Raw genomic sequence first — 114,991 nt, forward strand, 5'->3', positions numbered from 1 at the left:
GACGTCTGTGAAAGTAGGTCATCGTCAGGCTTTTATTCCGCAAAACCCCACAGGTGATCCTGTGGGGTTTTGTCTTTGGGGCTTCGGATAGTGAAGTGCCCATCCAAGTGCTGAATTGAAGAACTCAGATGAAGTGCTTCATCTCAGATGAAGTGCTTTATTGACTACTCGTATTGAATTCCATGAAGAAAACCCCTCGCGGCTGACGCCGCGAGGGGTTTTTGTTTGGGTGCGGAGATTTCGGTTGCGTTTAACAATCGGCCGGGTTGATCAACGAGGTCAGGACATGGTCTGTCCACGCGCCATTGATCAGTAAATAGGATCGGGCCTCACCTTCACGCTGGAAGCCCAGGCGGGCCAGCAAGTGGGCGCTGCGCGTATTGTCCGACTGGTAATTGGCCATGATCCGGTGCAGCTTCATGTCTTGGAAGACGTGGGCAATCGCGGCGGTCAATGCTTCGTGCATCAGGCCTTGTCCTTGCTGCCATTCGGCGATGGAATAGCCCAAATGACATGCCTGAAACACCCCTCGGATGACGTTGGTGAAGTTGCAGATGCCGGCCAGTTGCCCGTCTCCACGGCTGAATAACAGTAGATGCAGGGCTTCGCCCGTTGCATTTCGCTCTTCCATGCCATGAAGGCGTTCGATGACTGCTTGGCGCTCGAAGAACGCTGCATTTCGCAGGGGTTCCCAGGGTTGCAGGTGCGTCTGATTTTCCAGCAGATATGCCTGCACGCTTTCCGCGTGTACGACTTGAGCCGGAATCAGCCGCAACCGATCTGTCGTCAGGCCGGTTGCTGGCAATACATGCGGGTTCTGGTTCATGGTGCCGTGGCGATGCGGGATCAATACGGGTTGTGCAGATATTGCTGGCGGTCGATGCCGTGGCGTTGCAGCTTGTCGTAGAACGTCTTGCGGGGAATGCCTAAGGATTCCAGGGTGGCTTTGATGTCGCCTCGGTGCGCCTGAAGCGCATCGCGAATCAGCTGCGCTTCAAAGTGCTCGACTCTTTCCGGCAGGCTTTGAGCTTGCTTCTGTGCTGCGGGGACTTCCACCAAGGGGGCATTCAGCACGCCAAGGACCACGCGCTCGGCAAAATGCGCAAGTTCTCGCACATTGCCGGGCCAATCGTGTGTCATTACATACTGCTTGATGGCGGAGGACATCTCTGGGATGTCGCGGTGAAAGCGGCGGGACGCATGACCGAGATAGTGGGCGAACAGTAGCGGGATATCGTCCCGGCGTTCACGCAAGGGCGGGATGCGGATCGTGACGACATTCAAGCGATAGAACAGGTCTTCGCGGAATGTGGCACGAATGGCCGCACTGCCCAGGTCTTCCTTGGTGGCAGCAACGACACGCAGATCCAGATTGCGGACTTCATTGCTGCCCAATGGGGTGATCTGGCGTGATTCGAGCACGCGCAGCAGTTTGACCTGCACGGCCAGCGGCATGCTTTCGATTTCGTCCAGGAACAAGGTACCGCCGCTGGCATGTTCGATGCGGCCGATGCGCTTTTTCTGAGCTCCCGTGAAGGCACCCGGTTCGTGTCCAAAGAGTTCGCTTTCGATGACGCTTTCGGGCAGGGCACCGCAGTTGATCGCGACCAATGCGCGATGCCGGCGGCGGCTGAGGCGGTGCAGTGCAGTGGCTACCACTTCCTTGCCGGTGCCCGTTTCACCTTCGACCAGCACATCGACATCGGCGTCGGCGATATGACGTAGTGTCTGCTTGATGCGCTGCATGGCCGGCGTGCTGCCGATGAAGGGCACTTCGTCGGCTTCCACCGCAAAGGCGGCTTCCCGCAGACGCCGGTTTTCCAGCACCAGATGACGCTTTTCAGCAGCGTGCGTGACGGCGGTGATAAGCCGGTCAGGCGCATAGGGCTTGGCCAGGAAGTCGTAGGCGCCATCTTGCATGCATTGCACGGCGGTGGCGATATCTCCATGTCCCGTGATGAGGATGACGGGAAGCTCGGGATCGATATCGCGCAGACGATGAAACAGTTGCAGCCCATCGATATCCGGCATGCGGATGTCGGTCACCACGACACCGTTGAAATCACGGTGCAACTGAGGCAGGGCCGAACGAGCGGTGGCGTGGGCATCCACCGTCATGCCATGCAGCTTGAGCGTCTGTAGGTTTGCCCGCCGCAATTCTTCGTCGTCGTCGATGAAGACAACGTGAGGTTGGATGGGCGTGGGAACCCATTCCTCGGCGGATGCGGAGGTGGCAGGAAGCGTTTCTGGAGCGCGTGTCATGGCGTGATGGCCAGAGAGGATTTTCTGGGAACTGCCTTACGCAGCGTCAGGGTAAACATGGCACCGAGTTGCGGGCCGTGCGGCGCGGGAAAACCAGGGTCATTGGGATGTGCTGCGCGCAGTTCGCCGCCGAACTCGGTGACGAGGTCGCGACAGATGACGAGCCCCAGGCCCAGGCCTTCCGGCTTGCTTGTATGAAACGGGGTGAACAGACGCGCCCGGGCTTCAGGCGACAGGCCTGGACCGTTGTCGCTGACATGCACCAGCACCGTTGCGCCCAGGTCTTGAAGTGCAACGACGACTCGGCCATCCAACTGGTCTTCCAGCGCTTCCAGGGAGTTTTGCAGCAGATTCACCAGTACCTGTTCCAACCGGACGCGGTTGGCTCGAACCAGGAAATCCTGACTTTCTGGCGGACGCTGAAGCGTGACCCCCTGACGGCGCGCGCGAGGGCCGACCAGTAGCAGGGCGCCTTCCAGCGCTTCCTTCAGGCTGGTGGGACCCACCGAGGCGCCCGCCTTGCGGGAAAAAGCGCGTAATTCGCCGGTGATATGCCCGATGCGTTCGGTCAGCGCAGCGATGGTGCCCAGGTTTTCCTGTGCAGAGCCGGCATCCTGGCGTCGAAGGAATTCGGATGCATTGTCCGCATAAGTGCGGATAGCTGCGACAGGTTGATTGATCTCGTGTGCGACCCCGGCGGCAACCTGGCCCAGCAACGCCAACTTGCTGGCCTGTACGAGTTCATCCTGCATGTTGTGGAGCCGGGCTTCGGCACGCTGGCGTTCATCCATTTCGTCCATCAGGTGCTCGTTCACTTCAAGTAATTGAGCGGTGCGTTCGTCCACCAGCCCCGCCAACTGCGCCTGAATGGCGGCTTGCTGTTCCGTGCGCTCACGATCTCGGTGCCGCCGATACAGCACGATGCCGATGACGGCGGCCAATAGGCTCTGGGCCAACAGGGCACCCAGTTGGGCGTTGGCAGTAGCCTGGTTCATCGCCGTTTGCACGGGTGACAGCAGGTGCAGCGTCCACCCCGGCGATTCGACGATGGGCAGCGTGGTGTGCAACAGGGGTGCGCCCTTGGGCAGCGGCGGCAAAGCGGTATTGATGCGCACCAGTTGGCCCGTGCTGACGGGAGTCAGCGGCGGGGCGAGCGGGAGCGGCTGGAATTGGGCGTCGCCGAATTGCAGGCTGGTGCGCAAGCTCTGCGCCAAGGCGGGCGCAAGCGGTGCCAGGACATCAAAACGCCAGTCGGGGATGCTGCCCAGCAGGACGACACCATGTTCATCGGTGACAAAGATAGGCGCACTGGATTGGCGCCAGTCAGACTCCAGGTCTCGGAAATCCACCTTCAGCACGATGACCCCAAGTAAATCGCCATTGGTGTCGTCGATGCGACGCGACAGGTACAGGCCGGCCTCGTGGCTGACTGTGCCCAATGCGAAGTGCTCGGCCGAGCCATTGGCGACGGAGCCTTGGAAGTAAGGCCGGAATTGATAGTCCACGCCGACAAAGGTGGCGGGTTCGCGCCAGTTGCTCGCGGCGATGGCCAGGCCTTTTTTGTCCAGCAGGTAGATGGCGGAAGCGCCCACGCCGCGGCTGAGCGTATCGAACTTTTCGTCCAGCGATTCGATCTGCACGGCGGAGGCGCCTTGCAGCGCTGCCCGTATATCGACGTCGCGCGTCAACACGAAAGGCAACGCTCTGAACTTGTCCAAATTGTTGCGAAGCAGGGCGGCGTTGACCTGGCCTGCGGTGCGCGCTTGCGCGGCCGCTGCTTTGATTGCCCCTTCGCGTGCCCATTGCGTCGCGATGTGCAGCACACCGAAAACAATGCCAATGGCCAGCAGGATCATGGCGGCACGCCATACCCAAGACCCGCTTGCCGAGCGCTGGCCGCGCGGCGATTGGGCGGATTGGTCTGGGCCTTGGCCGGCCGAGGAGGTGGGGGAGGAAGGCAATGGCATGGTTTGTGCGGGTTTCCGCACATTCTATTCCTTTTTTGTGCGGGTTTTCGCCGATTTTCGGGGCTTCAACAGAATAGAAAACCAAAGAAGTCCCTATTTATCAAGGGCTTGTGGATGTGTCTGGGGTGCTTCAGGACTTGGCACGGCGTTTGCATATACGAATGCAAGCCAGGCGGTATCGAACGCTCGGTGAAATGGGCTTGCGGCGATAACGCAAAGCCATAAAACAGATAACGCTCCGTCGCCCGCCGCGCTCAGCCGCTCCGGGGCAAGGGGCATTGGTGGGGACAAACCCAATGATCGACGTGGATCAAGGCGCGCCCGCGCGCAAGCTCAAGTTCTATCAAATCCTGTATGTACAGGTGATCTTCGCCATTGTGGTGGGTATTTTGCTGGGTGCGTTCAAGCCTGAACTCGGACAGCAAATGCAGCCGCTGGGCGACGCATTCATCAAACTGGTGAAGATGATCATCGCTCCGGTGATCTTCTTGACCGTGGCCTCTGGCATCGCTGCCATGAGCGACCTGAAGAAGGTCGGGCGCGTGGCAGGCAAGGCCATGCTGTATTTCCTGATCTTCTCGACGCTGGCCTTGATCATTGGCATGTTGGTCAGCCATCTGGTGCAGCCGGGTGCCGGGATGCACATCGATCCCAAGACGCTGGATGAGAAGGCCGTGGCGAGTTTCGTGGCCAAGGCGCACGATTCGACCATCTCTGGTTTCCTGATGAACATCATCCCGACGACGATCTTCAGCCCGTTCGTGGGTGGGGATATTCTTCAAGTCCTGTTCGTGGCGGTGCTGTTCGGCATTGCGCTGGCGATGGTGGGGGAACGCGGCAAGCCCATTCTGAATTTCATGACGGCGCTGGCTCAGCCGATCTTCAAGCTGGTCGCCATTCTGATGAAGGCGGCACCGATCGGCGCCTTTGGCGCGATGGCGTTCACCATTGGCAAGTATGGGATCAAGTCGGTCGTGAATCTGGCGATGCTGGTGGGTACGTTCTATGCCACGTCGGTGTTGTTCGTGGTGGTGGTGCTGGGGTTGGTGGCACGCTACAACGGCTTTTCGATTCTGAAGCTGGTGCGCTACATCCGTGAGGAACTGCTGCTGGTGTTGGGCACGAGTTCATCCGAAGCCGCGCTGCCCACCTTGATGCAGAAGATGGAGCGTGCCGGGTGCTCGAAGTCCGTGGTCGGCCTGGTGGTGCCCACGGGATACTCGTTCAATCTGGACGGGACCAATATCTACATGACGATGGCCGCGCTGTTCATCGCGCAGGCTTGCGATATTCCGTTGTCGTTGGGTGATCAGATCCTGCTGCTGGCTGTTGCGATGTTGAGTTCCAAGGGCGCCGCTGGCGTGACGGGCGCCGGCTTCATCACGTTGGCCGCGACCTTGTCGGTGGTGCCGTCCGTGCCGATCGCCGGCATGACGCTGATTCTGGGCGTGGACCGTTTCATGTCGGAATGCCGCGCACTGACCAATCTGGTCGGCAATGCGACCGCCGCAGTCGTGGTTGCCCGCTGGGAAGGCGAGCTGGATCAGGAACAGTTGCACGCTGCGCTGGACGGCCAGGCACCTGCCATTCCCGAGCCGACGCTGCCTGTTGAACCCCAGACGGCGCTGAGCCATACGGCGTAATCGGCGAACGCTACGCTGCAATGAAAAATCCCCCGGGTCGAATGACTGCGGGGGATTTTCATTTGGGCGTATTCAGGGCGTCTGGATGCCGGCCGAGCGCAGCAAGTTCGACGTTTCATACAACGGCAAGCCCATCACGCCGGTATAGCTGCCGGAAATATGGGAGATGAAGGTGCCGGCCAGTCCCTGGATGCCATAGGCTCCCGCTTTGCCGTAGGGTTCACCGCTATCGCAGTAGCGGCCAATCTCGTCGTCGCTGAGCGTTCTCATGCGGACCTGGGTGATGGACACGGCTTCCAGCAATTGTTCGCCCGTCCAGACCGCGACGGCGGTGTGGACTTCGTGGGCCACGCCCGACAGCGCGCGCAGGATGCGCATGGCGTCGTCGCGATCAGCAGGTTTTCCCAGCACGGCGCCATCCAGGATGACCGTGGTGTCGGCCGCCAGCAGCGGCAGGTGGGGCAGAGCCTGACTGTGCATCCAGTCGCGTCCGCGCAGCGCCTTGTCGCGCGCGGTGCGCTGGACGTAGTCGGCTGCACTTTCGCCAGGATGTTGGGGTTCGTCCTCGCCCGGTGGCGCCGGTACGCGCAGGACGTCGTGCGCCAAGCCGATCTGGGTCAGCAATTCGCGTCGTCTCGGGCTGGCCGAAGCAAGGTAGAGACGGGCGGGGGAGGCTTCGCGGTCAGCTGTCTGGGGCATGCGGAAACAAGGTGGGCGCCGGCCCGGCCAGCGGTCAGGCGCGATGGTAGGGGTGGTTGGTCATGATGGCCCAGGCGCGGTAGAGCTGCTCGGCCAGCACCACGCGCACCATCGGGTGCGGCAGCGTCAAGGACGATAGGCGCAACTGGCCGCTGCACGAGGCCTTCAGATCGGGATCCAGGCCGTCCGGGCCGCCGACCAGGAAGGCGACGTCCTGTCCGCCTGCCCGCCATTGTTCCAGCTTCTGCGACAAGGCCATCGTCGTGAGGTCTCGGCCGCGTTCGTCCAGCGCCAGGCGCAAGGCGCCGGCGGGCAATGCGGCTTCGAGGCGCTTGGCTTCCGCCGCCATCATCTGCGCGGGCGTCTTGCCCGTGGTGCGGGGCTCAGGCTTGATCTCGCGCAGTTCCAGCGCGCAGTCGGCCGGAAGGCGTTTGGCGTAGTCGGCCCAGGCGGTCTCCACCCAGTCCGGCATCCGCGTACCTACGGCCGCAACGATCAGTTTCACGGCAAGGACTCAGTTTTCGACGTCGTCGTAGCCGCTGTTGGTGGGGATCGGCGCGGCGCGGGTCGATTCCGGCAGCAGCTTCACGCGCACCGGCTTGCCACCCCAGATCTCTTCCAGGTTGTAGTACTGACGAATGGCCGGTTGCATGATGTGCACGACCATGTCGCCCAAGTCGACGACGACCCATTCACCGGTGTCTTCGCCTTCAATGGTGATGCCGGACAGATCGAGCGCACGGCCGCGGTCTGCCACGCTGGAAGCGAGGGCACGGGTCTGGCGGTTGGAGGTGGCGCTGGCAATCACGACGCGATCGAACAAGCTCGTCAGATGCGTGGTGTTGTAGACCTTGATGTCTTGCGCCTTGACGTCTTCGAGGGCATCGATGACGGCGCGTTGGAGTTTCGTTATATCCATAGCTGCAAATATAACCCGCGGACGGACGGCGGATGCCGGCTCCGTGGCGCTTTGGGCGCCCGGCGGGTGTGGGTTTATCGGTAAAGGTGGTGCGCCGCAATATAAGCGGCGACAGCGGGGGGCAGCAGGCCTTCGGTCGATTCACCGGCCGCCAGGCGCCGGCGGATCTCGGAGGCGGATACCGCCATGGGGGCAAAAGGCAGTTCTTCCAGGCGGTGTTCGTGTTCGTCCAGCCATGCAGCCAGTTCGGCCGGGGGCGTCAACGGGGTGCCGGGGCGGGTTGCCACCGCCAGGTCCACGCGGCTGGCGATGTCGCGCCAGTTGCGCCAGGTGCAGAAATTGGCCAGTTGGTCCGCGCCCAACAACCAGACATAGCGGGCATCCTGGGGGAGCGCGCGCAAGGTGTCGATGGTGTAGGTTGCGCCGCCCCGTTCGATTTCAATGGGATTGACCGCCAGGCCGTCATGGCCGGAGATGGCCAGTTCCAGCATGTCGCAACGCTGTTCACCGGTGGCGTGCAAGGCCGCGCGCTGCCAAGGATTGGCGGCGGGGATGAGTTCCACGGCCGCCAGGCCCAGGGTTTGCATGGCATTTTGCGCCAGGGCAAGGTGTGCGACGTGGACGGGGTCGAAACTGCCGCCCAGGAGACCGATGCGTTTCAAATCCAGTCCCGTGACGTCAGGTAGGCGGCGAGCTCGGCTTCGGGGGTACCCGCTTCCGGCTGCCAGTCATACCGCCACTGCGCCATAGGGGGCATGGACAGCAGGATCGATTCCGTGCGGCCGCCCGATTGCAGCCCGAAAAGCGTGCCGCGATCAAAGACCAGATTGAATTCGACGTAGCGGCCCCGGCGGTAGGCCTGGAAATCGCGTTCGCGCTCCGTGTAGGGTAGCGCGCGGCGGCGTTCAACGATGGGCAGGTAGCTGGACAGGAAGGCGTCGCCGACGGAACGGGTCAACGCGAACGAGGCATCGAATCCCGGGGCATTCAGGTCGTCGAAGAAAATGCCGCCGATGCCCCGCGTTTCATTGCGGTGCTTCAGGAAGAAGTAGTCATCGCACCAGCGCTTGTAGCGCGGGTAATACTCCGCGCCGTGCGCCGCCAGCGCATCCCGGCAAACCGTGTGGAAGTGCCGGGCATCTTCCTCGAAGGGGTAGTAAGGGGTCAGGTCGATGCCGCCGCCAAACCAGAAGACGTCGGATTCGGCGTGGCCGGGCCGGGCCGCGGCCACGAACATCCGCACGTTCATGTGGGTGGTCGGCACATAGGGATTGCGCGGGTGCAGCACCATGGAAACGCCCATGGCTTCCCAGCCGCGCCCGGCAAGCTCTGGGCGGTGGGCACTGGCCGACGGAGGCAGCTTGGTGCCCTTGACGTGGCTGAACAGCACTCCCGCCCGTTCAAACAGCTTGCCGCCTTCAAGCAGACGCGACAGGCCGCCGCCGCCTTCGGGCCGGACCCATTCATCGGCGCGGAAGGCGCCGCCTTCCGCTTCTTCCAGGGCGCCGACGATGCGGGCCTGCAAGCCGGTGAAGTAGTCGCGGACGGTGGCGACGGGCAAGGCGTTCATCTGCGCTTTCCGGTTAGGCGTTGGACTTGGACTTCTGCTGCGACGGCTTGAGCGCGCGCCAGCCGATGTCGGTGCGGTACTGGCGGCCATCGAAATGGATGCCGTCGATGGCTTCGTACACACGGTCGCGGGCCATCTTGACCGAGTCGCCCAGCGCGGTGACGCACAGCACACGGCCGCCCGTGGTCTTGATGTCTTCACCGTCCAACTGCGTGGCGGCGTGGAAGACCATGCAGTCTTCGGCACTGGCGGGCAGGCCGCGAATCACGTCGCCGGTACGCGGCGTATTGGGGTAGTTGTGCGAAGCCAGCACCACGCCCAAGGCCGTACGGCGATCCCAGGTGATGTCGGCCTGATCCAGCGTGCCTTCCACGGCATGCTCAAAGGCATCCAGCAGGTCGCTCTTGACGCGCATCATGATGGGCTGGGTTTCCGGGTCGCCCATGCGGCAGTTGAATTCCAGCGTCTTGATTTCGCGGTCGGGATCGTCGCCAGGGGCGATCATCAGGCCGGCGTACAGGAAACCTGTGAAAGGAATGCCGTCGCGCGCCATGCCCTGCACGGTCGGCAGGATGATTTCGCGCATGATGCGGTGATGAAGTTCGGGCGTGACGACCGGGGCGGGCGAATAGGCGCCCATGCCGCCCGTATTGGGGCCTTGATCGCCATCTTGCAGGCGCTTGTGGTCCTGGCTGGTGGCCAGCGCCAGCACGTTGCGGCCATCGCACATGACGATGAAGCTGGCTTCTTCGCCCACCAGGCACTCTTCAATGACGACGCGCGCGCCAGCGGCGCCCATCGAGCCGTCGCCCAGCATGGCGTCGACGGCGGCGTGGGCTTCTTCCAACGTGGCGGCGACCACGACGCCCTTGCCGGCGGCCAGGCCATCGGCCTTGATGACGATCGGGGCGCCTTCCTTATCGATATAGGTGTGGGCCAGGGCCGGATCGGTGAAGGTCTCGTAGCGGGCGGTCGGGATGTGGTGCCGGACCATGAAGGCCTTGGCGTAGTCCTTCGAGCTTTCCAGTTGAGCGGCAGCCTTGGTCGGGCCGAAGATCTTCAGGCCGCGCGCGCGGAAAACATCCACGACGCCAGCGGCCAGCGGCGCTTCCGGACCAACGACCGTCAGGGCGATGCCCTCGCGTTGGACGAAATCAGCCAGTTCCTCGGCATTGGTGAACGCGATGTTCTCCACCTGCTCGGCCCGTTGCGTGCCGCCGTTGCCCGGGGCGACATACACCTTGTGTACGCGCGGGGAGCGGGCCAGCCGCCAGGCGAGGGCATGTTCGCGGCCGCCCGAGCCAATTACCAGGAGTTTCATGTTGCGTGATTCTGAAGGTTGCCACTCTAGCCCGTGGAGAAGGCAACGGATCCGGGATGGCCCAGATCCGATTTACATCCTGGCTTGCCGACGGCGGGGCCATCGGCAAGCCAAAACTGTGGGATTTACTGCGATTCGTCGAAAATGACGTTGGTATAGACTTCCTGCACGTCATCCAGCGCTTCCAGGGCGTCGAGCAGCTTCTGCATCTTGATGGCGTCTTCGCCAGCCAGTTCGGTCTCGTTCAGCGCCTTCATGACGATGCCGTCGACTTCGGCCTTCAGGCCGGCGTCGTCGAAAGCCTTGCGAACCGTGGCGTAGTCGGCCGGGGCGCAAACGACTTCAATCACGCCTTCTTCGTCCGTCGTCACGTCTTCGGCGCCCGCGTCCAGCGCGGCTTCCATGACCTTGTCTTCGGACGAGCCGGGTGCGAACACGAATTGGCCGCAGTGTTTGAACATGAAGGCCACCGAGCCTTCCTGGCCCAGGTTGCCGCCGTTCTTGGCAAAGGCGTGACGCACATCGGCCACCGTGCGGGTGCGGTTGTCGGTCATGCAATCGACAATGACCGCCGCGCCGCCGATGCCGTAGCCTTCGTAGCGCACTTCCTCGTAGGCATCGCCGTCGGCGCCGCCCGCGCCACGCTGGATGGCCCGCTGGATATTGTCCTTGGGCATGTTGGCGTCGGTCGCCTTGTCCCAGGCCATGCGCAAGCGCGGGTTGCTGTCCGGGTCGGGGCCGCCGGCGCGCGCCGCCACGGTGATTTCACGAATGATCTTGGTCCACAGCTTTCCGCGTTTGGCGTCTTGACGCCCTTTGCGGTGCTGAATATTGGCCCATTTGCTGTGTCCGGCCATGGCTTCCCAGGGAAAATTGTCTGCAAAAAAGGCATTTTACCGTGCCGGCGGCCCGCGCGCCCGGGACGGTGCCGCCTGTGTCCTTATTGCCACGCGCACAACCCGGGCGGCAGGCTCTACACTTGGGCATTCCCCTGATTCCCTGGTCCGGAGCGCTGCACATGCCCAACCCCATCGTCATTGCCAAAAATGCACAGACCGAGTTGGCGCTGCTGCCTGCTCTGGCCAACCGTCATGGTTGCATCACTGGCGCCACCGGCACCGGCAAGACCGTCACGTTGCAGGTGCTGGCCGAGTCGTTTTCCCGCATCGGCACGCCGGTATTCATGGCCGACGTCAAAGGCGACCTGACCGGTATTTCCCAGGCGGGCACGGCCAGCCCCAAATTGGCCGAACGGCTGAAGAGCCTGGGCCTGGCCGAGCCCGCCTGGGGAGCCAGCCCGGTTACGCTGTGGGACGTGTTCGGCGAGCAAGGGCTGCCGGTGCGGGCCACCATTTCCGATATGGGCCCGTTGCTGCTGTCCCGCATCCTGGAACTGAACGATACGCAGGAAGGCGTGCTGACCCTGGTATTCAAGGTTGCGGATGACGAAGGCCAGTTGCTGCTGGACTTGAAAGACTTGCGGGCCATGCTTCAGAACGTGGCGGATCGTTCGGCCGAATTGAAGACCCGCTATGGCAATGTCTCGTCCGCCAGCGTCGGTGCCATCCAACGTGGACTGCTGGCTCTGGAGTCCCAGGGGGCGGAGAAATTCTTCGGCGAGCCCATGCTGGACGTGGCCGACCTGATGCGCACGGACGCCCAGGGGCATGGCATGGTCAATGTGCTGGCCGCCGACAAACTGATGCAGGCGCCGCGCCTGTATGCCATTTTCCTGCTCTGGCTGCTGGCCGATCTGTACGAGAAGCTGCCGGAAGTCGGTGACATGGATCAGCCCAAACTGGTTTTCTTCTTTGACGAGGCCCACTTGCTGTTCAACGACGCGCCGCCCGCGTTGCTCAACAAGATCGAGCAGGTGGTGCGCCTGGTCCGATCCAAGGGGGTGGGCGTCTATTTCGTGACGCAGAATCCGTTGGATATCCCCGATACCGTGCTTGGCCAGCTGGGCAACCGCGTCCAGCATGCCTTGCGGGCGTTCACGCCGCGCGACCAGAAGGCCGTCAAGACGGCGGCCCAGACGATGCGTCCGAACCCGGGGCTGGATATCGAGGCCGCCATCACCGAATTGGGGGTGGGGGAGGCGTTGGTGTCGCTGCTGGACGCCAAGGGCCGGCCCATGCCGACCGAGCGCGCCTATATCGTGCCGCCCGCCAGCCGGATCGGCCCGGCGACCGATGCAGAGCGTCAATCTTTGCGTCAAGGCAGCCCGATGGCGGCGAAGTACGAAAAGGCCATTGATCGCGAATCGGCGTACGAAGTCCTGGCTGGTCGCGCCGCGGTGCCGGTGGACCAGGCGTCGACCAAGGGGGCCCCGGCCAAGCCGGCGGGAACCGAGCCGGCAAGCGAAGCCTCGGGGGGCGGTCTGATGGGCAGCTTGAATGATGTGCTGTTCGGTTCGACCGGGCCGCGGGGCGGCAAGCGTGACGGTGTTGTCCAGACCATGGCCAAAAGCACCGTCCGTTCAATCGCTCGGGAACTGACCCGAGGTATTTTGGGGTCATTGCTGGGCTCGAAGAGCCGCCGCTGATCTTTCTGCGGCGTTGCAATTCGCAAAATGTAATACCGTCGTTTTGTAACGGGGGGTGTTGCGCCGTGCCCGTTTATGCCTATGATTCTGGGCGGTCTATAAAAGGAAAAATAAGGAAACGTGGTGGCTAAGAAACATAAGATTGCGGTCATTCCGGGGGACGGAATTGGCAAGGAGGTTGTGCCTGAAGGATTGAAAGTGCTGGACGCTGCCGCGGCGCGTTTCGGCATTGAGTTTCAGTGGGATCACTTTGACTGGAGCTGCGACTACTACGCCCAGCACGGCAAGATGATGCCCGACGATTGGAAGGCGCAGATCGGTCAGCACGAAGCGATATTCTTTGGTTCGATCGGCTGGCCCGCCACGGTGCCTGATCACGAAGCGCTTTGGGGCTCACTGTTCAAATTCCGCCGCGAATTTGATCAATACATCAATTTGCGTCCAGTGCGCCTGATGCCCGGCGTACCGTCGCCCTTGGCAGACCGCAAGCCCGGCGACATCGATTTCTTCATCGTGCGCGAGAACACCGAGGGGGAATACTCCAATAGCGGTGGCCGCCTGTTCGAGGGAACCGAGCGCGAAGTCGTCATCCAGGAAAGCGTGTTCACGCGCATTGGCGCTGATCGCGTGCTGAAGTTCGCGTTTGAACTGGCCCAGAAGCGCGGCAAGCATCTGACTGCTGCCACCAAGTCCAATGGTATTTCGATTTCGATGCCATGGTGGGACGAGCGCGTGGCCGAGATGGCCGGGAACTATCCGGACGTGCGTTGGGACAAATATCACATTGATATCCTCTGCGCGCATTTCGTGCAGCATCCCGATTGGTTTGACGTGGTGGTGGCCTCCAACCTGTTCGGGGACATCCTGTCCGACCTGGGGCCGGCTTGCACGGGCACGATTGGGATCGCGCCGTCCGCGAACCTGAATCCAGAGCGTAAGTTTCCTTCGCTGTTCGAGCCCGTGCACGGTTCGGCGCCGGACATTTATGGCAAGGGTATCGCCAACCCGATCGGGCAGATCTGGAGTGGTGCGTTGATGCTTGATTTCCTGGGGTATCCCGAGGCATCGGCTGCGGTGGTGGCAGCGATCGAAACGGTACTGGCGGAAGGTCCCCGTACCCGGGATATGAAGGGCAATGCTTCGACCGTCGAGGTGGGCAGCGCGATTGCGTCGCTGATCTCGGCCGGCTAAGCGAATTCAGCAAGGACAGCCAACCAGGCAGTTGATGGAAAATTCAATCTCCTCCTCCTCCTCCGCCTCGCATGTGGGCGGAGGACGGGCCGACCGCTTTGTCCGCAAGCTATTCCGCTTGCTGCGTTCGCGCACGCAAAGGCATAACCAGCATTTATGGCCATTTGTGCGGATATGGCGGGACCGATCCGGCGTGATTTGTGGATTCCGGGCGTTTGGCCGATCCCTTCCCATTACCCCCCTGGCGCAAGGCTACGACCGCGAGGACGAAACGATCCATCTGATCCTGAGCGGCCCCTCCGTTGCTCAGATCCCGTACGACCAGTTGGACATCGGCGTGGCGATGGGCGTCAACGGCGCGATCGCGCTAGCGCGCAAATTCGACTTGCCGTTCAAGTACTACTGCATCATCGACCAGAATTTCGTGCGGGACCGCATTGAGCTGGTGCGCGAAATCGTCGGGCGGGACCTGACCCTGTACGTGTTTCCCGAAGTGTTGCGCTACATCATGCAGGGCATCCCGCAGGAGCAGATCCGTTGCCGGATCTGCATTATTGAACTGATCTCCGAGCGCGCGTATCAGCGGAGCGCCGCTCCGGCCATGCTCAAGCGGATTGCGGCGGCGACGCCCGATGTGCAATTGCTGGACGCCAAGCAAGGCCTGGGCTACAGCTTCGATGCCTCACTGGGCGTGTTCGACGCCGATACGGTGGCCTACGCGGCGTTGCAGGTGCTGGTATCCGGCGGCGCCCGCCAGGTGTATGTGCACGGACTGGACCTGACCGTGCAACACGGACTGCGGTTCTATGACGAGGGTGGTCAACCCCAGGCCAGCCGATTGGCACGCAAGTTCGCGCATTTGATCGAACCGTCGTTCCGGTTTGCCTCCACGCATTGGCGGGCTCGCGGTGTGTCGGTGTTCAACTTGTCTCCGATCAGTGCCTTGTCGCCCGATATCATCGAGCGCAAGGACTGGCAGGTCTTGCTGAAAGACGGCACGTCCATGCAAAAGGGCGCCTGATCAGGCGCCCTTTTTTACCGCAGTTGTGTCAGTGCGCGCCGGCCGCCGCTTCCGCCGCGCCGCCGCCGCCCGCCTTGGCCGAACGGGGGCGAGCAAACCACACCAGACCCGTCAGCATCAGGAAGATGACCGCCGAAGCGTAGAACACGTCTACCGCGGACATGGTGAACGCCTGGGCATTGATCAGCCCGTCCACCATGGTCAGTGCTTGCTGGTGCGACATTCCATACCCGTTCTGCAAGGTGTTCAACGTTTGGTCGAACGCCTGTTGACCGGGTTTGGCAATTTCGGTCAGTTGCGAATGGTGCATGGTGGCGCGGTTTTCCCACAGGGTCGTGGCGATCGAGGTGCCAAACGCGCCTGCCGTCAGCCGCAGGAAATTCGACAAGCCCGAGGCAGCGGGAATGCGCCACGGTTCAATGCTGGACAGGGTGATGGACGTCAGCGGCACGAAGAACGCCGCCATCGCCGCCCCTTGGATGATGGTTGGAATCATCAGCGTGCGCACATCGGTCTGGGTGTTGAAGCCCGACCGCATGAAGCACACCAGCGCGAAGATCAGGAAGGCCACGGTCACGATCTGGCGCGGGTCGCGCGTGGCCAGCATTTTGCCCACCAGCGGCGTCAACAGAATCGCCAGCAAACCGACAGGCGCCGTCACCAAGCCTGCGTAGGTCGCCGTATAGCCCATATTGCTTTGCAGCCACAGGGGCAACAGCACGACGTTGCCGAAGAACACGCCGTAAGCCACCGCCAGCGTCAGTGCGCCGACCGTGAAGTTACGAATCTTGAACAGGCGCAGGTCGACGACGGGATGGGCGTCGGTGAGTTCCCAGATCAGGAAGAAGACGAAGGCCACGAAGGCGGTTGCCGCTAGCGCAATGATGGTCGGGCTGGCGAACCAGTCCAGTTCCTTACCCTTGTCCAGCATGATCTGCAAGGCGCCGACCCACACAACCAGCAGCACCAGGCCCAGCTTGTCGATGGGCAGCTTGCGAGTCACGGATTCTCGGTTGCCATAGATGCGCCAACTGATCCAGGCCGCCAGCAGGCCGACAGGCACGTTGATATAGAAGATCCAGGGCCACGTGTAGTTGTCGGAAATCCAGCCACCCAGCAGTGGTCCGGCGACGGGGGCAACCAACGTGGTCATGGACCAGACCGCCAGCGCCATGCCCGCCTTGGACTTTGGAAAGCTGGCCAGCATCAGCGTCTGCGACAGCGGGATCATCGGGCCGGCCACCGCGCCTTGCAGCACGCGGAAGGCGATCAGCGCTTCAAGCGACGGCGAAAATCCGCACAGCCATGAAGCCACCACGAACAGCAGCGTCGAAATCAGGAACAGGCGGACCTGGCCGAAGCGTTGGGTCAGCCAGCCCGTCAGCGGCACCGTGATGGCATTGGCGACGGCAAACGACGTGATGACCCATGTGCCCTGGCTGGAGCTCACGCCCAGGTCGCCCGAGATCGTGGGAATGGACACGTTCGCAATCGAGGTGTCCAGCACGTTCATGAACACCGCGGTGGACAGGGCGATGGACCCGATGATGCGGGTCGCACCTTCCAGCGGCGGATGGGTGCCTGGTGGCCGGGCGGGTTCGGCGGCGGGCGCCCCTGCGCCCGCAGGCTGGGCGGGTGTGCTCATGATGCCAGATTGTCTTGGATGATCTTGCTGATCATGGTGTCGACTTCATCGTGGGCGGGGTCGAATGCGCGTGTCGACCAAGCCGGCTCCTTGCGCTCGGCCTGGGTCAGCGGTTCGCCTTCCTGCTTGCCCACATCGACTTCCACGTCCATGGACAGGCCGACGCGCAAGGGGTGCGTCTTCAGGTCCTCGGGATCCAGGGCGATACGCACGGGCACGCGCTGTACCACCTTGATCCAGTTGCCGGTGGCGTTCTGCGCCGGCAGCAGCGCAAAGGCGCTGCCAGTGCCGGCATCCAGGCCGGCGATCTTGCCGTGATAGGTCACCGAGCTGCCGTACAGGTCGGCCACCATCTTGACCGGCTGGCCGATGCGCATCTTGCGCAGTTGGCCTTCCTTGAAGTTGGCTTCCACCCAGACCTGATCCAGCGGAACGACCGTCATCAGCGCATTGCCAGGGGCCACGCGCTGGCCGACTTGCACGCTGCGGCGGGCCACCACGCCGCTGACCGGTGCCGGCAGCACCGTGCGCGACTGCGCCAGCCAGGCGTTGCGCAGGCCGGCGGCGGCCTGAAGCACGTCAGGGTGATTGGCCACTGTCGTGCCTTGCGTCAAGGCTTGGTTGGTGGCCAGTTTGGCGCGCGAGGCGGCCAAGGCCGCTCGGGCTTGCGCCAGACCCGATTGAGCGGACTTCAAGGCGGCTTCGGCGTGCAGGATTTCTTCGCCGCTGACGCCGCCGGATTTGGCCAGTTGCTGGCGACGGCTGACGTCGCTTTGCGCGCGGGTCAGTTCGGCCTGGGCGCGCAAGATATCGGCGTTGCGCAGATCGACATCGGCGGCCAGGGCGTCATTCTGGACGTAGTAGGTGCGGACCTGGCGCACCATCTGCGCCAATTTGGCCTGGGCCTGTTGCAGGGCCACGTCGGTGTCGGCGGGGTCCAGGCGCACCAGCGCCTGGCCGGCCGTGACGGTTTCGGTGTCGTCGGCCTCGATGGCGATGACGGTGCCGGGCACTTGGGGCGTGATCTGTACCAAGTTGCCATGGACATAGGCGTCGTCGGTGCTTTCAAAGTGGGCGCCAAACAAGGCCCACCAGATGCCGTAGGCGATGGCGATAACAATGAAGACGCCGGTGGCCAGCAGCAGCAGGCGTTTACGGGCGGGATTGGTCGTGGGAGTGGCAGCGTTCATGACGTCTGAATCCGGGGGCGTTCAATGAATGGGGTTCGTGGCGGGGGCGGACGGCGCCTGAGAGGCGGCGTCGGCCTGGGGCTGGGCGCCGGGCTCGGCTCCAGGGGCGTAACCGCCGCCCAGCGCGTTGGCCAGGTTGGCGTCCAACTGATAGGCGCGGATGCGCAGGTCGGTGTCCATGCGGGCTTGGGTCAGCACGCCGGTCTGCGCGATGAGCACGGTGATGTAGTTGCCCAGGCCGGCCTTGTAGCGATTGACGGCCAGGTCATACGCGGCTTCGATCGCTTCGCGGGCCTGGTGTTGCTGGGTCCGTTCTTGTTGCAGCAAGCGCAAGCCGTCCAGCGCGTCGGCCACTTGATGCACTGCGTCCAGCACCGACTGGTTGTAGTCCGACACGGCCAGATCGGCGTCGGCTCGGCGGCCCGCCAGATTGGCGTTCAGTTCACCACCATGGAAGATGGGCAGCGTGATGGCGGGGCCGATGCCGGCGGTGCGGGCGGCGGCGCCCAGCAGGTTGCCGGTGCCCAAGGCCTGGAAGCCGACGAACGCGGTCAGATTGACGTTGGGGTAGAACTCCGCGCGGGCAGTATCGATGGCGCTGCGGGCGGCCTCGGCACGCCAGCGCGAGGCGACGACGTCAGGGCGGTGACCCAGCAAGTCCAGGGGGATTTGAGCCGGCACGACGCCTGCGGGGGCGGTCAAGTTCACGGCGGCCAGCGATTGGCCACGTTGCGGACCTGCGCCTGTCAGCGCGGCGACCTGGTTGCGCAGTTGCGCCAGCGTGGTCTCCGTCTGCGTCAATTCCACGCGACCGGCCGCAAGCGACGATTCCGCCTGCTTCACCTCCACTTGCGTGTCCAGGCCGGCGGTGTACCGACCCTGAGTCAGGGACAACACGTCGGCGCGTTGCGCGATCACGCGCTTGAGCACGTCACGCTGGGCAAAGGCGTTTTGCAGATTGAGATAGGCGCGAACCGTGGCGCTGGCCAGGATGTTACGCGCCGCTTGCGCGTCCGCGACGGCGGCTTCGCGCTCGGATACCGCGGATTTCAGGCGCGACCGGTTCTTGCCCCAGAAATCCAGCTCGTAGCTGAAGTCCAGCGCCAGCCGGTTGTCGCTGACAACGGAACCGCCCAGCGGGGCCGGATAGATATAGTCGGATGACAAGTGCTCGCGGTTCAGCGAGTAATCGGCGTCCACGCGCGGCATCAGCGGCGCGCGCGCCGTGCTGACGGCGGCATTGGCCTTGGCCAAGCGGGCTTGAGCCGCGCTCATGGACGGGCTGTTCGCCAGCGCTTCATCCATCAGCGTGTTGAGCTGGCTGTCCCCGTAGCGTTGCCACCATTGCGTATTGGGCCAGACCGTGTCTTGGCCGATCAGCCCCAATTTGGATTCATCCAGCGCCGCAACCGGCGCAGGCCCGGGTTCCATCAGTGCGCAACCGCTCAGGGCCAGCACCAATACGGTAGAAAGAAGGCGTTTCATCCTGACTGTTTGCTGAAAGTAATTGATTAATCTGTATTTGCCTAGGCAAATATTATGCCAAATAAAACCCCAGATCAGTGGGGTGGGGCGACGATGGCGAGCGCCGTCAGCGTTCGGGAGAGGAGCCGGAGGCGGAACCGTTGGCGATCATGCGTCGCATGAAATGCATCAGCTGGGTGACTTCGTCCGCCGAAAAACCGCGCAGGTGATGGTTCAGCGAACGGGCGATATTCGGCGCGATTTCGCGAGCCTTGGCTTCGCCCAGTTCCGTCAGTTCGATCTTGACGACGCGGCGGTCTTCCTTGCTGCGATTACGGCGCAGCAAGCCTTTGGCTTCAAGACGGTCCAGGGCGCGAGTCATGGCGCCGGTGTCCATATCATTCAGCCGGGCCAGTTCGGCGGGTGTGTCGGCGCGGCCCAGGAAAACCATGGCCAGCGGACGCCATTGCATGGCGGTCAGGTCCAGCGGGGCCATTTCCTGGTCCAGCATCCGGGTCAGGGAATGATAAGCAAGCTTGATCAGGTAGCCGGCATTCTCTTCTGCCATGCAGCGGTTGTCGCTACGGTAATGGACAGGAGATTCGGACGGCGGAGGGGAAGTTTCGGCATTCATGCGCCGAATTTTACTGCCTAGTCAGTTATTGTCAAGGCTGTGGAGTTGAGGCGGATCCTGTATCCACCGCCGCGCTTTTGCGCAAGCCCGACCAGACGATGGCGGCCACGATCAGGGCGGCGCCCGCGATCATGCGCGGCGTGGGCTGCTGGCTGAACAAGGCCCAGGCGAAGGCGATGGCGTAGACGGGTTCCAGCGCAATCACCAAGCCCGCGCTGCGCGCGTTCAGGCGGGTGAGGCTGGAGACGAACAGGTAGTGCGACAGTCCCGTGCAGAACACGCCCAGCAATGCCAGCCAGAGCCAGTCGATGGCGGGCAGGGCGGGCAATTGGCCCACCGCGAAAGGCATCATGACCAGCGCCACCACGACGTTTTGCCAGCACGCCACCTGCATGGGGTCCATGCCGGAGGCCGAACGGCGGTTGCTCAGGGCAAGCAAGGCGAAGGTCAGGCCCGACAGCAGCCCCCATGCCAGACCGATGGTGCCTTGGTCTGCCAAGTCGAACGATGGCGTGACCAGAACCAGGCCCGCGGTGACCAGCCCCAGCAACATCCACTCGGCCGCCCGGATGCGCTCTCGGAAGATCAGGCCTTCAAACAGCGTGATGAAGGCGGGAAAGCTGGCAAAGCCCAGCGTGGCGATGGCGATGCCGCCGACCTTGACCGATATGAAGAACGTGACCCAATGTGCGGCGAGCAGGGCACCGGCGATCACCAGCACGAATAACTGCGCGGGCGTCAGGGCGCCCAGCAAAGGCTTGCGTCGCATGCGGGCAAAGATGCCCAGTGAAATGACCGCGAAGACGGCCCGCCCCAGCGTGATGACGGCGGCAGTGGCCTGTATCAACTCCCCGAAGACACCGGTCAGGCCGAATAGCACGGCGGCAATATGGATTTGGGTCAGAGCGCGTTGTCGGGTCATGCTTGGGGAAATTTGATGCCAAAAAGCATAGGATGGGCGTGCAAATCGGTTTGCACTGAATCTAAAATCATCGCATGAATCGTCTTGCCAGGTTTTTGCCGTCTTCCCTTCCGTCCGGCCGTGCGGCCGGAATCCTCATGGCGACGCTTGGCGCCGTGCTGTTTTCAGCCAAGGCGATCGTCGTCAAGTTCACCTACCGGTACGGCATCGACGCGGTTACGCTGATTGCCTTTCGCATGCTGTTCGCCATGCCGTTCTTCGCGGCGGTGGCCTGGCATCAGTCGCGCCGTGCCGCGCGCGGCGAAATCGTCGTCATGACGGCCAAAGAGCGCGTGCAGGTCATCGTGCTGGGCCTGCTGGGCTACTACTTGTCCAGTTTTCTCGATTTTCTGGGGTTGCGCTACATCACGGCCAGCCTGGAGCGCCTGATCCTCTTCCTGTCTCCCTCCCTCGTTGTGCTCTTGTCGGCATTCTGGTTCAAGCGCCCGGTCGAGCGCCGGCAATGGCTGGCCATGGTGCTGTCTTATGCCGGGGTCGTGCTGGTGTTCGCCCACGACCTGTCCTTTGGTGGCGGGGGCGAGGTGCTGTTAGGGTCTTTGTTCGTTTTTGGCTCGGCGGCAAGCTATTCTGTCTACCTGATTTGTTCTGGCGAACTGATCAAGCGGGTCGGGCCAACGCGCCTGGTGGCCTATGCCATGTTGGTGTCGTGCGTGGCCTGCCTTATCCAGTTTTTCGTGATTCACCCACCGTCGATGCTGATTCAACCGGCCGGGGTCTACGGATATTCCGTGATCCATGCCACGCTGAACACGGTGGTGCCGGTCTTCATGCTGATGTGGGCGGTGTCGCTGATTGGCGCGCCCACGGCGTCGCTGCTGGGCATGGTGGGGCCGGTGTCGGTGTTGTTCCTGGCGTCGTGGTTCCTGGATGAGCCCATCACCGTGTGGCAGATGGCAGGGACCGCGTTGGTGCTGGCGGGTGTTTTCGCGCTGATGGGCGTGGGCGCCCGCAAGCAGGCGTCCGCCACACCGCGCTGAAGTCTGGTTTTCTCGGTTGAATACATCCATTATTTCCAATGAAAGGAGGCCAGCATGGCCAGCAATCTCGTCAAGGCAATTCGTATCGAGCAGCACGGTGGTCCCGAAGTCCTGAAGCTGGTCGAGGTGGAAGTCCTGCCGCCGGCCGCCAATGAAGTCACGATCGAGCAGCACGCCGCCGGCCTGAATTTCATCGATATCTATTTCCGCACGGGCTTGTATCCGCATCCGTTGCCGCACGGGCTGGGTTTTGAGGCCGCTGGCGAAGTCACCGCCGTGGGCGCGGACGTCAAGCATCTGAAGAAGGGCGACCGCGTCGCCTATGGCCAGAGCCCGATCGGCGCCTACGCCAAGGCGCGCAACGTGCCCGCCAATCAAGTCGTCAAGGTGCCCAAGGGCATCGGTTTTGACGAAGCCGCCGCACTGATGCTCAAGGGGCTCACGGTGCAGTATCTGTTCCGTCAGACCTATCGTCTGCAAGGCGGTGAAACCATCCTGTTCCATGCGGCGGCGGGTGGCGTGGGCCTGATCGCTTGCCAATGGGCCAAGGCGCTGGGCGTGAAGCTGATCGGCACGGTCTCCAGCCCGGAAAAGGCGGAGCTGGCACGCGCCAACGGCGCCTGGGAAACCATCGACTACTCGCGCGAAAACGTGGCCGAACGGGTGCTGGAACTGACCGGCGGCAAGAAGGTGCCGGTGGTGTATGACGGCGTGGGCAAGGACACCTGGGAAACCTCGCTGGACTGCATCGAGCCGCGTGGCCTGATGGTCAGCTTCGGCAACGCCTCCGGCCCCGTGGCCGGCGTCAACCTGGCGGTGCTGAACCAGAAGGGCAGCCTGTATGTGACCCGTCCGTCGCTGGGTGTGCATGTGAACACGCTGGAAAAGCTGCAAGCCGCGTCGGAAGAAGTCTTTGACCTGGTGCTGAAGAAGAAGATCAAGGTTCGCATCGACCAGCGCTACAGCCTGGATCAGGTGGGCGAAGCACAAACCGCCTTGGCCTCGCGCAAGACCACGGGTGCCACGGTGCTGATGCTGGACTAATGCTGGTAGCCATCGCGCGGGCGTCCTGACGGGCGCTTGCCACGGGCCGGGCAGGCGCGCTACGCGGCTTGTCCGGCCTTTTTCTTGGCCATGGCGCCGTGCGCAGAATGACAAATCCCCATGCACGGCCAGACAAGCCAGCCGGGAACGCCGTTGCTATTCTGGCTCCACACTTTTCGTTGGAGCTTCAGATGTCTTCAGCAAGCATTTCGACCGCGGCCGGCCCCGCAGGGAACGACCGCCCGGAACTGGGTGCGATCAGGGAGTTCATGCTGATCGACGGCAAGCCGGTGCATGAGGGGCAGGGCAAGCCCATCCCCGTCTACGATCCGGCCACGGGGCAGGTCATTGCGCATCAGCCTGACGCGGGCCCCGCGCAAGTGGATTTGGCGGTTCAGGCCGCGCGCCGCGCGTTCGCCTCGGGGCCCTGGCGCGATACGCTGCCGGCGGGCCGTGAACGTCTGTTGCTGAAATTGGCCGATCTGCTGGAACTGCACGGCACCGAACTGGCGCGGCTGGAAACGCTGAACAACGGCAAACTATTGGGCATTGCGCAGGGCCTGGAAGTCGGCGCCGGAGCGCAATGGCTGCGTTACATGGCCGGATGGGCCACCAAGATCACGGGCGACACCCTGTCCCTGTCGATTCCCTTCCCCCCAGGCGTGCAATACAACGCCTACACCCTGGCTCAGCCCGTGGGGGTGGTCGGCGCGATCATCCCCTGGAATTTTCCGTTGTTGATGGCTGTCTGGAAGATCGCGCCCGCACTGGCCGCAGGCTGCACCGTCGTGCTCAAGCCCGCCGAGGAAACGCCGCTGACCGCGTTGCGGCTGGCGGAATTGGCGCTTGAGGCGGGCTTTCCTCCGGGTGTCGTCAATGTGATCACGGGGCGTGGCGAAACCGCTGGCGCCGCGCTGGTGGCGCACCCTGGCATCGACAAGATCGCTTTCACCGGTTCCACCGAGGTCGGCAAGCTGATCGGACGAGCCGCGATGGACGACATGAAGCGGGTGTCATTGGAACTGGGCGGCAAGTCACCCGTGATCGTGCTGGACGATTGCGATGTTGATCGTGCCGTGCAGGGCGCTGCCGCGGCCATCTTCTTCAACCAGGGGCAGGTGTGCACGGCAGGCTCACGCCTGTATGTGCAGCAGGGCTTGTACGCCAAGGTCGTGCAAGGGTTGGCCGACGTGGCCGGCAGCCTGACGCTGGGTTCCGGCTTTGATGCGGCCACGCAGATCGGGCCGTTGATTTCGGCCCGGCATCAGCAGCGCGTCATGGACTACATCGGTATTGGCCGATCGGAAGGCGGCCGTGTGTTGGCAGGGGGCGCCGCGGGCGACGGAGCAGGATACTTCGTTCGGCCCACCGTGTTCGCGGACGTGCGCCAGGACGCTCGCATTGCGCAGGAAGAAATCTTCGGCCCCGTCGTCGTGGCGCAGCCGTTCGATACGCTGGATGACGCCGTGCGCCTGGCCAATGACAGTGCCTTCGGCTTGGGCGCCAGCATCTGGAGCAACGACTTGACGCGCGTGCAGCGCCTGATTCCGCGCATTGACGCCGGCACCGTCTGGGTCAATACCCACAATATGCTGGATCCCAACATGCCGTTTGGCGGCTTCAAGCAGTCTGGCGTTGGCCGTGAACATGGCCGCGCCGTGCTGGAGATGTACCTGGAGAAGAAGTCCGTCTGCATCGCGTACTAGAACGTCGGAACGTACAGGCCAAGCCGGGAGATACCGGCGGCGGTGCGTTCGCGAGACCAAGGGGAAGTGCATGGCAAGTAAGACTCATGGCCGCGCCCGGGCGGGCGCTGCGCTGATACTGGCATGGGCGGGAGCGTCTCCGCTGGCGTGGGCGGGCGATCCCAGCGCACGCGACTGGATACCGGCGCCTGTCGGGACCAACATCGTCGCGGGCTATCTGGCGGGCTTGCGTTCGTCCGGGATGTATTCGGAAGGCAAGCGGGTGGATGGCGCGTCGCTGGACGTGAATGCGCTGATCTATCGCCAGATGCACTACCGCGATTTCTACGGCAAGACGGTGCAGCTGGAATTCATCGTGCCCATGTATCGCACCTCGTTGGACTTGCCCGGTATGCCCGGAGATCACCAGACCGGCATCGGCGACGTGACGCTGGGCTCGGCGATCTGGCTCTACAACAATGAGCAGACGAAGACCTGGTTCGCATGGGAACCCTTTGTCGTGGCGCCCGTGGGCCGCTACGACGGGTCTCGGCCCGATGTATCGCCGGGCAAGAACCGTTGGTCCACCATCCAGGACTTCTCGTTCGTCAAGGGCGTGGGCGAATCCACCTTCCTGGAAGCCATCGCCGAAGTGGAGATCTACGGGCGCAACACGGACTGGTATGGGCAGACACTGAAGAAGGACCCGTCGTTCCGCTTCTTCGCGTTGGCATCGACCAACCTGACCGCCGACACCTACACGGGCATTCGCTATCGCTATGAAACCGGCGGACGGGAAACGTCCTCGGGCGAGACCGTCGCGACAAAGGCGCGCAACCATCAGTTGGCAGTCGAGCTCACTCATCAGATCAACGACGCCAACCAGATTCAGATGCAGTACATCCACGACCTGAAGGTCGAGAACGGGCCGCGGATGCGTGGCGTTCAACTGCGCTACGTCTATGCGTTCTAGGAAGGAATCGGATCATGAGACCAGGAGAATATCGATGATTGCGCTTAGAGCCACATCACGCGCATCGCGGGCCAGACGGTGGGTGCTATGCGCTGCCTTGGCAAGCGCCATGGGCCCCGCCTGGGCGGACTTGCCCGTGGAAGAACTGAAAGGAGGGACCCGCCTTCCTCCGGCCACGCCGCACCGCTTGTATGTCATGGACGCGGCCTTCAACCACCTGGTCGATAGCCGGGTCAACATCTACGACGGCGATTCCGGGAAATTCCTGGGGCTGGTGCCTACGTCGTTCAATGGCCACATGACGGTCTCCGCGGATGGCCGCGACATCTATGTCATGACGACCTATTACGAACGGCTCAACCGGGGCAAGCGCACCGACGTGATCGAGGCCTGGGACGCCGAAACACTGACGCCCAAGTACGAAGTGCCGATCCCGCAGAAGCGCGCCCAGGCGCTGAACTACCGCAACTATCTGCGCCAAAGCACGGACGGCGATCTGCTGTTCGTGCAGAACGCCACCCCGGCTACGTCTGTCACGGTGGTGGACCTGAAGACCCGCCAGTTCGCTGACGAGATCACCGCGGCTGCCGGGTGCTGGAGCGTCATACCGCTGCCCTCGCGGCCACGCAGCTTCGCCACCATCTGCGGCGACGGCGCGCTGCTGACCATAGACCTGGATGCGGCGGGCAAGCCTGCAAGCCAGCAGCGCAGCAAACCGATGTTCGAGCTTGAGAAGGACCCTATCTTCACGCACACCGAGAACTTGGGCGACACCTTCTACTTCGTGTCCTACAACGGCAATGTCTACAGCGCGGACTTCAGCGGCAAGGAAGTCGGCTTCGGCACGCCATGGTCACTGTTGGACGCCTCGGGCAAAGATCGCGGCTGGCGGCCCGGCGGCTACAACCTGCTGGCGATCAACCAGGCGTCGAAGCGGCTGTACGTCGGCATGCACCCGAATGGCGCGGAAGGCACGCACAAGACCCCGGCCGCCGAGATCTGGGTGTACGACCTGGCCACGCACAAGCGCCTGGCGCGGGTACCCGGCAAGAACGCCCTGTCGATGTCGGTCTCGCAAGACGACAAGCCGCGCTTGTTCACCATCGACGGCGGCAACGTCAATGTCTATGACGCCACGCCGGCAGCGCCCGTGTTCAAGACCACCATCCAGGCTGCGGGCGAAACCGCGCTGCAAGTCGAGCCGCAACCCATGGGAGGTTCGCGATGAATGATCCGGTCCTGCTCTATGGCGCCAGCGCTGCATTGGCCTGCGTGCTGCTATTGGGCGCACTTGAAAAACTGAAGGACATGGCGGAATTCTCCCGCGCCGTTGCGGCCTATGACATCCTGCCTTCAGGGTGGGGTGGGGCCTTCGCGTGGGGGTATGCCTTGGCCGAAATCACGGCGGGCGTTCTGCTGCTCATGCCGTCCGGCCAAGCGTCGGGCGCGTTGCTTGCCTTGCTGGTGCTGATGGTGGCAACGATGGGGTTGGCGTTCAATCTGGCGCGCGGGCATCGCGACATCGATTGTGGTTGTGGGGGTCCGGCCTCCCGGGGTCCGGCCTCCCAGGGGCGTGACGGTGCACACGGTGGCGGATTGTCTTGGTGGCTGGTGGCGCGCAATGCGGTGCTGGCGCTATGGACGGCGCCTGCGCTGGTTGCGGCGGCAGGCCAATCGCGCAGCCTCCAATGGGCGGATGCCGCCGCTGTCTTCGGCTTGGCGATGACCGCCGTGGGCCTGTACTTCACCGCCAATCATTTGTTGGCCTCGCATCTCAAGCTGCGGAATCTTTGAAGGAGTTTCATATGGATGCCTTGATCATTTCCAATTTCTTGCTGTGGGGCGTGGTGCTGTGCCTGGTGCTGGTCATCCTGGCCCTGTCGCGGCAGATCGGTGTGCTGTACGAGCGGGTGGCGCCCATGGGGGCACTGACGATGGATAAGGGGCCTGCCGTGGGCGAGGCCGCGCCGCGTTTCGATTTACCTGATCTGCTGGGACGCCGCATCACCATCGGCGAGCGTGGGCAGCATAGCCAGCTGTTGTTCTTTCTGTCGCCCACCTGCCCGGTATGCAAGAAGCTGCTGCCCATCCTGAAATCCGTCGCCAGCACCGAAAACGCCTGGCTGCGCATCGTGCTGGCCAGTGACGGCGAAATGCCCGAACATCTGGCGTTCTACAAGCAGGCCGGACTGGAGCGCTTCCCCTACCTGTTGTCCACCGAACTGGGCATGAAGTTCCAGATCAGCAAGCTGCCGTACGCCGTGCTGATGGACGAATCAGGCATCTTGCGCGCCAAGGGCCTGATCAACTCCCGCGAACAACTGGAAAGCCTGTTCACGGCCAAGGAGCTGGGCGTGGCGTCGGTGCAGGATTTCCTGGCCGCAGGCACGCTGGACGAGACCCGGATTTCTCGCAAGGAGAGCAGCAATGCACTGGCTGGATAAATTGGGTGAGCGCGCCACGCGCTCCGTTGCTCACGCCACGTCTCGCCGCAGCGTCCTCAACCGCATCGGCAAGATATTGGTCGGAACCGCCTTTCTGGTGCCCGTGCTGCCGGTCGCGCGGTCAGCTCCGGCGGCAGGGAAAAAGCCGCAGATGGACGATACGGCATGCGACTACTGGCGCTACTGCGCCGTGGACGGATTCCTTTGTTCCTGCTGCGGGGGCAGCATGACGTCATGCCCGCCGGGCACGTCCCCATCGGCGGTGTCGTGGGTTGGCACTTGCCATAACCCGTTGGACGGCAAGGACTATCTGATCAGCTACAACGACTGCTGCGGCAAGACGGCCTGCGGCAAGTGCATGTGTGCGGCGGCCGAACGTGAACGTCCGGGCTACCAGATGTTCCTGCATAACGACGTGAACTGGTGCATGTCCAACGAGTCGTCAATTTTCCACTGCACGACCTCGGTGATCGTGGGACTGGCCAAACCCCAGTTGCAGCCCAAGGCGGCACCGAAGCCATGACGTCTTGGGGGCGACGGCCGACAGCAGGGTGGCGCGGCAGCGTTGCCGCCGCCATGCTGCTGTGCGCGATGCGGGCGACAGCGGCCGATGGCACGCCGCCCGCCGCCGCCGCTGACGCGGAGCGTCTGCGGCAAGCCGTGCGCGCCGACTACGTCCTGCAATGCGCGGGCTGCCACCGCGTGGACGGCCGTGGCAGCAGTCCGCATGGCATACCGGATTTCCGCCAATCGGTCGGTGCGTTCGTGCATCTGCCGGCGGGCCGCGAATACTTGATCCGCGTGCCGGGGGCCGCGCATTCGCAACTGAGCAATGCCGAGCTTGCCGCGGTGCTGAACTGGGTGCTGGGCGAATTCAGCGCGGCGCAATTGCCAAAGGACTTCAAGCCCTATACCGAGCGGGAAGTCGCGGTGGCGCGGCCGAATCGGTACGACGATGTGGTGCCCGTGCGCCATGATCTGGCGGAAAGGCTCTCATCGATGGGCTTCACGCTGTCTGATTATTCGTATGGCAGTGACAGAAAACCCTAGTCCGCCAGGCACTTAGGGGTTGTCACGGATACTCGGCCCAGGCGTGCAGTGCTAGAAAGAGGCAGCATTCCCATTCAACGCTGTAGCAGTGCCGCCGGGCGGGGTGTCCACGGCACAACAGGCACGCCGTTTCGAGACGCCGGAGTCGCCATGTCATTATCCCTTTTGCACAGCGCACCCAGGCACTTTCTGGATTGCGCCAGCTGGCAGGAAAGCATCAGCAGCACCTTTGTGCCCCTGGAAGTATCTGCCGTATTCCCCTCGCGTTTTCGCAACAGCGTGGCTGTCGGCAGCCTGGGCTGGATGCAGATCAGCGAACTTCACAGCAGCGCGCAGCGCGTTCGCCGCAGCAAACTACTGGCGGCCCGCTCAGAAGACGCCGGGTATAAAGTCACGCTGCAATTGGCGGGCCGCAGTGAGATCCGCCAATCCAACCGCACCGCCTTGCTGATGCCGGGGGAATGGAGCATTTACGACACCACCCGGCCCTACGAGGTCGACGTGGATGATGGCGCACATTTCCTGGTGATGCAGGTGCCCGGCAAGCAGTCCGACGCCTGGCAGCCACACATGCAGAACGCGGTGGCCCGCAATTTCAGCGGCCGGCATGGCTGTGGCCGCATGGCCATGGACTTGCTGCGCGTAGCGCTGGGTGAACAGGCTCACCTGTCAGAAAGCGCGGCTCGCGATGCGGCCAATGCGGTGTTGCAGATGATGGGGCTGGACATCAGCGAACGGGCTGGGGGGCAGGCCGAGCAGGATCAGGCGGGCTTGAAGCAGGCTCAATTGCGCCGGGTCCAGCAGCACATTCTTGAAAACCTGCATGATCCGGCCTTGTCGCCAGCGTCAGCGGCGTCGGCTTTCCGGATGTCGCGGCGCTATCTGTACAACCTGTTCGCGTTGGCGGCAACCACGCCTGCTGATTTCATCCTCAGCGCCAGGCTGGAACGCAGCCGGGACGCGCTGTGCGATGCAAGCCAGTCCGTGCGGCAAATCGGAGATATCGCGTACCGGTTTGGTTTTTCAGATGCGGCGCGTTTCAGTCACGCATTCCGCAAGCGCTATGGCGCGTCGCCATCGGAGTACCGGCGACAGCCCCGATAGCGCGCCCCGCGCAGGATCAGAACTGCTCTGACATCAGAGCAGTTCTTCGTTGATCAGATCTTCCTTGCCGTAGAACTTCACGCCGATGTGAATGCGCTCGCGGCCTTGCGAGCGGCGGTGGCGGTTGGTGTCGCGCAGGGAATAGACGCAGCCGCAATATTCTTGCTGATAGAAGTTCTCGCGCTTGCTGATTTCGATCATGCGGGCAGAGCCGCCGCCTTTGCGCCAGTTGTAGGTCCAGTAAATCAGATCGTCGTACCGGGCGGCAGCGCGTTCGCCGCAGCCGTTGATCTGATTCATGTCCTTCCAGCGTGAAATGCCCAGGGAGCTGGTGATGGTGTCGAAGCCGTGCTCGTGCGCATACAGCGCGGTGCGCTCAAAACGCATGTCGAAGCACGCCGTGCAACGCTCGCCGCGTTCGGGCGCGTTTTCCATGCCCTTCACGCGGTCGAACCAGTTGTCCATGTCGTAATCGGCATCGATGAATTCAATGCCGTGCTGTTCGGCGAAGCGGATGTTTTCCTGCTTGCGGATCTCGTACTCTTTGACCGGATGGATGTTCGGGTTATAGAAGTAGATCGCGTAGTCGATGCCAGACGCCGTCATGGCTTCCATGACTTCGCCCGAACAGGGCGCGCAGCATGAGTGCATCAGCACCTTGCTGCGGCCGGCAGGCAGGTCGAGCGTGGGGCGAATCAGTTCAGGGCGGACGAGTTCAGACATGGCTTGCTGGCAAAAAAGGCGGAAAACCCCTTATTTTACCGCGAGTTGCCCAGCGCCGGGTTCTTCGCCCAGCACGGCGTCCCATAGCTCGCGCACCGCCGCGCGCTCGGCCACCAGTTGCTCCGGCCCCACGCGGGCTTTCTCCACGCCCTGCATGCGCAGCTGATGCTGCACGCGCCGCAAGACGCGATAGGCGTCGGCGGCGCGCGTGGCGAGCTCGGGCGCAATCAGGCCGGCCTCGCTGGCCAGCCGCAACAGCGTGATGTTGCCCAGGTTGCGCACCAGGACCGAATGGGTGCCCGCGTAGCACAGCACCAGGTATTGGGTGACGAATTCCACGTCGACCATGCCGCCTCGATCATGTTTCAGATCGAACTTCTGGCTGGTGTTCGGGTGGCCGGCGTTGATCTTTTCCCGCATCGCCAGCACTTCCTTGCGCAGCGCCGCCGGGTCACGGGGATGCACCAGGATGGACTCGCGGATCTGTTCAAAGCGGGCGCCCACGTCCGCGTCGCCTGCGGCGTGGCGCGCACGGGTCAGTGCCTGGTGTTCCCAGGCCCAGGCGTGCTTGTTTTGATATTCGTCGAAGGCTTCCACCGATACGGCCAGCAGCCCGGCGTCGCCGTCCGGCCGAAGGCGCAGGTCCACCTCGTACAGCCGGCCTGACGACGTCATGGTTGATAGCCAGGATGTCATGCGGCGGCCGAGTTTCGCATAGACCTCGGCCGCATCCTCACGGGGGTCGTCGAACAGGAAGACCAGATCCAGGTCCGAGGCATAGCCCAGTTCTTTGCCGCCCAGCTTGCCGTACGCGATGACGGCGAAGCGGGGCGCGGCATCCGGTATCTTGTTCACCAGCGGCCAGGCGCGGCGGATGGTCTCGGTCAGCAGCAGATCGGCAAGCGCGGACAACTGATCCGCCAGCTTCTCCACGGTGAGTTCGCCCTCCAGATCCTGCGCCAGCAATTGGAAGCTGGCCTGACGTTGCACGTCACGCATCAGGTTCATCTGGCGTTCGACGTCGGGGGCGCCGTCGGGCAGCCGGCAGGCGTCCAGATCGGCGGTCAGTTGCCGGGCAATCTGTGTGAAGTCCAGCGGCTCGAACAGCGTGCGCCAGTCAATCAGGCTGTCCAGCAGCAACGGATGCTGGGTCAGGTACTGCGCGGCCCAGGGGCTGGCAGCGACCATGCGCGCCACGCGCGCCAGCGTGTCCGGGTATTCGGCCAGCAGCGCCAGATAGGCGCTGCGCTGGGCGATTTTTTCGATCAGGTCGAACAGGCGGACGGCGGCGTCCAGCGGCGCCGGCGTCTGGCGCGCAGCGCGTAGCGCCGCAGGCAGCAAGGTCTCCATGCGGCGGCGGCTGCTTTCAGGCAGGCTGCGCACGCGATGGCTGCTCAGCAGCGTTTCGGTGCGGCGCAGCAGGTCTTGTGCTTCGTCGCCGAAGGCCTGCCGGATCTGTTCGGCGAGCTCGCATTCGTTGTCGGGGGCGTCGTCGGTGTCTTCTGCGGGCGTGCCCGTATCCTCGGCGTCGCCCATGCCCACCATGCGGAACACGTTGCGGAACGTCTGCGAGACGAACTTGCGGTGCGCGGCAAGCGTGCTTTCAAAGTCGTCCGGGCTCATGCCCAGGGCGGTGCCCAGGGCAGCGCGTTGGGCCGGATCGCCAGGCAGCAGATGGGTCTGTTCATCTTCACGGTATTGCAAGGCGTGCTCGGTGCGGCGCAGGTAGCGGTAGGCTGCCTCGAGCCGTTGAGCATCTTCTTCTGGCACCAGGCCCGCCAGTTGCTCGGCATGCAGAGCCTCCAGCAGGCCGCGCTTTTGCAGCGCGGGCATGCGGCCGCCACGGATCAACTGGGCGAGCTGCACCACGAACTCGATCTCGCGGATGCCGCCGTCGCCCAGCTTGATGTTGTTGGCGCTGTCGATGCCATTGCGCGCCATGGCCCGCCGCTGCCAGTCCTGGCGGATACGCTCGCGCAGGGCGCGCAGCGCGGCCAGCGCGTCAAAATCGAAATATTTGCGATAGACGAAGGGCACGCGCAGGCTTTCCAACTGCCGGGCCTGCGGCGCGCTGTCGCTGCCTTCAAACGCCTGGGCAGGCATCAGCCGGGCTTTCAGCCAGGCGTAGCGCTCCCATTCGCGGCCTTGGCCGATCAGATAGTGTTCAAGCGCGTCCAGGCTCCAGGCCAGAGGGCCGGCGTCGCCATCGGGGCGCAGGCGCAGGTCGGTGCGGAACACCTGGCCGTTGGCGTCCACCTCGGACAGCACGGGCATCATGCGCCGCGTCAGGCGCCCGTAGAACTCATGGTGGCTGATGCGGCGTGGGCCGTCCGTTTCGCCTTCCTCGCCGTACAGCATGATCAGGTCGATATCGGAGGACACATTCAGTTCGCATCCGCCCAGCTTGCCCATGCCGACGATCAGCATTTCCTGCGGCTTGCCGGTGGCGGGATCGCGCGGCACGCCATGCACGGCGGCCAGATCCGTCGCCACGCTGCGATAGGCCGCGGCCACCGCCATGTCGGCAAGCGTGGTCATCGCACCGACCACTTCTTCCAGGTCTGCCTGGCCCACCAGGTCGCGCACGATCAGCGCGCTGAATACGCGCTCGCGCAGCTTGCGCAACACCATGCGGCAGACATCCACCGGCAGCGTGGCGGGCGCATCGGGGCCGGCCAGTTCCGACTGCCATTGCGCCATCCGGGCTGGCGTGACCGGTTGTTGCACGGCATCCGCCAGCCAGGCAGCCATGTCGGGATGGGCATCCAGGCGGCGGCGCAAGTGACCGGACCAGGCAAGGGCGGGAGCAAGCATAGGAGACGATGACATGGCGTAAGGGCGGCAGACGAATGGGCGCGTTTCAGGTATAAGTGGGGACGATACCGCAAGACATATTCTCCTGCCCACCGATCCGTGTCTGTTTCAAAAAAAGTGCTCCGCTGCCTGTACTGGGCCGCGCTGACCGTATATGGCGTAGTGGCCATCGGGTTACTGGGCGTGCGTTACTGGGTTCTGCCGCGTGTGGACCAATGGCGCCCCCAGATAGAAGCCTACGCCAGCCAGGCGTTGGGCGCCCGAGTTACGATCGGCGGTATCCAGGCCAATTGGCAAGGGCTAAACCCCAGGCTCGATCTCGTCTCCGTCCAGGTCTTTGACGATGAGGCGGCGCCCGTATTGACGCTGCCGTCGGTCTCGGCCGTGTTGGCTTGGCGCAGCATCCTGGCGCTGTCGCCCACGTTGGTGCGCTTGCAGGTGGAAAAGCCTGAGCTGACGCTGCGGCGAGATCCCTCCAACCATTTGCTGGTGGCCGGGCAGAGCATCGACCTGAACACCAGCGACCATCGCTCAGACGTGAATCACCCGGCATTGCGGTGGCTGGTCGCCCAACGGGAATTGTTGATTCACGACGCAACCGTCGTCTGGCAGGACGACTTGCGCCAAGCGCCCGCGCTCACATTGAATGGCGTCGATTTCTTGATGCGCAACGGCAGCTTGTCGCACCGTTTCGTGTTGCGGGCTTCCGCCGGCCAGGCATTGGCTAGCAAAGCGGAGCTACGCGGAGAGTTCCACCGCAGCCTGTTCGCCGCCAGTGCCGCCAACCCGGCAAACTGGAGCGGACAACTCTACGCCGAGCTGGCTGACGTCGAGCCGCTGGCCTGGTCACCCTGGGCCCAGGTGCCGCAAATTTCGGGACGCATCGCGGGCCGGGCATGGCTGCAATTGGATCGGGGAAAATTCACCGAGCTGACGTCGGACGTCGCCATCAAGGGCGTGGACTGGATGGCGGCCAAGGACGGCCCGGCGGTACGCGGCGGTTCCGCACAATTCCGTCTACAGGCCGTGCCCGGTGATTTCATGCAGATCGATGGCATGCCGCTGGCGCGCAGTTCGGGCGCGGCGCAAGGATCGATCAAGGGGGCGGTGCAGCAACTGCGCGTCACCTTGCCTGGCGTGTTCGAGGAGCCCACCCTGGTCGCACGTGAATTGGCCCTGGACGCTCAGATCAAGGGAGCGGATGCCCAGAACTGGTTCGTGGATGTGGCCCAGCTGCATGTGGTCAACGATGACCTGGATGTGCGCTTGCAAGGCCAGTGGCAGCGCGAAGGCAAGACGGCGGCGGGCAGTGTGGATATGCGGGGCACGATGGTGCGCGGTGCGATGCCGGCCATACATCGCTACCTGCCTCTTGAGGTCAATGCGGATGCTCGCGAATGGTTGGCCATTGGCCTGCCGGCAGGCGAGATGCGTTCGGCCGCCATCACGCTGAAAGGGGATCTGGATGACTTCCCCTTCAGCGCGCCGGGAGTCGCTGGCGAATTTGTCATTGCTGGCGCCTATGCCGGCGCCAAGGTCGATTACGCCCCGGCGCGCACGCACCGCAAGGGTTGGCCCATGCTGGAGAACCTGTCGGGCAGTTTTCGCATCGACAAGGTGAGTTTGACGTTGGACAGTCCCGGCGGCGCGCTGGCGCATACCGGGCCGGGGCAGACGGTCAACCTGGGTCCCGTGACGGCAACGATTCCCGACATGGAACACGGGGCGCAATTGCAGGTCGATGGCGAGACTTCGGGCCCCGTCCCGGCCTATCTGGCGATGGCGGCGAATTCCCCGCTGGGGGGGCTGCTGGACGGCGCGCTGGACGAGGCGCGCGGCACCGGTGACTGGCGCATGCCGCTGAAGCTGAAAGTCCCCTTGCTGAATACCGATGATACCCAGGTCCAGGGGCGCATCATGTTCGCGGACAACACCTTCAGCTTCATGCCCGAAATGCCGTTGCTGAGCCAGATGCACGGCGATCTGGAATTCTCGGAAAAAGGCGTGCAGGCCAAGGAGCTTCGCGCGCAGTTCCTGGGCGGGCCGGTCAAGATCTACGGCACGCTGGCGCAAAGTTCGGATGCCTTGCATTTCGACGGTACGCTTGCGGGGGCGGGCTTGTCGCAACTGAGCAATGCGCCGTCCATGTCGCGCTTTACCGGGCGGGCCGCCTACAAGGGCCGCGTGGGATACCAGAAGGGCGGTTCGGTCGAAATATCGATGGAATCCGATCTGGCGGGCATGGCGATCGATATGCCGGCGCCTGTCGGAAAGGCGGCGTCGGCCTCCCAGTTGCTGAAACTGCAATGGGGGGCGGCGCAAGACCGTGGCACGAAGGACCGGCGCTGGTTGACGGCCAGCCTGGGCGACAACGTCAACGCGCTGTTCGAGCGCGATCCCGGCGATGCCGCGCCGTCCTACTTCGCTCGGGGCGCGCTGGGCATCGGCCGTCCGGCCAGCTTGCCGGATCGCGGGATGAGCCTGAATGCCAGCCTGCCGGAATTGGATCTGGACGGCTGGGACACCGTATTGAGTGGGTTCGACACGCCGCCGGGCAAGGGCGGGGCAAAGAAGGCGGCATCCAAGCCGGTTTTCCCCGAGCCCGAGCGCATCAGCCTGGCTACCGGCTTGCTGCGCACCAGTGGCTATACGCTGAACGATCTGACGCTGTATGCGACTCGCCCGGGGCCGGCGCAGTGGCGGGTGGATCTTGAGTCGCGGCAGGCGGCGGGGTCGTTGGAATGGAAGGAGGCCTCTGGCGCGATCGCGGGCAGGATTACGGCCCGCCTGAAACACCTGTCGTTCGGCGGTGCCGACGACACCAATGAGGCCGACAAAGCCCTGGCGTCCGGCAATGACCTGTCGGATATCCCGGCGATCGACCTGCAAGCCAAGGAATTCCTGCTGTACGGCAAGAACGTGGGCGAACTTCAGGTGGTCGGCACCAACCTGGAGCGCGGCCGCCAGTGGCGCCTGGATAAGCTGTCGATCATCAACGACGCCGCCAGTCTGAATGCCACGGGCAGTTGGCGGTTGGAAGGGCCCGATCGAGGGCTGACGGTCGATGCGACGGCCAAATTCGTCGATTTGGGAAAGTTCATGACCCGGATCGGTTTCGAGGGCATGGTGTCGGGCGGTGAAGGATCGGCCCAGGGCAAGGCCACATGGCGCAATCTGCCGTGGACCCACAACATCGCCGACGTGGCGGGCGAAGTGGATATCAGTCTGGACAAGGGCCGCTTCATGCACGTGAATTCGCGCACGGCGCGATTGCTGGAACTGCTGTCACTGCAATCGTTGCAACGCCTGGCCCGGCTGGACGTGAATCCGACCAATTTGTTGCGCGACGGTTTTCCGTTCGACACCATCCGCGGGCACGTGAAAATGGCGGACGGCCTGATGTCCACGGAAGGCTACAAAATCAACGGTCCCGTGGCCACCATCGTTCTGGCGGGTGGGGTCAACATCATCCGCGAACGCTGGGATTTGAAGGCTGTGGTGATCCCCAATCTGGATGCCAGCGGCGCCGCCATGGTGACGGCGTTGGCCGTGAATCCGTTGATCGGCCTGGGCGCATTCGTCACGCAGTGGCTGCTGAAGCAGCCGCTTGCGCGCGCGATGACCATGGAGTATTCCGTGACTGGCAATTGGGACGATCCTCGGATCGAGCCCATCGACGGGTCAGGCAAGGTCCCCGACAAGCAGACGCCGCGGCCCATGGATGCTCCACTGCTCAACAAATGGCCCGAATTCATCGAGCATTGATCCAGGCGCCGGCGCCCATGAAAAAACCGCCCTGCTGGCAGGGCGGTTTTCAGGGGTGAGCAAGACGAAGCGTCTTACTTCTTCTTCATCATGTCGAAGAATTCGGCGTTGGTCTTGGTGGCGCGCATCTTGTCCAGGATGAATTCCATGGATTGCACTTCGTCCATGTCGTGGATGAACTTGCGCAGCACCCAAACCTTTTGCAGCAGGTCCGGCGCGATCAGCAGTTCTTCGCGGCGGGTGCCCGACTTGTTCAGGTTGATCGACGGGTAGACGCGCTTTTCAGCCAGACGACGTTCAAGGTGAACTTCGGAGTTACCCGTACCCTTGAATTCTTCGTAGATGACTTCGTCCATGCGGCTGCCGGTTTCGATCAGCGCCGTGCCCAGGATGGTCAGCGAACCGCCTTCTTCCAGGTTACGGGCCGCGCCGAAGAAGCGCTTGGGACGTTGCAGGGCGTTGGCGTCCACACCGCCCGTCAGCACCTTGCCAGAGGCCGGCACCACGGTGTTGTAGGCGCGGGCCAGACGGGTGATCGAGTCCAGCAGGATCACGACGTCTTTCTTCATTTCGACCAGGCGCTTGGCCTTTTCGATGACCATTTCGGCCACTTGCACGTGACGGGTAGCGGGTTCGTCGAAGGTCGACGCCACCACTTCGCCACGCACCGTGCGTTGCATTTCGGTCACTTCCTCGGGGCGTTCATCGACCAGCAGGACGATCATGACCGCATCGGGGTAGTTGGTGGTGATGGCGTGCGCAATATGCTGCATCATCACCGTCTTGCCGGACTTGGGGCTGGCGACGATCAAGCCGCGTTGACCCATGCCGATCGGGGCGAAAACGTCCAGGATACGGCCGGTGAGGTTCTCTTCGCTCTTGATGTCCCGTTCCAGACGCATCGTCCGGTTCGGGTGCAGGGGCGTCAAGTTCTCGAACATGATGCGATGCTTGATCGCTTCGGGCGCCACGCCGTTGACCTTGTCCACCTTGACCAGGGCGAAGTAGCGCTCGCCGTCTTTCGGCGTGCGGACTTCACCTTCGATCGAGTCGCCGGTGTGCAGGTTGAAACGGCGGATCTGCGACGGCGAGATGTAGATATCGTCCGTGCTGGCCAGATACGAGGTCTCGGGCGAGCGCAGGAAACCGAAGCCGTCAGGCAGGACTTCCAGGACGCCGTCGCCAAAGATCTGCTCGCCTTGCTTGGCGCGCCGTTTCATGATGGCGAACATCAATTCCTGCTTGCGCAGGCGGTTGGCGTTCTCGATTTCCAGGCCAGCGGCCATTTCCAGCAGCTGCGAGACATGCAGCGCCTTCAGTTCGTTGAGGTGCATCGCGGTGAATGTGGGGGAAGAGTAGAGGAGGGCTCTGGCGGCGTGCCACGGACGGGCTCGCGCGGTATTGAATGAGCGCCGCCTCCGGGGCGGCGCCTTCGTTCACAGCACGCAGTTTACAACGCGCCGTCCAGGAATGCAGTGAGTTGCGACTTCGACAGCGCGCCAACTTTGGTGGCGGCAGCTTGGCCGTCTTTAAAGAGCATAAGGGTCGGGATGCCACGGATGCCATATTTGGTGGCGGTACCTTGGTTTTCATCCACGTTCAGCTTTGCGATCGTCAGGCGGCCAGCGTATTCGGTGGCGACTTCTTCCAGGATCGGCGCAATCATCTTGCAGGGGCCACACCAGGCGGCCCAGTAGTCCACCAGCACCGGCTGGCCAGATTTCAACACATCGGAATCGAAGCTTGCGTCACTGACGTTCTTGATTTGGTCGCTCATGATGGTGATTCTCGGTTCGGCAGCAAAAGGCGCGTAAAAAGGGACGCGCCTTGCCGTTGTTCTTGTCTGTGGAATGGATTAAAGCATACCACTGTCATTAACAACAGGCATACCACTGTTAATAACAACAGGGTTTGCTGGTTTTGTGTAGGATGTTGCGGCGCAGTTGTCGTGATCGGGGTGATTGAACCCTGACGCGCTGGCTGTGACTGTCATCATCCTACCGAATTCGGAGCTGGTCAGGTCGTGCGCATCCTACTGGGAGCCGCGCAGAATCTAGGCTTATCCGTAAAATGTCGGTTTTTTTCCACAGATGTTGGGGATAACTTGGCCACTCCACGTTACACCGAGGCGTCCATTCGCGTCCTGAAGGGGCTGGAGCCCGTGCGCCAGCGCCCGGGCATGTACACCCGCACCGAAAACCCGCTGCACGTCGTGCAAGAGGTCATAGATAACGCCGCAGACGAGGCCTTGGCCGGCTACGGCAAACAGATACAGGTCACGCTGCACATTGATGGCAGCGTGTCCGTCGAGGACGATGGGCGGGGCATTCCCGTCGGTCTGCACCCCGAAGAAGGCGCTCCCGTCGTGGAGCTGGTCTTCACCCGCCTGCACGCGGGCGGCAAGTTCGACAAGGCGGGCGGCGGCGCCTATGCCTTCTCGGGCGGCCTGCACGGCGTCGGCGTGTCCGTCACCAATGCGCTGTCCACCCGGCTGGAAGTCGTGGTGTGGCGTGATGGCGCGGTCAACCGCCTGGTGTTCAAGGGCGGCGACGTCGCCGAGCCCCTGGCACCGTACGACCAGGGCGGCCGCAAGAAATCCGGCACCCGCGTGCGGGTCTGGCCGGATGCAAAATACTTCGACAGCCCCAACATCCCGTTGGGCGAGCTTACGCACCTCTTGCGCAGCAAGGCCGTGCTGCTGCCCGGCGTGAAGGTCACGCTGGTCAACGAGAAATCCGGCGACACCAAGACCTGGCAATACCAGGACGGTTTGCGCGGCTATCTGGCCGAAGCGTTGACCGGTGCCGAGCTGATGGTGCCCTTCTTTGAAGGCCAGCAGTACGCGGGCGCCGATCACGAGAACTTCGCCGAGGGCGAGGGAGCCCAGTGGGTGGTGGCGTGGACCGAAGACGGCAATGCCGTCCGCGAGTCCTACGTCAATTTGATCCCCACGCCCGCCGGCGGCACGCATGAGTCCGGTCTGCGCGAAGGCCTGTTCAGCGCGGTCAAGGGGTTTGCCGAACTGCACAGCCTGTTGCCCAAGGGCGTGAAACTGCTGCCCGAAGACGTGTTCGCCCGCGCCAGCTTCGTGCTGTCGGCCAAGGTGCTGGACCCGCAATTCCAGGGCCAGATCAAGGAACGGCTGAACAGCCGCGACGCGGTGCGTCTGGTAGGCGGCTTTGCGAAGAGCGCGCTCGACCTCTGGCTGCACAGCAATGTGGAGTACGGCAAGAAGCTGGCCGAACTGGCGATCCGCCAGGCCCAGGCACGCCAGCGTTCGGCGCAGAAGGTTGAAAAGCGCAAGAGCTCGGGCGTGGCGGTGCTGCCCGGCAAGCTGACCGACTGCGAATCCAGCGACGCCACCCGCACGGAAGTTTTCCTGGTCGAGGGTGACTCGGCCGGCGGTTCCGCGAAGATGGGCCGCGACAAGGAATTCCAGGCCATCCTGCCGTTGCGCGGCAAGGTGCTGAATTCCTGGGAAGTGGACCGCGACCGGCTCTTCGCCAACAACGAAATCCATGACATTTCCGTCGCGATCGGGGTGGATCCGCACGGCCCCAACGATACGCCCGACCTGTCGGGCCTGCGCTACGGCCGCATCTGCATCCTGTCCGACGCTGACGTTGACGGTTCGCATATCCAGGTATTGCTGCTGACCTTGTTCTACAAGCACTTCCCCAAGCTCGTCGAAGCCGGGAACGTCTATGTGGCCAAGCCGCCGCTGTTCCGCCTGGACGTACCGGCGCAGGGCAAGCGCCCGGCGCGCAAGATCTATTGCCTGGACGAAGGCGAGCTTGAGGCCGCGCAAGACAAGTTGCGCAAGGAAGGCGTGCGTGAAGGCGCCTGGGCCGTCAGCCGCTTCAAGGGCCTGGGTGAAATGAATCCGGAACAGTTGTGGGAAACCACGATGAATCCGGATACGCGCCGCCTGCTGCCCGTGGGCTACGGTGATCTGACCCCCGACGACACCACCCGCATGTTCGACATGCTGATGGGCAAGGGAGAATCCTCGCAACGCCGCGCCTGGATCGAAGAAAAGGGCAATCTGGCGGAGCTGGATATCTGATGACATCCACCACGCCCGACCAAGCCCGGATGACCGTCGACATGACGGCCGACGACTACGCGGAGTTCGCGGCTTATGTGTACAAGCGGCCCGAGCTGCGCCGCCGCCGCTACCGGTCCCATCTGCGTTTCGCGGTCTTGATGATCGTGGCGCTGATGGCCTATCTGATCTGGCAAACCTGGGACGGCAAGGGGCCGGACTGGGGACGGATCCTGCCCGTGTACTTCCAGGGGCTGGCCGTGGGGCTGGGCATCCTGGCGCTGCTGGCGCTGGCCTACGAGTTCGCGTTGCCGCCGCTGGTGAAGATGAACACGCGGCGCATGCTGAAACGGCGGCCCGACGATCTTTTCCTGGGGCGCCATCAGCTGGATTTCGGGCCCGACGGCATTTCGGATGCCACCGCCACCGCCTCCGGGCGGATGGATTGGTCCGACGTGCGTCGCGTTGAGGAAACGCCGCAGCATCTGTACGTCATTCTGGGCACCTTGCAGGGCGTGATCATTCCCAAGCGCGGCCAGGACGCCGCTACGTTGGAGGCGGTGCGCGCCCAGTTGCGCGCGCACGTCGCCGATACGCAGCTGGCGCCGTCCGCTTGAGGCGCATTGACGCCGTTTCGATGAAATTGTCTACCTGAATACATCATGACCGACAGCAATCAACCCGGCTTGTTCGACCCCACTCCGCCCGACGACGATGGCGACGCCAACGCCGCCATCACGCTGGCGCGCTACGCCGAACAGGCCTATCTGGACTACGCGGTTTCCGTGGTGCGGGGCCGCGCCTTGCCCGACGTGGGCGACGGGCAGAAACCCGTGCAGCGCCGCATTCTGTTCGCCATGCAGGCGATGGGGCTGGCCGCTGGCGCCAAGCCAGTGAAGTCCGCACGGGTCGTCGGCGACGTGCTGGGTAAATACCACCCGCACGGCGACCAGGCTGCCTACGACGCCATGGTGCGCATGGCGCAGGATTTTTCGCTGCGTTATCCGTTGATCGATGGCCAGGGCAACTTCGGGTCGCGCGACGGCGACAACGCCGCCGCCATGCGATACACCGAAGCGCGCCTGACGCCCATCGCCAAGCTGCTGCTGGACGAGCTGGACGAAGGCACCGTGGACTTCGTGCCCAACTACGACGGCAGCCAGCAAGAACCGCAGATGCTGCCCGCGCGCCTGCCCATGATGCTGCTTAACGGCGCATCGGGCATCGCGGTGGGGATGGCCACCGAAATCCCGGCGCACAACCTGCGTGAAGTGGCGCAGGCTTGCGTGGCGCTGATCAAGCAGCCGCAATTGCCGGATGCCGAGCTGCACGCAATGATTCCCGGCCCTGACTTCGCCGGTGGCGGCCAGATCATTACGCCCGCGGCTGACATCGCGCAGATCTATGGCGTGGGCCGTGGTTCGCTGAAGGTGCGGGCCCGCTGGCAGTTCGAGGAAATGGCGCGCGGCCAGTGGCAATTGGTGATCACCGAGCTGCCCCCGGGCACGTCGGGCCAGAAGGTCCTGGAAGAGATCGAGGAAATCACCAACCCCAAGGTCAAGTCCGGCAAGAAGAGCCTAACCCCCGAGCAGACGCAGGCCAAGGCAGTCATGCTGAACCTGCTGGACGCCGTGCGCGACGAATCCGGCAAGGACGCCGCGGTACGGCTGGTCTTCGAGCCGAAGACTTCGCGCGTGGATCGCGACGAGTTCGTCAACACCTTGCTGGCGCAGACCAGCATGGAAAGCAGCTCGTCGATCAACCTGGTGTGCATCGGCACCGACGGCCGGCCGCGTCAGAAAGGCCTGCGCGACATCCTGGTGGAATGGGTGGCGTTCCGCACCAACACCGTGGTGCGCCGCACGCGCTTCCGCCTGGACAAGGTCACCGACCGCATCCATGTGCTGGAAGGGCGCATGCTGGTCTACCTGAACGTGGACGAAGTCATCCAGACGATCCGCGAATCCGACGAACCCCGCGCCGCGCTGATGGAGCGCTTCAAGCTTTCCGAGCGCCAGGCCGAGGACATCCTGGAAATGCGCTTGCGCCAGTTGGCCCGTCTTGAAGGTTTCAAGATCGAGCAGGAATTGGCCGACAAGCGAAAAGACCAGATCTCGCTGCAAGAACTGCTGGACAACCCCACGACGCTCAAGCGCCTGCTGATCAAGGAAATCGAGGCCGACGCCAAGCAGTTCGGCGACGATCGCCGCACGCTGATCGAGACCGCTGAACGCGCCGTGCTGGAAACCAAGGTGCTGGACGAGCCGGTCACGGTGGTTGTGTCGGAAAAGGGTTGGTTGCGCGCCCGCCAGGGGCACGGCCACGATGCCTCGCAATTTGGCTTCAAGCAGGGCGATGACCTGTATGGCGCCTTTGAATGCCGCACCACCGACACGCTGATCGCGATGGGTGACAACGGCCGGGTGTATTCCGTGCCCGTTGCCGGCTTGCCGTCGGCGCGTGGCGACGGCCAGCCGGTCACCACCATGATCGACCTGGAGTCCGGCACGCGCATCGTGCATACCATCGCCGCGGCGCTGGATACCCGGTGGCTGCTGGCCACGCGCGGCGGTTATGGTTTTGCCGCCAAGCTGTCCGACATGGTCAGCCGCCAGCGTGCCGGCAAGCAGTTCATCACGCTGGAAGAGGGCGACGAAATGCTGCGCCCGGTGCCCTTGTTCCAGGGCGCCACGCAACTGGCTCTGCTGTCCGCCAAGGGCAAGTTCCTGGTCTTTGGCCTGGACGAGTGCAAGTCGCTGTCCGGCGGTGGCCGAGGCACCATCCTGATGGGACTGGATTCCTCGGACAAGCTGGATCAAACGGTGCCGATCAGCGCCCGCGGCCTGCGTGCCACGGGTATCTATCGCAACAAGCTGACCGAGGACATCCTGGCAGGCGACGCGCTGGCCCCGTATGTGGGCAAGCGTGCCCGCAAGGGTCGCCAGCTGGATGTGCGTCCCAAGCAGCCGGTGTTGTCGCCCGTGTTGGGGTGACGGCGTTGCTGGGTGGCTGGGCGGATATCGAATCCGCTTGTGCCGCCGAATGGCCAACGAAGGGAAGAAAAAAGGCGAGCCTGTTGGCCCGCCTTTTTTCTTGAGCTTTTTCTTGACCGGATTCGCGCGCCTGCTATTTAATAGATAGATCAGTCAATCTATTAATTAGTGATGAGAAAAATAGATCCCATCAAGCAGCAGGAGCGCCGCCGCCATATTCTGGATGCGGCGGCACAGTGCTTTGCCGAACACGGCTTTCACGCGACCTCCACCGCACAGATTTGCGCGCGGGCGGCAATGAGCCCCGGCAACCTTTTCCACTATTACGCCAGCAAGGCAGACATCATCGAGGCGTTGGTCGCCGCTGATACCGATGACATCCGCTTGCGGATGCAGGCGGCAAGCACGGCGCCTGATGCGTGCTTGGGGCTGCGTGAATGGGTCGATGGCCAACTGGCGCTGTATCAGGACCCGATATTTGTGCGCCTGGGCATGGAAGTGCTGGCCGAGGCGGTACGCAATCCGCGTGTGCATGCGTTGGTGATGGCCAATGAGGCCGAACGCAAGATAGGTCTGGTGGCACTGCTGGAGGCGGTCTGGGCCGGGCGGGATGCCCCGCAGCCGCTGGGTGACATGGCGGACGTCCTATTGCTGCTGCTGGATGGGGTCTACAGCCGATCTGTGGTGGACCCGGCATTTGACGGTGGAGCGGGTGGGCGCTTGCTGGAATCTGTCTTGCTGCGCTGTCTGCCGGATGCGCCCACGGTTGCGGCGCCGCGTCGAGCAAGGAGCCGGGCATGAGCCAGTCCTTGCCTGCCAACGACCGGCTGGTCCAGGTGGACGCGCTGCGCGGCTTTGCGCTCTTTGGCATCCTGGTGGTCAATATCGGCGTCTTCGCGTCGCCGTTCTTTGGTCCGGGCGTGGAGAGTCCGCTGTTTTCGCGGCCGCAGGACCAGGCCACGGAATGGGTGATTGCCTGGTTGTTCCAGACCAAGTTCTACCTGCTGTTCTCGTTCCTGTTCGGCTATAGCTTCACCCTGCAAATGGCGGCGGCGGAGCGCAGCCAGGCGGCGTTCCGCCCGCGCTTTCTGCGCCGGCTGGCCGGTCTTGCGATATTGGGCTTGGCGCATGCCGTGTTGTTCTATCAAGGCGACATTCTGCTGACGTATGCCTTGCTGGGGCTGCTGTTGCTGCGGTTTCGCAATGTGGATCCCCGAACGGCGTTGAAGACCGCCTTGTGGCTGATTGCGCTTAGCGCGGCGTTCTGGGGGCTGACGGGGCTGACCAGCTTGCTGGGCCCCGTACCGCCCGACTATGCGGCGGAGTACCTGGCGAATGCGCAGGCCGCCATCGAGGCGTATCGGGGCTCTATCGGCACGACGATCGCACAGCACATCAAGGAGTTGACCGAAAGTGTGTGGCTAGTGATCCTGCTGGTGCAGGGGCCGTCCGCGTTCGCCATGTTCCTGGTGGGTTATGCGCTGGGGCGCCGCAATGCGCTGGCGCAGCCGGGCAGCCATCCGCGCACGCTTTGGCTATTGGTGGCGATCGGGCTCGTGCCGGGGTTGGCAGGGTCGGCGGTGTATGCGACGTCCTTGTTGCCGTCCGCGGGGCCAGCCTGGGAATTGCCGAGTCTGGCGCTGGACCTGTTGACCGCGCCGCTGCTCAGCATGTCGTACGCGGCGGCGTTACTGCTGTCGCTGCGGACTCGCGCGGGCGCATGCCTGGGGGCGTGGCTGGCACCTGCGGGCAGGATGGCGTTGACCAACTATCTGATGCAGTCGGTCGTGTGCGCATTCGTGTTCACGGGGTGGGGGCTGGGCCTGTTTGGCCGGCTGCCGCCACTGGCGACCTTCGGGATCGCCGTGGCGGTTTACCTGGTGCAGTTGCCGATGTCAGCCTGGTGGCTGCGCGGCCACGCCTACGGTCCCGTCGAATGGGTGCTGCGCGCGTTGACGATCGGCGGCTGGCCTGCCTGGCGCCGTCCGTAATGCTGTCCGCAACGCCGTCCGTAACCTGGCGGAAGCTCCTAAGCGTCAGGCACGCGCTTCGGAGATGGCGGCATCGATGGCGCTAGCCAGCCTCGCCGTCAATTGATCCAGTTCGTCATCCGAGATGATGAAGGGGGGCGCCAGCAGCACGTGGTCGCCTTGCCGGCCGTCGATTGTCCCGCCCATCGGGTAGACCATCAGCCCTTGGGCCATGGCGTGGCGCTTGATGCGGGCATGCAGCGTCAACGCAGGGTCGAAAGTCTGTTTCGTGGCGCGGTCTTGCACCAGTTCGACACCCATGAAAAGACCGCGGCCGCGGATATCGCCCACATGCGGATGCTGGCCCAGGGCGTGTTCCAGCCGCCGACGCAATCCATCGCCCTGCGTGCGGACCCGTTCCAGCAGGTGGTCGCGGCGGATCACGTTTTGCACTGCCAGTGACGCGGCGCATGCCATGGCATGGCCCAGATAGGTGTGGCCATGTTGAAAAAAGCCGCTGCCTTGTTGCATCGCCTGCACGATGCGCTCTTGCGCCATGACCGCGCCAATAGGCTGGTAGCCGCCGCCCAGGCCCTTGGCGATGGTGATCAGGTCTGGCACGATCCCTTCCTGTTCCACGGCGTACAGGGTGCCCGTGCGGCCCATGCCGCACATGACTTCGTCGGCGATCAGCAGCACGCCATGACGGTCGCAGACTTCCCGGATACGGCGGAAATAACCTGGCACGGCGGTCACCGCGCCCGATGTCGCACCCACAACGGGCTCGGCCACGAAGGCCATCACGGTTTCCGGGCCCAGACGCTGGAAAGTCTGCTCCAGTTCTTGCGCCAGACGCTCGCCGTATTGCTCGGGCGTTTCATCGGCTTGCTGGTCGCGGTAGGCGTAGCACGGCGACACGTGTTCTACCGGAATCAGCAGTGGCGCGAACTGCGCGCGGCGCCAGGCATTGCCACCCACCGCCAGGGCGCCCAAGGTGTTGCCGTGGTAGCTCTGCCGCCGGGCCACGATATGGCGGCGCTCTGGCTGGCCGGTTTCGACGTAGTACTGACGCGCCATCTTCAGAGCGGCTTCAATTGCCTCGGAGCCACCCGACACGAAGTAGGCGTGCGAGATCCCGGCGGGCGCGTCCTCGACCAATCGCGCGGCCAATTGCTCGGCAGGTTCCGTCGTGAAAAAACTGGTGTGGGCATAAGCCAGCGCGTCGATCTGCGCATGCATGGCGGCCTGCACGTCGGGGTGGTTGTGCCCCAGGCACGAAACCGCGGCGCCGCCCGAGCCATCCAGGTAGGCGCGGCCGGATTGGTCGTAAAGCCAGACGCCCTGGCCGCGCACGGCGACAGGCGGCGTGGCGCGCAGGGATCGATGCATAACGCGGGTGCTGGTCATTGGAATGTCCCGGGTGGCAAAGGGTAGAAGAAGATCATTGCTAAGGGCGTTGGCGGGCGCGCTTGGTGGACGCATCCGACCAGTACACGCCATCGGCATGGAGGCGGCTTTCGATTTCGGTCAGGCGTTGCAGAACGTCGCCGCCGCCTTGGGCGGCCACCCGCGCGATCAGGTGTTCCGCCAGTCCCAGCAGGCCGGCCGTGCTGTGGAAGAACGATCCGGGACCGCGTTGGCCGGACAGGTCAGCGGGGTCGGTATCGGCCGGCGGCGTGAAATGCAGCACGTGCCGGGCGGATAGCGCCACCGGGTTGGTGGTGCTGTCGGTCAGCGCCAGCACGGTCACGCCGCGCTGGGCGATCTGGCGGCTCAGGTGCAGCGTGGCGGCGGGATAGGGGGCCTGCGATATCACGACCAGCGCGTCACCGGCCTGCAAGCAGTCGGCCTCTTCGGCGGGAGCGCCGCCCAAGCCGTCGATCAGGATGCCGTTGCGGCGCAGCAGGTGATAGGCGTAGCGCATCTGGTGGGCAATCCCGAAGGCCGAGCGCAAACCCAGGAAGCCAACCTGCCGGGCCGCCAGGAGGGCGGCGGCGGCAGCATCGAAGCTGGCGTCGTCGTTGCCCTCGCAAACGGAAGCGATGGCTGCTGTCTGTAGGTCGGTCAGCGCATCGTGTCTTTGCAAGCCGGCGCGGTGTTCGCGGGATGCTTGCAAGCGCGCGGCACGATCCCGCAGGCTGGCGGCGGACCCGCCCGCCAGCAGGCGCTGGAAGGGGGCGCGGAAGGTTTCATAGCTGTCGTATCCCGCCGCGCGCGCCATGCGCAGCATCGTGGCGGGGGCCACTCCTACTGCCTGGGCCTGGCGGCGCATGGACCACAGGGCCACCTCGGCGGGGTTGGCCAGCACCCAGGACGCGGCGCGTTGCAGTTCCGCGGGCAGGTCGGCGGCCAATTCGCGCAATTGATCCTGGAAGGCAGTGGTCACGATGGGGGAGGGGGGGGTGTGAATAAAACAAATGGTACTTCTATCATTGAATAAAAAACAAATGTTTTATTTACGAAACGTAAACCGCATTCCAACGAACTGTAACGCCAGAGTTTCCCTCTGAACCCATGGGGAATATGCGTGTGGAAAGCACGGAAATGATTACAAAATCAGCGTAAATCCGGTTTGACAGCGCAGTGGTGGACCCATATCATTTGAGCAGAAATCAATTTAACTGAACTAATTCAGTCATGAATAAACAGACCGTAACTGACCCCTCGCAGCAGTACGACCTGCGCATCTTGCGTGCCTTGCGCCGCATCACACGCTCGATCGCACTGCATTCACGCCAACTGTCCGCGGTGAGCCACATCACCGCGCCGCAGCTGATGTGCCTGCGCACGGTCATCGCCAACGGGCCGCTGACGGCCACGGCGATCAGTCGCGAGATTCACGTCAGCCCCAGTACGGTGGTCGGCATCCTGGACCGCCTGGAAGACAAGGGGTTCATTCGTCGCGAACGCGGCCGCGAAGATCGCCGCATCGTATTTGTCACCGCCACGGACGCCGGGCGCGAATTGGCGCAGCAAGCGCCGTCGCCACTGCAAAAGCACCTGGCTGACGCGCTGAACGCATTGCCTGAGCTTGAGCAAGCCACCATCACGCTATCGCTGGAACGCATCGTGGCGCTGATGGAGCAAGAAGGCCAGGCAGTTGCCGCCGACGCGCATGGCGACGTGTCGTCGCCCATCCTTGAAGTGCCCACGGGCGGGGCACCCCCAGAATCGGGAATCGTTGCATGAAGAAACACGAACTGGATCCTCCAACCCTCTCAAGTGCCGTGGCGCCGGCGGTTCGCGCGCAGACCCATACGATGCGTCTGCCCAACCGCAAAGACGGCGCCGCCATTCACCGCCTCATTTCCGAGTGCCCGCCACTCGACCTGAATTCCCTCTACGCCTACTTGCTCCTGTGCGAGCATTTCAGCGACACCAGCGTCCTTGCCGAAAGTGCCGGCGGACGTATCGACGGTTTTATCTCCGCTTACGTGATCCCGACCCGGCCCGACGTGTTGTTCGTCTGGCAGGTCGCGGTGCACACCCGCGCACGCGGCCATCGGTTGGGCCGCGCCATGCTTCGAGAGCTCTTGCAACGCAAGGAACTCGCGCATGTTCGTCATCTTGAAACCACGGTGGGGCCTGACAACCAGGCATCGCGCCGCAGCTTTACCGGCTTGGCCGGCGAGCTGGGCGCCCACGTATCCGAACAGCCGTTCTTCGACCGGCAACTGTTCGGAGGCGCGGACCACGACGACGAGATGTTGTTGAGGATAGGCCCGTTCGCATTGCCTGCCCCGTAGGGCAGCGCAACCCCAACGGACTTATCGAAATACCGGGATGGTTTTGCCGATCCGATTGCGCTTGCCGCATCCGGAGGGGCGCTGGCCGTCTGTCAACTTATGAGATGAAAGGGAGGATTAATCATATGGACTTGAAAATCTTTGACCGGATGGAGTCGGAGGTGCGGGGCTACATTCGGTCGTTTCCCGTGATATTCAGCCAGGCCAGGGGGTCGACGCTGATTGATGAGGACGGCACCGAGTACATCGATTTCTTCAGCGGCGCCGGCACGCTGAACTATGGCCACAACAATCCTGTTCTCAAGGAAAAGCTGCTGGAGTATGTGCAGTCGGACGGCGTCGTCCATGGCCTGGACATGGCCACCAGCGCGAAGAAGCGTTTCCTGGAGACGGTGGATCGCGTGCTGCTCAAGCCGCGCAACTGGCAATACACCCTGCAATTCACCGGCCCCACCGGCACCAATGCCGTGGAAGCCGCGCTGAAGATCGCGCGTCAGGTCAAGGGCCGCCCCAATGTGATCTCGTTCACGCATGGTTTCCATGGCGTCAGTGGCGGTTCGCTGGCGGTGACGGCCAACATGAAGTTCCGCGAAGCCTCGGGCTACGCGCTGGGCAATACGACGTTCATGCCCTATGACGGCTACTTCGGCCCCGACGTGGACACCATGGCGTATCTGGAACGCATGCTGGAAGATCCCAGCAGCGGCATGGACAAGCCTGCGGCGGTCATCGTGGAAACGGTGCAGGGCGAAGGCGGTGTCAACGTCGCGACGCTGCGCTGGTTGAAAGAGCTGGACCGCCTGTGCAAGCGCCACGACATGCTGTTGATCGTCGATGACATCCAGGTTGGCTGCGGCCGTACCGGCACGTTCTTCAGTTTCGAGGCCGCGGGCATCCGTCCGGACATCATCACGCTGTCGAAGTCGCTGTCCGGCTTCGGGCTGCCGATGTCGCTGGTGCTGATGAAGCCCGAACTGGACATCTGGAAGCCGGGCGCCCACAGCGGCACCTTCCGTGGCAACAACCTGGCCTTCGTCACCGCGACGCAGGCGCTGGAAACCTATTGGGCCAACACGGCGTTCACCGCCGATATCCAGCGCAAAGAGCGCCAGGTGCGCGATTGGCTGGAAAACCTGGTTCACAGCTATCCCAACGCCGGCTTGTCGGTGCGCGGACGCGGGCTGATCCAAGGCTTGGTGTGCAACACCACGCCCGCCTTGGCCAACCGCATCTCGCAGAACGCCTTCAAGAAGGGCGTCGTCATCGAGACCTCGGGCGCGCACGACGAAGTATTGAAGCTGCTGCCTGCGTTGACGATCGAGGAAGAACTGCTGAGCAAGGGGCTGGACGTGATCGAGGCCAGCGTGGCCGAAGCGCTGGCTGAAGAGGGGCAGTCTGCCCGCATTCTGAAATTTGGAGGAAAACGCCAATGATCGTACGCAACGTCAAAGATGTGATCGGCACCGCCGATGAAGTCCGAACCGACACCTGGGTCAGCCGCCGTGTGCTGCTGAAGAAGGACGGCATGGGCTTTTCCTTCCACGAGACCACCATTTTTCCGGGCGGCCGTACCCACATCCACTACAAGAACCATCTTGAAGCGGTGTGGTGCATTGAAGGCGACGGTTCCATCGAGACCATCGCCGACGGCAAGAAGTACGACCTGGGCCCCGGCGTGGTCTACGCCCTGAATGAGCACGACGAGCACTGGCTGTGCGGCGGCAAAGAGCCGCTGCGCGTCATCTGCGTCTTCAACCCGCCGCTGACTGGCCAGGAAGTGCACGACAAAGAGGGCGTTTACGCCTTGCCTGAAGCCCACGCCAAAGCGGCCTGAAACAAGACAAGGAGGTTCGCATGATCTCACCTGCACAGGATCCGTACGCCTCTCGTACGGATCGAAGTTCCGCCATCATCGCCCGCCAGGATCCGGTGGTCTATGACAATGGCCAATACGCCAACGCCATCTCGGGCGAGCAAGTCGGCCAGTACGAGCGCGACGGTTTCCTCTTGTTGGAAAACCTGTTTTCGGAAGCCGAGATCCGCGCATTGTCGGCCGAGGTCGAGCGCATGACGCGCGACCCGTCGATCGTCCGGCGCGAAGAGTCCATCACCGAACCGGGCAGCAATGCCGTGCGTTCCATCTTCATGGTGCACGTGCTGAATCCGGTGCTGTCGCGCCTGGTGCGCGACCCGCGGCTGGTCAATGTGGCGCGTCAGATCCTCGGGTCCGAGGTCTACATCCACCAGTCGCGCGCCAACATGAAGCCCGGCTTCAAAGGCAAGGAGTTCTACTGGCACTCCGACTTCGAGACCTGGCATGTCGAAGATGGCATGCCGTCGATGCGCGCGCTGAGTTGCTCGGTGCTGTTGACCGACAACAATGAGTGCAACGGCCCGCTGATGCTGGTGCCCGGTTCGCATCGGCAGTTCATTTCGTGCGTTGGCGAGACGCCGAACGACCACTACAAGCAATCGCTGAAGAAGCAAGAGTACGGCGTGCCCGACCCGGTCAGCCTGCAACTGCTGGTGGAGCAGGGCGGCATCCGGTCGATGACGGCGAAGGCCGGCTCGGTGGTGTTCTTCGACTGCAACACGATGCACGGCTCGAACAGCAATATCTCGCCGTGGCCGCGCGCCAACGTGTTCATGGTCTACAACAGCATGGAAAACACCCTGAATCCGCCCAAGTACGGGCTCACGCCGCGTCCCGAACACATCGCGACGCGCAAGGGATTCAAGGCGGTGATGCCGCTGGATGCGCTGAAACTGGTGGGTGGCTAGGCTACCTGCCAGGCGACGCTTTCCGAACCCGGGCCTGGCCCGGGTTTTTTCATGTCTGCCGGGGGCGTGGGCGCCGCAGGCACTCTGCTATTCTTTTGCGGATTCTTCAGCTGACCTTCCGCCTCCATGTCCGCCCGTATCCTCAGCTTGCACATTTACCCGATCAAATCCTGCGCAGGCATTGACCTGTCGGAGTCTCCCATCGACCGCGCCGGACTGGCCCACGACCGCCGTTGGATGCTGATCAGCGCCGACGGCCAGTTCATGACCCAACGGCAATGGCCCGCGATGGCGCTGATCCGCACGGCACTCACCGCCGACGCGCTGCGCCTGTCCGCGCCGGGCATGGCCGATCTGGACGTGCCGTTGGATGGATCCGGCCTGGAGCCGGGGGCGGAAACCGTGGCGGTATGGAGCGACACCATTTCGGCCCAGCGTGAAAGCGCCGCCGCCGGGCAATGGTTTTCCGATTTTCTCAAGACGCCTTGCCGTTTGTTCAAGGTGGATACGGCGGCGCGGCGCAACGCCAAGCCGGATTGGGTATCCCGGTGGGTTGACGCGCATCCCGACTTGGCGGATGCGTTCACCGGGGAGCACCACTTTGGTTTTGCCGACGGTTTTCCCCTGCTGATCGCCAACCAGGCATCATTGGACGACCTGAATGCCCGCTTGCAGGCCAAGGGCGTTGCGCCCGTGCCGATGAACCGTTTTCGGCCCAATATCGTGGTCGACGGCGAATGGGAACCCTTCGAGGAAGATCACACCGCCATGATCACGGCGGCCGGTGTCCGGATGGCTTTCGTCAAACCTTGCACCCGCTGTTCGATTCCTGACATTGACCAGCGCACCGCGCAGCAGTACGACGAGCCGGGCCGCACGTTGGCGGGCTATCGCAATCTGGAAATCGGGGTGGTGTTCGGCCAGAACGCCATTCTGGACGCGCCGGCGGGCGCTCGACTGAAGGTGGGCGACGGGGTCGAGATCGAACTCGATTTCTGACCCGCCGCCCGGCCTTGGCGGGGCTTACACCGAGGACATCTTCAGGCCGATCAGGCCCAGGACGATGAGAGCGACGCTGGCGATGCGCATCCAGCTAGTGGATTCGCCGAACAGAACGATGCCGGCCACGAAGGCGCCGATAGTGCCGATGCCTACCCAGACGGCGTAGGCGGTGCCTAGAGGCAAGGTTTTCATGGCGACGGCCAACAGCCAGACGCTGATGGCCATGCCGCCCGCCGTAATCAGGGACGGCCAGAGGCGGGTAAAACCGTGGGTGTACTTCAGCCCGACGGCCCAGACGATTTCAAACAGGCCTGCGAGAACCAGGATGATCCAGGTCATGTACGACTCCTACTTTGCGCTGCCAGCGGAATGCTGGCGTTGAGGGGTCGTCCCCGGATAAAAAACACCGGCCATTTGACCGCGCGCAGCAACGGGCCGTCCCGCTGCGGCAAAAATTATAGAATAGCGGCTTCCAACGGCAAAACCGGATGCCGGGCATCACTTTAGCAACGTTTCGCGGGCCGGGCCGCGAACCAGGATATTTCTATCATGCAACGCATCATGCTGCGGGCAAAGCTGCACCGCGTCACGGTCACCGAAGCCGACCTTCACTACGAAGGATCTTGTGGCATCGACGAAGACCTGCTGGACGCTGCCGGCATGCGCGAGTTCGAACGTATCGAACTCTATAACGTCACCAACGGCGAACGTTTCGACACCTACATCATCAAGGCGGCCCGCGGTAGCGGCGCCATCTCGTTGAACGGCGCCGCTGCGCGCCGGGCCCAAGTGGGTGATCTTCTGATCATCTGCACCTACGGCCCCATGTCCGAAGCTGATTCCGCCACGCACAAGCCGCAAGTGGTGCTGGTGGACGACGCGAACCGCGTCAAGGAAATCCGCAAGTTCCCGGCCTGAGGCCGGGCCGGGCGTAGCGCCGCGGCCGGCTTGTCCGGCGGGCGCTCTCGTCAACTCTGAACCGTTTCATCATGAGCTTCCAGGTCATCATTCAACCCAGCAAGCATCAATTCCCGGTCGAGCCCGGCCAGACCGTGCTCGACGGCGCCCTGGCCGCGGGTATCGTGCTGCCCTATAGCTGTCGCAACGGCGCGTGCTCCACCTGCAAGGGCAAAGTGGTGTCCGGGGAGTTCGACGCCGGGCAATATCCCGCTCAGATCCTGTCACCGGAAGAACTGGCCGACGGCTACACGCTGTTCTGCCAGGCCCGCCCCGAATCCGACATGGTGGTTGAATCCACCGAAGTCCGTCTGGCCAGCGACATCCAGATCCGCAAGCTGCCCTCGCGCGTGCAGACCCTGGAGCGCGTCGCACCCGACGTCACGGTGATCAAGTTGCAACTGCCCGCCTCGGAGCAGTTCCGCTACTACGCCGGCCAATACATTGAAGTCATCCTGAAGGATGGCCGCCGCCGCAGCTATTCGATGGCCGGTGCGCCGCATACGGGCAGCCCGCTGGAGCTTCACATTCGCCACATGCCGGGCGGACTCTTCACCGACCACGTCTTCGGCGCGGGCGACACGCAGATGAAAGAGCGCGAAATCCTGCGCCTTGAAGGGCCATTCGGCTCGTTCTTCCTGCGCGAAGACAGCGACAAGCCGATTGTGCTGCTGGCCAGCGGCACGGGTTTCGCGCCGGTCAAGGCCATCGTGGAACACATGATCCACAAGAGCATCAGCCGCCCGGTCACGCTGTACTGGGGCGGCCGCCGCCCGCGCGATCTGTACATGGATGCATTGGCGCAGTCCTGGTTGGGCCTGCTGCCGAATTTCCGCTATGTGCCGGTCGTGTCCAATGCGGTGCAGGAAGATGAATGGACCGGCCGTACCGGTTTCGTCCATGAGGCCGTCATGCAGGACATTAGCGATATGTCCGGGCACCAGGTCTATGCTTGCGGCACGCCGCTGATGGTGGATGCCGCCCGACGCGAATTCAGCGTGCAGAATGGCTTGCCGCCGGAAGAGTTCTACGCGGACGCATTCACCTCCGAAGCCGACCTGGCGAAAGCCGCGTCGTAAACCGGACGATATGAACGCCAAGGGCGGAAATCACAGGGCTGAAATGCTTGGTGACTTCCGCCCCTTTTTATAGGCGGATCCCGCCAGGATAAAGGCGCCCCCTCGGGGGAGCAGGCACCCAAGGCGTGTGTCGCGTGTGGGAGCATTTTTTACGTAGGCGGGGGCAATTCGGCAGGGTAAACTGCCTTGGCAGCGGCTTGCCAAGGGAGGCGGACATCGGGTCCGAGAACCTATTTGGTACGCAAGGAGCAATGCGGGCATGAAAGTAGCGGTATTGGGTAGCGGCATTATCGGAATCTCCAGCGCTTGGTGGTTGAGCCAGGCGGGCCATGACGTCGTGGTCATTGATCGCTGCACCGGTCCCGCACAGGAAACGAGCCTGGCCAATGGCGCGCAGATCTCGGTTTCCTACGCCGAACCCTGGGCCAATCCGCAGGCCCCGCTCAAGCTGCTCAAATGGATGTTCCAGGATGACGCCCCGTTGCTGTTTCGTCCGCAGCTGGATTGGCGGCAATGGATGTGGGGTCTGGCTTTCCTGCGCGAATGCCTGCCGGGCCGTCTGGCGCCGAACATCCGGGCGATGGTCCGCATGGCGGAATACAGCCGCGCCACCTTGCGCAGCATGCGCGCCGAACTGGGTATCGAATACGACCACCTTGAACGCGGCATCCTGAATTTCTACCGCGACCCCCACGAATTTGAGAACTCCCAGCGCGCCGCAGGCCTGATGCGCGATTTCGGCGTTGAACGCCGCGTGGTCACGGCCGATGAGGTCATCGCCATTGAACCGGCTCTGGCTCCGCATCGCCAGACCATCGTCGGGGGCGACTACACCCCCGAAGATGAAAGTGGCGACGTGCATCTGTTCACGGTCGCGCTGGCTGAACGCTGCGCCCGCGCTGGCGTCGAATTCCGCTACAGCACGCGGGCGACGCGCCTGCTGACCCAGGGCGGCACAGTGCAAGGCGTTGAAATCATCGAGCCGGACGGCCGCTACGGCGTCGTCGCGGCCGACGCCTACGTCGTGGCAATGGGCAGTTTCAGTCCTAATCTGCTGCGCCCGCTGGGCATTCCCTGCAACGTCTATCCGGCCAAGGGCTATTCGGCGACGTTTCCGGTGCTGAAGCCGGAAGCCACTCCCACGGTCAGCTTGACGGACAGCAGCCACAAAATCGTGTTCTCGCGCCTGGGAGACCGGCTGCGCATGGCTGGCACGGCAGAGCTTTCGGGGTACTCCCGGGGCCTGAACACCAGCCGTTGCGAAGCCCTGACTCGCTTGGCGCAGGAACTCTTTCCCGACGCGCTCGATTTTGAGCGCGTCAGCTATTGGTCGGGCTTGCGCCCGTCCACTCCCTCTAATGTGCCCATCATCGGCCGCAGCCGTATCCCCAATTTGTATATCAATACGGGACACGGTACGCTCGGCTGGACGATGGGTGTTGGCTCGGGCCGGGCACTGGCCGATCTGCTTAGCGGACGGCGGCCAGAACCGGAATTCCCTTTTCTTGGTCTGTGAACCTATGAAGAATCTGCAATTGGCGGGCGTTGCCCGCGCGATGTTCGCCAGCCGGCGTGCATGGGTGTTTGGCGCCGCCATGGCAATGGCAGGCGTGGCGAACGCCGCTCCAGTGGAAATCCAAGTCTGGCACACGCTGTCCGACGCAAACAAGGCCGAGTTTGAAAAGCTGGCCAAGCAATACAACAAAGAACAGGACCAAGTCAGCGTCAAGCTGCGCGCGTTCGGCACGCAGGACGCGCTGGAGCAAGAGGCCGTCACCGCCGTCAAGGCGAAGAAGGCGCCCAATCTGGTGCAGCTGACTGACAACCATTCGCCTGAAGTCGTGGCTCAGCACAAGGCCATCCTGCCGATGTACGAATTGCTGGCCAAGTACCCGATCAAGGACCTGAACTGGTTCGTGCCGGCCACCAGCAGCTTCACGCGCGACGGCAAGGGCCGCCTGCTGGCCTTCCCGTGGATGGCCGAAGTCCCGGTGATGTTCTACAACACTGCCGCCTACAAGAAGGCCGGCCTGGATCCCAACAATCCCGCCCGCACCTGGAGCGGCTTGCAAGCCGAACTCCTCAAGCTGCGCGACGTGGCCGATATTGATTGCCCTTACGCTTCCAGCGATCAGGTCACGGTCCACCTGGAAAACCTGGCGCCGATCAACGGGCAGCAGTTCACCAGCAACAACAACGGGCTGGATGCCATCACCAAGAAGAGCGCGGCGCCTGCGATGCAGTTCGACACGCTCTACATGCGCCACATCTCGCTGATGGTCAGCTGGAAGCGGTCGCTGCTGTTCATGGCGCATACGGGTGATGCCTCGGCGGACAAGCTGTTCGCCAAGGGCGAGTGCGCCGTGCTGACGGCCAACTCTGGCGCCTTCGGCACGTTCCTGACTACCAAGTCCTTGTCGTTCGGCGTGGCGCCGGTGCCTTACTACGATCAAGCCACCAAGACCGCCGGCCAGCCGTTTGTCAGCGGCTCCGCGCTGTGGGCGCTTGACGGCCGTCCGCAAGCCGAAGAAAAGGCCACCGCGCAATTCCTGGCCTGGCTGTCCAAGCCGGTCGTGGCGGCCGAATGGCATCAGCGCACGGGCTTCCTGCCGCTGACCGAAGCCGCATTCCGTGCGTCTGACGTGTCGTTCTACAAGAGCATTCCCGGCGCGCAAGCCGTGGTCGCTTCGATGAGCACGCGCCCCGCCAGCAATAGCCGTGGCTTCCGGATGGCGAATTACAACCGTATCGAACCGGTGCTGAATCAGCAGCTGAACGATGCCTTTGAAGGCAAGGTTCCGCCCGTGTCGGCCCTGAACAATGCCGCGACGCAGGCACGCAGCATCGCCGCGCAACGCTGATCATCCAGAGGGATAGCCGGCAGCGCAAACGCCTGCCGTCTTCGCTCTCAAGAAACCCTGTCCAATAGGACAGGGTTTTTTTTCGTCTATCGCCAGCTCCGGGCGGGTGGATCAAAGCATCCATGCGTACATGCCAGTCTGGCGACGCGCCAGCCCCTCGTCCACCATGCCGTTCATGCGTACCACTTCTGGTGCGCCTTCAGCTTGCGGTGAGGCATGGTTCGATTCATTTTCCTGGCGGTGGGCCTGTCCGGCCTGGCAGCTTGTACAGCCTGGCCGGCCAATGGCGGTGCTGGCGGATCCTGGCAGCCCACGGAGCCCGCGACGCGCGGCTTCCGTTTTGACTGGCGCTTGTCAGGCGATCCCGCTGTCGCGCCTGTGCAGGTATTCGACGACGGCAAGGAAGTCTGGCTGCAATTCGCGCCAGGGCAGGCCTTGCCGGCGATCTTTGGCATGCGCGGCCATGGTGAGCAAGCCTTGCCTTATCTTCGCCGCGATCCGTATGTGGTGGTGGTAGGCGAGTGGGACGCACTGCGGTTTCGTGGCGGCAGGTTGGTGGCAAGAGCGGAGCGTGCCGCGGATATTGCGAATGTGGCGATGGAGCCGACGCCATCCCTGCCGGCTGTCGGAACGCTGGCGGCCAGCGGGCCGCTGGTCGCGACATATCCGGAGGTGGCTGCAACGCCTGATGGGGGGGAAGTGGCCTCATTCTCGGAATCCAGCGCGCCCCACGCGGCCGTGACGGCCGCCGCGATTCCGGGCCTTGCGAATTCACCGCCATCGACTGCTTCGACAACGCTGTTTCGGGCAGGGCCGCCGGACGCCACGCTTCGTGCCGTCCTGGCGCGTTGGGCGGACAGTTCGGGATGGACGTTCCAGCCGCAGCATTGGGCGGTGGACGTGGATATCCCGTTGTCCGCTTCAGCGGATTTTTCTGGGGATTTCAAATCCGCCGTGCGCGAATTGCTGGGCGCGACCGAGTTGGCCGAAACACCTTTGCAACCCTGCTTTTATGGCAATCAGGTGCTGCGCGTGGTGCCGCTGGCTCAATCCTGCTCACGCTCGGCAGCGCTGCAAGGAGGCGGGGCATGACGATCAAACGAGTCTTGAATCTGGTGGCGTGCGGGGTGTTGGGAGGTTGCGCAGCATCGCAACAGGCAACGGATTTGAACCGGGCGGCGAACGAACGGCAGGCGGCACTGGCAGGGCGCCATCAGGCATTTGCGGATCGCTTGACGAACCGCCAGGCACGTATCGCCGCACAGGATGTCGCGACGCCTTGGGTCGCGGGCAAGCCGCAGCCGTTGGCGCGTGCCGTCGCGTTGCCGCCCGCATTGCGGGAAAACGTACCGACGACGCTGATGCTGGCCGATCAGGCGGATCTATCGACGTTGGCCCAGCGCTTGGGCGCTGCCACCGGCATCCCGGTGCGGGTGCGTCCCGATGCCTTGCTTCCTCTTGAGCAATTCCTGCCGCGCCTTGCCGTGAATACCGGGTTGTCTTCGCCGGCCCCGATCCGCCTGGAAGTTCGCGATGGGCCGCTGCCGCTCGCCGATCTGCTGGATGCGCTGGCCGCCCGATTCTCCGTGCATTGGCGCTACGTGCGCAACGCGCTGGAGTTCTATCGCACTGAAACACGTGTCTTTGACGTGCGGGCATTGTCGCTTGCCAGCGCGGTGGATGTGCGTCTGGGGCGGTCGGGGACTGAAAGCGGCGAAGGCTTTGAAAGCACATCCAACACCACGTTGTCGGCAAAGGAGCACAACGCGCTGGCGGTTCTGCGCGCCAGCATCGTTCCGTTCCTGACTCGATCGGGGTTGGTCGCGGATGCGGTGGATGGGGCGTCGTCGTTGGTCGTCACCGATACGCCCGAGGCGTTGGAACGAGTCGCGTACTACCTTGAACATGAAAACAAGGCACTGACGCGCCGCGTGAGGCTGGTGTTTGAGGAAATCACCGTCATCGCCCGGCAATCGGCATCGGGCGGAATGGACTGGAACGCGCTTTATGCCGCGGCGGGCGCGTCGGCACGTATCGCCTTGCCCGGCGCGGTTCCGGTAGGCGCGGGTCTGCTTGACGCTGGTGTGGATGGCGGGCCTTTCGGCGGTTCGCAGGCGGTCGTTTCCGCGCTGAGCACGATGGGCGCGATCGTCCGGCACCGCAAAGTGCCAGTGCTGACCTTGAACCGCCGGCCGGTCACGCATGCGATCAGAACCACATTTTCGTATATCGACCGCGTGCAGAGCACGGCGGTCCCTGGCACGACGGCCGGTGGGGCCAATGGTTCGCTGCCTGCGGTGTCGATCAGTCAGAAGGAAGAAACGGTGGGGTCATTCCTGACGCTCTTGCCGGACATCCAGGCAGACGGGCAGATCCTGCTGTCTGTTGCTTATGACAACGCCGTGGCGCAACCGCTGAAGACCATCACCTTCGGAGAGCGCGGCAATCAAGTGCAAGTGCAGCAGATCACGATTGATGGCAATGGCACCGTGCAGCAGATCGAGCTGCGGCCGGGCCAACCCGTCATTCTTTCCGGTTTCGACCGCAGCCAGGAACAGCACGACCGCCAACGGCTTGCGCCTGGCCTGCCGCTGATCACCGGCGGCCAAGACAGCGCCACTCAAGAACGAGAGACCACGTTGCTGCTGGTCACGGCACAGGTTGAAGAAGGGTATTGAGGCCACGCCATGAATCGAGCTCCTCATTTCCTTCTTGTCGAATGTGCGGGCACCGACCGCAAGCTGGCGCTGGGCTTGCGCTGGATGGTACTGATCGGTTCCGACGCATCCGGTCTGGCCCGCGCGCGTGGCCGGCGGCTGCGAGCCACGCACGTCGTCGTTGGGGGGTCTCCCGCTACGGTGGCGGGGTACGGACGGGTGCGCAAGACGTGGCGTCGCGGTGCGCATGCGGGCGCGTCGCCACGGGGGCGGGCGCCCGACATCCAAGCTGCCGCACAGCTATATGCGCTGCGATATCCGGCAGGCGGGCAGTGTCTGATTCCGCTTCCAGAAGGCCGCTATTGGCTGGTCGCGGCTCAGGATGGCACGGTGTTGTCGCAGGCGGACAAGGTGTTCACGTCGCATGACGAAGCCTTGCGCGCACAGGAGCGGCTGCGGGATCAACGCCCCGGTTTGCCCGTGCACGACGCTGATTCGGTATGGGCGGCGTTGCAGCAAGCCGTTGAACCCGGCGCCAGGCTGGCGGTATTGCCATCCCGCTGGGCGGCGTTGCCGCTTGCCCTGCGGCTGTTCCTGATTTGCGTGGGGTTGGCCGCCGCCGCGCCGCCGCTATGGAATGGCCTGATCGTGCAGAGGCTCATGCGGAAGCCGGAAGCGGTTGCGCAGGCACAGGATTCTGAATCGAGGGATCAAGCAGACCGCTATCTTGCGTTGCTGGAAGGCACGCCCGCACATGCACCCGCTGAACTCTTCCGCTTGCTGCACGCCATGGGACGGCTTCCCATCCAGGTGCAAGGCTGGGCGCTGCGCCGTGCGCAATGTGATGCGGGTGCGCGCGCCTGGGAGTGTTCCGCGCGTTACGCGCGGGCATATCCCTTTGCCACGAATCAGCTTCTGCACGCACGCTTGCCCAAGGGGTGGAACGTTTCCTTCCAACCGCTGGAAGAGGCCACATTGTCTTGGCAGGTTGCTTCGGGCGCGGTGACATTGGCCGGGTTGTCGCTGCCCCACGCGCAGCGTGTCGATACGGAATGGGTCACCGCGTTGCAACGCTTGCAGCCGGCATTCGCTTCCATCGCGTTGGCGCCGGCGGTGCCGTTGCCTCTGCTGGTGGCCCCCGGAATAGATCCGTCCGGGCCAGACCTCCCTGTCCGGCCGGTCATCCGGCGCCGTGCCTTGCGCATGTCGGGTCCATTGCGTTCATTCGCGTTATTGCCCGGCTCCCTGCCGGCAGTGCATTGGTCGCGGCTGGCGCTGGATGTTCAGCCGCAGCACCAACCCAGCCTTGTCGCCAGCACGTTGGTCGCCGAACTGCATGGAGAAATGTATGAACAGGAATAGCTTGTCCGCGTGGCTTGCAGCCATCGCCAGGCGCATTGCGTGGGCGCTGGCCGTCGTTGCGGCCATGATGCCGTCGGTGGGCGCGCAGGCGTTTCCGCCCGAACCCGACGAGGCGCAGGCGTGGCCGGAAGTGGAAACGGTGCGGACGCTGTTGCGCGCGGATGCCGCTGCCGCCTTGGCCGATTGCCGGGTGTCCGGCATTTGTCCGCCGGGTTCGGCGGTTGCGTCGCGGGAACCCCTGGCTCGGCCGGAGGACGATATTCGGGTCGCTGCGATATTCGGGTCTGCCAAGCGGCTGAGTGCCGAGGTGCTTGTCAATGGCGCTTTGCTGCACTACCAGGCAGGCCGAGCCGCGCCTGTGGCGGGCGCCGTCTTTGTGGCGGGCGGCTACCGATTGCTTGCCATCGACGGCGCATGTGTGCGGCTCCGCAGGGAAGGCGTGGACCTGACCGCATGCCTGGATGCAGGGAGCGGAACGCCATGAATCGCCTATCGAAACCCTCGCAGGCGCACCCGCCTCATGAACTGCACACTGCCGACGATATCTCCCGGTTGTCGCCAGCGTTGGTCCGTGCGCTTAGCCGTGAATTCGACCTGGCCTCATTGGCTGGCCGCCTGTGCCCCGTGTTGTTGGAAAACGGTGATGTGGCCGTCTTCGCCGTTGCGGAATACCTCCAGGGTGATCCCATCGACGAGGTCGAGCGCCTGGTGCGATCCGAAGGCTACCGCTTGGCGCAGCCGTCCCGTTACGCACTGCCGGCGCCGCTGCTGTTGATGGTCGCTCGAGGCCAATTGACGGGCGCGGGCCTGGGGCGAAGGGGCGGGGGCGCGCAAGCCGAGCGGGTATCCGCCTTGGGCGCGCTCTTCCTGGATATCGTGCGATGGGGCGTGGTGCAAGGGGCCAGCGATGTGCATATCAATGTGAACCAGCGACGTGAATCCTGCGACATCCGCTACACCATCAATGGGGAATATGTCGCCACTGAACGGTTCTCCGGTTTGTCCAATACGACGTTGCTGGAAGTGCTGGCGGTGGCCTGGATGGACGTGCGTGGCGGCAACGGCGCGGTGTTCGATCCCGCGCTTGAACAACAGGGGCGCATTGCGCTTGAGGTGGATACCGTTCACGTCGTGCTCCGTTGGGCGTCGCTGGCCACCGATGCGGGGCCTTCAGTCTGCCTGCGCATCCTGCGCCTGGACGCCACCGCCGATGGCGACCTTCATGCGTTGGGATATCTGCCCGCGCAGATCCAGACGCTGTTGCACGCCCGTGAGCGCGAAGGGGGCGCCATCGTATTGGCGGGTGTGGTGGGGTCGGGAAAATCCACCACGATTGCGGCGCTGATGCGCGGTATTGCTTCTACCCGCAAAGTCATCACCCTGGAGGATCCGGTGGAATACGTCATCGCCAATGCCTTGCAGAATACGTTGGGCGGTGCATTGGCCGAATCCGCGTGGCCCGTGTTCGATGCCAAACTCAAGACCATCAAGCGGTCGGCCATGAACGATCTGCTGATCGGAGAAATCCGCGATGTCGATACCGGCCGTGCGTTCATGGATCTGGCGGGGTCGGGCGTCAGCCTGTACACCACTACGCACGCAGGCTCCGCGGCGTTGATTCCTGAGCGTCTTGCCTCGGAGGCGATCGGTGTGTCGCGGGATTTTCTCGCCACGCCTGGCATTCTCAAACTGTTGGTGTATCAAACGCTCTTGCCCCGCTTGTGCGCTGCGTGCGCATTGCCCCTGGACAGTTTGTGGCGGGGGCCATCGCAATCATCGGGCGGCTCGCCGGACTGGCAAGCGTGGGCCGCCTGGATGCAGCGCACATACCTGCTGGACTTGGAAGCGATCAGGGTCAGGAATCCCGCCGGATGCTCCGCGTGCCGTCGGCCCCAGTTGCAGGAGCTCAATGGCATCGCAGGCCGTAGCGTCGCGGCTGAACTGATCGAGCCAGAACGTCTGGCGGGGTTTCTGGAGCGAGTGCGCAAGCGCGACAACCTGGGTTTGACGCGGCGCCCGCAGGCAATGGATGCGGATAGTTGGCGCGATGTGGCCCGGAGTGGCCTGCGGGCACTGGACTGCGCGTTGTTCAAAGTGAATGCGGGGGAAGTGGATCCTCGGGCCTTGTTGCGCCGGTTCGATCTTCAGGCTTCACCGCACGCCGTGCGCGCCAAGGCGGGGATCAGATTGGGACGACGCGCATGAGTCTCCCGTCATTGCACGCAAGATTCGCACGGGAACGCTCGTTCGGCGTGTATCTGCCGCGCCTGGATGCGTTGCGCTTCCGGGGCCAGCGCGCGGACTACTACGAGTATCTGGCGGACCTGGTGGAAGGGACGCAAGGGCGCAAAAGCTTGCGCGACATTTTTGATGACGATGCGCGGCGCTACGGTCGGCGCACCGTGCGCGGCCGTTTGTCGCATTACTGGGCCGACGCCTATCTGGAAGCGGGTGGGGATCTTGGCGTCGCCTGGTCCGGCACGCTGCCCTCGGATGAATGCGTTCTGTTGAGTTGCGTCCAGGAAGAGGGGGGCGATCTTGCCGCCGCGTTGCGCGATCTGGCTCGTGCGGTTCGGCTGGGTAGCAAGGCCCGCGTTGCCGTGTTGTCGGCGGCGGCGGCTGGCGTGGCGGCTACCGCTGTGGCGCTGGCCTTGCTTTGCGCCATCCCGTTCTTCAGCGTGCCGCGCTTGCTGCGGGTCTTCCAGATGGTGCCGCCGGAAGACTACGGCCGTCTGACGCGCGGCCTGTTCGCGTTGGCCCAGGCCTTGCGGCAATGGTTGCCGTTGTGGCTGGTGTTCAGCGTCGGCATGACGTTGCTCAGCCTCTGGTCGCTGCCGAATGTCACGGGCGCATTCCGGGCCGCTTGCGACCGCTGGCTGCTGTGGAGGCTGTACCGCGATTTTCAGGCGATCCGCTTCCTCTGCCTGCTGGCGGTGCTGGTCCGGCAGCATGGTGCGGCCGATACCCGTTTGCGCCACGCGCTGTCGGTGCAGGCACGGGATGCTCGGCCCTGGATGCACGCACATCTGCAATCCATGTTGAACCGCCTGGACGGTGGCGCGAGCGGTCCCGAGATCTTCAACACGGGATTGTTGGATGAAGAAACGTGGTGGTACATGGCCGACATGATGGATGCGCTGGGGCTGGAGGCCGGCCTGGCGCGGGTGCGCCTGCGCGTCGAATCGCGTCTGCTGGCCAGGGTGCGGCGGCAGGCGGCCGTGCTGCGCTGGTCGCTGCTGATCGGGTCTCTGGCGGCGGTCCTGGGGATCACGCTCTGGCATTACGGCGTCATCGACGAACTGCGCCGGGCCCTGACCAACTTCTACGCAAGCCAATAGCGTCGTCCCGCGTAGGTAGGTTCAAGCGCGAATGCGCGTTCCATTCAATCAACGGAGGTAATGATGCATCAGATACAAAAGGCGCGATCCGGCGCGACGCGGCAGCAGGGATTCTCTTTGATGGAGGTGTCCATCGTGACGGCCATTGTCTTGTTGATCGCGATCGTCGGCATTCCCGCGATCGGGGCATATGTCATCGAAAACAAGGTGCCCAAGGTCGGCGAAGAGCTTCAACGGTTCATCGCCAGCATGAAAATCAATGCTCAAGGCGGGGGTGTCACGCCCTATACCGGCTTGGACACCGGCGCCATGGCGAATGCGCTGCGCGATTCCAGCGTATTGGCCGTTCAGGGCAGTGGGGCGTCGGCGCGCATTGTGCATGGACTGGGCGGCAGCGGGTCGGGACGCAGCGGCGTGGTCGAGGTGGTTGCTGCGGCCTTGGGCGGCGCGGGCCTGGGCTCCGCGTTCACGGTCACGCTGACCAATGTCAGCCATGCCGCTTGCCCGGCGTTGGCCTCCGTATTGCAGCGGATGTCGGAAACCATCTCGATCGGAGGCAGTGCAGGCGCCAAGGTCGTGAAAGATGCACTTGCCACGCCCGCCGTGCCTTACCGCGCTGCACTGGCCCAGGCCCAGTGCAGTCAGGGCGAGGTCAATACCTTCATGTTCACCGCAAAATGATGCGCCAGTCTTGCCTTCATGGTGCGCGGCGTGGCGCGGCCGTGCGTACGAGCCGCCAGGTCGGATTCTCATTGCCGGGTTTGGCGTTGGCGTTGGCACTGACTTCCATCGTTGCGATCTGGGCTTCCAGCCAGGTCGTCCAACGGATCGAGGATTCAGCGGCGCGCTCGGCGGGAGTGTGGATGGCCCAGGTCCGTCAGGCGGCATCCGGGATGCTGGCCCGTCATTTTGACGCGCTTGCGAAAGGGCAGGCGCCTGTGAACGAAGCCGGCGCGGCGCTGTTGGCGGACCCGGCATCCCCCACGGTGTCGGAACTGCGAACCCTGGCGTATCTGCCGGCGGACTTCCCTGAACGCTCCGCGCTGGGCTTTGGCGCGCAGATCCGGGTGCATGCAGGGGGCGGCTGCCCGGGCAAGCGTTGCCGGATCGATGCCCTGGTCTATAGCGCCACGCCGGTATTGAAATCAGGGACGCAGATGCCGGATCTGATCGGCATTGCGTCCGTCATCGAGGCCGCGGGCGGCTACGGCGGGGCAGTCTGGCCCGGCACGCCCGGACAGGTCCGGGGCGCTGCGTTCAGTTTCGATAACCCCTTGGCACCGGGGATGCCCAGCTATCCGCCGGGCACGCTGGCGCTCTGGGCGGGGGCGGGGGCCGAACTGGGGGCGGATGAGCCGCCCGCCTTCCCTGACCTGAATCCTTTCGTCCGCATTGGGGATGCGCGTGACCCTCAACTGGCCGGGGGGCTGACCGTGGCGTCGTCCGTGGCGGCGGGCGCCTACCTGAGCGTGGGCGCCCGAGGCCAGGCGGGGCACGCTTGTGGGGTGGTCAACGGCACGATGGCAAGTTCCTATGCGGGCGATCTGCTGGCGTGCCAATCCGGGGTCTGGCAACCCGCCAGCGGTGGATTTGGCGGAGCGTTCAGCAGTAACAATCGATTCGGCTGCCAGCATTACACGGGTCAATCCACGGCGAATCCGCGTACCGGAGGGTGCTCATGCCCTGCGGGTTACCAGGCAGTCATCGTGTCGGCGGGCGGGAAATGGACCGAAACCGAGGGCTGGACCACGGGCTATGTGTGCGTCCGCTAGGGAGTGCGGCCGTTCCGTTCCGCGCTTTCCCGCTAACCCTCTATAATCAAAGATTCGCCTAAATCCTGCGTCATCCACGATGAAATCCTCTGAGATTCGCCGCCAGTTCCTGCAATTCTTCAAGTCGAAGGGACACACCATTGTTCCTTCGTCGTCGCTCGTCCCCGGCAACGACCCGACCTTGCTCTTCACCAATTCGGGCATGGTCCAGTTCAAGGACGTCTTCACGGGCAAGGAATCGCGGTCGTACACGCGCGCCACGTCGTCGCAGCGCAGTGTGCGCGCCGGCGGCAAGCACAATGACCTGGAGAACGTGGGCTACACCGCCCGCCACCATACGTTCTTCGAAATGCTGGGCAACTTCAGCTTCGGTGACTACTTCAAGCGCGACGCCATCCAGTACGCCTGGGAACTGTTGACGCAGGTCTACAAGCTGCCGGCCGAAAAGCTCTGGGTCACCGTGTACCAGGAAGACGACGAAGCCTATGACATCTGGGCCAAGGAAGTCGGCGTGCCGGTCGAACGCATCATCCGCATCGGCGACAACAAGGGCGCGCGTTACGCCTCGGACAACTTCTGGCAGATGGCCGATACCGGCCCCTGCGGCCCGTGCTCCGAGATCTTCTTTGACCACGGCCCCGAGATCTGGGGCGGCCCCCCGGGATCACCCGAGGAAGACGGCGACCGCTACATCGAGATCTGGAACCTGGTGTTCATGCAGTTCGAGCGCGACGCCGCCGGCAACATGCCGCGCCTGCCGCGTCCCTGTGTCGATACCGGCATGGGTCTGGAGCGTATCGCCGCCGTCCTGCAAGGCGTGCATTCCAACTACGAAATCGATCTTTTCCAGAAACTGATCACCGCCGCCGCTCGCGAAACCGGTATCCAGGATCTGGAAAACAACTCGCTCAAGGTCATCGCGGATCACATCCGCGCTTGCTCGTTCCTGATCGTGGACGGCGTGATCCCCAGCAACGAAGGCCGCGGCTACGTGCTGCGCCGCATCGTGCGCCGCGCGCTGCGCCATGGGTACAAGCTGGGCCAGACCAAGCCGTTCTTCCATCGCCTGGTGCCCGATCTGGTGGCCGAAATGGGTGAGGCCTATCCGGAACTGGCCGCCATGGCGGATCGCGTTTCCCAAGTGCTCAAGCAGGAAGAAGAGCGTTTCGGCGAAACCCTGGAACATGGCATGCGCATCCTGGATGCGGCCCTGGCCAATGTGGCCAAGGGCGGCGTGCTGGACGGCAACACGCTGTTCACGCTGTACGACACCTACGGCTTCCCCGTGGACCTGACCGCCGATATCTGCCGCGAACGCGAAGTGGAAATCGACATGGCCGGTTTCGAGGTTGCCATGGAGCGTCAGCGCGATCAGGCGCGCGCTGCCGGCAAGTTCAAAATGGCCGAAGGCCTCAGCTACGAAGGTGCTCACACGCGCTTCGAGGGCTACGAAAAGCTGGAACTCGACAACGTCAAGGTGACGGCCCTGTACGTGGACGGCACCCAGGTGCAGCAAGTGACGGCAGGCCAAAGCGCCGTGGTCGTTCTTGACGCCACCCCGTTCTACGCCGAGTCGGGCGGCCAGGTGGGCGACACCGGTTTGCTGGAAGCGGACGGCATGCGCTTTGCCGTTGCCGACACCCTGAAGATCCAGGCCGGCGTGTTCGGCCACCACGGCACGCTGGAATCGGGCTCGCTGTCCGTTGGCGATACCTTGCTGGCCCGCGTTGACGCGGTGCGCCGTGCGCGCACGATCCGCAACCACTCCGCGACCCACTTGATGCACAAGGCCTTGCGCGAAGTGCTGGGTGCGCACGTGCAACAGCGCGGTTCGCTGGTGGATCCCGACAAGACCCGTTTCGACTTCGCGCAAGACGCGCCGATGACCGCCGAGCAGATCGCGCGCGTTGAGGCCATCGTCAACGCTGAAGTGCTGGCCAACCAGCCCACCGTGGCCCAGGTCATGGCTTACGACGACGCCGTCAAGGGCGGCGCCATGGCGCTGTTCGGCGAAAAGTACGGCGATACCGTCCGGGTGCTGGATATTGGCTTCTCGCGCGAACTCTGCGGCGGCACGCACGTCAGCCGCACGGGCGACATCGGCCTGTTCAAGATCGTTTCCGAAGGCGGCGTGGCCGCAGGGGTGCGCCGTATCGAGGCCATCACCGGCGACAACGCCCTGGTTTGGGTGCAGAACCAGAACGCCTTGCTGAACCAGATCGCGGGCATGCTGCGCAGTACCCCGGCCGACGTGCCGGCACGCATCGCGCAGGTGCAGGATCAGGTCAAGGCGCTTGAAAAAGACCTGGAGCAATCCCGCAACAAACTCGCCGCCAGCGCGGGCAACGATCTGGCCACCACCGCAGCCGTCGACGTCAAGGGCATCAAGGTTCTGGCCGCCAGCATCGGCGACGTGGATCCCAAGGCCCTGCGTGGCATGGTCGACAACCTGAAAGACCGCCTGAAGCCGGCCGTCGTGCTGCTGGCTACCGGTTCCGCCGATGGCAAGATCAGCGTGGTGGGCGGCGTGACCGCCGACCTGACTGACCGCATCAAGGCCGGTGACCTGGTTGGCTTTGTCGCCAGCCAGGTGGGTGGCAAGGGCGGTGGCCGTCCCGACATGGCCATGGGCGGCGGCACGGACATTGCCGCGTTGCCTGCGGCTATCGCCGGCGTCCAGAAGTGGGTGGACGAGCGTCTCTGATGGACAGCGTTGATACCGGTCTGGATGCGGGCGCGCAAGCGCCTGCCTTCGAGCAGGAAGTGGATGCCACCGGCTTGACCTGCCCGCTGCCCATCTTGCGTGCCAAGAAGGCATTGGCGCAGATGGCCAGCGGCGAAGTCTTGCGCGTCATCACCACGGATCGCAACGCTATTCGCGACTTTCAGGCCTTTGCGCGGCAGACCGGCAACGCGCTGGTCGCCCAGCAAGAAGAGGACGGCCGCGGCGTGCATTACCTGCGCCGACGCTGAGCCGACCTGGCGGCAGATTCTGGTCTTCATCCTCAGACCCTGCCGCCAGTCTCACGACTTCCCTCTACCTGGCTGACAACAACGCGCCGGCACCCGATGTGACGGGTTCCAGCCCCAAGTGCTCCAACATGCGCCACACCGTGCAGGCGGCCGTCGACACGACTGGGATCTCCATCGTGTCTTGCACGACCTGGAGCGCCGGCAGAGATGGCATTTGCACGCAGGCCGACAGCACGACAGCGTCGACGCCGCGTGTGTCCAGGCGCTTGACGTCTTCAATCAGCTGCATCGGGTCGCGCCGACCCACATCAAGATTGTCGGGAATCTCGAAGCTCATGGCGTCCACCACCTCGATGCCTTCGTTCTCGATATAAGCCACCACCTTGTCGGTCAGCGGCCGCATGTACGGCGCCATCAGAGAGATCTTGCGTGCGCCCAGACGATGCAGGCCATCGATCAGGGCGCCGGCAGAAGTCATGACGGGCGCCAGGCAATGGTTGGCGCGGGCGATCTCGCCCAGTTCGTTTTCGGTCTGGCGGTGGTAGCCCGGCCCCATGGCCATGATGGCGACAAGGCAAGCGGTGCTGATGACGTCCATGCGCGCGTCGGCAAGTTCCGCGGCACAGCGCAGTCCTTCGCGGTTCATGGCTTGCAGTTCGGCGGGCGTGACCTTGTGCATGCGCATGCGGCTGCTGTGGAAAGTGAAGCGCTCTGGCCGAATGGCCTCACGCGCACGCAACATGGCCGGGATCTCCGTTTCCATGGTGGTATTGGAACTGGGGACGATCTGGCCGATGCGGTAGGGGCGGCTCATGGTGTTTCCTTTGCGGTTCAATCCAGGGAAATGTTGGCTTGCTTGACGATGTCGGCGAAGCGGGCGGAGTCCTGCTCCTGGGCGCGCACGACCGTCGCGGCATCACCAACCCAGGGTTCAAAGCCAAATGTCCGGAAGCGCTCGCGCACGGCGGGGGCTGCCAGCGCCGTGGTGATGGCGCTATTCAGGCGCTGGATCACGTCGGCCGATGTGCCCTTGGGGGCAAAGGCCGCCACCCAGGTCTTGAGCTCGAAATCGCTCGGACCACCGGCTTCCGACACGGTGGGCACGTCGGAATAGAGCGGCAAGCGCGCAGGTGCCGCCAGAGCCAGCAGCTTGACCCGCTTGGCCTGATACAGGTTCTGCACTGTCGCGGCCGTGCCGAAGGCCCAGTCCACCTCGCCATTGGCCACGGCGGTATACAGCTGCGGCAGTTCCTTGAAGGGCACGTGCGTCATGGTCGTGCCGGTCTTGCGCTCGAACAGGGTCGAACCGACATGCGCCACGCTGCCCATGCCCCAGCTTCCGTAAGTCAGCAGGCCCGGCTGCTTGCGTGCGGCTTCGATCAGGTCGGTGACGCTGCGCCATGGCGAATTGGCCGAGACGACGATGAAGAAGTTCGTGGTGTAGATGGGGGCGACCGCCGCGAAGTCCCGCACGGGGTCGAAGGGCATCTTGCTGTACAGATGGGGTTGCAGCGTCATGTGGGTGTTGTCCACCACTGCCACCGAATAACCGTCGGGCGCCGATCGCTTGATTTCGCCAATGGCCAGCCAGCCGTTGGCGCCGGGCTTGTTCTCGACGATGAAAGGCTGTTTCCACGTGGCCGTCAATTGTTCGCCGATGATGCGGGTCACCGCATCCGGGCCGCTGCCTACCGAATAGGGCAAGATGGCGCGCACGCTGTGGCTGGGATACGCGGAAGGCTGCGCTTGGCACGCACCTCCCAGAGCGGTCAGGGCGATGAACGCCAGGATCAGTGTTTTTTTCATGTCTCCTCCATATTCCATGGATGGTGTTATCGGATGGCCAGGCCATCCTTGTTGCCGGCCGTCTGACCCGTCCTGGCTTCATAGGCTGCGGTAAATGATGGGTCGCGCTGGCGCAGATCCTCATGGCTGACCTGCCCCGTGCGCCGCATGTAGTCGTAGGCGAAGGACACCGGATTCAAGTGCATCTTGTCGGCGACGTTCTCGTACCAATCCAGGCTGCGGGCCGCGGCCGTTTGGAAATTGGACGACGCCGGCCGACGCCGCGACTCGAAGACGGAGAAGGCTGCTTGCACGTCGTTTGGGTGCAGCTTCAGTCCTTCATGCAAGGCGATGGCGTCCTGCATGGCCATGCGCGTGCCAGAGCCCAGCGAGAAGTGCACCGTGCGCAGGGCGTCACCCAACAGCACGATGTTGCGATGGGACCATTTCTCATTGCGCACGATGTTTGCCTCGAACCAAAGGGAGCGATTGCCCAGCAGTTCATGGGCGCCCAGATCGGCCCGGAACACGTCGGCGCAATATCGCCGGCTTTCTTCTTCACTGGCACAGTCCAGACCTGCGCGGCGCCAGGTGTCAGGATCGACCTCGACCAGGAACGTGCTCAGTTCCGGGCTGTATTGGTAGCTATGGGCGATGAATATCCCATGCCCGGTCTGGCGGAAAATGAGCGATACGGGATGGAAGCGCTGCCGTGTGCCATACCAGGCGAACTTGTTGCGCCGCCGCTCGAAGCTGGGCTGGAAGTGAGCGGCGAATTGCTTGCGCACGGCGCTGTTGGAGCCATCGGCGGCAATCACCATGTCGACGTCGTCGGCCAGGCGCGAAACGTCTTCGATGCGGTGGTCATGGGTGATGCGAACCCCCGCCTTCAGGCACGCCTGCTCCAGCACCTTCAGCATGTCCAGCCGCGAGGTGCGCGAAAAATGGTTGCCTTGCACTTGGATGCGTTCACCCCGGTGCACGATCTCCATGTAGTTGCAGTGCTCATGGTGCGCGACAAAGGCCTGGAAGAACTCGGGGTCAGCCTCGCGCAGGAAGGCCAGGCCGATATCCGAGAACACCACGCCCCATCCGTAAGTCGCGCCCTGCGGATTTTGCTCGTAGACCTGGATGTCGTGGTCGGGATTGTGCTTCTTGGCAAGCAAGGAGAAATACAGGCCGGCGGGGCCAGCCCCAATAACGGCGATCTTCATGATGCTGAACTCCTGGAGGGCGCGGCTTGCGCGCAATCTGCCTGATAGGCAAGCAAGGCGCTGCGCATGGCGGCGGGGATGGGGATGGCCCGGCGTTCGCCGCGTGCCACGCAAACCGGCGTCAGCCGTGCATCGAAGGCTGGCAGGCCCCGCACGCTGGCTGCGATATGCAAGGTGTAGGAACGTTCGCCGATGCGCTCGACGTGAACCGCCATGTCGAACTCTTCATCGGGCCAAAGCGATGCCTGGAAATCGAAGGCCAGCGCGCGTGTCGGGGTGCCGAAACCGTGCTCATCCTTGAGCCGCTGCGGCGTGCCACCCAGCAGCCGTCCATAGAAGAGTTCGGCGGCCGAGATCACGTATTCGCTGAAGGTCACGGTGTAGACCACGCCAGCGGGATCACAATCCCCCCACTTGACTCGTCTCCGGACGACGAAGGGCGTTTCGCTGACCACGTACTCGGTGCACATCATGGCTGGCCTCCTGCCGCGCGGGCCGCTTCGTCATTGAGTATTTCGCCGATCAGCCGGCGCAGCGCCGTCTTGTCGAGCTTGCCTACCTTGGTCACGGGGAATGCGTCGATGACTTCAATGCGCTCGGGGCATTTGTATTTCGCCAGACCCTGCGCCACCAGGAAGGACAGCAATTCCTGTACGGAGGGGGCGGCGTGCCCGGGGCGCGGAATAATGAAGATGCAGCCTTTTTCGCCATAAAAGGGATCGGGCATGGCGACCAGCCGCGCCTCGGACACCGCGGGATGCGCGCTGACCAAGGCCTCGACTTCCTCGCAACCGATCTTCTCGCCGCCCCGGTTGATGTTGTCGCGCAGGCGGCCCTCGAAGGTGTAGTGGACCTCACCGTCATGGACGTGCTCGGTCATCATGTCACCGGTGCGGTAGAAGCCGTCCGAGGTAAAGGCGTCGGCATTGGCTTGCGGCGCATCGAAGAATCCGGGCACGGTGGAGGGGCCTCGAAAACAGAGCTCGCCCATCTGGCCGGGAGCCACGAGTGTCTCGGTGCCGGGCGCCAGCAGCCGGATCTCGTCTTCGGCGGCGCCCGAGCGACCTTGGGTCTTGTGGCGCACATGGGCGGGCGCGCTGGCCGGCGAGCCCAGCAGCAAGCCCTCGGTGATGCCGAACAGATTGGAGCAGGGGACGCCCAGGTGCGCTTCCAGACGGTCGGCCGCGCTCATGGTGGTGAACAGCCGCAGCGAAGACAAATCATGCCGCGCAAGATCGGCATAGGCCATCAGTTGCGGGGCGATGGGACCGATGGAGATGGCGCGGGTGACGTGGTGTTCTTCGATGAGCTCCAGCATGCGCGGCACATCCACCCGCGACATGAATACCGCCGACAGTCCCATCAGGACCAGGGGCATCAGCACATAGACTTGCGCGGCGTTGTGCAGCAAGGGCAGCGCCCAGATGATGCGGTCGTCCTCGCGCAGTTGGTAGTGTTGGGCGCAGGCCAGCGCGTGCGCCAGATACTCGGCATGAAAGCGGGGGATGATCTTGGGCACCCCGGTGGTGCCGCCCGATAGCTGGAAGCCCAGTACATCTTCGCAGCCGGGTTCCTGTCCGATCAACCGGGTACGGGCACGCGCCAACGGCATGCCGTCAATGAGCTCTTGCAGGGACAGTCCGCCGGCCGCTTTCCCTCGCGCCACGATCAGATGCTCAAGCCCGGGATGGGCCTGCATCATCCGCGCCGCGAATCCGGGCAGGTCGAACGCGCTGAAGTCAGCCTGGACAAAATAGGCGCGTGCACCCGATTGGCGGATCAACTGTCCGATTTCAAGTTCACGATGCTGCGGCAGCGAACACACGGGCACGATGCCGGCTTTGTAGCAGGCCAACAGCGCAAGTGCGGTTTCCAGCGTGGTGCCCATCTGGAAGATGGCGCGGTCGCCGGGGCGCAAGCCCGTTTCCAGCAAGGCAGCCGCCAGCCGTTCCGTGCGGGCGTCCAGCTCGGCGAAGCCGAGACTGCCTTCGGCGGTGATGATGGCGAGGCGGTCGCCACAGCGCTGTGCCGTCGCGCGCAAGGCCTGTCCGACCGTCAGGGGACGCCAGGCGCCGCTTGCGAAATAGCCGTGAGCCCGTTCCTCGGGGTGATATATGACGCCCTCTATGGGGTAGCGAATGTTCCGCATGTCTGTCTCCTCCTTGTCTGGCTTACGCGGCCATGGGCTCGATTCGTACGTGGTCGCGGTCCAGCACGGCGATGGTGCCGCTTACCCCGCCCGTGAACAGCCCATACCAGACAGCGGGCTTCAGACCGAGCGTCTTGCGGCGAAACTCCAGGGGGCCATCACCCTGGATGCAATCGAAATGTTCTCCCTGCACCACGGCGCAATCGTCGCGCTGTTCCGCATCGCGCACGAGCGGCGCGAACTCCTCCACGCGGGGCACGAAGATCCGTACGCCCGGCTTGCTGCCGTCCTGGTCCGTCAGCAAGGCTTCGACCAGTGCAGCCTTGCGCGTCCAGATTCCATCGATATGAGTGATGCGCCTTCCGGCGGCCAGGGCTTCATCCTCGGCTTGGATCGCGGCCTGTAGGGTCAAGTCCGCGTCCACCGCGTCGATGTTGCCCAGCGGGCGCAGTTTGCGCGTGAATTCAATGAAGTAGCCATTGGGATCCCGCACGTAGATGGACTCGATCACTTCGTGGCGGGTCTCGACGGAAACCTCCAGGCCGGCGTCTTCCAGTTTCTTCTTCCAGGCCTTGAGCTCATCTTCGTCTTGCACCACCCAGGCCGTATGCGTAGCGTCGCCGATATGGTCGTCGGGAAGCGGACGCATGCGGCTGCGGCCGTGCAGGGACTCGGGTTCTTCGGAGCCCAGGTAGTAGAAGAAAGCGATCGTGCTGCCCTGGCCGCTGTCGAAGAAGAAGTGCAGGAAATCAGGATGCGTCTGGGGGCCCCAGCCGCGTGCGGAAATGACATGGACAAGCGGCAGTCCAAGGATGTCACGATAGAACTCCACGGTCGCACGCAGGCGCCAGGTGGGCCTGGCGGTATGGTCCACGCCGTGCAGCCTCAGGGGGGCGGGCGTCAATTGAGATGCAGTCATGCGGCTACTCCGTCAGTCAAGGATTACAGGAAACGTGCTTGCAGCCAGGCGGCGAGTTCGCGGCCAGCGAGATAACGCCCGGGCTCTTCGCCGTCTTGCAGGGCGCGGCCGTGGTGATCGCCACGGATGCGCAGATGTTGTTTGTCGGACGCCGCGATGGCGTCGCGGATCGCTCGCACGTCGGCGGGAAAACAAGCCTGGTCGCCGGTGTATTCAATAAGCAAGGTGGGCTGGACGATGGCTGGCGCCGTATGGGCGAGGGCCGCGTTGGACGAAAGGCCCGACCAGGTCGACAACCAGCTCTCGGGCGTGCAGAAGCGTGCGAAGCCGACGGCGCCATAGTTGGAGGCATAGGGATCTTTGCCCCATAGCGAGCCAGGGTGGCGGTCGGACGGATCCCGCTCCAAGTCCAGGCAGCGCAAGTCTGCGTCGGTACGCCAGACGGTAAGCACAGGCGTATGGGCCGCCCGGCGTCGGCAGTCGGCTGACGTATCCGTGCCGCTCTTGACCTGTTCGCGCGCCTGTAGCCGCTCGGCGATCATCTTTTGCGCCACGGCATCCAGGCGAGCCACGCGCGCCTGCTGAGCGGCCCGATAGCGGGAGACGAAATCCGGCGCATAGCGCGCTTGGCCTTTGGGCCGGTAGCCGTTGCCCGGATCCAGCGGGTCCAGGTCCGGCGTGACCGATAGCGCGTCCTGCTCATCGGCGACCGACGGATCAATGCAATTCATGAGCAGAGCGCCCTGGCCGGGGTGCGGACCCACCAGCACCATGCCCTGCACATCCGGCATATCCAGTTCGGCCAACCCAGTGCGTTTGCCGCCCGGGGTGCGCGCCAGGCGTTGCGCACCGGCTAGCGCCGATTGCTGGGCGTAGAGGGAGTAGAGACCGGCGCCGCCCGAATTGCCCAGCAACACGATATGGACGAAACCCTGTTCGCGCAGGAAGCGCAGGCCTGCCGCCACATCGTGCAAGGCGATTTCGTGCTCCAGGCGCAGGTCGTTCCCGACCGAACGCGCGCCTTGCGACCATGCCGCGCAGCCTGCGCCGACGATGTCCGGGATCAGGTAATGGCAAGCCATGAATTCGCGCGGGTGCATCACGCACACCACCGTGTCGGGACGCTTGCCGGCGGGCAAGTAGAGCGAACCGGACGTCGCGGCGCCGTCGTCGGTACGCAGCACGACATTGCGAGTCGAGGCGCCCGCAGGAAGGTCGCGAGGGTTCCAGTCGGTATTCAGAAAGCCCGCGTTGACCGGGCCCGTAGAGGTTTCGATTGCCACGTTTGTCTCCTTTCCACGCTGCAAGGCAGCCTGTTTTGTCGCATTAGACAAATATTTGACGTCAGTGTCAATTAAAGTAAATAATTTGACGTGAGCGTCAATTTAAGGAAAATAATGGGCGATTCGACGGGCCCGGCGGGAAAGGGAGCCCGTTGCCGTGCAGCAGTGAAAGGACACCGCAACCGTGACTGACGTACCGATCAAGGCAAGCCTGAAGGGCGAGGCGCTGCGCAGCGCCATCCTCGATGTGGCGGCAAAGCTGTTCATCGAAAGAGGAACGGCCGGCACCAGCATGCAGGACATCGCCGAAGCCCTGGGGCTTAGCCGCACCGCGGTCTACTACTATTTCAAGAACAAGGAAGCCATCCAGCGGTCGCTGACCGAAGAGGTGCTTAGCGCCGCGCGCAAGCTGGCAGGCGAGACGGTTGCGCGAGACGACATCGACCCGGTAACCGCTTTGCGCGCCTTGGTTGCGCAACACGCCGAACTGATCTTGTCGCGCCCCGCGGAGTTCCGTGTGGCCGACCGCACCGAGGCTGACATGAGCCCGAAGCAGCGGGCATCGGTGCAGAGCTCACGCCGCAACGTGCTGGAAAATTTCAGCAGCGTGATCGAACGGGGCGTGCGGGAAGGGCAGTTCCGGATCGTCGATGCACACGTCGCGGCGTTCAGCCTGATCGGCATGTGCAACTGGTCGGCCTGGTGGTACAAGCCCAGCGGGCGGCTCAGCCGGGCGGAGGTTGCCGGCATCATGGCGGAGATGGCCGTCAATGCGCTACTGCGCGATGAGGCACGTCGTCCCAGGGAGCCCGCTGATGTGCGGGAATCGTTGCGCTTGGTCCGCGAAGACTTGGACTACCTGGAGAAGGCAGTCCTTTCCGCTCGTTGAGCGTAGCGCGCAGCCATGACAGACATGACAAACACCCGCACCGTCCTTCTCGAACGGTGCGGGCGTTTCGCTAGCCCGAAGGCAGGCGGCATGGCGCCTGCGTGCTTACTTGTGGATGGCCGCCGCGACCGCCTGGGTGATGGTGAAGTCCACCAGGTCGCCTTCCTTGAGCTGCTGCAAGCGCGCTTGCAGGGCAGGATCCTTGACCTGGATCGTGCGCATGCCGCCTTGCGGACCTTTCAGCGTGACCAGATTGGCGCTTTTGTTGATGTGCCAGATCTCGGCCGTGATCGTGGTCTGACGGCCCACCGCGCCGCCCGGCTTGGCGCCCTTCGCGTTGCGCGTGGCGGCGGTCTCGGTCACGACTTCCGGGGCGCCGGAGCCTGCGCGGCGCACGTCGACCGCGACGGACTCGTAATAATCCAGCGTCAGCATATCGCCGGGCTTGATCTGATTGAAGTTGCGGACATCCGAGCCGGCCACGACGTCCACGGAGTTACCGTTGGCGCCTTGCAGCGTGATGGTGCGCGTAGCAGGGTCAACGGCCGTGACCTTGCCCGATGCCGTGGTCAGCGCCGCGCCAACAACGCGGGCGGAAGCGGCAAGCGGCATCGCCAGTGTGCCCAGCAACAGGCCTGTCAGCGCCAGGCGCGCGACGGGGGCGAAGACGGATTTCTGGTTCTTCATGGTGTGGCACCCTCCAGAGAGGAAGTGTTGGGGAAAAAACACGGGAAAAAACGCGGGGAAAACCGGGGACACGGCAAGACGGCGGGAAATTCCGCTCGTCAGGACGATGGTTTGAAAACAGCAGAAAGGCGGCGCCGTAGCGGCGTAGCCGGGGGGAGCAAAGCGTAAGGTCTTGCGCAGGTCGACATAAAACCGATCTCTCCAACCGGGTTATTCTTCACACGCACTCAAGTTCAACCGCACGAAATGCAGACGCAGCGCGGCTTGGGAGGCTACACTTTCATCTGCGGCGGGCTCCGGCCCGTATTTGTAGAATACCCGGATGTGGTGTTTTAGGATACAAATTGCGCCGCCACAACTGATTCAGCACCTGCATTTGCCAGCAGGCTCCTTTAAGTGCTAGAATTTCCCGTTTTTCACAACTAATTCAAGGGATTACCTATGGTGGTGATTCGCCTGGCCCGCGGTGGGTCCAAGAAGCGTCCGTTTTACAACCTGGTGGCCACCGATTCGCGTAACCGTCGCGACGGCCGCTTCATCGAGCGCGTGGGTTTCTACAACCCCGTTGCTAGCGAAGGCACGGAAGGCCTGCGTATTGCGATGGATCGCGTGCAATACTGGACCGGCACTGGCGCACAGCTGTCGCCTGCTGTCGAGCGTCTGGTCAAGGACTACTCGGCTAAAGTTTCCGCCGCAGCTTAATTGCCTGCGTCGTACAGCCAGCCGTTAGTTCAGCTGTAAAGCTACCATTCTTAGCTGTTTCATTATTACCAAGAGCGCGATACATGTCTGATGCCGCAACCTTCAACGCGGCACCTACGGATTTGATCGAGCTGGGCCGCATCACAGCAGCCTACGGTGTGAAAGGCTGGGTTAAGGTGCAGCCACATTCGGCCAATGCCGAAGTGCTGCTCTCAGCGTCTCAATGGTGGTTGACTCGCCCTGTGCCTGAATTGGCGCGGGGCGCTGTCGCGTCTGCGCCTGTCGCAATCAAGGTTTTGCAAGTCCGTCCGCAGGGTGCCACCGTGGTGGCCCAGCTGGCAGGCATTGCGGATCGCGATCAGGCGGAAGCCTTGCGCGGGTACTCCGTGCAAGCGCCGCGCGGTTCTTTTCCCGCGCCCAAGGAAGACGAATACTACTGGGTCGACCTCATCGGTTGTTCGCTGTATACCAGCGCCAACGGTGAACCCGCGCTGATTGGCGTGGTGGATGAAGTCCTTGATAACGGCGCTCACGCCGTGTTGAAGGTCTTCTGCCAGAAGGTTGGAGCCGAAGGGCCCGAACCTATCGTGAATGCCAAAGGCCGACCCGCCGAAATGCTTGTTCCGTTCGTACGTGCGCACATACACGCCGTCGATCTGGCTGCTCGCCGCATAGACAGCGACTGGCCGGCGGATCTTTGATGCGATTTGACGTCATTACGCTCTTTCCCGAAATGTTCGGGGTGGTGCGCGATCTGGGCGTCACCGGCCGCGCGCATGCGCAAGGCCGGTGGTCCCTGCACGCCTGGAATCCCCGTGATTTCACGCAGGACGTCCATCGCACGGTGGACGACCGACCTTATGGCGGCGGCCCCGGAATGGTGATGATGGCGGCCCCTTTGGAGGCCGCGGTCAATGCCGCCCAGGAAGCGCGCGCCGCGCAAGGCCTGGGCCGTGCCCCGGTAGCGCTGCTGGCGCCTGTTGGCCAGCGCTACGATCAAGCGGGCGCAGAAACTCTGGCTGCAAGTGACGGAATCATCCTGATTTGCGGCCGCTACGAAGGCGTGGACCAGCGTTTCATTGAACGTTGCGTCACGCACGAAATCTCGCTGGGCGACTTTGTGTTGTCCGGGGGAGAGATTGCCGCCTTGGCGGTGATTGATGCTGCCGTGCGCCTGGTGCCCGGCGTGCTGGGCGATGGCGATTCCGCCTTGCAGGATTCGTTCAACGACACCTTGTCCGGCCTGTTGGACAGCCCGCATTACACACGCCCCGAAGTGTATGAGGGCGAATCCGTGCCCGCGCCGCTACTCAGCGGCCATCATGCCAATATCGCCCGCTGGCGGCGCGAACGTTCGCTTGCGCTGACGGCTGCCCGTCGTCCTGAGCTGATTCAATCTGCCCGTGCCAAGGGTTGGTTGAACAAGGCGGACGAGCGCTATCTGGCAGAACTGGCCGGCACTTACGACCCTGCCGCCGACGCGCCCAAGCGCCGGCGCAAACCGTCGGCAAAGCCGGCCCAGCCTCCGAAGACCTCAGACGAGTCCTAAGCGGTTTCCTCCGCTGATCTGCCTGCAAACGCTAGGGATGTTCCTAGGTTGTGGGCAGTTCGGCTGCTCCTTAGTATTGAAAATTACATGCAAATGAAATTTTCATATGACGCGATCCTCTTCTGGCCGATCCGCCCCTGAACGTCGAGCCGCACTGCCGTCCATGGCCAGTGCGTTGGCGGGCAGGCCCGAATCCGCCGTTGATCTCTGGTTGGGCCAGCAACTGCGCCAACTGCGTAAGCAGCAGGGCCGTTCACTGGCGGAAGTGGCCCGGGCTTGCGGGATGTCATTGGGCCTGTTGAGCCAGATCGAGCGTGGCCTGAGTTCCGCATCGGTAAAGGTGCTGCACATGCTGGCGCGCGAGTTCAATGTGTCCGTGAATTCGCTGCTGCGCAACGCCGAACACACGCAAAGCGAAGACGGCGGCCGTGTTGCCCGCGCCGGCACGCACCGCTTTATCGACTTGAGCGAAAAGGGCATCAGCAAAGAGATGTACACCCCGCCTGCCTGCCGCAGCATGGATCTGTGCCGCGCCACCATCGAGCCCGGTGGCTCCACCGGCCAGGAGCTTTTCGTGACGGGGCAGGGCGAGCAGATCGGCGTGGTGCTCAAGGGGTCGCTGGAACTCTGGGTGGGCGACCGCGTCATGTTGCTCAACGAGGGCGACAGTTTTTGCTACGCCAGCAGCACGCCGCGCCGCTGGCGCAATCCTGGGTCGCAGACGACGGAAGTCATCTGGGCCATCTCCAACATCACTCAAGCCGCGGGGGACGACACGCAACAGGCGCCATAAGCGCACAGCATCCATAGCGGCGCGACGACACAGGGGATCGCCACGCCACCGGACACGCCGCGCGTTGTCCGGACTTCTTTGCCACGATGAGGATATGTCATGAAATTCAAGACTCTGGTTGTCTCGGTATTCGCAGCATTGTCCATGGCCGCGGGCGCGCACGCCCAGACGGTGTTGAAAGTGGGGTCCACACCCACCGGCAGTCCGTTCACGTTTCTAGATACCAAGACCAACAGCATCGAAGGGGTGATGGTCGACATCGTGAAGGCGGTTGGCAAAGAGGCGGGGTTCGAGGTGCAGATTGAACCCATGGCGTTTTCGGCGCTGATTGGTTCACTGACTTCCAAGCGCATCGATATCGTGTCGGCGGCCATGTTCATCACGCCGCAGCGTCAGCAGGTCGTGAGCTTTTCGGAGCCCGTGTATCGCTACGGCGAGGGCCTGATGGTGCTGAAGACCGACAACAAGGACTACAAGTCCTTTGCCGACATGAAGGACATGACGGTCGGTGTGCAGGTGGGTACCGCCTTTGTCGAGCCCATTCAGAAAAGCGGCATGTTCAAGGAAGTGAAGCTTTACGACAACCCGCCCGACATGATGCGCGACGCCAACGCCGGCCGCATCCAGGGCGGCTTCATGGACTACCCCATCGCGGCCTACATCCTGACGCAAGGCAACTATCCCAACCTGAAGATGGCGAAGTCGTATCAGCCCACCATCATGGGTAGCCTGGGGCTGGCCACGCGCAAGGAAGACACCGCGTTGCTCGACCGCATCAACAAGGCGCTGGTCAAGCTGAAGGCGGATGGCGCCATCGATGCCATCTTGAAAAAGTGGGGCTTGTCCGGCGCTTGATGCCGGCCTGATCTCAAGCAACCAAGCGTTATCGCATCAGCCTGGCCGGCGCACACCCGTGCGCCGGCAGGCGGGGCGCATCCCGCGTTTGTGCGGGCTGTCTTGTTGGGGTGGGTAGAGTCATGACGGAATTCTTCAAGGACGCGGCGGAGTACCTGCCGATCTTGCTGCAAGGGGCAAAGCTGACGATCCTGGTGACATTGGGCTCGCTTGTGCTGTCGACGGTGCTGGGGCTGGTATGGGCGCTGATGCGTGTTTCAGGGAACAGGTTCCTGTCCAAGTTCAGCGGCGGCGTCATCAATTTGCTGCGCGGCATCCCGATCATCGTGCTGTTGTTCTATATCTACTTCGTGATGCCCGACATGGGCATTTCGCTGTCGGCGGTGCAGGCCGCCATCATCGGGTTGGGGGTGGCGTATTCCGCCTACCAGGCCGAGAACTTCCGCGCAGGCATCCAGGCCATAGACCGTGGCCAGATCGAAGCCGCGATGGCGATGGGCATGAGCTGGAGCATGACGATGCGGCGTGTGGTGCTGCCGCAAGCCGTCAAGATCGTGCTGCCGCCCTACGGCAACATCATGATCATGATGCTCAAGGATTCCTCGCAGGCGTCGACGATCACGGTGGCCGAGCTGGCCTTGCAGGGCAAGCTGATCGCCGTGTCGACCTTCAAGAACGCCACGGTCTTCTCGTTGGTGGCGTTGATGTACCTGGTGATGTGCGTGCCGCTGATCCTGCTGGTCCGCCACCTGGAAAAAAGGAGCGCCACAAAATGATCGAACTTCAGGGAGTCCGCAAAAGCTTTGGCGCGCTTGAAGTGCTGAAGGGCATTGACGCCGAGGTCACCAAGGGCGAGGTCGTGTGCGTGATTGGTCCATCAGGATCCGGCAAGTCCACCATTCTGCGCTGCATCAATGGGCTGGAACGCTACAACGCCGGACGCATCACCGTGGACGGTGAACTGGTCGATACCGAGGCGCCGTCCATTGTTTCCATCCGCACGCAGGTGGCAATGGTGTTTCAGCGATTCAACCTTTTCCCTCATCGCACTGCGCTGGAAAATGTGATTGAGGGGCCTATCTTCGTCAAGAAAGAGCCGCGCGCGCAGGCCTTGGAGCGTGGCCGCGAATTGTTGGCCAGCGTGGGGCTGGCGGACAAGGCCGATGCGCATCCCAACCAGCTGTCGGGCGGGCAGCAGCAGCGCGTGGCCATCGCGCGCGCGCTCGCGATGCAGCCCAAGGCCATCCTGTTTGATGAGCCGACGTCCGCGTTGGATCCGGAGCTGGTGGGTGACGTGTTGGGCGTCATGCGCAAGCTGGCCGAGGCAGGCATGACCATGGTGGTCGTGACGCATGAAATGAGCTTTGCGCGCGAGGTTGCCGATCGCGTCATGTTCTTCGACGGCGGTGTCATGGTCGAGCAGGGCGCCGCCCGAGAGCTTCTGAATCATCCGCAGCACCCCCGCACGCAGGATTTCCTGCGCCGCGTGCTGCATCCCATGTAGGAAGGAATCATCATGCAGCAAGTGCCGTTTCCTCTTTCTCCGTCGTTATGGGCCGCAACCGCGGCGGCGCCTCCGCCAACCCAGCCGCTTGAGGCCTCCACCCAAGCGGATGTGCTGGTCATCGGTGGCGGTTACGCCGGCCTGAGCACGGCGCTGCATCTGGCCGAGCGCGGCGTGAAGGTGGTGGTGCTGGAGGCGCGAGAGATCGGCTTCGGGGGATCGGGCCGCAATGGCGGTCAAGTGATTCCGGGGCTGAAGTACGACCCTGACGCCTTGATTTCGACGTTCGGCCAAGAGCGGGGCGAACGTCTGCTGCGATTTGCAGGCGCCACCGCGGATTCGGTATTCGATCTGATCGATCGTCATGCCATGGATGTGCCGCATCTCCGCAAGGGCTGGATTCAAGGGGCTCACAACGCCGACGCGCTGCGCATCGCGCACGATCGAGCGGCGCAATGGGCACGCCATGGCGTGGATGCCCAGCCGCTGGATCGCAGTCAGGTCACCCGCCTGCTGGGCACCGATCGTTATCTGGGCGGTTGGGTGGACAAGCGCGCTGGCGCGGTGCAGCCATTGAGTTATGTGCGCGGACTGGCACGGGCCGCACTGAACGCCGGCGTCACCATACACACCGACACCCCGGTCACGGGCCTGACTCGAAACGGCGGCAAATGGACGGCCGCGACCGCCAAAGGAGCGACGGTCAGCGCTGACCGTGTGGTGATGTGCACCAATGCCTACGGCGGCGATCTGCTGCCTGGACTGAAAACGTCCATCATCGATGCCAATACCTTCCAGGTGGCCACCGCGCCATTGCCGGAGTCGGTGCGCGCGGGCATCTTTCCCGAGGGCCATGTCACCTCGGATACGCGCAACCTGCTGCTGTATTTCCGGTTGGACCACCAGGGACGGCTACTGATGGGCGGACGCGGCCCGTTCCGCGAGCCCAAGGGGCCCGCCGACTGGGCGCATCTGGAACGGGTCATGCTGAAGATGTTCCCGCAGGTGGCGGGCACGCCATTTGAATATCGCTGGTGCGGGCGTGTCGCCATCACCCGCGACTACCTGCCGCATTTGCACGAGCCACAGCCCGGTCTGCTGGTCGACATCGGTTGCCAGGGGCGTGGGGTGGGATTGCAAACCAGCATGGGGCGTGCCATGGCCCAGTACGTTGCAACGGGCGATGCCGGCGCCTTGCCCGTGCCGCTGTCGCCAGTCACCTCATTTCCGCTTTACGGGTTGCGGCGCCTCTACGTCAATGCGGTGGTGACGTGGTATCGCATGACCGACGGCGGCGTCTGAGCAGGCCGCTTTTGCAGGTTGGACAATGAAAAACCCCGGAACCAGTCCGGGGTTTCTTGTTTCAGGAGCAGGACGATCGCTTAGTTGCCGAGCTTGGTGCGTTGTTCACGCACCTTCAGCAGGGTCTCGCCAAATTGCGCCATGCGTGCCTTTTCCTGTTCGACGACGGCCGCGGGGGCGCGTTCGACGAAGCTGGCGTTGGACAGCTTGCCGTTGGCCTTGGCGATCTCGCCTTCCAGGCGGGCGATTTCCTTGTCCAGGCGAATGCGTTCAGCCACCACATCAACCTCGACGTGCAGCATCAGGCGGCTGGCTCCCACGACCTGAACCGGCGCACCGGCATCCGGCAGCGTGTCCAGCACATCGACCTGGCTCAGCTTGGCCAGCGCGGCCAGGTAGGGCGCGTTGCGCTTGAGCGTGGGGGCATCGCCCTGAGCGCACAACGGCACCTTCTGGGCGGGCGACAGGTTCATTTCACCGCGCAGCGCGCGCACCGCTTCGACCTGCGCCTTGAGCTCGGCCACGTCGGCCTCGGCGGCGGCATCCACCGCGGCCGGATTGGCTTGCGGATAGGGTTGGACGCTGACACTGCCGGCAACGCCTTCCTGGCGCTTGCCCGCCACCACGGATACCTTCTGCCAGAGTTCTTCCGTGATGAACGGGATGATCGGGTGGGCCAGGCGCAGCACGCATTCCAGCACGCGGATCAGGGTGCGGCGCGTACCCAGTTGCTGGGCGGGCGTGCCGGTCTGGATCTGCACCTTGGCCAGTTCCAGATACCAATCGCAGTATTCGTCCCAGACGTAGCGGTAAAGCGCGTTGGCGATATTGTCGAAGCGGTAGTCGGCGAATCCGCGCGCCACATCGGCTTCCAGCGTCTGCATCTGGCTGATGATCCAACGGTCGACGAACGACGTTTCGCCGGCATCCGAACCCGTCAGGTCATGGCCTTCCGTGTTCATCAGCACAAAGCGCGTGGCGTTCCACAGCTTGTTGCAGAAGTTGCGGTAGCCCTCGCAACGCTTCAAGTCGAAGTTGATGTTGCGGCCCAGCGTGGCGTAAGCGGCCATCGTGAAGCGCAGCGCGTCGGTGCCGAAGGCGGGGATGCCGTCCGGATACTGCCGGCGCGTGGCTTTTTCAATGGCCCCGGCCTGCTTGGGGTTCATCAGGCCATAGGTGCGCTTGGCGACCAGGCGGTCCAGGTCGACGCCGTCGATCAGGTCGACCGGGTCCAGCGTGTTGCCCTTGGACTTGCTCATCTTCTGGCCGTCGGCGTCGCGGATCAGGCCGTGCACGTAGACGTGCTTGAACGGAATCTGGCCGGTCATGTGCGTGGTCAGCATGACCATGCGCGCCACCCAGAAGAAGATGATGTCAAAGCCCGTCACCAGCACGCTGGACGGCAGGTAGCGTTGCAGGTCGGGGGTGTTGTCAGGCCAGCCCAGCGTCGTGAAGGGCACGAGACCCGACGAGAACCAGGTGTCCAGCACGTCCGGATCGCGCTTGAGTTCGCCCGTGACGCCGGCAGCGCGCGCCTGTTCGATGGCGCCGGCTTCGTCGTGCGCCACGAAGATCTGGCCGTCTTCCGAATACCAGGCCGGAATCTGATGGCCCCACCACAGTTGGCGCGAGATGCACCAGTCCTGGATGTTGTTCAGCCACTGGTTGTAGATGGTGGTCCAGTTGTCCGGGTAGAACTTGATGCGGCCGTCGGCCACGACTTCCAGGGCGACTTCGGTGATGCTCTTGCCCGGGTTCAGCGTGCCTTCCGGGGCGGGCTTGCTCATGGCCACGAACCATTGGTCCGTCAGCATGGGCTCCAGCACGACGCCGGTGCGATCGCCCTTGGGCTGCATCATCTTGTGCGGTTCGATCTTGACCAGATAGCCTTCGGCATCCAGCTGGGCAACGACCGCCTTGCGCGCCTCATAGCGTTCCAGGCCCTGGAACTGCTTGGGGCCGTTCTCGTTGATGTGCGCATCCAGCGTGAAGATCACGATCAGCGGCAGATCGTGGCGCATCGCGCAGGCGTAGTCGTTGAAATCGTGCGCGCCGGTGATCTTGACGCAACCCGTCCCGAATTCGGGATCGACGAAATCGTCGGCGATGATGGGGATGTTGCGGTCGCACAGCGGCAGTTCGACTTGCTTGCCGATCAGGTGCTGATAGCGCGGGTCGTCAGGGTGCACGCACAGGGCGCCGTCGGCCAGCATCGTTTCCGGCCGGGTCGTGGCGATGGTCATGCCGCGCAGCGTGACGGTCTGGCCCTCTTTGTCGACAATGGTCTGCGGCCCGTCGACGAAGGGGTAGAGGATGTGCCACATGTGGCCATCGGTCTCTTCGGACTGGACTTCCAGGTCGGACACGGCGGTCAGCAGCTTCGGGTCCCAGTTGACCAGGCGCTTGCCGCGGTAGATCAGTCCCTGTTTATGCAGGCGCACGAACGTTTCCACCACGCCGCGCGACATGCGGTCGTCCATGGTGAAGTATTCGCGCGGCCAGTCGGCCGATGCGCCCAGGCGGCGCACTTGCTCGGTGATGGCGTTGCCCGACTTTTCCTTCCATTCCCAGACCTTTTCCACGAATTTTTCGCGGCCAAGGTCGTGGCGGGAAACCTTCTGGGCGTCCAGCTGTCTTTCAACAACGATCTGGGTGGCGATGCCGGCGTGGTCGGTGCCCGGAATGAACACGGTGTCGTCGCCCGACATGCGGCGATAGCGCACCAGGCCGTCCATGATGGTCTGGTTGAACGCATGGCCCATGTGCAGGGTGCCGGTCACGTTGGGCGGCGGGAACTGGATGACATAGGGCTGGCTTTCCGTCCCCGTTTTTACGTGCTGGCCCGCCGTGAAATACCCGCGCTTGTCCCACTCGGCATACCAGCGGGATTCCAGTTCGGAGGGTTCGAAGCTCTTTGAGAGTTCCGGGGTGTCGCTCGCGGGGTTCGCAGCGTTCGGGGGAGCAGCTTGAGTCATTACAGGGTTCCGGCAAACAGGGCGCCCGGGGGTAGGGATACGGGCAGCAAACCGCTCATTTTAAGATGTAATGCGGTCTTCTCAGCGTGTTAGAATACCGGGTTACTGTAAACCTTTTAGAAGTCCCTGAATTCATTGAGGATTCCTTCAGAAATGCGCACGGAAAAGTGCACGTTTCAGAAATCTGAATCAGAATTGAGGGCGTGTCTGATCGGTAGGCAGTGTCGAATCCCTGCCTTGGCCATGTGGTTCAGGTCGGCCCGAAATAGTCACTGAAACGTTCAAAGAACCATTCAAACCATTCGGACCACCTGTGCGCCAGTCGCGCGATGACACTCTAGGGTGACACCCAAAAGTGCAGAGCCACGCCAGGCAATTCATCAGAAACCAGTCAGAAATCAGCTTTCGGAGTTCCTTATGTCCATCCAACGCACCCTCTCGATCATCAAGCCCGACGCCGTCGCCAAGAACGTCATCGGCCAGATCGTCGGCCGTTTCGAGCAAGCCGGCCTGAAGGTCATCGCCGCCCGCCTGGCCCAACTGTCGCGCGCCGACGCCGAGCGTTTCTACGCCGTGCACTCGGAACGCCCCTTCTTCAAGGACCTGGTTGACTTCATGATCTCGGGCCCGGTCTTCGTGCAAGTGCTGGAAGGCGAAGAAGCCATCCTGAAGAACCGCGACCTGATGGGCGCAACCGACCCGAAGAAGGCAGCTCCCGGCACCATCCGCGCCGACTTCGCCGACAGCATCGACGCCAACGCCGTGCACGGCTCGGACGCTCCGGAAACGGCTGCTGTCGAAATCGCTTTCTTCTTCCCCGAAATCAACATCCACAGCCGTTGATTTTCGCGAAAGCACTGTTTTAGTTTTTTAGCGCTACCCAGGTCATGGAATCCGTCGAACGAATCAATTTGCTGGGGCTGGATGGCTCCGCCCTGTCCGAACTTGTCGGGCAGTGGGGCGGGAAGCCGTTTCGCGCCCGTCAGCTGCAACGCTGGATGCACCAGCGTGGCGCCGATTCGTTCGACGCCATGACCGATCTGGCTCGCGAATTCCGCAGCCAACTCGCGTCGAACTGCCGTATCGAAGCCTTGCCCGTCAATGTCCAGCAACGCTCGACCGACGGCACGCGCAAATGGCTGTTCGATGTGGGGCAGGGCAATGCCATCGAAACCGTCTTCATTCCTGAAGACGATCGCGGCACCCTTTGCATTTCCAGCCAGGCCGGCTGCGTGGTGAACTGCCGCTTTTGCTCGACCGGGCATCAGGGCTTCAACCGCAACTTGAAAACCAGCGAAATCATCGGTCAGCTGTGGTGGGCCAAGCGCGTGCTGGAGGCCGACATCGGCACCGCCCGCCTGGAAAGCGCCAAAGCCACCGAAGATACGCGGGTCATCAGCAACGTGGTCATGATGGGCATGGGTGAACCCTTGCTCAACTACGACCAGGTTCTGCCGGCCTTGCGCCTGATGTTGGACGACAATGCCTACGGCTTGTCGCGCCGCCGCGTCACGGTGTCCACGTCGGGTGTCGTCCCCATGATGGACCGCCTGTCGCAGGACTGTCCGGTGGCGCTGGCTGTCTCGCTGCATGCGCCCAACGATGCGCTGCGCGACGAGCTGGTGCCGCTGAACAAGAAATACCCGTTGAAAGAGTTGCTGGCGGCTTGCGAGCGCTATCTGGCGTTTGCTCCGCGCGACTTCATCACGTTTGAATATTGCATGCTGGACGGCATCAATGATACCGATCAGCACGCCAAGGAACTGATCCAAATTGCACGCCAGTTGCGCTGCAAGCTCAATCTGATTCCGTTCAATCCCTTCCCCGAGTCAGGGCTCAAGCGCTCGAACTCCGCACGTGTCAAGGTGTTTGCGCAGCGTCTGATGGACGCTGGCATCATCACCACCGTGCGCAAGACCCGGGGTGACGATATCGATGCAGCTTGTGGTCAACTGGCAGGAGAAGTGCGGGACCGTACTCGGATCACCGAGCGCAATGCCGCACAGCGCCAGACCATACCAATTAAACAGGTGCATGCATGACGCAGGATTTCGCTTCTGCAGTTTCTGAAACGCCCGCAAGCGCTGCGGGCAGCGTGGGCTCGGCATTGCGCTCGCTGCGCCAGTCCAAGGGCTGGTCGCTCGACGAAGTATCCAGCCGCATCAAGTTTTCCACGAAGCAGATCGAAGCCCTTGAAAACGAAGCGTGGGCAGACCTGCCCACCGGCGTTTCCCTGCGCGGCCTGGTCCGCAACTATGCGCGCCTGCTGGGCGCGGATTCGCAAGCCATCGTTGATTCGCTGGATCCGAAGGCTCGCGTTACCGGCCCGGTGAAGCTGAGCCCGGGCGCCCTGCATTCGGCGCATTCCATCCCGCAGTCCAGCGCCGATGACGAGCGTTCGTCGTCCATGCCCTGGGGCTGGCTCATTGCCATCGTGCTGGTGCTGGCTGCCGGCGTGGCATATGCCTTCTGGCAAGGCTGGTTGCCGCAGCAATGGCTGCCGTTCGACTGGCTGCCGAAGCCGACCAAGTAACCCGGTTCCACTGATGGAAGATTCTTCTCTGCCTTGCCAGGATGCGCCGCCTCCCTCCGTGGGGGCCGCCATGCGCCGCGCCACGCGCTCGGTAGCGGTGAAGTGGGGCGATCGCGTTGTGATGGTGGGCGGCGACGCCCCGGTCGTGGTGCAGTCCATGACCAACACCGACACCGCGGACGCCATCGCCACGGCGATTCAGGTCAAAGAGCTGGCCTTGGCCGGCTCGGAACTGGTGCGGATCACGGTGAATACGCCCGAGGCGGCCCGTGAAGTGGTCGCCATCCGCGAACAGCTCGACCGCATGGGCATGAATGTGCCGCTGGTGGGTGACTTCCACTACAACGGCCATAAGCTGCTGACGCAGTTTCCCGAATGTGCTCAAGCGCTGTCCAAGTACCGGATCAACCCCGGCAACATGGGCGGCGGCAAGCGGCGCGACGACAATTTCGCGCAAATGATCGAAGTGGCGTGCCGCTACGATAAACCCGTGCGTATCGGCGTGAACTGGGGCAGCCTGGACCACGAGCTGATGGCGCGGAAGATGGACGAAAACAGCCGCCGCGCGCAGCCCTGGGAGGCCCAGGCCGTGATGCGCGACGCGCTGGTCGTTTCCGCCATCACCAATGCGCAGCGCGCCGAAGAACTCGGTCTGCGGCAGGACGCCATTATTTTGTCGTGCAAGGTCAGCCACGTGCAGGATCTGATCGCGGTCTACCGCGATTTGTCCGCCCGTTGCGACTACCCCCTGCATCTGGGCTTGACCGAAGCGGGCATGGGCAGCAAAGGTATCGTGGCGTCCACGGCGGCGCTGGCGGTGCTGTTGCAGCAGGGCATTGGCGACACCATCCGCATTTCGCTGACGCCAGAACCTGGCGGCGACCGCAGCCGCGAAGCCATCGTGGCGCAAGAGATCTTGCAGACGATGGGCTTGCGCGCGTTCACGCCGATGGTGGTGGCGTGCCCCGGTTGTGGCCGCACCAGCAGCACGTTCTTCCAAGAACTTGCTGATAGCATCCAGTCCTATCTGCGGCGTCAGATGCCCATCTGGAAAGGGCAGTATCCGGGCGTTGAAAGCATGAACGTCGCGGTCATGGGCTGTGTGGTCAATGGCCCGGGCGAAAGCCGTCACGCCGATATCGGAATCAGTCTGCCGGGAACGGGCGAAGTGCCCGCGGCGCCGGTATTCGTGGACGGAGAGCGCACGGTTACGCTCAAAGGCGATCACATCGCCGAAGAGTTCCAGGCCATCGTCGAAGACTATGTGGCACGCCGTTATGGCGTGCTCGCCTCTCATTAAAAGAAAGGGTGTAGCCGCACGCGCGCCGGCAGGCGCGTGACGCGGCATGATCAAGATGACTCAAGCTTTCCAGAAAGTGGCCGCCATACGCGGCATGAATGACGTGTTGCCCGGGCCGAGCGCCCGTTGGGAGCAGTTCGAGGAAATCGTGCGCGGCTGGCTGCGCGGCTATGGCTATCGCAACGTGCGTACGCCTGTGCTTGAGCATACGCGCCTGTTCACGCGCGGCATTGGTGAAGTGACCGACATCGTCGAAAAAGAGATGTACACCTTCACCGACGCGCTGAATGGCGAGTCGCTGACGATGCGTCCCGAGATGACGGCCGGCATCGTGCGCGCGTCCATCGAGCACAACATGCTCTATGATCGCCCGCAGCGGGTCTACTCCATTGGTCCCGTGTTCCGCCACGAGCGCCCGCAGCGCGGCCGTTACCGCCAATTCCACCAGATCGACGTCGAAGCCCTGGGCTTTGCCGGCCCCGACGTGGACGCCGAGCTGATCGTCATGCTGGCCCGCCTGTGGAAGCTGCTGGGCCTCAAGGACGTGCGTCTGGAGCTGAACTCCCTGGGGCAGCCCGCTGAGCGTGCCGCACACCGCGCCGCCTTGATCGAGCATCTGGAAAAGCACCGCGACGTTCTGGACGAAGACGGCCAGCGCCGCTTGTACACGAATCCGCTGCGTGTGCTGGACACCAAGAATCCCGCCATGCAGGAAATGGCGAATAGCGCGCCGCGCCTGTTCGACTTCCTGGGCGAAGAATCCCGCGCTCACTTTGAAGGCGTGTGTCAGCGCCTGACGGAAGCCGGCATCGAATACAGCCTGAACCCGCGCCTGGTGCGTGGCCTGGACTACTACAACCTGACGGTGTTCGAGTGGGTCACTGACCGCCTGGGTTCCCAGGGCACGGTCTGCGGCGGTGGCCGCTATGACGGCCTGGTCGAACTGCTGGGCGGCAAACCCGCGCCCGCGGTTGGTTTCGCGATCGGCATGGAGCGCCTGCTGGACCTTTGGGAACAGAGCGTGCAGCTGGACGCGCCGGCGGAATGCGACGTCTATGTCGTGCACCAGGGTGAAGACGCTCAGCGCCTGGCCGCCCGGGTCGGCGAAGACCTGCGCGATGCCGGTTTGTCCGTCATCGTGCATGCCGGTTCGGCCGGTTTCAAGTCCCAATTCAAGCGCGCGGATGCCAGCGGCGCCAAGGTTGCGGTTATTCTTGGCGCCGATGAAGTCGCGTCGCGGACCGCCAGCGTCAAATATTTGCGCGCGGACGCTCAAGGCGACGCCGCTCAGCAGCAGGTCCCGCTGAAGGATCTGGCTGCGGTACTGAACAACAAGGGTTAAGGCATGGCATACGATCTCGAAGAACAGGAACAGTTGGACGCAATCAAGGCGTGGTGGGCCCGTTACGGGACGCTGGTCGTGACGCTGTTTGCGGTCGTGGCGCTGGCCTGGGGCGGTTGGTGGGGTTGGAAGGCCTATGAGTCGCACCGCGCCAATCAGGCCATGGGCTACTTTGAAGCGCTGGAAGACGCGGCCCGCCTGGGTGGCGCCGATTCCTCGGTGCGCATCAAGACCGCCGCTGCCACCCTGCGCGAACAGTACCCGGCAACCGGCTACGCCGCGCGTGGCGCATTGGTCGCAGCCCAAGCCTTGCAAGCCCAGAAGGACGAGGCCGGCGCCCGCGAGCAGCTGGAATGGCTGGCCGCGCAAGGCAAGAATCCGGCGATGCAAGCCGTCGCGCGCCTGCGCCTGGCCGGCATGCTGCTGGATCAGAAGCAATATGATCCTGCGCTGGCTCAATTGAACAACCCGCCGGCCGCCTTTGCCGCCTTGTTTGCTGATCGTCGTGGCGATATCCTCGCGGCGCAAGGCAAGCGCGATGAAGCGCGTGCGGCATGGCAAAGCGCCATTGATGGCCTGGGCACGGCAAATCCGATGACCCAGGTTGTGCAATTGAAATTGGATGCCCTGAGCGGAGCGTGACTGTAATGCGTAAATTTGCACCTGGTCGTACCTGGCGTGGCGCCGTTTGCCTGGCAAGCTTGCTTGCTCTGGGCGGATGCGGCTTGTTTTCCCACGATGACGGCCGTTACGATCCCGCGCCGCTGACCGAGTACAAGGCCGGCATGTCCGTGCATCAGGTCTGGTCGACATCAATCGGCAGCGGTTCCGGCCTGGGTTTTGCGCCCACGGTGCTGGGTAGCGCGGTTTATGCCGCCACGCCGGATGGTTCGGTGGGCAAGTTCGACCTGCAAAGCGGCCGTCCCTTGTGGAAGGCCAAGACCGACGGCAAGTTGTCGGCTGGCGCGGGCAGCGATGGCACGACCACTGCGGTGGCGTCGCCCGACGGCGACGTGATCGCCTTTGACGACAACGGCAAGGTGAAGTGGAAGGTCCGCGCCACCAGCGACGTCACGATCCCGCCGGTGGTGGGTTATGGCATTGTGGTGGTCCGCAGCGGCGACTATCGCATCCAGGCCTTTGACGCCAACAGCGGCGAGCGCGTCTGGAACGTACAGCGCCCCGGCCCGTCACTGGCGCTGCGCAGCGTCTCGCAGATGGTGCTGGCCGAAGGGCTGGTCATCACCGGCCTGCCGGGCGGCAAGCTCATGGCGATTGCTTCCAATAGCGGAAACGTGCAATGGGAAGGCACCGTGGCCACGCCGAAGGGCGCCAGCGACCTTGAACGCCTGACCGATGTAGTCGGTGTGCCGCGCATCGCGGGCAATCTCCTTTGCGCGGTTGCCTACCAAGGGCGTATCGTCTGCTTTGACGTGACGGCCGGTGGCCGCCCGTTGTGGGCCAAGGATTTCTCCAGCGTCAGCGGCGTGACATTGGACGAACGTTTCGCTTATTCGGCGGATCAGAACAGCGTTGTCAGCGCTTTTGCGCTGGATAACGGCGGCAACGTCTGGAAGCAGGCGGCGCTGAAAAACCGTCAGCTCACCGCGCCGGCCATGCTGGGCGGCGCGTTGGCAGTCGGCGACCTGGAGGGCTATCTGCACTTCCTGTCGCGCAGTGATGGCAGCCTGATGGCGCGGCTGTCCGTGGGTGGGGGCGCCGTCGTTTCGCCGCCGCAAACCACCCCCCAAGGTGTGCTGGTCCAGACGGGCAATGGCAATCTCGTCATGATCGGCGCCAACTAAACCCTATAGAACAAAGCCTTACACCGTGTCTTTCAAGCCTGTCGTTGCCCTGGTCGGTCGCCCCAATGTGGGGAAGTCGACCCTTTTCAACCGCCTGACGCGATCTCGCGCCGCGTTGGTGGCCGATTTTTCCGGCCTGACCCGCGATCGCCATTACGGTGAGGGCAGGGTAGGCGAGATCCCGTTCATCGCTATCGATACCGGCGGCTTCGAGCCGGTCGCAAAGGACGGCATCCTGCTGGAAATGGCCCGCCAGACCCGGCAGGCCATCGCCGAAGCCGATGTGGTGGTATTCCTGGTGGATGCCCGCGCCGGCCTGAACGCGCATGACCACGAAATCGCCCAATTGCTGCGCAAGTCCGGTCAGCAGCGGGTGCTGCTGGCGGTGAACAAGGCAGAGGGCATGGGCCTGGGCGCCGCCATCTCCGAATTCCACGAATTGGGATTGGGTCAGCCCTATCCGATTTCGGCGGCACACGGCGATGGCATCGTCGACCTGATCGAGCTGGCGCTGAAAGACCTGGCCGAACCGCCGGTGGAAGAAGAGCTGCTTGAGGAAGGCGAACACGATCACCGCATCAAGCTGGCGATCGTCGGCCGTCCCAACGTGGGCAAGTCGACGCTCATCAATACGCTGATGGGCGAAGAGCGCGTGATCGCGTTCGACTTGCCGGGCACCACGCGCGACGCCATTGAAATCGATTTCGATCGCGATGGCCGCCGCTATACGCTCATCGATACCGCCGGTCTGCGCAAGCGCGGCAAGGTATTTGAAGCCGTGGAGAAGTTCTCCGTCATCAAGACGCTGCAAGCCATCGAGGCCAGCAACGTCGTGCTGCTGATGCTGGATGCGCACACCGAGATTTCCGAGCAGGATGCCCACATCGCGGGCTTCGTGCTGGAAACCGGGCGCGCCGTGGTGGTCGGCATCAATAAATGGGATGGCCTGGACGGCGAGGAAAAAGAGCGCATCGAACGCGAATTCCAGCGCAAGCTGCGCTTCCTGTCGTTTGCGCGCGTGCACACCATTTCGGCGTTGCGCGGGCAGGGCATCAAGCCGTTGCTGAAGTCGATCAATTCGGCGCATGCCGCGGCATTCGCCAAGTTGTCCACGCCCAAGCTGACTCGCGAGCTGCAAGCCGCCGTTGAGCAGCAGCCGCCTCCTCGCAAGGGTATCTTCCGCCCCAAGATGCGCTATGCGCACCAGGGCGGACAGAATCCGCCGCTGGTCGTCATCCACGGCAATGCGCTGGACGCCATCCCGGATTCGTATCGTCGCTACCTGGAAACCCGTTTCCGCAATGCGTTCGATCTGGCTGGTACGCCACTGCGCATCGAGTTCAAGTCTTCGCACAACCCCTACGCGCAGGAAAGCTGATTCATGAGCCGTTTCTGGAGTCCCGTGGTCGGGACGCTTAGCCCCTATGTCCCGGGCGAGCAGCCCAAGCTTCAGAACCTGATCAAGCTGAACACCAACGAGCATCCCTACGGCCCGTCGCCCAGGGTGCTCGATGCGATTCGCGCCGCGTGCGACGACACGCTCAAGCTGTACCCGGACCCCTCATCCGACCGCCTCCGTCAGGCGATTGCGTCGACGGTGGGTGTGCAGCCGGAGCAGGTGTTCGTCGGCAACGGCTCTGACGAAGTGCTGGCGCACGTCTTCCTGGCCTTGCTCAAGCACGATCGTCCGTTGCGCTTCCCGGACATCACCTACAGCTTCTACCCGGTCTACTGCGGCTTGTACGGCATCGACCACGAAACCGTGCCGCTGACGTCGGATTTCCGCATCGATGTGGAAGACTACCTGCCAGGCGCCAATGGCCAGGCTGGTGCCATCATTTTCCCGAATCCCAATGCGCCCACGGGCCGCGCGCTCAGCGTGGCTGAAGTCGAGCGCATCGTCGCCGGCAATCCCGACGCGGTGGTGGTGGTGGACGAGGCCTACGTGGATTTCGGTGGCGAATCTGCGGTGGGGCTGGTGGCGCGCCATGAAAACGTGCTGGTCGTGCAGACCTTGTCCAAGTCACGTTCCCTGGCAGGGCTGCGCGTGGGCTTTGCCGTCGGTAGCGCAGCGCTCATCGATGGGCTGGAGCGCGTAAAGAACAGTTTCAACTCCTACCCCATTGATCGCCTGGCATCGGCCGGCGCGGTGGCGGCATTGGAAGATACAGAGTACTTTGAGAAGACTCGCCAAGCCGTGATCGAAACCCGGTCACGGATGACGGTGGGCCTGGAGTCGCTGGGTTTTGAAGTGTTGCCGTCGGCCGCGAATTTCGTGTTCGCACGGCACCCCTCCAAGGACGCTTCGGATCTGGCCGCCGCCTTGCGCGAGCGCAGCATCATCGTGCGCCATTTTCGTCATGCGCGCATCGATCAGTTTCTTCGCATTACCGTGGGCACGGATGAGCAGGTCGACCTGCTTTTGAAGGGGCTTGCGGAGGTCTTGCAAGGGTGAGCGTCAGGGGCTTTTCAGCTTGAAATCTCTGGTGTCACTTTTGCATCTCGGCCAAGTAGCACGGGCCGGGAAAACCCTGTAGAGTACATGTTTCGATGTGCTCCACCAGTACAAAAAAGCACATCATCACTCAATAACAAACAAATGGAGCCTGGCCAATGAGCAATAAAGGGCAAACTCTGCAAGATCCGTTCCTGAACACGCTGCGCAAGGATCATGTGCCCGTGTCGATTTACTTGGTGAACGGTATCAAGCTTCAAGGGCAAATCGAATCTTTTGATCAGTACGTGGTGCTGCTGCGCAATACGGTTACGCAAATGGTCTACAAGCATGCCATTTCCACCGTTGTTCCCGCCCGCGCCGTGAATTTCCAGGTGGAAGTCCCTGCTGAGTAATCTCGCTCCAGCTGTACCTTTTTTTGCCCGCCGGACGGTTGACGTCGGCGGGCATTTTCGCTTTGGCTCCACTATGGTGCATGTATGCGCGCTCTGATTATCAGCGTGGATCTGGGTAACCCAGACTTCACGGCCCATGCCGAGGAATTTGCGATGCTGGCCAAGGGCGCGGGCGCGGAAGTCGTCGGCACCCTGACCGCCCGGCGCGACCGGCCCGACGCCAAGTTCTTCATCGGCTCCGGCAAGGCAGACGAAGGCGTCGCGATGGCGCAAGCTCTGCTGGCCGACATCGTCCTGTTCGATCAGCCCTTGTCGCCCGCGCAGCAACGCAACCTTGAGCGCGTCTTCAATCTGCGTGTGGTGGATCGTGTTGCGCTCATTCTGGATATCTTTGCGCTTCGGGCAAAGAGCCACGAGGGCAAGTTGCAGGTCGAGCTTGCGCAGTTGCAGCATCTGGCCACGCGCCTGACCCGCATGTGGAGCCACTTGGAACGTCAGCGCGGCGGTATCGGGATGCGCGGGCCTGGTGAAGCGCAGCTTGAAATGGACCGCCGGATCATTGGCGACAAGGTCAAGATGCTGCGCGAGCGCCTGGACCGGGTCGAGCGTCAGCGGGTGACCCAGCGCCGCGCGCGGGCCCGGGGCGGTGCACTGTCGGTGTCGCTGGTGGGTTACACCAACGCCGGCAAGTCCACCTTGTTCAATGCGCTTACCCGCGCCGGCGCGTATGCTGCCGATCAGCTTTTTGCCACGCTGGATACAACCACGCGCCGCATCTGGATCGAGGGCGCGGGTTCCGCGGTGGTATCCGACACGGTGGGATTCATCCGTGACTTGCCTCACGGCCTGATCGCCGCGTTCCGGGCCACTCTTGAAGAAACGGTGCACGCTGATTTACTGCTGCACGTGGTCGATGCGGCCAGTCCGCAACGGGACGAGCAGATTTTTGAAGTCAACAAGGTCCTCGCTGAAATCGGCGCCTCCGCGATTCCAACCATTCTGGTATACAACAAGATTGACCGGGCTGGATTGGAACCCCGGGTGGAGCGCGATGCACATGGTACGATTGCGCGAGTATTTGTAAGCGCCTCCGAGCGCTCCGGTCTGGATGCGTTGCGCGGGGCAATTGCGGAGGCCGGACAGATTGTGGGAAACAATGCCGCGAATTATCAAACTCTTCAATCTGAATGACCCCGGTTGGGGTCGTGGGAACAACAATGGCTCCGAGCCGCCGCCTAAGCGGCCTCAAGGCAATGGAGACGGCCCACCCGACCTGGACGAGGTCTGGCGCGATTTCAATAATCGCATCGGATCCCTGTTCGGTCGCAAGGGCGGTGGCGGTGGTAACAACCGTCCCGGTAACCGTGGTGGCATAACGCCGCCGTCGCCGCGTGGCGCACGCATCGGCCTGGGCGTCATTGCCCTGGTTGCGGTGGGCATCTGGGCGGCCAGCGGCTTCTACATCGTGCAAGAAGGCCAGGTCGCGGTTGTGACCCAGTTCGGCAAATATAAAAGCACGTCGCAGGCCGGTTTCCAGTGGCGTCTGCCGTACCCCATTCAAAGCCAGGAGATCGTCAACGTGTCGCAGTTGCGCACGTTTGAAGTCGGTTTCCGCGGCGGTTCGCGCAACAAGGTTCTGCCTGAAGCGCTGATGCTCACGACGGACGAGAACATCGTCGACATGCAGTTCGTCGTCCAGTACCGCCTGCGCGCCGATGGCGCTCCCGATTACCTCTTCATGACGCGCGACCCGGACGAATCCGTCCGCCAGGCCTCTGAAACGGCCATGCGCGAAGTCGTGGGCAAGCAGTCGATGGACTTCGTGCTGTATGAAGGCCGTACGGCGGTTGCCACGCAAGTGCAGGCGCTGATGCAGCAGATTCTGGATCGCTATCAAAGCGGTGTGCAGGTCAGCACCGTCGCCATCCAGAACGTGCAGCCGCCCGAGCAGGTGCAAGCCGCGTTCGATGATGCCGTCAAGGCAGGTCAGGACCGCGAGCGCCAGATCAACGAAGGCCAGGCTTACGCCAACCAGGTCGTGCCGCTGGCCAGTGGTCAGGCTTCCCGCATGACCGAGCAGGCCGAGGGCTACAAGGCCAAGGTCGTGGGCGATGCCCAGGGTAATACGTCGCGCTTCACCAGCATTCTGGGTGAATACGAGAAAGCGCCGCAGGTCATGCGCCAGCGTATGTACCTGGAAAGCATGCAGGACATCTTCACGCGCGCCAGCAAGGTCATGGTCGACACCAAGAGCAACAACAACATGTTGTACCTGCCCTTGGACAAGATCATGCATCTGGCAGCCCAGGACGCCAGCAAGACCGGCGTCGGTAATCCGGGTTCGCCTGCTTTGATCAGCCCGCCGGTCCAGCCGCCATTGCGTGGCAACGCGGTACCGGTGCCTCAATCTTCCGGCAGCAGCAATAGCAACACGCTGCCTCGCGACCGTACGTCGCGCTAACCCGGAGGATTCCTGATCATGCAACGTTTTATGCCCATCCTGGTCGGCCTGCTCATCGTGTTGGCTGCCCTGTCTTCCTGCGTCTTCGTCGTGCGCGAGCGCGACTACGCCCTGGTGTTCTCGCTGGGTGAAGTACGCAAGACCATTAGTGAACCCGGCCTGTACTTCAAGGCTCCGCCGCCGTTCCAGAATGTCGTGACGCTCGACAAGCGCATTCTGACCATCGAAACCAACGAAGCCGAACGCATCCAGACTTCCGAAAAGAAGAACCTGCTGATTGACTCCTACGTCAAGTGGCGTATTGCGGATCCCCGTCAATACTACGTCTCGACGGGCGGCAATGAGCGCGTTGCGCAAGAGCGCCTGCAAGCGCTGATTCGCGACGCACTGAACGCCTCGGTCAACGTGCGCACGGTGCGTGACGTGGTCTCGACCGAACGCGACAAGATCATGGCCGAGATTCTGACGAACGTGGCCAAGCGCGCCGAGCCTCTGGGCGTGCAGATCGTTGACGTGCGCTTGCGTCGTATCGAATTCGCTCCGGAAATTTCGGAATCGGTGTATCGCCGCATGGAAGCGGAGCGTACGCGCGTCGCCAACGAGCTGCGTTCCATTGGTGCCGCCGAAGGTGAAAAGATCCGCGCTGAAGCTGACCGCCAACGCGAAGTGATCGTGGCTCAGGCGTATGCCAAGGCCCAGGGCATCATGGGTGAAGGCGACGCCGCCGCGGCGTCGATCTACGCGCAGGCCTACGGCAAGAACCCGCAGTTCTACACGTACTACAAGAGCCTGGAAGCCTATCGCGCTTCGTTCTCGAAGCCGGGCGATGTGCTGGTGGTTGACCCCAGCTCCAGCTTCTTCCAGTTCATGAAGGATCCGGCTGGCGCTGCCTTGGCGCCGGTCACCGTGCCGGCCAAGTAAGGCGGCGCGTGTAGCGGAACAAAAGCCCCTTGGTTTCCCAAGGGGCTTTTTACTGGAAAAATGCCCGGCGATGACGGCGGTTGCGGCAATAGGGGACGCCTTCGCTGGCCAGTAATCCTGGCTGGCGCTGGCGGCTGACTCATGTACAATACCCCGTAAGCTAGAAAACATTCCGCAGCGGCTGAGCGGGCTTACGCCCCCTCAGCCGCTTTTTCGTTTGGGCGACGCCCATGCATCACTTGGCGTTATTCAGGTAAACATTCATGGGTAACTGGTTGCTGCCCGAGAGCCTTGCCGACGTACTTCCGGCAGAGGCCCGGCGCATCGAGGAACTGCGTCGCGAACTTCTCGATTTGTACCGTACTTACGGCTTCGAGCTGGTCGCGCCGCCCCTGGTCGAATACATCGATTCGTTGCTGTCCGGTACCGGCAGTGATTTGGATCTGCGCACGTGCAAGCTGGTCGACCAGCTGACCGGCCGCACGCTGGGCGTGCGGGCGGACATGACTCCTCAGGTCACGCGCATCGATGCGCACTTGTTGAACCGCGCCGGCGTGACCCGCCTGTGCTATTGCGGCAACGTGTTGCATGCCCGTCCGGCGGACTTGCTGTCCAGCCGCGAGCTGTTGCAGATCGGCGCCGAGATCTACGGCCACGCCGGTTTTGAAGCCGATCTGGAAATCATTCAGCTTGTGCTCGAAACCGTGGCCATCGCCGGAGTGCGCAACCCCCGTCTGGACTTGTGCCATTCGGGTGTGGTTCGCGCCATTCTGGAGTCGGATCCGGCTGCGGTATCGGTGTCGCAGGAAATCATCCGCCTGCTGCGCGAGAAAGACGTGCCGGGCCTGGGTGAGTTGGCTCAGCGGGCGCCCGGCATGCGGGAAGAAACGCTGAAGGCGTTGCAGTTGCTGCCGAATTTGTATGGCGGAGCGGAAGTGCTGAAGGTGGCACGCCGTGATCTGCCGCTGTTGCCTGGTGTCGCTGCGGCACTGGATGCCTTGCAGGTGGTGGTGGACGCGATGCCGAACGTGGCATTCAGCGTCGACTTGGCCGATGTCGGGGGCTATGGCTACCACTCCGGCGTCAAGTTCGCGTTGTACGCCGAAGGTTGGCATGACGCATTGGTCAGCGGTGGCCGGTATGACGACGTTAGCCGGGCCTTTGGCCGAGCGCGTCCTGCCACCGGTTTCAGTCTGGATTTACGCAAACTGGCGGCAGGTTTGCCGCCAGCGGAACGGGCGCGTGCGGTTCGCGCGCCCTGGGGGCAGGCCCCCGCTCTGACCGAGGCGGTTCGCCGCCTGCGCCGGTCAGGGGAAATTGTCGTTCAGGTATTGCCCGGTCACGAGCAGGATCAGGACGAATTTGTTTGCGATCGCGAGCTGGCACTGCAAGATGGTGCCTGGACGGTCAGAACGCTGTGACTAACTCCCTCTTGGAAACAAGAGGGCCGCGGGGAGATTTCCGGATTTCCCGAGAAACTCGATATTGATTCGTAACATGAGCAAGAACGTAGTCGTAATCGGCACCCAATGGGGTGACGAGGGCAAGGGCAAGATCGTCGATTGGCTGGCGGAATCCGTCCAGGGCGTGGTTCGCTTCCAGGGTGGTCACAATGCCGGCCATACGCTGTGGATCAATGGCAAGAAGACGATTCTTCGCCTGATCCCGTCGGGCATCATGCATCCCGGTGTCACCTGCTTTATCGGCAACGGCGTCGTGCTGTCTCCGGAAGCCCTGCTCAAGGAAATCGAAGAGCTGGAGGCCGCCGGCCTGGATGTGCGCTCGCGCCTGCAGATTTCTGAAATCTGCCCGCTGATCCTGCCGTATCACGTGGCCATCGACAAGGCGCGCGAAGCGCGCAAGGGCGAAGGCAAGATCGGCACGACCGGTCGTGGCATCGGCCCGGCGTACGAGGACAAGGTCGCCCGCCGCGCGTTGCGCGTGCAGGACCTGTTCAATCCTTCGCTGTTCGATGAGAAGCTCGCCGAAGTGCTGGATTACCACAACTTCGTGCTGACCCAGTATCTGGGCGCCGAAGCGGTTTCCGCCAACGAAGTGCGCGACCAAGCCATGGCGCTGGCTCCGGCCATCGCTCCGATGGTCAAGGACGTGTCCAGCAACCTGTATGCCATGCAGCAGGAAGGCAAGCGCATTCTGTTCGAAGGCGCGCAAGGCGCGTTGCTGGACGTGGATCACGGCACGTACCCCTTCGTCACCAGCAGCAATTGCGTGGCTGGCGCGGCGTCGGCTGGCGCTGGCGTGGGTCCGCAGCAGCTGGACTACGTCCTGGGCATCACCAAGGCCTACACGACGCGCGTCGGTTCCGGTCCGTTCCCGACCGAATTGGTCGACGAGATCGGTACCCGCCTGGCTACCATCGGCAAGGAATTCGGTTCGGTCACGGGCCGTCCGCGCCGTTGCGGCTGGTTTGATGGCGCTGCGCTGAAGCGCTCGGTTCGTCTGAATGGCATTTCTGGCTTGTGCATTACCAAGCTGGACGTGTTGGACGGCCTGGAAACCATTCAATTGGGCGTTGGCTATCGTGTCAACGGTGAATTCCGCGACGTGCTGCCTTACGGCGCCCACGCTGTTGCTCAGGCGCAGCCGGTGCTGGAAGAGCTGCCGGGTTGGACGGAATCGACCGTCGGCATCACCGAGTACGACAAGCTGCCCGAAGCGGCTCGTCGCTACCTGGAGCGCGTTGCTGAAGTCTGCGGTGTGCCGATCGACCTGGTGTCGACGGGCCCTGACCGCAATGAAACCATTGTCCTGCGTCATCCCCTGAAAGGCTGACATCGGGTTAATATTCCAAAGGCCGCCGCCGGTCTCATACCGGCGGCGGCCTTTTCGTATCTTTAAGCAGGAGATGCTTGCCTATGAGCACGCCGACCAATGATGACAGCCATCTGTGGGTGACGTGGGACGATTACAACCGCTTGATCGAACGCCTTACCTTGCAGGTGCATCAATCGGGATGGAAGTTCGACAAGATTCTTTGTCTGGCGCGCGGCGGTATGCGCGTCGGTGATGTGATGTCCCGTATTTTCGATGTGCCGCTGGGTATCCTGGCCACGAGCAGCTACCGCGAAGCCGCAGGCACCAAGCAGGGCGACATGGATATTGCCCAGTTCATCACCATTACGCGCGGTACGCTGTCCGGGCGAGTGTTGCTGGTGGACGACATGGTCGATACCGGCAAGACCTTCAACAAGGTTTATGACCACCTGAAGCGCCAGTTTGCCGATATCACCGAGCTGCGAAGCGCGGTGCTGTGGTGGAAGGGGCATTCGCAGGCAACGCCCGACTACTACGTCGACAAGCTGCCGACGAACCCCTGGATCCACCAGCCGTTCGAGGACTATGACAGCCTGCGTCCGCATCAGCTCGAAGCCTGGATCCGCAAGGGTTCCAAGAGCTGAAGCCGGTGTGGTTAAGGGGAGGGGCGTCTTGGCGGCCTTTCGGTGCCAAGCGTCCCTCCTAGTAGTCAAAGTAGTCGTGACCATGCTAGAATCGCTGGTTATCGCTAAACCGAACTTGGCTTGTTACTCTTTGGGTAGTCTTTGGGTAACGGAAACAGCCAGCGGAAACCCAGGAAATGGATAGAAAAGGCCAGATAGAAATGGCCGCGCGCGCGTCGTGCAGCAATGTCTAGCCTAGTCCCGGGTTGCGCTTTCCAGGTTTCTCGTTTCCGCGGTACTTCCTTTGTTGTTGTGGTTGCGTGTCTGGTTCGCCAGTGCATGCCCATGGGACGAAGGGATGTTTTGCGGATCTGGGGCCCCGGCAGCGTTGCTGGTAAGCAAGCCAGGTTTGTCATCAACTTTTGTTACCCTACAAGCAGGCCAATTACTTTATGCCTATCGTTCGACTGAAGGAAAACGAACCGTTTGAAGCCGCTCTGCGCCGCTTCAAGCGCACCATCGAAAAGACCGGTTTGCTCACCGAGCTGCGTTCGCGCGAGTTCTATGAGAAGCCCACGGCCGAGCGCAAGCGCAAGCATGCCGCCGCTGTGAAGCGCCACTACAAGCGCATCCGTAGCCAACAACTGCCCCCGCGCCTGTATTGATTTTTGATTCCCGAATCTATTGATTCCAGAATCATTCATCCAGGATCTACTCGCCCGAGTCGACGTTGTCGACGTAGTCGGGCGATACGTGCAGTTGCGAAAGGGTGGGGCCAATTTACTTGGCCTGTGCCCCTTTCATAACGAAAAAAGTCCGTCGTTCACTGTCAGCCCCACGAAGCAGTTCTATCACTGTTTCGGCTGTGGAGCGCATGGCAGCGCCATCACTTTCCTGATGGAGCATACGGGCACCAGTTTCCCCGAAGCCGTGCGCACGCTCGCGGCTTCGGCGGGAATGACGGTTCCCGAAGAAAATCGTAGTCCACGCCAGCAGCAGGAATCCGCGCGCCGCAAGGTCGAGGAATCCCGCCATACGCAGGTGCTGGATGCCGCTCAGGCGCATTATCTGAAGCAGTTGCGTGCATCGCCGGCGGCGATCCGCTACCTGAAGCAGCGCGGCCTGACTGGCGAAATTGCGGCACATTTTGGCTTGGGCTGGTCGGGCACCGACCGCCATGGCCTGTCGCAGGTTTTTTCCAATTACGAAGACCCCACCTTGGTGGAGTCCGGGCTGGTCATTGAGTCCGAGGATGGGCGTCGCTACGACCGTTTTCGTGAACGCATCATGTTTCCGATCCGCAATGTGCGGGGCAGTTTGATCGGATTCGGTGGACGCATCATTGGCAAGGGCGAGCCCAAGTATCTGAATTCTCCTGAAACCCCCCTGTTTTCCAAGGGCCATGAGCTCTACGGTCTCTGGGAGGCACGCCAGTCCATCCGCCAGGAAGGGCAGGTGATCGTGGTTGAAGGCTACATGGACGTCGTAGGCCTGGCACAGCAAGGCATCGCGAATGCGGTCGCCACGTTGGGCACGGCAACAACGCCGGATCATGTGAAGAAGCTGCTGCGCGCCAGTGACAAGGTGATCTTCAGCTTTGATGGAGACGGAGCCGGCCGACGTGCCGCATGGCGCGCGTTGCAGGGTTGCCTGCCCGTGCTGCGGGACGATATCGCAATTCGTTTCCTGTTTTTGCCCTCCGAGCATGACCCGGATTCTTATGTCCGCGAATTGGGTGCGGAGGCCTTCCGCGCTTGTTTGGCTGATGCGGTGGCGCTATCGCGCTTCCTGTTGGACGAACTGGCGTCGCGGCACAACATGAATGAAGCTGAAGGGCGTGCCAGTTGCCTGCACGAAGCCAAGCCGCTGCTGGCGGCTATTCCCGAATGTGCGCTGCGTGTGCAGATCGAACGGGAAATGGCCAAGCTGGTGCAACTGACGCCCGAAGAAATGGCGCAGATTCTGGCGCAACAGCCGGCCAAGCCATTTGCACCGGCATCGGCGCCCAAAGCGGCGACGAACGAGGCGGCAGCGGCGGCCCGAGTGAGTCACGAAGACAGTTACCCAGATATGGGCTATGACTTTGCGGGTCATGATTTTCAAGACATTCCCGCAGATGAACCGGATTTTGCCGATTACGGCCATTTCCCCATGCAAGGTGGCGAATCGGCGGGCGGCGGCGGCCAGCGCGCGGGCGGCAAGCAGGAATGGAAGGGCAAGAGCGATTGGAAGAGCAAGGGCGATTGGAAAGGCGGCAAAGGTAACTGGAAAGGGCGTCGGGATAACGACGTGGGCGGTTTTGAAGGCCGCCGCACCATGCCGTCATTGGCCAAGCGCTTGCTTGGTTTGTTGTTGGCACATCCCGAATTGGTGGATTCCATGGGGGACCAGCAACTTGAAGTCATCGACCATGGCCCCCATCTAGGATTAGTAAGGGACTTGATCATGCTGGCGCAATCCAGTGGCGCGCGGCATGTGGGCGCCTTGCTGGAAGCGGCTGACCCCGATTCGGATCTGGCGACGGTGCTGAAGGGACTGCGAGCAGATATCTTGTCCCAGGAAGACCTGCCGGATCCGCAGACCGAATGGGATGACGCCCTGCGCCGCATCGAATTTGACTCGGCCAAGCTGGAAATGGCCAAGCTGGCTGCTGCGGGATTGTCGACGGATGATGCGCGCAAGCGCTATCTGGAGCTATCAAGCCGGATGTCGGTGCTGAAAGGTGCCGGGATACGCTAAATGCGCTAAAATCAAGGGTTGTCCGCTAGCCCAGTGATCGGTTGCCAGCATGGCGACTACGGCCGGGGGTAGGGCAGCAGTGGCAGTAGTGCGGGATGCACGGATATTTGTATAGATGATCGAAGGTTCCCGGCCGATTTCGGGTAGATTCATGTGCCCCATTTGCCCCATTGGCGCGTTTTCAGTCGATAACAGCTTAATTCTTCTTGAATGTGCTGATAGTCCTGGCGCGAATGTGGGGCAGGGTCTGGGGAATGAGCGGAAAGTGCCAGGAAGGTGGAATCTATTCTGACTGGCGGAATCTAATTCGGTAGTGAAGTTTTAAAGATGTGTAGTGCAGTTTGGCCCGCAGAAATTATCAGGTTCGCGCGTCAAATTTGTTACATAGTTAATTAATATAGCTGATAGCTGAGCGGTGAATCAGGCAGTTCAGTAGCGAGTCGTTTCGCGTAGCGTTAGTGGTCGGGTGCTGTGTCTACATAAGCTGCTAGGGGCATGTCCCCATAAGCAAGCAAAGCCTATTTATAGGCAGGCAGCCCCCCCAAACGTCCGGAACCCGCCACGGAATGAGGTCATGCACGTCAAGCGCCCGAACGGTATTGCACCGCAAAGGCGCCAAGCGGGCTCGCAAGAGCCGGTGCTGCGAACAACGCAGCCGCGTGGTCTCTGCCAGTTCACCAGTTTTACCCGTATCTGCGCCGCGCTGGGCCACCGTCCAGGGCGGCTTTGTACGGTGCAACATGCCCAAACGGGTTGCGACGACCACGGAAGCGACTATGACCAAATCCACCGGCAAATCCTCCTCTGCAATTGATGCGGCTGAAATCAAGGCCCCTGCGGCCAAGCGCGCCGTAAGCATGGCGGCGGAAAAAGCGCCCGCCAAGACGGCGGTGAAGGTCGCCAAGCCCGCTGCCAAGACGGCTGCCAAGAAGGCAACCAAGACGGCCGCGGCTGACAAGCCCGAGAAAGTGACGAAGGCCCGCGCCAAGAAGGCCGAAGACAAGCTTGCCGACTTGGTCGGCACCGCGCGTCCGGCCGTTCCCAGCGGCCGCCGTCCGGGCCGTCCCGCGAAGAACGCGAATAACGATTCCGACGGTTTCGACGACACGATGGACGGCGAAGGCGAAGTCCTGCCTGATCTGAAGCCGCCCAAGCGTGGCGGCAAGCGCGGCAAGGCGGATGCCAAGGATCTGATCGCCCGCGGCCCCGTGACGCCGGAAGAATACGAAGCACGCCGCAATCGCCTGAAGCAGCTGATCAAGCTGGGCAAGGACCGCGGCTACCTGACCTACGGCGAAATCAACGATCATCTGCCTGATGATCTGGTCGACGCCGAAGCCATCGACGGCATCATCAGCACGTTCAGCGACATGGGTATCGCGGTCTATGACCAGGCCCCCGACGCTGAAACGCTGCTGATGAGCGAAAACGCACCGGTCGCGTCCAACGACGATGACGTCGAAGACGAAGCCGAAGCCGCGCTGACCACGGTGGATTCCGACTTCGGCCGCACCACTGACCCCGTGCGTATGTACATGCGCGAAATGGGTTCGGTCGAGCTGCTGACCCGCGAAGGCGAAATCGAAATCGCCAAGCGTATCGAAGACGGCCTGAAGCACATGGTCATGGCCATCTCGGCCTGCCCGACCACGATCAACGAGATCCTGGCCCACATCCTGCGCGTGCGGGAAGGCCAGGCGCAGATCGACGAAGTCGTCGACGGCCTGGTTGATCCGGAAGATGGCGAAGAATACGCCGGCGCCGGCGTGACCGCTGACGAAGACGAAAGCGATGACGGCCCTGCGGGCGGCATGTCCAGCAAGCAGCTGGAAGACCTGCGCGTGAAGGCTCTGGCCAAGTTCGACGAAGTCAACAAGCAATTCGACAAGATGCGCCTGTCGTACGAGAAGGACGGCTACAAGTCGGACGTCTACGTGCGTTCGCAGGAAGCCATCCAGAATGAATTGATGGGCATCCGTTTCACGGCCAAGATGGTCGAGAAGCTGGCTGACACGCTGCGCAACCAGGTTGAAGAAGTGCGCCAGCTTGAGCGCGCGGTTCTGCACACGTGTGTGGACAGGGCCGGCATGCCGCGCCTGCACTTCATCAAGGTGTTCCCGGGCAACGAAACGAACCTGCAATGGGTCGTCGACGAAGTGGCTGCTGGCCACCCGTACGCCGAAACGCTGGAGCGTCAGATTCCCGCCGTGCAGGAATTGCAGCAGAAGCTGATCGACCTGCAAACGCGAGTCGTGCTGCCGCTGAAGGACCTGAAAGACGTCAACAAGCGCATGGCCACCGGCGAAGCCAAGGCTCGCAAGGCCAAGCGCGAAATGACCGAGGCCAACCTGCGTCTGGTGATCTCGATCGCCAAGAAGTACACGAACCGTGGCCTGCAATTCCTGGATCTGATCCAGGAAGGCAACATCGGCCTGATGAAGGCCGTGGACAAGTTTGAATACCGTCGCGGCTACAAGTTCTCGACCTACGCCACGTGGTGGATCCGTCAGGCCATCACGCGCTCGATCGCCGACCAGGCGCGCACCATCCGTATCCCGGTTCACATGATCGAAACGATCAACAAGATGAACCGGATCAGCCGTCAGATTCTGCAGGAAACCGGTGCTGAGCCGGATCCCGCGACCCTGGCGCAGAAGATGGACATGCCGGAAGACAAGATCCGCAAGATCCTGAAGATCGCGAAGGAACCGATCTCCATGGAAACGCCGATCGGTGACGACGACGACTCGCACCTGGGCGATTTCATCGAAGATACGTCCACCCTGGCGCCTTCGGATGCGGCATTGCACGGTTCCATGCGTGATGTGGTCAAGGAAGTGCTAGACTCTCTGACCCCGCGTGAAGCCAAGGTTCTGCGTATGCGTTTCGGCATCGAAATGAGTACCGACCAGACCCTGGAAGAAGTGGGCAAGCAATTCGACGTCACACGCGAGCGCATTCGCCAAATAGAGGCTAAAGCGCTGCGCAAGCTGCGTCACCCCAGCCGGGCCGATAAGCTGAAGAGCTTCCTGGAAGGGCAGTAAGTTACCTGGGCCTCTAGCTCATGCCTGGTTAGAGCAGCGGACTCATAATCCGTTGGTGCCGAGTTCGACTCTCGGGGGGCCTACCAAAGAAATCCTGCGAAATCAGGTACCTACAGCCGCCAGCAATGGCGGCTGTTTCGTTTCCGGGCAGAACCTTCCCAGGATCAACGCTTCACAATGATCCCGCCAGCCCCCGTGCTCAAGGCTCCATGGCGCACAGAGCATCCCATTTGTCATCGAAGTACGATGAGACAAATAAGGAGGCTAGGCATGAAGGAAATCTCTGTTGTCCGTTCATTTCACGGCTGGACTTACGTCATTGGCGTTTCACGCTTGCACGATGATGCCGGTTGGGGAGTATTCGTCACCGACATCAGTGGGCCTGAAGGGGAGCGCATGGATGACATTGATGATAGAGACAGCGCATACGAAAGCCCGGATGAAGCACTTGCCTGCGCAAACTCGCTGATGAGAGACGCAATCCAGAGAGCAGGGACGGCGCCAGAAAATTAGGTCGAGGTTATATCGGCCTTCCCTCGGCAGTCGGGACACGCCATCGCCAGCAGGGCGATTTGCCAATCGCGCCGCGCCCGCTGTCAGCCATCCGTCGGCCTCCCCAGAGTACGATTTGCGGCATGGCTATACCTTCCTCACAACGAGCTCTGCTTTGGGTCGTCGCGGCCTGCTTTTTCATGCAGACGCTGGACACTACGATCGTCAATACGGCGTTGCCGGCCATCGCGCGCAGCCTCGGTGAAGAGGCGCTTGCGTTAAAGCCAGTGGTGGTGGCTTACACGTTGACGATGGCCATGCTGACGCCGGCTTCGGGGTGGTTGGCCGACCGTTTCGGCACTCGCCGTGTGTACTTGGCGGCAATTCTGATTTTTGCCTTGGGCTCGGTGTTTTGTGGCTTGGCGCAAACGCTGACGCAGTTGACGATCGCGCGGGTGGTGCAAGGCGTGGGCGGTTCCATGTTGCTGCCGATTGGGCGGTTGGCTGTGTTGCGCACGGTACCAGGGGACCAATATATTTCTGCGTTGGCTTTTGTGTCGATCGCGGGGCAGGTGGGTCCTATTTTTGGTCCGACCTTGGGTGGATTGCTGGTGCAGGTGGCAAGCTGGCATTGGATCTTCATGATTAATGTGCCAATCGGAATCGCGGGATTGTTTGCGGTGCGCCGGTATCTGCCCGAAGATGCGTTGACGGATGTGGTGCCGTTCGACGTTATGGGCTGCACGTTGCTGTCCTTGTGCATGGTGGCGTTTTCATTGGGGTTGGATTTGCCTGCCGGCGACGGACGCATGGCCTGGTCGGTGGGCTTGTTTGTGCTTAGCGCGTTGATGGTGCTGCTTTATGTGGTCCACGCGCGCAAAAGCCAGAACCCGCTTTTCCAATTGCGCTTGTTTAGCGAGCCCAATTTCAGCGTGGGGCTGATCGGCAATCTGGTCTGCCGCATTGGCAGTAGCGCCGTGCCGTTCTTGTTGCCGCTGTTGCTGCAATTGCAGCTGGGCTATAGCCCGTTGCAGTCCGGGCTCATGATGCTGCCGGCGGCGATAGCCGGAACCATATCCAAGCCCTGGATCGCGCCATTAGTGCGGCGGTTTGGGTACGGCACCTTTTTGCTGGTCAACACGGTGCTGGTCGGCGCGTCGATTGTTTCGTTTGCTGCGATTTCGCCCGGCTGGCCAATCGTGTTGCAGGTGATGCAACTTGCCTTGTTCGGCGCGACCAATTCCATGCAATTCGCGGCCATGAACAGCGTGACGCTGAAAGGCTTGAGTAAACGGGACGCGGCTAGCGGCAATAGCTTGTTCTCGATGATCCAGATGCTGGCCATCGGGCTGGGCGTGACGATAGGCGGGGGACTGGTCGGTATGTTCTCGGGTGAGGCCAATGTCGCCCTGGGCCGAGCGTTCACGCTGAGTTTTGTCTGCGTTGGCGTGATTACGCTGTTGTCGGCCTGGGTGTTCCGTCGGTTGGATACGTCGCAATTGGGACGTCCCGCAGGCAATCGTCCTGCGGCCAGCTAGGCATTCTGCCAGTTGAGCCAGGGCCGGAAATGGAAGAGCGCCCCAGCTCGAGATGAGTCTGAGGCGCTCCTGCCCGGCTTCGCACGCGATGGGTGTCAGACAGCCCGGCAACTCCAATCTACTGCCGGCATAGGGCTCCGACAATAGGGAAAACCCTGGAAAATTAGCGGGTTACAAGATTTCCCGGGTTAGGCTTTTGAAGCTGATCCCCCTCCCTTCTGTAATGGTGGGCGGGGTTCTCTTTATTGATCCGAGTGCGGCTTATCGGGGCGTCAATGCCTTCGTGACCATTCTGGCCACCTCGGCATCCGCGAATTGTTCCCGCTGCCTGCCCCGCCGACACTGAATCCCACATTCATTGCATCGGAGAGCAGACATGTGGGGCATTCGCAGGCGTCAGTTGGGCCAGGGCATGACGGAGTACATCGTCGTCGTGGCGTTGGTGGCCGTAGCGGCAATTGCCGTCTATCAATATTTCGGGCAGGTGGTGCGTTCGCAGACCGCCGCCATGGCGCGCGAGCTTGCGGGCGAGGATGGTGGTACGCAGACTCGCGCGGCACAGCAAGCGGCGCAAAAGGCGGCGGCCCAGACCAAGGCGCGGTCGCTTAAGTCCTTCACCGGCAATGCCGCGGATGCGAAGTGAGGTTGCATTGGCGCATGCCTGTCCCTCGTCAGCATGGTCAGGCGCTGGTGCTGGGCATGCTGATCGTGGCGGTGGCGGCGGTGTCCCTGGTCGTGCTTTACAACTTGGGCCAGACGGTTGAGGGGCGAGTCCGCCTGACGCATGCTGCGGA

General features: G+C 62.9%; 103 protein-coding genes and 1 tRNA gene (1 of these 104 cut by a window edge). 73 read left to right on the forward strand and 31 right to left on the reverse strand.

The window, feature by feature from the left end:
- Positions 1–250: 250 nt before the first annotated feature.
- The 3 genes from HV753_RS21895 to HV753_RS21905 are packed head-to-tail and all read right to left on the reverse strand — an operon-like array spanning position 251 to position 4,229.
- A complete protein-coding gene (locus HV753_RS21895) occupies positions 251–826 on the reverse strand; it encodes a GNAT family N-acetyltransferase (protein WP_175176697.1) in 576 nt (191 codons plus the stop codon).
- A gap of 20 nt (positions 827–846) precedes the next feature.
- On the reverse strand, positions 847–2,262 hold the full coding sequence (locus tag HV753_RS21900) for a sigma-54-dependent transcriptional regulator (protein ID WP_246288353.1): 1,416 nt from the start codon (positions 2,260–2,262) through the stop codon (positions 847–849).
- Complete coding sequence (locus HV753_RS21905) at positions 2,259–4,229, reverse strand: sensor histidine kinase (protein ID WP_175176698.1); 1,971 nt, start codon at positions 4,227–4,229, stop codon at positions 2,259–2,261. The genes HV753_RS21900 and HV753_RS21905 overlap by 4 nt, the downstream gene beginning before the upstream one ends.
- Before the next feature lie 296 nt (positions 4,230–4,525).
- Between HV753_RS21905 and HV753_RS21910 the strand changes: the two genes are divergently transcribed.
- Entirely contained in the window at positions 4,526–5,872 is a 1,347-nt protein-coding gene (locus HV753_RS21910) for a dicarboxylate/amino acid:cation symporter (RefSeq protein WP_175176699.1), read from the forward strand.
- A 72-nt stretch (positions 5,873–5,944) separates the two neighbouring features.
- On the opposite strand, the gene HV753_RS21915 is transcribed toward HV753_RS21910, so the two are convergent.
- The 7 genes from HV753_RS21915 to HV753_RS21945 form a co-directional block, all read right to left on the reverse strand.
- Positions 5,945–6,571, reverse strand: coding sequence for a Maf family protein (locus HV753_RS21915; RefSeq protein WP_175176700.1), 627 nt, complete (start codon positions 6,569–6,571; stop codon positions 5,945–5,947).
- A gap of 34 nt (positions 6,572–6,605) precedes the next feature.
- The gene (gene rlmH, locus HV753_RS21920; RefSeq protein ID WP_175176701.1) at positions 6,606–7,076 is read right to left on the reverse strand and encodes a 23S rRNA (pseudouridine(1915)-N(3))-methyltransferase RlmH; all 471 of its coding nucleotides are present in this window, start codon (positions 7,074–7,076) and stop codon (positions 6,606–6,608) included.
- A 9-nt stretch (positions 7,077–7,085) separates the two neighbouring features.
- The gene (gene rsfS / locus HV753_RS21925; RefSeq protein WP_175176702.1) at positions 7,086–7,490 is read right to left on the reverse strand and encodes a ribosome silencing factor; all 405 of its coding nucleotides are present in this window, start codon (positions 7,488–7,490) and stop codon (positions 7,086–7,088) included.
- A 74-nt stretch (positions 7,491–7,564) separates the two neighbouring features.
- Positions 7,565–8,152, reverse strand: a complete 588-nt coding sequence (nadD, locus tag HV753_RS21930; protein ID WP_175176703.1) for a nicotinate (nicotinamide) nucleotide adenylyltransferase — start codon at positions 8,150–8,152, stop codon at positions 7,565–7,567.
- The gene (gene hemF / locus HV753_RS21935; RefSeq protein WP_175176704.1) at positions 8,149–9,060 is read right to left on the reverse strand and encodes an oxygen-dependent coproporphyrinogen oxidase; all 912 of its coding nucleotides are present in this window, start codon (positions 9,058–9,060) and stop codon (positions 8,149–8,151) included. The genes nadD and hemF overlap by 4 nt, the downstream gene beginning before the upstream one ends.
- 13 nt (positions 9,061–9,073) lie before the next feature.
- Complete coding sequence (gene purD / locus HV753_RS21940; RefSeq protein ID WP_175176705.1) at positions 9,074–10,381, reverse strand: phosphoribosylamine--glycine ligase; 1,308 nt, start codon at positions 10,379–10,381, stop codon at positions 9,074–9,076.
- A 125-nt stretch (positions 10,382–10,506) separates the two neighbouring features.
- On the reverse strand, positions 10,507–11,238 hold the full coding sequence (locus tag HV753_RS21945; protein ID WP_175176706.1) for a YebC/PmpR family DNA-binding transcriptional regulator: 732 nt from the start codon (positions 11,236–11,238) through the stop codon (positions 10,507–10,509).
- Between the two features lie 161 nt (positions 11,239–11,399).
- Between HV753_RS21945 and HV753_RS21950 the strand changes: the two genes are divergently transcribed.
- The 3 genes from HV753_RS21950 (at position 11,400) to HV753_RS21960 (ending at position 15,138) form a co-directional block, all read left to right on the forward strand.
- Positions 11,400–12,926, forward strand: a complete 1,527-nt coding sequence (locus HV753_RS21950) for a helicase HerA-like C-terminal domain-containing protein (RefSeq protein WP_175176707.1) — start codon at positions 11,400–11,402, stop codon at positions 12,924–12,926.
- Positions 12,927–13,049: 123 nt separating this feature from the next.
- Positions 13,050–14,117, forward strand: a complete 1,068-nt coding sequence (locus HV753_RS21955; protein WP_175176708.1) for a tartrate dehydrogenase — start codon at positions 13,050–13,052, stop codon at positions 14,115–14,117.
- Between the two features lie 34 nt (positions 14,118–14,151).
- Positions 14,152–15,138 (forward strand): hypothetical protein, encoded by a 987-nt coding sequence (locus HV753_RS21960; protein ID WP_175176709.1) that lies wholly within the window; start codon positions 14,152–14,154, stop codon positions 15,136–15,138.
- 28 nt (positions 15,139–15,166) lie between these two features.
- Here HV753_RS21960 and HV753_RS21965 read toward each other — a convergent pair whose 3' ends face one another.
- The 5 genes from HV753_RS21965 to HV753_RS21985 form a co-directional block, all read right to left on the reverse strand.
- The gene (locus HV753_RS21965; RefSeq protein ID WP_175176710.1) at positions 15,167–16,783 is read right to left on the reverse strand and encodes a DHA2 family efflux MFS transporter permease subunit; all 1,617 of its coding nucleotides are present in this window, start codon (positions 16,781–16,783) and stop codon (positions 15,167–15,169) included.
- On the reverse strand, positions 16,780–17,973 hold the full coding sequence (locus HV753_RS21970; RefSeq protein ID WP_175176711.1) for an HlyD/EmrA/EmrK family protein: 1,194 nt from the start codon (positions 17,971–17,973) through the stop codon (positions 16,780–16,782). Before HV753_RS21970 ends, HV753_RS21965 begins: the two co-directional genes overlap by 4 nt.
- A 21-nt stretch (positions 17,974–17,994) precedes the next feature.
- Complete coding sequence (locus HV753_RS21975) at positions 17,995–19,458, reverse strand: efflux transporter outer membrane subunit (RefSeq protein WP_175176712.1); 1,464 nt, start codon at positions 19,456–19,458, stop codon at positions 17,995–17,997.
- A gap of 106 nt (positions 19,459–19,564) precedes the next feature.
- Positions 19,565–20,071, reverse strand: coding sequence for a MarR family winged helix-turn-helix transcriptional regulator (locus HV753_RS21980; protein ID WP_175176713.1), 507 nt, complete (start codon positions 20,069–20,071; stop codon positions 19,565–19,567).
- Between the two features lie 31 nt (positions 20,072–20,102).
- Positions 20,103–20,993, reverse strand: a complete 891-nt coding sequence (locus tag HV753_RS21985; protein WP_175176714.1) for a DMT family transporter — start codon at positions 20,991–20,993, stop codon at positions 20,103–20,105.
- A 74-nt stretch (positions 20,994–21,067) separates the two neighbouring features.
- Between HV753_RS21985 and HV753_RS21990 the strand changes: the two genes are divergently transcribed.
- The 10 genes from HV753_RS21990 (at position 21,068) to HV753_RS22035 (ending at position 30,330) form a co-directional block, all read left to right on the forward strand.
- Positions 21,068–22,030, forward strand: a complete 963-nt coding sequence (locus HV753_RS21990) for a DMT family transporter (protein ID WP_175176715.1) — start codon at positions 21,068–21,070, stop codon at positions 22,028–22,030.
- A 54-nt stretch (positions 22,031–22,084) separates the two neighbouring features.
- On the forward strand, positions 22,085–23,074 hold the full coding sequence (locus HV753_RS21995; RefSeq protein ID WP_175176716.1) for a quinone oxidoreductase family protein: 990 nt from the start codon (positions 22,085–22,087) through the stop codon (positions 23,072–23,074).
- A gap of 191 nt (positions 23,075–23,265) precedes the next feature.
- Positions 23,266–24,780, forward strand: a complete 1,515-nt coding sequence (gene styD / locus HV753_RS22000; protein ID WP_175176717.1) for a phenylacetaldehyde dehydrogenase StyD — start codon at positions 23,266–23,268, stop codon at positions 24,778–24,780.
- Positions 24,781–24,850: 70 nt separating this feature from the next.
- Entirely contained in the window at positions 24,851–25,732 is an 882-nt protein-coding gene (locus HV753_RS22005; protein WP_175176718.1) for a transporter, read from the forward strand.
- Between the two features lie 34 nt (positions 25,733–25,766).
- Positions 25,767–26,960, forward strand: a complete 1,194-nt coding sequence (locus tag HV753_RS22010) for an amine dehydrogenase large subunit (RefSeq protein ID WP_175176719.1) — start codon at positions 25,767–25,769, stop codon at positions 26,958–26,960.
- The gene (locus HV753_RS22015; protein WP_175176720.1) at positions 26,957–27,526 is read left to right on the forward strand and encodes a MauE/DoxX family redox-associated membrane protein; all 570 of its coding nucleotides are present in this window, start codon (positions 26,957–26,959) and stop codon (positions 27,524–27,526) included. Before HV753_RS22010 ends, HV753_RS22015 begins: the two co-directional genes overlap by 4 nt.
- Before the next feature lie 11 nt (positions 27,527–27,537).
- The gene (gene mauD, locus HV753_RS22020) at positions 27,538–28,176 is read left to right on the forward strand and encodes a methylamine dehydrogenase accessory protein MauD (protein ID WP_175176721.1); all 639 of its coding nucleotides are present in this window, start codon (positions 27,538–27,540) and stop codon (positions 28,174–28,176) included.
- A complete protein-coding gene (locus HV753_RS22025) occupies positions 28,160–28,699 on the forward strand; it encodes a methylamine dehydrogenase light chain (RefSeq protein WP_175176722.1) in 540 nt (179 codons plus the stop codon). Before mauD ends, HV753_RS22025 begins: the two co-directional genes overlap by 17 nt.
- Positions 28,696–29,226: a c-type cytochrome gene (locus HV753_RS22030; RefSeq protein ID WP_425485918.1), complete on the forward strand. Its 531-nt coding sequence runs from the start codon at positions 28,696–28,698 to the stop codon at positions 29,224–29,226. The genes HV753_RS22025 and HV753_RS22030 overlap by 4 nt, the downstream gene beginning before the upstream one ends.
- Positions 29,227–29,376: 150 nt before the next feature.
- Entirely contained in the window at positions 29,377–30,330 is a 954-nt protein-coding gene (locus HV753_RS22035; protein ID WP_175176723.1) for an AraC-like ligand-binding domain-containing protein, read from the forward strand.
- A 33-nt stretch (positions 30,331–30,363) separates the two neighbouring features.
- On the opposite strand, the gene HV753_RS22040 is transcribed toward HV753_RS22035, so the two are convergent.
- Both HV753_RS22040 and glnE read right to left on the reverse strand, forming a co-directional pair.
- Positions 30,364–31,053, reverse strand: a complete 690-nt coding sequence (locus HV753_RS22040) for an epoxyqueuosine reductase QueH (RefSeq protein WP_175176724.1) — start codon at positions 31,051–31,053, stop codon at positions 30,364–30,366.
- A 30-nt stretch (positions 31,054–31,083) separates the two neighbouring features.
- Positions 31,084–33,882, reverse strand: coding sequence for a bifunctional [glutamate--ammonia ligase]-adenylyl-L-tyrosine phosphorylase/[glutamate--ammonia-ligase] adenylyltransferase (gene glnE / locus HV753_RS22045; RefSeq protein WP_175176725.1), 2,799 nt, complete (start codon positions 33,880–33,882; stop codon positions 31,084–31,086).
- A 102-nt stretch (positions 33,883–33,984) separates the two neighbouring features.
- Between glnE and HV753_RS22050 the strand changes: the two genes are divergently transcribed.
- Positions 33,985–37,632, forward strand: a complete 3,648-nt coding sequence (locus HV753_RS22050; RefSeq protein ID WP_175176726.1) for a YhdP family protein — start codon at positions 33,985–33,987, stop codon at positions 37,630–37,632.
- 74 nt (positions 37,633–37,706) lie between these two features.
- Here the strand turns inward: HV753_RS22050 and rho are convergent, their stop codons facing one another.
- Together rho and trxA are read right to left on the reverse strand one after the other, a co-directional pair.
- On the reverse strand, positions 37,707–38,966 hold the full coding sequence (gene rho, locus HV753_RS22055; RefSeq protein WP_006218533.1) for a transcription termination factor Rho: 1,260 nt from the start codon (positions 38,964–38,966) through the stop codon (positions 37,707–37,709).
- 116 nt (positions 38,967–39,082) lie between these two features.
- A complete protein-coding gene (gene trxA / locus HV753_RS22060) occupies positions 39,083–39,409 on the reverse strand; it encodes a thioredoxin TrxA (RefSeq protein ID WP_175176727.1) in 327 nt (108 codons plus the stop codon).
- A 327-nt stretch (positions 39,410–39,736) separates the two neighbouring features.
- Here trxA and parE point away from each other — a divergent pair, with 327 nt between their 5' ends.
- The 5 genes from parE (at position 39,737) to HV753_RS22085 (ending at position 46,661) form a co-directional block, all read left to right on the forward strand.
- Positions 39,737–41,698, forward strand: coding sequence for a DNA topoisomerase IV subunit B (parE, locus tag HV753_RS22065; protein WP_175176728.1), 1,962 nt, complete (start codon positions 39,737–39,739; stop codon positions 41,696–41,698).
- Positions 41,698–42,294, forward strand: a complete 597-nt coding sequence (locus HV753_RS22070; RefSeq protein ID WP_175176729.1) for a YcxB family protein — start codon at positions 41,698–41,700, stop codon at positions 42,292–42,294. Before parE ends, HV753_RS22070 begins: the two co-directional genes overlap by 1 nt.
- Before the next feature lie 45 nt (positions 42,295–42,339).
- The gene (gene parC, locus HV753_RS22075) at positions 42,340–44,670 is read left to right on the forward strand and encodes a DNA topoisomerase IV subunit A (protein WP_175176730.1); all 2,331 of its coding nucleotides are present in this window, start codon (positions 42,340–42,342) and stop codon (positions 44,668–44,670) included.
- 171 nt (positions 44,671–44,841) lie between these two features.
- Positions 44,842–45,471: a TetR/AcrR family transcriptional regulator gene (locus tag HV753_RS22080; RefSeq protein ID WP_175176731.1), complete on the forward strand. Its 630-nt coding sequence runs from the start codon at positions 44,842–44,844 to the stop codon at positions 45,469–45,471.
- Positions 45,468–46,661, forward strand: a complete 1,194-nt coding sequence (locus HV753_RS22085) for a DUF418 domain-containing protein (RefSeq protein WP_175176732.1) — start codon at positions 45,468–45,470, stop codon at positions 46,659–46,661. The genes HV753_RS22080 and HV753_RS22085 overlap by 4 nt, the downstream gene beginning before the upstream one ends.
- 45 nt (positions 46,662–46,706) lie before the next feature.
- Here HV753_RS22085 and HV753_RS22090 read toward each other — a convergent pair whose 3' ends face one another.
- Positions 46,707–48,047 (reverse strand): aspartate aminotransferase family protein, encoded by a 1,341-nt coding sequence (locus tag HV753_RS22090; protein ID WP_175176733.1) that lies wholly within the window; start codon positions 48,045–48,047, stop codon positions 46,707–46,709.
- A gap of 40 nt (positions 48,048–48,087) precedes the next feature.
- On the reverse strand, positions 48,088–49,026 hold the full coding sequence (locus HV753_RS22095; RefSeq protein WP_246288355.1) for a MurR/RpiR family transcriptional regulator: 939 nt from the start codon (positions 49,024–49,026) through the stop codon (positions 48,088–48,090).
- Between the two features lie 251 nt (positions 49,027–49,277).
- Here HV753_RS22095 and HV753_RS22100 point away from each other — a divergent pair, with 251 nt between their 5' ends.
- The 6 genes from HV753_RS22100 to HV753_RS22125 all read left to right on the forward strand — a co-directional run bounded on the left by HV753_RS22100 (position 49,278) and on the right by HV753_RS22125 (position 54,166).
- Positions 49,278–49,829: a MarR family winged helix-turn-helix transcriptional regulator gene (locus tag HV753_RS22100; protein WP_175176734.1), complete on the forward strand. Its 552-nt coding sequence runs from the start codon at positions 49,278–49,280 to the stop codon at positions 49,827–49,829.
- Positions 49,826–50,386: a diaminobutyrate acetyltransferase gene (ectA, locus tag HV753_RS22105; protein ID WP_175176735.1), complete on the forward strand. Its 561-nt coding sequence runs from the start codon at positions 49,826–49,828 to the stop codon at positions 50,384–50,386. Before HV753_RS22100 ends, ectA begins: the two co-directional genes overlap by 4 nt.
- A 125-nt stretch (positions 50,387–50,511) precedes the next feature.
- A complete protein-coding gene (ectB, locus tag HV753_RS22110; protein WP_175176736.1) occupies positions 50,512–51,819 on the forward strand; it encodes a diaminobutyrate--2-oxoglutarate transaminase in 1,308 nt (435 codons plus the stop codon).
- Positions 51,816–52,220 (forward strand): ectoine synthase, encoded by a 405-nt coding sequence (locus HV753_RS22115; protein ID WP_025135189.1) that lies wholly within the window; start codon positions 51,816–51,818, stop codon positions 52,218–52,220. The genes ectB and HV753_RS22115 overlap by 4 nt, the downstream gene beginning before the upstream one ends.
- Before the next feature lie 20 nt (positions 52,221–52,240).
- The gene (gene thpD / locus HV753_RS22120) at positions 52,241–53,167 is read left to right on the forward strand and encodes an ectoine hydroxylase (protein ID WP_175176737.1); all 927 of its coding nucleotides are present in this window, start codon (positions 52,241–52,243) and stop codon (positions 53,165–53,167) included.
- A 126-nt stretch (positions 53,168–53,293) separates the two neighbouring features.
- The gene (locus HV753_RS22125) at positions 53,294–54,166 is read left to right on the forward strand and encodes an MOSC domain-containing protein (RefSeq protein ID WP_175176738.1); all 873 of its coding nucleotides are present in this window, start codon (positions 53,294–53,296) and stop codon (positions 54,164–54,166) included.
- 24 nt (positions 54,167–54,190) lie between these two features.
- Here the strand turns inward: HV753_RS22125 and sugE are convergent, their stop codons facing one another.
- Complete coding sequence (gene sugE / locus HV753_RS22130; RefSeq protein WP_175176739.1) at positions 54,191–54,508, reverse strand: quaternary ammonium compound efflux SMR transporter SugE; 318 nt, start codon at positions 54,506–54,508, stop codon at positions 54,191–54,193.
- Between the two features lie 210 nt (positions 54,509–54,718).
- Between sugE and panD the strand changes: the two genes are divergently transcribed.
- The 14 genes from panD to HV753_RS22200 all read left to right on the forward strand — a co-directional run bounded on the left by panD (position 54,719) and on the right by HV753_RS22200 (position 71,168).
- On the forward strand, positions 54,719–55,087 hold the full coding sequence (gene panD, locus HV753_RS22135; RefSeq protein WP_006224022.1) for an aspartate 1-decarboxylase: 369 nt from the start codon (positions 54,719–54,721) through the stop codon (positions 55,085–55,087).
- A 71-nt stretch (positions 55,088–55,158) separates the two neighbouring features.
- Positions 55,159–56,205: a CDP-6-deoxy-delta-3,4-glucoseen reductase gene (locus HV753_RS22140; protein WP_175176740.1), complete on the forward strand. Its 1,047-nt coding sequence runs from the start codon at positions 55,159–55,161 to the stop codon at positions 56,203–56,205.
- Between the two features lie 259 nt (positions 56,206–56,464).
- Positions 56,465–57,721: a D-amino acid dehydrogenase gene (locus HV753_RS22145; RefSeq protein WP_175176741.1), complete on the forward strand. Its 1,257-nt coding sequence runs from the start codon at positions 56,465–56,467 to the stop codon at positions 57,719–57,721.
- A 4-nt stretch (positions 57,722–57,725) separates the two neighbouring features.
- The gene (locus HV753_RS22150; RefSeq protein ID WP_175176742.1) at positions 57,726–59,066 is read left to right on the forward strand and encodes an extracellular solute-binding protein; all 1,341 of its coding nucleotides are present in this window, start codon (positions 57,726–57,728) and stop codon (positions 59,064–59,066) included.
- Between the two features lie 216 nt (positions 59,067–59,282).
- Positions 59,283–60,158 carry a TrbG/VirB9 family P-type conjugative transfer protein gene (locus tag HV753_RS22155; RefSeq protein WP_175176743.1) on the forward strand — a complete coding sequence of 292 codons (876 nt, stop codon included), beginning with the start codon at positions 59,283–59,285 and terminating at the stop codon, positions 60,156–60,158.
- The gene (locus HV753_RS22160) at positions 60,155–61,744 is read left to right on the forward strand and encodes a hypothetical protein (protein WP_175176744.1); all 1,590 of its coding nucleotides are present in this window, start codon (positions 60,155–60,157) and stop codon (positions 61,742–61,744) included. The genes HV753_RS22155 and HV753_RS22160 overlap by 4 nt, the downstream gene beginning before the upstream one ends.
- 9 nt (positions 61,745–61,753) lie before the next feature.
- On the forward strand, positions 61,754–63,085 hold the full coding sequence (locus HV753_RS22165) for a type IV pilus inner membrane component PilO (RefSeq protein WP_175176745.1): 1,332 nt from the start codon (positions 61,754–61,756) through the stop codon (positions 63,083–63,085).
- Entirely contained in the window at positions 63,072–63,569 is a 498-nt protein-coding gene (locus HV753_RS22170; RefSeq protein ID WP_175176746.1) for a hypothetical protein, read from the forward strand. Before HV753_RS22165 ends, HV753_RS22170 begins: the two co-directional genes overlap by 14 nt.
- Entirely contained in the window at positions 63,566–65,290 is a 1,725-nt protein-coding gene (locus HV753_RS22175; RefSeq protein ID WP_175176747.1) for an ATPase, T2SS/T4P/T4SS family, read from the forward strand. Before HV753_RS22170 ends, HV753_RS22175 begins: the two co-directional genes overlap by 4 nt.
- Complete coding sequence (locus HV753_RS22180; protein WP_246288356.1) at positions 65,287–66,423, forward strand: general secretion pathway protein; 1,137 nt, start codon at positions 65,287–65,289, stop codon at positions 66,421–66,423. Before HV753_RS22175 ends, HV753_RS22180 begins: the two co-directional genes overlap by 4 nt.
- A 63-nt stretch (positions 66,424–66,486) precedes the next feature.
- Positions 66,487–67,104, forward strand: a complete 618-nt coding sequence (locus tag HV753_RS22185; RefSeq protein WP_175176748.1) for a type 4 pilus major pilin — start codon at positions 66,487–66,489, stop codon at positions 67,102–67,104.
- Positions 67,105–67,145: 41 nt separating this feature from the next.
- A complete protein-coding gene (locus HV753_RS22190; protein ID WP_246288357.1) occupies positions 67,146–68,195 on the forward strand; it encodes a prepilin in 1,050 nt (349 codons plus the stop codon).
- A 79-nt stretch (positions 68,196–68,274) separates the two neighbouring features.
- On the forward strand, positions 68,275–70,899 hold the full coding sequence (gene alaS, locus HV753_RS22195; protein WP_175176749.1) for an alanine--tRNA ligase: 2,625 nt from the start codon (positions 68,275–68,277) through the stop codon (positions 70,897–70,899).
- Positions 70,899–71,168, forward strand: coding sequence for a sulfurtransferase TusA family protein (locus HV753_RS22200; protein WP_175176750.1), 270 nt, complete (start codon positions 70,899–70,901; stop codon positions 71,166–71,168). Before alaS ends, HV753_RS22200 begins: the two co-directional genes overlap by 1 nt.
- A 64-nt stretch (positions 71,169–71,232) precedes the next feature.
- Here HV753_RS22200 and HV753_RS22205 read toward each other — a convergent pair whose 3' ends face one another.
- The 7 genes from HV753_RS22205 to HV753_RS22235 are packed head-to-tail and all read right to left on the reverse strand — an operon-like array spanning position 71,233 to position 78,518.
- Entirely contained in the window at positions 71,233–71,982 is a 750-nt protein-coding gene (locus tag HV753_RS22205) for a maleate cis-trans isomerase family protein (RefSeq protein WP_175176751.1), read from the reverse strand.
- 17 nt (positions 71,983–71,999) lie between these two features.
- Positions 72,000–72,974, reverse strand: coding sequence for a Bug family tripartite tricarboxylate transporter substrate binding protein (locus HV753_RS22210; RefSeq protein WP_175176752.1), 975 nt, complete (start codon positions 72,972–72,974; stop codon positions 72,000–72,002).
- A 26-nt stretch (positions 72,975–73,000) separates the two neighbouring features.
- Positions 73,001–74,167, reverse strand: a complete 1,167-nt coding sequence (locus HV753_RS22215; protein WP_175176753.1) for an FAD-dependent monooxygenase — start codon at positions 74,165–74,167, stop codon at positions 73,001–73,003.
- Complete coding sequence (locus tag HV753_RS22220; protein ID WP_175176754.1) at positions 74,164–74,640, reverse strand: acyl-CoA thioesterase; 477 nt, start codon at positions 74,638–74,640, stop codon at positions 74,164–74,166. Before HV753_RS22220 ends, HV753_RS22215 begins: the two co-directional genes overlap by 4 nt.
- Complete coding sequence (locus tag HV753_RS22225) at positions 74,637–76,316, reverse strand: AMP-binding protein (RefSeq protein WP_175176755.1); 1,680 nt, start codon at positions 76,314–76,316, stop codon at positions 74,637–74,639. Before HV753_RS22225 ends, HV753_RS22220 begins: the two co-directional genes overlap by 4 nt.
- Positions 76,317–76,338: 22 nt before the next feature.
- Positions 76,339–77,235: a VOC family protein gene (locus tag HV753_RS22230; protein ID WP_175176756.1), complete on the reverse strand. Its 897-nt coding sequence runs from the start codon at positions 77,233–77,235 to the stop codon at positions 76,339–76,341.
- Positions 77,236–77,258: 23 nt separating this feature from the next.
- Positions 77,259–78,518, reverse strand: coding sequence for an alpha/beta hydrolase family protein (locus HV753_RS22235; RefSeq protein WP_175176757.1), 1,260 nt, complete (start codon positions 78,516–78,518; stop codon positions 77,259–77,261).
- Positions 78,519–78,702: 184 nt separating this feature from the next.
- Here HV753_RS22235 and HV753_RS22240 point away from each other — a divergent pair, with 184 nt between their 5' ends.
- The gene (locus tag HV753_RS22240) at positions 78,703–79,407 is read left to right on the forward strand and encodes a TetR/AcrR family transcriptional regulator (protein ID WP_175176758.1); all 705 of its coding nucleotides are present in this window, start codon (positions 78,703–78,705) and stop codon (positions 79,405–79,407) included.
- 105 nt (positions 79,408–79,512) lie between these two features.
- Here the strand turns inward: HV753_RS22240 and HV753_RS22245 are convergent, their stop codons facing one another.
- The gene (locus HV753_RS22245; protein WP_175176759.1) at positions 79,513–80,094 is read right to left on the reverse strand and encodes a hypothetical protein; all 582 of its coding nucleotides are present in this window, start codon (positions 80,092–80,094) and stop codon (positions 79,513–79,515) included.
- 441 nt (positions 80,095–80,535) lie between these two features.
- Between HV753_RS22245 and rpsP the strand changes: the two genes are divergently transcribed.
- From rpsP to HV753_RS22285, 8 genes are all read left to right on the forward strand, one after another.
- Positions 80,536–80,796, forward strand: coding sequence for a 30S ribosomal protein S16 (rpsP, locus tag HV753_RS22250; RefSeq protein WP_175176760.1), 261 nt, complete (start codon positions 80,536–80,538; stop codon positions 80,794–80,796).
- Between the two features lie 83 nt (positions 80,797–80,879).
- Entirely contained in the window at positions 80,880–81,497 is a 618-nt protein-coding gene (rimM, locus tag HV753_RS22255) for a ribosome maturation factor RimM (RefSeq protein WP_175176761.1), read from the forward strand.
- Complete coding sequence (gene trmD / locus HV753_RS22260) at positions 81,497–82,345, forward strand: tRNA (guanosine(37)-N1)-methyltransferase TrmD (RefSeq protein WP_175176762.1); 849 nt, start codon at positions 81,497–81,499, stop codon at positions 82,343–82,345. Before rimM ends, trmD begins: the two co-directional genes overlap by 1 nt.
- 106 nt (positions 82,346–82,451) lie before the next feature.
- Entirely contained in the window at positions 82,452–83,138 is a 687-nt protein-coding gene (locus HV753_RS22265) for a helix-turn-helix domain-containing protein (protein ID WP_175176763.1), read from the forward strand.
- A 99-nt stretch (positions 83,139–83,237) separates the two neighbouring features.
- A complete protein-coding gene (locus HV753_RS22270) occupies positions 83,238–83,993 on the forward strand; it encodes an ABC transporter substrate-binding protein (protein WP_175176764.1) in 756 nt (251 codons plus the stop codon).
- Between the two features lie 122 nt (positions 83,994–84,115).
- A complete protein-coding gene (locus HV753_RS22275; RefSeq protein ID WP_175176765.1) occupies positions 84,116–84,769 on the forward strand; it encodes an amino acid ABC transporter permease in 654 nt (217 codons plus the stop codon).
- The gene (locus tag HV753_RS22280) at positions 84,766–85,497 is read left to right on the forward strand and encodes an amino acid ABC transporter ATP-binding protein (protein WP_175176766.1); all 732 of its coding nucleotides are present in this window, start codon (positions 84,766–84,768) and stop codon (positions 85,495–85,497) included. Before HV753_RS22275 ends, HV753_RS22280 begins: the two co-directional genes overlap by 4 nt.
- 12 nt (positions 85,498–85,509) lie before the next feature.
- Positions 85,510–86,799 carry an NAD(P)/FAD-dependent oxidoreductase gene (locus HV753_RS22285; protein WP_175176767.1) on the forward strand — a complete coding sequence of 430 codons (1,290 nt, stop codon included), beginning with the start codon at positions 85,510–85,512 and terminating at the stop codon, positions 86,797–86,799.
- Positions 86,800–86,879: 80 nt separating this feature from the next.
- On the opposite strand, the gene HV753_RS22290 is transcribed toward HV753_RS22285, so the two are convergent.
- The gene (locus HV753_RS22290) at positions 86,880–89,774 is read right to left on the reverse strand and encodes a valine--tRNA ligase (RefSeq protein WP_175176768.1); all 2,895 of its coding nucleotides are present in this window, start codon (positions 89,772–89,774) and stop codon (positions 86,880–86,882) included.
- 417 nt (positions 89,775–90,191) lie between these two features.
- On the opposite strand from HV753_RS22290, the gene ndk reads away from it, so the two are divergent.
- From ndk to HV753_RS22410, 24 genes are all read left to right on the forward strand, one after another.
- A complete protein-coding gene (ndk, locus tag HV753_RS22295) occupies positions 90,192–90,617 on the forward strand; it encodes a nucleoside-diphosphate kinase (protein WP_054427443.1) in 426 nt (141 codons plus the stop codon).
- 44 nt (positions 90,618–90,661) lie between these two features.
- Positions 90,662–91,816, forward strand: coding sequence for a dual-specificity RNA methyltransferase RlmN (gene rlmN / locus HV753_RS22300; RefSeq protein ID WP_175176769.1), 1,155 nt, complete (start codon positions 90,662–90,664; stop codon positions 91,814–91,816).
- A complete protein-coding gene (locus HV753_RS22305) occupies positions 91,813–92,307 on the forward strand; it encodes a helix-turn-helix domain-containing protein (protein WP_175176770.1) in 495 nt (164 codons plus the stop codon). The genes rlmN and HV753_RS22305 overlap by 4 nt, the downstream gene beginning before the upstream one ends.
- Before the next feature lie 13 nt (positions 92,308–92,320).
- Positions 92,321–93,607 (forward strand): flavodoxin-dependent (E)-4-hydroxy-3-methylbut-2-enyl-diphosphate synthase, encoded by a 1,287-nt coding sequence (gene ispG, locus HV753_RS22310; protein WP_175176771.1) that lies wholly within the window; start codon positions 92,321–92,323, stop codon positions 93,605–93,607.
- Positions 93,608–93,662: 55 nt separating this feature from the next.
- On the forward strand, positions 93,663–94,949 hold the full coding sequence (gene hisS, locus HV753_RS22315; RefSeq protein WP_175176973.1) for a histidine--tRNA ligase: 1,287 nt from the start codon (positions 93,663–93,665) through the stop codon (positions 94,947–94,949).
- A 3-nt stretch (positions 94,950–94,952) separates the two neighbouring features.
- The gene (locus HV753_RS22320; RefSeq protein ID WP_175176772.1) at positions 94,953–95,591 is read left to right on the forward strand and encodes a YfgM family protein; all 639 of its coding nucleotides are present in this window, start codon (positions 94,953–94,955) and stop codon (positions 95,589–95,591) included.
- 5 nt (positions 95,592–95,596) lie between these two features.
- Positions 95,597–96,754 (forward strand): outer membrane protein assembly factor BamB, encoded by a 1,158-nt coding sequence (gene bamB / locus HV753_RS22325; protein ID WP_175176773.1) that lies wholly within the window; start codon positions 95,597–95,599, stop codon positions 96,752–96,754.
- 25 nt (positions 96,755–96,779) lie between these two features.
- Complete coding sequence (der, locus tag HV753_RS22330; RefSeq protein ID WP_175176774.1) at positions 96,780–98,132, forward strand: ribosome biogenesis GTPase Der; 1,353 nt, start codon at positions 96,780–96,782, stop codon at positions 98,130–98,132.
- Between the two features lie 3 nt (positions 98,133–98,135).
- The gene (hisC, locus tag HV753_RS22335; RefSeq protein ID WP_175176775.1) at positions 98,136–99,209 is read left to right on the forward strand and encodes a histidinol-phosphate transaminase; all 1,074 of its coding nucleotides are present in this window, start codon (positions 98,136–98,138) and stop codon (positions 99,207–99,209) included.
- A gap of 158 nt (positions 99,210–99,367) precedes the next feature.
- Positions 99,368–99,604, forward strand: coding sequence for an RNA chaperone Hfq (gene hfq, locus HV753_RS22340; protein ID WP_006218585.1), 237 nt, complete (start codon positions 99,368–99,370; stop codon positions 99,602–99,604).
- Positions 99,605–99,688: 84 nt separating this feature from the next.
- The gene (gene hflX / locus HV753_RS22345; protein ID WP_175176776.1) at positions 99,689–100,795 is read left to right on the forward strand and encodes a GTPase HflX; all 1,107 of its coding nucleotides are present in this window, start codon (positions 99,689–99,691) and stop codon (positions 100,793–100,795) included.
- Complete coding sequence (hflK, locus tag HV753_RS22350; protein ID WP_175176777.1) at positions 100,761–102,065, forward strand: FtsH protease activity modulator HflK; 1,305 nt, start codon at positions 100,761–100,763, stop codon at positions 102,063–102,065. The genes hflX and hflK overlap by 35 nt, the downstream gene beginning before the upstream one ends.
- 18 nt (positions 102,066–102,083) lie before the next feature.
- Positions 102,084–102,986, forward strand: coding sequence for a protease modulator HflC (gene hflC / locus HV753_RS22355; RefSeq protein ID WP_006223986.1), 903 nt, complete (start codon positions 102,084–102,086; stop codon positions 102,984–102,986).
- A 263-nt stretch (positions 102,987–103,249) separates the two neighbouring features.
- On the forward strand, positions 103,250–104,407 hold the full coding sequence (locus tag HV753_RS22360) for an ATP phosphoribosyltransferase regulatory subunit (protein WP_175176778.1): 1,158 nt from the start codon (positions 103,250–103,252) through the stop codon (positions 104,405–104,407).
- 76 nt (positions 104,408–104,483) lie between these two features.
- Positions 104,484–105,779: an adenylosuccinate synthase gene (locus tag HV753_RS22365; protein WP_175176779.1), complete on the forward strand. Its 1,296-nt coding sequence runs from the start codon at positions 104,484–104,486 to the stop codon at positions 105,777–105,779.
- A gap of 83 nt (positions 105,780–105,862) precedes the next feature.
- Positions 105,863–106,405, forward strand: coding sequence for a phosphoribosyltransferase (locus HV753_RS22370; RefSeq protein ID WP_175176780.1), 543 nt, complete (start codon positions 105,863–105,865; stop codon positions 106,403–106,405).
- Positions 106,406–106,836: 431 nt separating this feature from the next.
- Entirely contained in the window at positions 106,837–107,049 is a 213-nt protein-coding gene (gene rpsU / locus HV753_RS22375; protein WP_006218592.1) for a 30S ribosomal protein S21, read from the forward strand.
- Between the two features lie 19 nt (positions 107,050–107,068).
- Positions 107,069–109,123 (forward strand): DNA primase, encoded by a 2,055-nt coding sequence (gene dnaG / locus HV753_RS22380; RefSeq protein ID WP_175176781.1) that lies wholly within the window; start codon positions 107,069–107,071, stop codon positions 109,121–109,123.
- Between the two features lie 776 nt (positions 109,124–109,899).
- On the forward strand, positions 109,900–112,167 hold the full coding sequence (rpoD, locus tag HV753_RS22385; RefSeq protein WP_175176782.1) for an RNA polymerase sigma factor RpoD: 2,268 nt from the start codon (positions 109,900–109,902) through the stop codon (positions 112,165–112,167).
- Between the two features lie 7 nt (positions 112,168–112,174).
- Positions 112,175–112,253 (forward strand) — tRNA-Ile (locus tag HV753_RS22390).
- 184 nt (positions 112,254–112,437) lie between these two features.
- The gene (locus HV753_RS22395) at positions 112,438–112,680 is read left to right on the forward strand and encodes a hypothetical protein (protein WP_175176783.1); all 243 of its coding nucleotides are present in this window, start codon (positions 112,438–112,440) and stop codon (positions 112,678–112,680) included.
- An 89-nt stretch (positions 112,681–112,769) separates the two neighbouring features.
- A complete protein-coding gene (mdtD, locus tag HV753_RS22400; protein ID WP_343056556.1) occupies positions 112,770–114,197 on the forward strand; it encodes a multidrug transporter subunit MdtD in 1,428 nt (475 codons plus the stop codon).
- A gap of 376 nt (positions 114,198–114,573) precedes the next feature.
- Complete coding sequence (locus tag HV753_RS22405; protein ID WP_175176785.1) at positions 114,574–114,840, forward strand: hypothetical protein; 267 nt, start codon at positions 114,574–114,576, stop codon at positions 114,838–114,840.
- A gap of 14 nt (positions 114,841–114,854) precedes the next feature.
- On the forward strand, positions 114,855–114,991 hold the start of the coding sequence (locus HV753_RS22410) for a pilus assembly protein TadG-related protein (protein ID WP_175176786.1). Its footprint extends 1,255 nt past the window's final position; 137 of the gene's 1,392 nt are visible here — the first part of the coding sequence; the start codon lies at positions 114,855–114,857; the stop codon falls past the right edge of the window.

Source organism: Achromobacter pestifer, from assembly GCF_902859625.1.
GTDB classification, from domain to species: Bacteria; Pseudomonadota; Gammaproteobacteria; order Burkholderiales; family Burkholderiaceae_B; genus Achromobacter; species Achromobacter pestifer.

What these genes read in the sequence shown, in the direction of transcription:
- HV753_RS21895 (WP_175176697.1), bottom strand. Translation starts at nt 826, where the DNA reads ATGAACCAGAACCCGCATGTATTGCCAGCAACCGGCCTGACGACAGAT.
- HV753_RS21900 (WP_246288353.1), bottom strand. Translation starts at nt 2,262, where the DNA reads ATGACACGCGCTCCAGAAACGCTTCCTGCCACCTCCGCATCCGCCGAG.
- HV753_RS21905 (WP_175176698.1), bottom strand. Translation starts at nt 4,229, where the DNA reads ATGCCATTGCCTTCCTCCCCCACCTCCTCGGCCGGCCAAGGCCCAGAC.
- HV753_RS21910 (WP_175176699.1), top strand. Translation starts at nt 4,526, where the DNA reads ATGATCGACGTGGATCAAGGCGCGCCCGCGCGCAAGCTCAAGTTCTAT.
- HV753_RS21915 (WP_175176700.1), bottom strand. Translation starts at nt 6,571, where the DNA reads ATGCCCCAGACAGCTGACCGCGAAGCCTCCCCCGCCCGTCTCTACCTT.
- rsfS (WP_175176702.1), bottom strand. Translation starts at nt 7,490, where the DNA reads ATGGATATAACGAAACTCCAACGCGCCGTCATCGATGCCCTCGAAGAC.
- hemF (WP_175176704.1), bottom strand. Translation starts at nt 9,060, where the DNA reads ATGAACGCCTTGCCCGTCGCCACCGTCCGCGACTACTTCACCGGCTTG.
- purD (WP_175176705.1), bottom strand. Translation starts at nt 10,381, where the DNA reads ATGAAACTCCTGGTAATTGGCTCGGGCGGCCGCGAACATGCCCTCGCC.
- HV753_RS21945 (WP_175176706.1), bottom strand. Translation starts at nt 11,238, where the DNA reads ATGGCCGGACACAGCAAATGGGCCAATATTCAGCACCGCAAAGGGCGT.
- HV753_RS21950 (WP_175176707.1), top strand. Translation starts at nt 11,400, where the DNA reads ATGCCCAACCCCATCGTCATTGCCAAAAATGCACAGACCGAGTTGGCG.
- HV753_RS21960 (WP_175176709.1), top strand. Translation starts at nt 14,152, where the DNA reads ATGGAAAATTCAATCTCCTCCTCCTCCTCCGCCTCGCATGTGGGCGGA.
- HV753_RS21965 (WP_175176710.1), bottom strand. Translation starts at nt 16,783, where the DNA reads ATGAGCACACCCGCCCAGCCTGCGGGCGCAGGGGCGCCCGCCGCCGAA.
- HV753_RS21970 (WP_175176711.1), bottom strand. Translation starts at nt 17,973, where the DNA reads ATGAACGCTGCCACTCCCACGACCAATCCCGCCCGTAAACGCCTGCTG.
- HV753_RS21975 (WP_175176712.1), bottom strand. Translation starts at nt 19,458, where the DNA reads ATGAAACGCCTTCTTTCTACCGTATTGGTGCTGGCCCTGAGCGGTTGC.
- HV753_RS21980 (WP_175176713.1), bottom strand. Translation starts at nt 20,071, where the DNA reads ATGAATGCCGAAACTTCCCCTCCGCCGTCCGAATCTCCTGTCCATTAC.
- HV753_RS21985 (WP_175176714.1), bottom strand. Translation starts at nt 20,993, where the DNA reads ATGACCCGACAACGCGCTCTGACCCAAATCCATATTGCCGCCGTGCTA.
- HV753_RS21990 (WP_175176715.1), top strand. Translation starts at nt 21,068, where the DNA reads ATGAATCGTCTTGCCAGGTTTTTGCCGTCTTCCCTTCCGTCCGGCCGT.
- HV753_RS21995 (WP_175176716.1), top strand. Translation starts at nt 22,085, where the DNA reads ATGGCCAGCAATCTCGTCAAGGCAATTCGTATCGAGCAGCACGGTGGT.
- styD (WP_175176717.1), top strand. Translation starts at nt 23,266, where the DNA reads ATGTCTTCAGCAAGCATTTCGACCGCGGCCGGCCCCGCAGGGAACGAC.
- HV753_RS22005 (WP_175176718.1), top strand. Translation starts at nt 24,851, where the DNA reads ATGGCAAGTAAGACTCATGGCCGCGCCCGGGCGGGCGCTGCGCTGATA.
- HV753_RS22010 (WP_175176719.1), top strand. Translation starts at nt 25,767, where the DNA reads ATGATTGCGCTTAGAGCCACATCACGCGCATCGCGGGCCAGACGGTGG.
- HV753_RS22015 (WP_175176720.1), top strand. Translation starts at nt 26,957, where the DNA reads ATGAATGATCCGGTCCTGCTCTATGGCGCCAGCGCTGCATTGGCCTGC.
- mauD (WP_175176721.1), top strand. Translation starts at nt 27,538, where the DNA reads ATGGATGCCTTGATCATTTCCAATTTCTTGCTGTGGGGCGTGGTGCTG.
- HV753_RS22025 (WP_175176722.1), top strand. Translation starts at nt 28,160, where the DNA reads ATGCACTGGCTGGATAAATTGGGTGAGCGCGCCACGCGCTCCGTTGCT.
- HV753_RS22030 (WP_425485918.1), top strand. Translation starts at nt 28,696, where the DNA reads ATGACGTCTTGGGGGCGACGGCCGACAGCAGGGTGGCGCGGCAGCGTT.
- HV753_RS22035 (WP_175176723.1), top strand. Translation starts at nt 29,377, where the DNA reads ATGTCATTATCCCTTTTGCACAGCGCACCCAGGCACTTTCTGGATTGC.
- HV753_RS22040 (WP_175176724.1), bottom strand. Translation starts at nt 31,053, where the DNA reads ATGTCTGAACTCGTCCGCCCTGAACTGATTCGCCCCACGCTCGACCTG.
- glnE (WP_175176725.1), bottom strand. Translation starts at nt 33,882, where the DNA reads ATGTCATCGTCTCCTATGCTTGCTCCCGCCCTTGCCTGGTCCGGTCAC.
- rho (WP_006218533.1), bottom strand. Translation starts at nt 38,966, where the DNA reads ATGCACCTCAACGAACTGAAGGCGCTGCATGTCTCGCAGCTGCTGGAA.
- trxA (WP_175176727.1), bottom strand. Translation starts at nt 39,409, where the DNA reads ATGAGCGACCAAATCAAGAACGTCAGTGACGCAAGCTTCGATTCCGAT.
- HV753_RS22070 (WP_175176729.1), top strand. Translation starts at nt 41,698, where the DNA reads ATGACATCCACCACGCCCGACCAAGCCCGGATGACCGTCGACATGACG.
- parC (WP_175176730.1), top strand. Translation starts at nt 42,340, where the DNA reads ATGACCGACAGCAATCAACCCGGCTTGTTCGACCCCACTCCGCCCGAC.
- HV753_RS22080 (WP_175176731.1), top strand. Translation starts at nt 44,842, where the DNA reads ATGAGAAAAATAGATCCCATCAAGCAGCAGGAGCGCCGCCGCCATATT.
- HV753_RS22085 (WP_175176732.1), top strand. Translation starts at nt 45,468, where the DNA reads ATGAGCCAGTCCTTGCCTGCCAACGACCGGCTGGTCCAGGTGGACGCG.
- HV753_RS22090 (WP_175176733.1), bottom strand. Translation starts at nt 48,047, where the DNA reads ATGACCAGCACCCGCGTTATGCATCGATCCCTGCGCGCCACGCCGCCT.
- HV753_RS22100 (WP_175176734.1), top strand. Translation starts at nt 49,278, where the DNA reads ATGAATAAACAGACCGTAACTGACCCCTCGCAGCAGTACGACCTGCGC.
- ectA (WP_175176735.1), top strand. Translation starts at nt 49,826, where the DNA reads ATGAAGAAACACGAACTGGATCCTCCAACCCTCTCAAGTGCCGTGGCG.
- ectB (WP_175176736.1), top strand. Translation starts at nt 50,512, where the DNA reads ATGGACTTGAAAATCTTTGACCGGATGGAGTCGGAGGTGCGGGGCTAC.
- HV753_RS22115 (WP_025135189.1), top strand. Translation starts at nt 51,816, where the DNA reads ATGATCGTACGCAACGTCAAAGATGTGATCGGCACCGCCGATGAAGTC.
- thpD (WP_175176737.1), top strand. Translation starts at nt 52,241, where the DNA reads ATGATCTCACCTGCACAGGATCCGTACGCCTCTCGTACGGATCGAAGT.
- HV753_RS22125 (WP_175176738.1), top strand. Translation starts at nt 53,294, where the DNA reads ATGTCCGCCCGTATCCTCAGCTTGCACATTTACCCGATCAAATCCTGC.
- sugE (WP_175176739.1), bottom strand. Translation starts at nt 54,508, where the DNA reads ATGACCTGGATCATCCTGGTTCTCGCAGGCCTGTTTGAAATCGTCTGG.
- panD (WP_006224022.1), top strand. Translation starts at nt 54,719, where the DNA reads ATGCAACGCATCATGCTGCGGGCAAAGCTGCACCGCGTCACGGTCACC.
- HV753_RS22140 (WP_175176740.1), top strand. Translation starts at nt 55,159, where the DNA reads ATGAGCTTCCAGGTCATCATTCAACCCAGCAAGCATCAATTCCCGGTC.
- HV753_RS22145 (WP_175176741.1), top strand. Translation starts at nt 56,465, where the DNA reads ATGAAAGTAGCGGTATTGGGTAGCGGCATTATCGGAATCTCCAGCGCT.
- HV753_RS22150 (WP_175176742.1), top strand. Translation starts at nt 57,726, where the DNA reads ATGAAGAATCTGCAATTGGCGGGCGTTGCCCGCGCGATGTTCGCCAGC.
- HV753_RS22155 (WP_175176743.1), top strand. Translation starts at nt 59,283, where the DNA reads ATGGTTCGATTCATTTTCCTGGCGGTGGGCCTGTCCGGCCTGGCAGCT.
- HV753_RS22160 (WP_175176744.1), top strand. Translation starts at nt 60,155, where the DNA reads ATGACGATCAAACGAGTCTTGAATCTGGTGGCGTGCGGGGTGTTGGGA.
- HV753_RS22165 (WP_175176745.1), top strand. Translation starts at nt 61,754, where the DNA reads ATGAATCGAGCTCCTCATTTCCTTCTTGTCGAATGTGCGGGCACCGAC.
- HV753_RS22170 (WP_175176746.1), top strand. Translation starts at nt 63,072, where the DNA reads ATGAACAGGAATAGCTTGTCCGCGTGGCTTGCAGCCATCGCCAGGCGC.
- HV753_RS22175 (WP_175176747.1), top strand. Translation starts at nt 63,566, where the DNA reads ATGAATCGCCTATCGAAACCCTCGCAGGCGCACCCGCCTCATGAACTG.
- HV753_RS22180 (WP_246288356.1), top strand. Translation starts at nt 65,287, where the DNA reads ATGAGTCTCCCGTCATTGCACGCAAGATTCGCACGGGAACGCTCGTTC.
- HV753_RS22185 (WP_175176748.1), top strand. Translation starts at nt 66,487, where the DNA reads ATGCATCAGATACAAAAGGCGCGATCCGGCGCGACGCGGCAGCAGGGA.
- alaS (WP_175176749.1), top strand. Translation starts at nt 68,275, where the DNA reads ATGAAATCCTCTGAGATTCGCCGCCAGTTCCTGCAATTCTTCAAGTCG.
- HV753_RS22200 (WP_175176750.1), top strand. Translation starts at nt 70,899, where the DNA reads ATGGACAGCGTTGATACCGGTCTGGATGCGGGCGCGCAAGCGCCTGCC.
- HV753_RS22205 (WP_175176751.1), bottom strand. Translation starts at nt 71,982, where the DNA reads ATGAGCCGCCCCTACCGCATCGGCCAGATCGTCCCCAGTTCCAATACC.
- HV753_RS22210 (WP_175176752.1), bottom strand. Translation starts at nt 72,974, where the DNA reads ATGAAAAAAACACTGATCCTGGCGTTCATCGCCCTGACCGCTCTGGGA.
- HV753_RS22215 (WP_175176753.1), bottom strand. Translation starts at nt 74,167, where the DNA reads ATGAAGATCGCCGTTATTGGGGCTGGCCCCGCCGGCCTGTATTTCTCC.
- HV753_RS22220 (WP_175176754.1), bottom strand. Translation starts at nt 74,640, where the DNA reads ATGATGTGCACCGAGTACGTGGTCAGCGAAACGCCCTTCGTCGTCCGG.
- HV753_RS22225 (WP_175176755.1), bottom strand. Translation starts at nt 76,316, where the DNA reads ATGCGGAACATTCGCTACCCCATAGAGGGCGTCATATATCACCCCGAG.
- HV753_RS22230 (WP_175176756.1), bottom strand. Translation starts at nt 77,235, where the DNA reads ATGACTGCATCTCAATTGACGCCCGCCCCCCTGAGGCTGCACGGCGTG.
- HV753_RS22245 (WP_175176759.1), bottom strand. Translation starts at nt 80,094, where the DNA reads ATGAAGAACCAGAAATCCGTCTTCGCCCCCGTCGCGCGCCTGGCGCTG.
- rpsP (WP_175176760.1), top strand. Translation starts at nt 80,536, where the DNA reads ATGGTGGTGATTCGCCTGGCCCGCGGTGGGTCCAAGAAGCGTCCGTTT.
- rimM (WP_175176761.1), top strand. Translation starts at nt 80,880, where the DNA reads ATGTCTGATGCCGCAACCTTCAACGCGGCACCTACGGATTTGATCGAG.
- trmD (WP_175176762.1), top strand. Translation starts at nt 81,497, where the DNA reads ATGCGATTTGACGTCATTACGCTCTTTCCCGAAATGTTCGGGGTGGTG.
- HV753_RS22265 (WP_175176763.1), top strand. Translation starts at nt 82,452, where the DNA reads ATGACGCGATCCTCTTCTGGCCGATCCGCCCCTGAACGTCGAGCCGCA.
- HV753_RS22270 (WP_175176764.1), top strand. Translation starts at nt 83,238, where the DNA reads ATGAAATTCAAGACTCTGGTTGTCTCGGTATTCGCAGCATTGTCCATG.
- HV753_RS22275 (WP_175176765.1), top strand. Translation starts at nt 84,116, where the DNA reads ATGACGGAATTCTTCAAGGACGCGGCGGAGTACCTGCCGATCTTGCTG.
- HV753_RS22280 (WP_175176766.1), top strand. Translation starts at nt 84,766, where the DNA reads ATGATCGAACTTCAGGGAGTCCGCAAAAGCTTTGGCGCGCTTGAAGTG.
- HV753_RS22285 (WP_175176767.1), top strand. Translation starts at nt 85,510, where the DNA reads ATGCAGCAAGTGCCGTTTCCTCTTTCTCCGTCGTTATGGGCCGCAACC.
- HV753_RS22290 (WP_175176768.1), bottom strand. Translation starts at nt 89,774, where the DNA reads ATGACTCAAGCTGCTCCCCCGAACGCTGCGAACCCCGCGAGCGACACC.
- ndk (WP_054427443.1), top strand. Translation starts at nt 90,192, where the DNA reads ATGTCCATCCAACGCACCCTCTCGATCATCAAGCCCGACGCCGTCGCC.
- rlmN (WP_175176769.1), top strand. Translation starts at nt 90,662, where the DNA reads ATGGAATCCGTCGAACGAATCAATTTGCTGGGGCTGGATGGCTCCGCC.
- HV753_RS22305 (WP_175176770.1), top strand. Translation starts at nt 91,813, where the DNA reads ATGACGCAGGATTTCGCTTCTGCAGTTTCTGAAACGCCCGCAAGCGCT.
- ispG (WP_175176771.1), top strand. Translation starts at nt 92,321, where the DNA reads ATGGAAGATTCTTCTCTGCCTTGCCAGGATGCGCCGCCTCCCTCCGTG.
- hisS (WP_175176973.1), top strand. Translation starts at nt 93,663, where the DNA reads ATGACTCAAGCTTTCCAGAAAGTGGCCGCCATACGCGGCATGAATGAC.
- HV753_RS22320 (WP_175176772.1), top strand. Translation starts at nt 94,953, where the DNA reads ATGGCATACGATCTCGAAGAACAGGAACAGTTGGACGCAATCAAGGCG.
- bamB (WP_175176773.1), top strand. Translation starts at nt 95,597, where the DNA reads ATGCGTAAATTTGCACCTGGTCGTACCTGGCGTGGCGCCGTTTGCCTG.
- hisC (WP_175176775.1), top strand. Translation starts at nt 98,136, where the DNA reads ATGAGCCGTTTCTGGAGTCCCGTGGTCGGGACGCTTAGCCCCTATGTC.
- hfq (WP_006218585.1), top strand. Translation starts at nt 99,368, where the DNA reads ATGAGCAATAAAGGGCAAACTCTGCAAGATCCGTTCCTGAACACGCTG.
- hflX (WP_175176776.1), top strand. Translation starts at nt 99,689, where the DNA reads ATGCGCGCTCTGATTATCAGCGTGGATCTGGGTAACCCAGACTTCACG.
- hflK (WP_175176777.1), top strand. Translation starts at nt 100,761, where the DNA reads ATGCCGCGAATTATCAAACTCTTCAATCTGAATGACCCCGGTTGGGGT.
- hflC (WP_006223986.1), top strand. Translation starts at nt 102,084, where the DNA reads ATGCAACGTTTTATGCCCATCCTGGTCGGCCTGCTCATCGTGTTGGCT.
- HV753_RS22360 (WP_175176778.1), top strand. Translation starts at nt 103,250, where the DNA reads ATGGGTAACTGGTTGCTGCCCGAGAGCCTTGCCGACGTACTTCCGGCA.
- HV753_RS22365 (WP_175176779.1), top strand. Translation starts at nt 104,484, where the DNA reads ATGAGCAAGAACGTAGTCGTAATCGGCACCCAATGGGGTGACGAGGGC.
- HV753_RS22370 (WP_175176780.1), top strand. Translation starts at nt 105,863, where the DNA reads ATGAGCACGCCGACCAATGATGACAGCCATCTGTGGGTGACGTGGGAC.
- rpsU (WP_006218592.1), top strand. Translation starts at nt 106,837, where the DNA reads ATGCCTATCGTTCGACTGAAGGAAAACGAACCGTTTGAAGCCGCTCTG.
- rpoD (WP_175176782.1), top strand. Translation starts at nt 109,900, where the DNA reads ATGACCAAATCCACCGGCAAATCCTCCTCTGCAATTGATGCGGCTGAA.
- HV753_RS22395 (WP_175176783.1), top strand. Translation starts at nt 112,438, where the DNA reads ATGAAGGAAATCTCTGTTGTCCGTTCATTTCACGGCTGGACTTACGTC.
- HV753_RS22405 (WP_175176785.1), top strand. Translation starts at nt 114,574, where the DNA reads ATGTGGGGCATTCGCAGGCGTCAGTTGGGCCAGGGCATGACGGAGTAC.